Below are 115343 nucleotides of genomic sequence, written 5' to 3'. Positions count from 1 at the left end.
TTTACCAGCAAGAGTTATACCATCAACCTTAGCAATTCTTCCCGCCCCATCAGGGTCATTAATGACTTTTATTAATGCACTCTTTAATATCTCTTGATTCTTTTTAGAAACCACATTTTCTTTCCAATTCCCTTCTACTTTTGCTTCTTTTAAAAGATGAGGCGACGGAATATTCCCTTCATTTACAATCGGTGCATATGTTAATGCTAAATGAAGTGGTGTCATTAATACTTGCCCTTGTCCGTATCCCGTGTCTGCTAGTTGAATATCATTTTTTATCCCATCTCTAGCAATGATTGAAATAGGAAATTCGTATTCAATTGGTAATTTTTCATGAAATCCGTATTTCTTAAATTCATTTACATACTTATCTTTTCCCATCTTCAAGGCTTGTTGAGCAAAATAAATATTATCAGAGTACTTCATTGCCTTGTCAAAATCAATTGGACTTGCATCCTTCACACGTGTTACATAATAATTTCCCCACGAGGAATCTTTTGTCCACTTTAATCCTTGAATATTAAATTCTTCCTTAGGTTTTATTGTGTTTGTTTCCAAACCAATTGCACCTGTAATCGTTTTAAATACGGAACCTGGTACAAATGCTTTTGTGAAACGATTCGTCATTGGTAGTTTCAAGTCGTTATTCCATGCTTCTCGTTGGGCCTTTGATGCTCCTTTAACTAATGTATTTGGATTATAAGCAGGGCTACTTACAAGCGCGATTGTTTCACCTGTTTTAGGATTGACCGCTGCACTAGATCCTGCTTCATTTTTCATCTCATTATAGATTTTCCCTTGAATTGCAGCATCAATTGTTAACGTAACATTTTCCCCTGCTTTCGCTTCTTTTTTTGCTACGTTTTTAATCTCTTTCCCATTCTCATCTTCTATAAATACGCGTCCACCCTTTTCACCACGTAATGTATTCTCCAGTACTTTCTCTAAACCTGTCTTACCTATTAAATCATCAGCTTGATAACCTCTATTTTGAAGCGATTTTAACTCCTCTGCATTCACCTTTCCTATATAGCCAGTTAAATGTGCCGCTGCTTCTCCTAATGAATATGTACGAACATTTACTGGGCGAGATGATACTCCTTCTAATTCAATATAATCGTTCTGTCTAGTTCCCTCTTTTAAAATACCAATTGGTACAAAGGAATCTGGTTTTATCCATTTTGCTGTAAGCTTCTGATCGACCTCTTCTATAGACATATCCAGTAACTGTGCTACTATTTCTTTTGTTTGAGCCGCCATTTCGCCTAGTTTCTCTGGAATAATTCCAACCTCAGTCGCTTTACCATTCGTTGCAAGACCTTTCCCATTTCGATCGTATATTTCTCCACGTTTTCCTTGTTCTATTTGCATACGTACTTTGTAATCTTTTTTCATACCTGGAAAAATGAAATCTGGTGTCCAATCTATTTTCCAAGATTCTTTTTCTTTCACAAGTTTTGCTTCATGGATAAATGAAGCTTTTCCTCCATCCGTATCCATCTTAACTTCAAAAAGAAAAAGTTCTTTATCTTTAGCATTCTCTCCTTTCGTTTTAACTTTTAAATTCTTAACGCCAATACCTTCATAAATTTTTTGATATTTCTCTGTGAATTCCTTTTTAGAAATCGTTTTTTGGACATGATCTGATAAACGATCATACATATTTGCAAATTCTCTATCATTCCATAAATTTATATATTCTTCAAATGCTTGTTTTGGCGATTCGTTTTTATTACATCCCACCAATATAACTGCAAAACAAAAGAAAAGCAGCATCCATAATTTTTTCAATTCAATCTTCTCCCTTAGTTAAAAATGTTTATTCCTTTCTTAATAAATTAAATAAAAAATGTTGTAACTCTTAATAGACAGTGTAAGTAATGAAATTGTTCCACATTTACCAAAAAATTAATTTATGATCAAGTTACATTCGAAGGAGAAGATTTTAAGGTTCTTACAAACAATAGAAGCGGATCTATTTAACACTATTATTTAAAATATCTTTTTGTTTAGGTTCCTTGCTCTCATCCTTTTTGTAAATATTTAACACGAAAAAGGACCCTTATTCTAAGGGTCCTTCAACAAAAAATAACAAAGTGTATACAATAAAAAAGAATTACTTAAAGTTTAATTTATAGACGCTGTATATCTTCTATTCCGCATCGAAACCCATATGCTGTATGCGACTGGGGATTCGTTCACTTTAAAGCTTATTTAGAAGAGTCATGTACAGGTAAACTACTATGAATTAATTCAGCAACTTTCACATATCCTTTTGAGTTTGGATGAATTAAATCCTTAGACCAAACCGTATTATCATTAACTAAATAATGATTCCAAAAGTCAACATGATGAAGCTTATACTCCCTACTCAGTGAAAGGATAACTTCGTTTGCCTCTAATAATTGTTCTTTTAATGCTTGCTTTTTTTCAGATGAAAAAGGAAGCCGAACTGTAAAATCCGGAAGATTTGCTATAATAATATCCGCATCTGTTTTACTTAATGTATCTATCATAAATTCCATATCGTTCTTATATTCTTGATGATTCCAACGGCCTTTTAAAACATCGTTTGCACCTGCGATTAGACTTACCAAATCTGGATTAAACGTTAATGCCTTCTCCAATTGCTGTGAGCGTATTTCTTTAGTTACTAACCCACGCTTTGCAAAATTAGCATATTCTATATCCTTTACACAAAGTTGAACAAAATGATCTACCCAGCTTTTTAATGCAATTCCCTCAACTTCATCCCCTATGCCCTCGGTAAAACTATCACCAATCGCTACAAATCGCTTCCACATATGTACTCCCCCTTTTTGTTATTCATATCTACACTATATAATAGTTCACAACGTATATCTATTTTCATTGTAATTTAATTGAATAATGAATCACCTTTCATCCTGTGTAACTTTATTAAACTATCCTTGTACCAGAGTACTTTAAATTAAAAATCAAAATAAACGCTATTTTTTTATATTTCTACAAAAATTCCGACGGACAAAACTTGAAAAAATAATGCCCTCTTCAATTCCAAGCCATCAACATAAAAATCTATAATACTTTGAAACTTTTTGTTTCAGACTATAAAATTAGCTTTTTACTATATCAACCGCACGATCCCACATACCGCTAAAAAAAGATCCGATGTTACGCATAAAACGTGTAAACCAATTTGCTTGTTCTATATCCGATTTTGTTACAAGATCTACTTGTAATGATTTACCTAATAAGAACCCTGGATCTGTACTATCTTTAGGCGAGATAATCATTTTACTAATTGTTACACCTTTTTTAATAGGTGCTTCTTGTTCTTCATTCCATACTTTAAATTCTTTTTTATATACGTCTTTGTTGCTCTTTGGTATTGGAAGTGAAACAGTTTGCTTCGTTTGAACAACTACATCTTTGTCTTTCGCATTTGCTACTCGCACTGTTTCATGGCCTTTTACTACTGAGTCTTTTCCATAAACCTTCTTCATTTCGAAATTTGCAAATCCATAATCATTTAATTTCTTCGTTTCATCAAAACGTGCTGCATGAGAGCTTGCTTTTATCACTACAGATATTAGACGCATACCGTTTCTTTCTACTGTACCAGTGAAACAATCACCAGCTTCTGGGGTAGTTCCTGTTTTTAACCCATCTACACCTTCGTATTGCTTAATTAAACCTTTTAACATCCAGTTAAAGTTCGTCATATCAATAGGATACTTACCACCCTGTTGGAATGTTTTTTTGGGGATTTTTGCAGTATCTAATATTTTCGGAAAATCTTGAATAAGACGTTGTGCTAAAATCGCACAATCTCTTGCGGACATTTTATTTTTCTCGTTTGGAGTTGTCCCTTCTGGGTGATGTCCTTTTAAATCATAATTTGTTAAACCTGTTGAGTTTACAAATTTATAATTTTTCATTCCAAACTCTTTTGACTTATTGTTCATCATTTTTACGAAATTAACTTCTTTTCCAGCAATCTCTTCAGCTAAAGCAATTGTTGCACCGTTTGCAGAATAAATTACCATTGCCTCATATAACTCTTTGACCGTATACGAGGCACCATTTTCTAATGGAACGTTTGATAATGAACGATCTTGCGAAATCTTATATGCATATTCAGAGATTTTAACTTTTTGATTCCATTTAAGTTTTCCTTTCTCCACCGCTTCATGAACTAAATATTCACTCATCATTTTTGTCATACTAGCAATTGCTAATGATTCATCTGCATTTTTTTCATATAAAATTTTCCCGGAATTTGCTTCTACTAAAATTGCTGATCCTGCTTCTACTTCTATAGCAGAAACTGTTTCCGCTGATGCTCTCCCAGATGTAACAACCATGCTACAAAATAGTGTAAGCACTGTTATTATTGCAATAAATCTCTTGCAAAACATACCTTTCACTTCTGTTACCTCCAATATCTTTGTACTCAAAAAAACCATTATTTTAACATAATCCTTCAAAAAATAGACAACGTTATCAAATTCTAAATATAAGACATTAGGACCACTTTCATATTTTTCAGGATTATACTTAATAGACAATCTAAGTAATACATTTGTTCCATATTTTTAAAAAATAAAACCCGTGTGTTCTAATTAAATATCAAAGCAATCTGGCAGCTAAACATTCGTTTATTACCTATCAAGAATTTAAATTATTTAATTCAGCTATTTGCTATACTCATACCAAAGTTGAATTTTCCTTAGTCTAGACTATTAATTTTTTATAATAAAAAACTACATCCTATATAGAATGTAGTTTTTTTCACAGACTTATCTATTTTTTACTTCCTTTTTATAAAAATCATATAAGAGTTTAATAGATGAGCTAGATAATATAGGCATTGCCTTCTCAACTAATTCTCTATCCCAATCAAACCAACGCATTTCCATTAGCATATTCATTTCTGTATCAGTGAATCGTTTCTTTATTTCCTTAGCAGGATTTCCACCAACTATTGTATACGGCGGAACATCTTTACTTACGACAGATCCTGCTGCAACGATTGCACCTTCACCAATTGTAACACCAGGCATAATAATAGCATTCATTCCAATCCAAGCATCACTTTTAATGACTGTATCACCCTTCGGTTCATATGAATGTTCAATTTGCTCAGCGAATGGATAGACTGTAATCCATTCTGAGTGATGATTATGATTACCACCCATTAAAATGACTACTCCACTGGCAATACAAACATAATTCCCAATAATGAGTTTATCAAGATGCCATCCCATCTGTTCAATTGGATTGAAAAGTGCTCGGGACTTAGCATCTCCCCACAAATACCTTACACAACCATCTTCAAAATTTTGATGACCATAATAGCCTGAATAATAGGAGTACTCTCCTACCTCAATGAGCGGATTTGTTACTATATCTTTTATATACTTTGTTTCTGACCAATGATTATATAATAGATGCTTCATACCTTTATTCCTCGCTTCTAAGTATTGTAGATTCTTGTAATTCACTTAGAAGCTTACTACGACTGCTACATTTTTTAGCTTTCTCAAACGACGAATCATTATATTCAAGCCTTTCTTTTATAATAAAAAAATCATAACGTGATAAATTACATAAGTCAAATTGTAAAATTATGTACTGAAGCTTAAAGTGTGAATTGAAATTTAAACATTAAAACAATCGAATTTTCAAATAACAAATCCCAATTACATCTAATAAAGATTTCTTAACTATACATCTAACTTCTTTCTTATATTTGCCTTAACCCCCTCGATTTAGTTTTATTATTTATTGATTTGTCAGATAAATCAATAAATGTTAATATGATTATAGAAGATATTATCATCCATTAAATTTCACAGCTAGTTTTTCACAAAAAAGATTTCTGAATCCTTTATTAACTAGGAGGTTTAGAAGATGAAACTTTTAAAAAAATCAACAATTATTGGTGCATTGACTGTTGGAGGAGTTTTATTATCGAGTACAATTTATACAATCACACCTGTGTCTGCACAATCGCAACTTACACAAAAAATATCGCCATATTTAGATAATTGGCAGTGGCAAAACTATTTTTTATTACATCATAATGCAGATTTTATAGAAGAGTTAGCAGTTGGTGATTTAAAACATGGAGATACATTCGATGTTACTATATATACTGGTGGTAAAGATACTGGTATAGTAAAAATATATCAATTGAGTGGAAATGAAAATGCCGAAATAAACTTACATAGATATAAAACCATATATGACTCCGGTTTAAAACATGGTTATGGTAGATTTGTAACTCCTATTACTAAGGCTTATACTCCTGGAACATATGTAGCTGTTATGAAGCTTGGAGAAAATTATTATTATGGAGGAAGCTTTAAAATCTCAAAATAATATACCTTTATCTCACCAGTTAATAAATATTGGATACTATTATTAAACAAAAATTATTTTAAAAGCTCCTCTACCTTATATAAGATAGAAGAGCTTTTTGATTGTTTGCCCTTTTTAAGGTTTAAAAAACCTTACTTTCTTTATAAATTATATTTTTTATTCAACAACTGTTTTCACCTTATTAAGTTCTACAATCTAATATGAAATATTGCATATTCTATATGTTCAATCTTTAAAAATGCGATAATTTATCTATAAAAATATTTAAAATTAATATTGACAGGAGAATATTACATGTCTTTCTATTCTTGGTCTCCACTTATTTTCTTAATAGTTGTTGCAATTATCATTTCTATTCAAAAGGCTCAGAAACAATAATTTATTATTTGGAGGTGTAAAGATGTCATTTACAGCATGGAGTGCCATTATTATGACTTTAATCGGAGCAATTTCTGGAGCAGCCTTTGGTACAATCTCCTCTAGAAATAAATCCAAAAATTAAATAATAACGTAAAAATGAATTTCTAATAAAACGCTATACAAAAAAAGTAGCCTAGAAAGTTTTATAGGCTACTTTTCATTTCATTACTATTATTTAGCTAACTCTTTCGTACCCTTCATTACATCAACGAAGAATCCCCAGTTATTCACAACAGAAGAAATACTAATATGCTCATCTGGAGTGTGAACATTGAATATATCTGGACCGAATGAAATTGCATCTAATTCAGGCATCTTTTGAACGAATGCACTACATTCAATACCTGCATGCACTGCAAAGATTTCAATATCTTTATTGTATTTTTCTTGATGCACTTTTTCAAACAAATTGCGAATTTGTGAATTTGGATTGTATGGCCATTCTGGATACTCTGACTCTATTTCAAATGTTGCACCGACTAATTCGGCAATACATTTAATTTCATCTGCAACGTGTTGTTTTAAACTACTTACAGAACTTCTCACTTCGTTACGTAATTTAATTTCATCTTGCAACGTTTCAATAACACCTAAATTTGTTGAACTTTCTACTAGACCTTTAATATCCAAGCTCATACTTTGGATGCCGTTTGGAATTAAGAATAATGATGAAATAAGTTGCTTTTGTGTCTCTTTAGCAAATACTTTTTCTACTTTCTCATCCAATTTTGTAAGTGTAACGTGAACATCTGGATCAACAGCACGCATTTCTTCTTGTAATACTCTTGTCCAATATTCTAGTCTTTCTTCTACTTTCGCTACATCTTCTGTACGTAATACAATTGTAGCTACACTTTCACGCGGAATTGCATTTGTTTTTAATCCGCCATGAACTTCACTTATATCAAATTGAATATTTGCTGATACATCACGTAATACTCGTCCTAATACTTTGTTTGCATTACCGCGTTGTTTATCAATTTCCATACCAGAATGTCCGCCTTTTAAACCACCAACATATAGACGGTATGCATCTGTATTCGCTGGCGCTTCATCCCATATTACTGGAATTGTTTCAACAGCTTTCGCACCACCTGCGCTACTTACAAGTAATTTATGATCTTCTTCAGAATCAATATTTATAAAAATCTTACCATCAAAGTGATTTGCATCAACAGCGAAAGCCCCACCCATTGTTGTTTCTTCTTCAGTGGTAATAACTACTTCAAGTGCTGGATGCGGAATGTCTTTTGAATCTAATAAAGCCATCGCATACGCAACTGCAATACCATTGTCAGCGCCTAAAGTCGTTTGATTTGCATATAACATGTCCCCAATGATGCGTAATTCAATTGGATCTTTTTCAAAATCATGTACGGTTGCTTGATTTTTTTCACATACCATATCCATATGACCTTGAATGATTATAGCTGGTACATTTTCATAACCAGTAGTTGCTTCTTTTTTAATAATGACATTTAATGCTTCATCTTGAATCACTTCTAAGTTACGCTCTTTTGCAAAGCCAACTAAATAATCACTAATTTCCTTTTCATTACCTGATCCTCTAGGAATCTTTGAAATTTCTGCAAAATGATAAAATACAGGGTGCTTTGTTAATTGTTCTAAAGTAGAATACATTTTTAAGCTCCTCTCAAAATAACAAAATAATATGTAAGTCTTTTATCATTATAACATGATTCATTATTTTCACTTTCTATTTCATACTTTAATATCCGCTCGTTAAACATTTAAATTGCATATAAAAAGAGAAAGAAAATGCACTATGCATTTTCTTTCTCTTTTTTTGCTCTCATATATTTTGAAGTACCATTATTCATTAATTTCTCTAACCGATTTATATTTTCCGTTAATGCACCTTTCACAAGAGAGAAATCTGTATTTGGTTCTTCTTTTTTTTCTTTAAAAAATGAAGACTTTTTTACACTAATTTCAGCCATCTCTTCTCCCCCTTTTCAAAAAAGATACAAGCTTTTATTTATATTATATAGCAAAAGCAGAAAGAGTGTACACGTATCATTTTCTTTTTAATTCTTCTTCTAACTCTTCTACTTGCTGTATCGTATCCCCTTTTATTAACGAGAAATCTGATGTACCTTTAATTCCTACCTGGAATTCTCTCTTTTTTATTTTTGTTAATTATCATAAAATTAACAATATTAATCTACTATTTAATAATAATATTTGATATTATAAAAAGTAGATTTTAATGGGATTATAATCTAATATATTTTTGGTTAAAATAATTTTTTACACAAGGAGGTTAACCATATTGAATATTATTGTGACTCCAGAATTATTAGAAGCTTCTACTAACAAGTTTAAAAGTACTCAAGAGCAAGAACAATTTACTAACCTTCGACAAGATATCTCATATCTTGAATCAATTACAGCTAGTATTTCAGCAAGAGGAAAAAGGAAGTAACATTGTAGGAACTCTTCCAAACCATATCGACAAAATATTGAAAAGTTTTTCCCTTTGTCTATTCAAGAAGGAAAACAATGTTAATAGAGAATGAATTTAATTCCTTATATGCTGAAAATTTTATAATAGATTTAAAATCAACACATTCTATTTACACTATTATGCGTCTAGATACAACCGAAAAGAATGAGGTTATTTCTGACAATAGATTCTTTGTTATTGAATCACCAAACACCCAATGGCTATTAACTGGAAATATAATAAATAATTCCTTTGATATAACCTATTTAACCAAAAATCTTTTCGAAAATGAAATAGCAAAACTAATAAAAGATTAATCCTTTAAGACGGGAGTATATTTATATTGAATAAACAACAGCATTCTAGCAAAAAAAAGAAGGCTTTTTCGAAAATAGGATATTACATATTACCTATCATCACCATTCTTTCAGGTGTCATTCTACTAGTGTACAAAGGGTTAGAATTTATTTCAAAGTATGTATTAATTTTAATCTTATTTACACTAATTATTGCTTCGTTATACTTATTGTTTATGAAACAAATAGTTGGTGCTGCTATTGGATTCATTTTTGCAGCCCTTGGGTATTATATGTATAAAATCATTTTTAAACAAAAAAGAAATAACGCATAAACAAATCATAAAGAGATACTGTAAAAGAGAATGTTTTTACGCATTCTCTTTTACAGTACCCTCTTTTATATACTTATATGGAATTGCCTCTACAAATTTTTCTAATCGATCCACATTTTGAGTCAATGCACCTTTCACAAGAGAGAAATCTGTATTTGGTTCTTCTTTTTTTTCTTTAAAAAACGAAGACTTTTGTACATTTACTTCAGCCATCTCTTCTCCCCCTTTTCAAAAAGATACAACCTTCTATTTATATTAGATCGCAAATGTACGCAACATGTACAAGTATCATTTTCTTTTTAATTCTTCTTCTAACTCTTCTACTTGCTGCAATGTATCTCCTTTTATTAACGAGAAATCTGTTGTATCTTCATTATCTTCTTTAAAAAAATCATTGTCATAATCTTTTATCACTACAATCACCTCTACGTGCTAGTGTAGGAATGATTGTCCGATTTTATACAAGATTGTCTAAATTTACTTTGTCTTTATGTATAAGTGAAAAGGACAGAAAAAATCCTGTCCTCATTTACTAAAATAACTATGATGTATTGTTAAATTATATACATTTTCAAAATCCCGATCTTGCAGATTATTTTTCTTCCCATCAATAACAATAAAAACATCACTCACTATTTTTGCTGGTATAATTCCGACATTTTCTACTTGCACCGCTTTCTGCTCATTCAATTGCTCAATAGGTTCAAATGGAACGATAATACTAAATTGTGAGCGGATACCGCGAAAGTTTGTATTTAATTCCTTTGCCGCTTCAAATACAACAATTTTTGCCCCAATCTTTTCTCCATACGAATCTAAAAATGCGTTTAAGCTTTTTGTATATTCTTCTTCCGTATGCCATTCCATCGTACCGAATACTGCTGGATTCACATTCTGAATAATTGTTGTGTATATTTCTCCTCTTGCTTTAGAAGCAATTAATGACCGTTTTATCGATTGAACAGTCTTGCCGATATCGCTAAATTTCGCTCCCCATATCTCTGAAATATTAGGTGTTAAAATAAATGCAATATCAACGAAAATAACCATTGCAGTGAACATTAAAAGATTTTTCCAGAGGGTTAAATCAATTCCTTTTATCATGAAATACACGGTGACTGATACTATAAACAACCCATACCAAGTCTTTCTAATCCGTTGCTTCTTCTCTTCATACAACTCTTCATTTCTCCAGTAAAAGATAACAAGAACTAGAAAAACGATTGCTAAAATAAATAAGCCGATTCGAATGTTAGAGATCACCAATGACATCACCCTCCATTCAAAAACTACTCACGATATCATTACATGCACAAGCAGCTCTCTTTATGACAAAAGACGTGGACAAGCTTCTAAACTTAGCAATATCGCATATACATTAGAAGGTACCACGTCTTTTATCCTGAATCTACATTGTATATGTAGACAAGCATGCGTTTCAAATTTTCATGTTAAAAATAAAGTGAAACTTTAATCAGTGGTGGGGGTCTTACTGCCCATTAAAGCGGGAGAAATATGTTTCGGAATTTCCCCTTCTGGTACTTCTCCGTCCATACTTAAGTAATAATGACGAATTGGACGTAAATTATCGTCTAATTCATACACGAGTGGTATACTCGTTGGAATATTTAATGAAACAACACCATCACTTGAAAGGTTATCTAAGTATTTCACTAGCGAACGTATTGTATTACCGTGCGATGAAATTATCACCTTTTCACCACTTTTTAATGAAGGCGCAATTTCTGAATGCCAATATTCAAGTACTCTTTTCTCCGTATCCACTAAACATTCAGTCAATGGAAACTCAGCTTTTTTAAGTGTTTTATATCTTGGATTATTCATTTCATATCTAGGATCATCCTCAGTAAGAGCAGGTGGTCTTACATCAATACTTCTTCTCCAAATATGAACTTGCTCCTCACCATATTTTTTCGCAGTTTCATCTTTATTCAACCCTTGCAATGCACCATAATGTCTTTCATTTAGCTTCCAATATTTATGTACTGGCACCCAAGCAAGATCCATCTCATGAAGTACAATCCATAACGTCCGTATTGCTCGTTTTAATACAGACGTATAAGCAACATCAAAAGTATATCCATTTTTCTTTAATATCGCTCCTGCTTCTCTCGCTTCACTTAATCCACTCTCTGATAAATCTACATCTGTCCATCCTGTAAAGCGATTTTCAAGATTCCATAAACTTTGTCCGTGACGAATAAGTACAAGTTTTATCATAATAATTCCCCTCTCGGAAATGTGAATTGTATTGTTCCATTGCGTACACGTATAAAGTATCTAGTAATGTATCTTTTTATCCATTCACTCTATGACCAATCCATAGTTGCCAAATGTACGGATAAAATTTGTTGTTTTTCAAACTATAAAACAGATGTATTTCTTATCATTTTTGATCGATTGCAACTTCCAGTTTCGAAATCCAAGCATCAAAACCTGATCGGCTATTTGCCATTTCATGCATAACTTGATGCCAATTTTCTTCACACGATTCACCAAATTTTGAAAAAATAGCACTCATTTGTTGTCTTTGTACATCGCTTAATTTTTTCTCTAAATCGGTACCTTCCTCTGTTAATGATAACTGTTTCACACGGCGGTCATGTGTCGCTTCATTACTCTCAATTAATCCCTTTTCCACAAGTTGTCGTAGTGGTCCGTGAAGAGCTTGTTTGCTTATTTCTAGCAGTGATAATAACTCATTTACACTTATCCCTGGAAAGCGTGCGATAAAAAATAAAATTCGGTGATGTACGCGTTGTATGCCATACTCTTTTATAATTTCATCTGGCTTTTCAGTAAATGTTTTATATGCAAAGTAAAATAACGCTAACGCTTCATTCATCTGTTCTTCTTTATGTTGTGTCATCTACTTTCCCCCTGTATGTAAATTATACCACAATCCAGTAATCAATATTTTAATGAACGCATTTGAACTTCTTTCGTCTATTGAAATATTCATTGAACAATTAGGAGATGATTCATTTGAAAACGCAATATACTGTAAGTACATATTTATTAGACCGACTAAGCGAATTAGGAATCGAGCATATTTTTGGTGTCCCTGGTGATTATAATTTGGCTTTTTTAGACGATGTAGTAGCACATGAAAAGTTAGAGTGGGTTGGCAATTGTAATGAATTGAATGCGGCATATGCTGCTGATGGATACGCTCGTATAAAAGGAATCGCTGCTCTTATTACCACTTTCGGTGTCGGAGAATTAAGCGCCATTAACGGTGTTGCTGGCTCATACGCAGAAAACGTACCTGTTATAAAAATCACAGGGACACCACCAACGACAGTAATGGAAAATGGGGCACTCGTTCATCATACATTAGGTGATGGAAAGTTCGATCATTTTTCCAATATGTATAGAGAAATCACAGTGGCACAATCAAAATTAACACCTGAGCATGCCGCTGAAGAAATTGACCGTGTGTTACGTGCATGTTGGAGTGAGAAACGCCCTGTTCATATTCAATTACCGATTGATGTGTATAATAAACCAATAAATAAACCTACGGAACCAATTTTACATAAACCAATTGTAAGTAATAAAGATGCGATGGATAAAATGCTTCTACATGCCACTTCAAAAATAAACAGTGCTAAAAAACCAGTTATTTTAGCGGATTTTGAAGTGGCTCGTTTTCATGCTGAAGAATACTTGTATCAATTCGTAGAAAAAACTGGGTTTCCTATCGCAACGCTAAGTATGGGGAAAGGAATATTTCCTGAAAAACACCCTCAATTTATAGGAATTTTTACTGGTGACGTTAGTCCCCCATACTTACGAAAAAAAATTGATGAATCTGACTGTATTATTAGTATTGGCATAAAATTAACTGATACCATTACAGGCGGCTTTACACAAGGTTTTACGAAAGAGCAAGTAATAGAAATCCATCCCTATACTGTGAAAATTATAGATAAAAAATATGGACCCGTTGTAATGAAAGATGTTTTAGAACAGTTAAGTGATTTAATTGAACATCGCAGTGAGGAAACACTTGAAATTAAGTCATTTATTTCAGAATCACTATCGATTACTGAAGAGTTTAATCCAAAAGCACAAATGGTTACACAAAAACGTTTTTGGCAACAAATATACCATTTCTTACAAGAAAACGATGTTTTAATTGCAGAGCAGGGAACACCTTTCTTCGGTAGTACTACTACCCCTTTACCAAGCAACACTACATATGTAACGCAACCTTTATGGGGATCAATTGGTTATACATTACCTGCTCTACTCGGTACACAGCTCGCTAATTTATCGCGGCGTAACATTTTAATTATTGGTGATGGTTCTTTCCAATTAACTGTTCAAGAGTTATCGACTATACTTCGTCAAAATTTAAAACCAATTATATTTTTAATTAATAACAATGGATACACTGTTGAACGTGCAATTCACGGACAAAACGAACCGTATAATGACATACAAATGTGGGATTACACGAAACTTGCAAACATATTCGGATCAGAAGAAAAAAGTCTAACATGGAAAGTGGAAAATGAAATAGAGTTAGCAGAAGTCTTAACGAATATAACTTTAAATAAGAATCGACTTATTTTTATTGAAATTGTAATGAGCCAAGGGGATCAGCCTGAATTGTTAGCTAAACTTGGTGAAAGATTCGGCAAGCAAAATTCTTAATAAGAAAAGCGTAGCTATAAATAGGCTACGCTTCTCTTATTAAATTTTTATTCGGCAAGCGTTAACTGCCAAGACACACCATACTTATCATTTAACCAACCAAATTTTTTACTAAATGGATAAGAACCTAAAGGCATTAGTACAGATCCATCCTGCGCTAGCTTATGAAAGACCGTTTCAATTTCTTCTTCTGTCTCACAAGTTACATAAAGAGACATAGATGGTGTAAATGTAAAACCATGCTTTACATAACTATCAATGCACATGAATTCTTGACCATTTAACGTAAACGTTGCATGAATAACAGAACCCTCTTTACCAGGTCCATTTTCATCGTAACGAGAGATACTTACAATTTCTGATTGATCGAATAGCGATGTGTAAAAATTCATCGCCTCTTCAGCTTTACCTTCGAACATTAAAAACGTAGTGATTTTTTGATTTGTTTTATTCATATAGAGACCGCCCCTTGTTATGTATTTATGTAAAATATACATCGGCCAGCCAGAACCGAACGTACATTCTTATAAATGTATTGTCTATAAAAAAGATGAGTTTGTCAATTAAATCCCTGTTTATTTCTTCTTAAATAATGCTGTCCAAAGAAATGATTCTCCAAACATAGTATTTGGTTGGTCAATTTGCTTCATCTTTCTAATTTCAATCACTTCAAATTCTTTAAATATCTCTCTTAATTTTTCTTCAGAATATGCAAGTCCACCTTGTAAACTCCACCCTCTATATACGTCCCAATCCGTTATTTCTGATCCATTTCGCTCATCTAAATCACCTGCTGCAAAACATGTTAATCCGAAATAACCACCAGATTTCAATGAGTTTTTAATTAAATCCACATAATTTATTCTTCTATGTGGTGGAATGTGATGCAAACATCCAGAGTCGTATACAAAATCAAATTCCTTTTGAGCCTCTAAATTAAAAATCGAATCACAAATAAATTGAATTCCAATTCCTTTTTCATTTGCTCTATCTTTCGCCCAATTAATGCCCTCTATAGATAAATCCACTGCTGTTACTCCAAATCCTTCAGTCGCTAAATATATAGCATTTCTTCCTGGACCACATCCAAGTTCCAGCACTTTCCCTCTGGAAATCCATCCTGTTTCTATATATGAAACTAGATTTTCATCTGGAATATTTGCAAAAAATGGAACATCTTTTTCTCTATTCGCATAAAATTCATTCCAAAATGGTTCTGCCGGTCTTAATAATGAATCAAGCATTTTAATAATATCTTCTTGCTTGTGCAACGTTTCATTTTTCATTTGTATTCCTCCAAATTTTAATAGTCAGAAAATTATTATATATCTTCTAGAACTTTCAGACAAAGAAAAAGCTCCTACTTTTCTTTGTCTGAAACATGCGAGATATCATCAAGTAAACTATAGAACATCATAAGATTAGAAGTTGATACATATGTGGGAAAGATTTAAAAACTATAAATATTCATCAAAAGAATTAAAGTTCATGCTTTGATTCTTTGGTAGTACTTGTTTTGTACTCTCGGTCGCTTTCTTTGGCGGACTATTTTCTTCTGAATTACTTTGGTTTAAAGGTCTTTGCGCTATTGCAGCACTATTAGATTTTATGGATGTTAAGCGGAAAACCAATAAGTATAAGGTAGTATTGTGAAAAGTAGCCAATACAGCTGCTTTTTTCTGTTCAAAATAAAAAAGCAGCTGTTAGGCTACTTAAAGTTTGTCTTATCACCAAATAAAATGATATATATATTCTCCCGTCACACTTTCATCAACTCCAGCAACCCTAGCAAATCTCATCACGTCAGCACCCTGAAGGAAATACATCGTTAGCATAACTGGAACCCGTGACCACATAAACCGATAAAGCTCATTCACTCTTTGCTTAGTCGTAACAATTAAATCATTCGCAGGTCCATTAATCCACGCAGAGGTTCTAACTGAAGTAAACGGAAGATTTTTCCCATTAACCACTATTCTCGCTATAATATGTGTTATATCCACATCGATACCCTCATTCCAAAAATCAAATCTGTTTCCCATATTTACATAAGTATTCGATGCTATAAGAAATGTTTAAAATGCTTTTTTATTTTTTCCAATCTTCAAGATCTTTATATTGCCTTGTATATTCGTTTTCAAACACATTTTCATGCCATGCATCATCTGCGTCTGGCCTTGACTGCTTGTTATTGTATTCATATCCCCTTTTCAAATCAACTTAGATTTATTTTACAAAATAAAAATATCTATTTTTGAAAAGTTTCACATTTTATTTAAAATTATATGCAATAAAATACAAATCTCATACATCGCTGTTTTTTCGTTCATTGTGTTCGTTTGTTTTGTTTAAATAGGTTAATCTATTAATTCTATTAAATCCATCAGTTCAACTATTACATATTAACGTTTTCTTCATATACTATAGTAGATTGTTAGAAAGGAGGCGTAACCATGGATAGTTGCGTTGTGTTTGTAAACGGACAACCTTTTTTAGTTCTTTCAGTAGCTGGTATCGAAATTGCTAGATTAGAGATTTCTCTTCAAGTAGCATTAGCTTTAAGAGTGCTTGGAATACCAATCTGCGATTAATTACCGTACCAATAAAAAAGAGGGCATTAGCTCTCTTTTTTATTTTCTCGCTATCTTTCCTTAATAACAAAAAACGCTAACCAAGTTAATGGCAGCGCCTACGATAATTACTATTTATTTAATCCCTTCTCCATATTATCTACTACTTTTTTATTTAAATAACTATTTTGTTAAAACTTTTCACCTTTTAACTGGACAAGCATATGTTATTGTATGAAGACAATCCACTTATAGAAATCTACCTTTCTTGTTAAAGAGCATGCCTATATGCGTGCTCTTTTTTATTATGTTTTCTTTCATTTCTGATTAACATTTTTAAACCTCTTCATACTATTTTTTCAACTTTAGGTTACAAACTATTTCTGTAAGCGCAGTGTTTCCTTTGTACAACAGGCAGTTAGTTTTATCGACTAACTGCCTGTTGTATATAATATTTAAGATTATTTATAGTTTTAACCATAACAGGACCACCTCTGCACTATTCACTATAAATTTTCATATATTGTCTTATGCTTGTCCAAAACGTAAGGTTATTACTCACGCAATCTAAATGAAAGAAAGGAGTGAAAATATGCGCTCATCTAGTCATAAGTTCACAAACTTTAATTGTGGAGCACAAGCCCCTAGTACACTACCGGCTCTCGGTTTTGCTTTCAATGCTACTTCACCTCAATTTGCAACACTATTCACGCCATTACTATTACCTAGTACGGGTCCAAACCCTAATATTACTGTCCCTGTAATAAATGATACAATTAGTACTGGAACTGGAATTAGCATTCAAGTAGCTGGTATTTATCAAATCAGTTATACATTAACAATCAGCCTCGATAATGTTCCAGTAGCCCCGGAAGCAGCGCGCTTTTTCTTGACACTCAACACATCAACAAATATTATTGCAGGATCTGGAACCGCAGTCCGTTCTAATATTATCGGAACCGGTGAAGTCGATGTATCCAGTGGTGTCATTCTAATTAACTTAAACCCTGGTGATTTAATTCAAATTGTACCCGTTGAAGTAATTGGTACAGTAGATATTCGTTCTGCAGCGTTAACAGTTGCACAAATTCGTTAATAAAAACAATATGTTTGGCTAATTAACATTTAATGTTTTTTCTACACACCAAAATATATGTTATAGATTTGACTCACATTTATATCAAACAAGCATATTTTATTGTATGGTGACTATCTAGTCATACAAATCTAAAGCGTTCATAAGAGCACACTTATATGTGTGCTTTATTTTTTATGAAAATCAAGCTTTAATATAATTACTTTATACTCATCGCTCTACTCCCGCATTTACTATTAGTAATACGAACTTTTCAGAGGTGAATTATAATGGACGATTTTTTATCCTCCGCTGCATTAAATCCAGGTTCAATCGGACCGACACTCCCACCTATGCAACCTTTTCAATTACCTACAGGTTCGACTGGTTCAACCGGACCGACTGGAAACACTGGATCTCAAGGGATTACTGGACCCTAAGGAGAGCAAGGGATAGTTGATGTTTTTTTACAGGCAGTAATGAAAGAGTAAGTATTGAAAGCGTAAATCCCGGGGCTTCTCTAACTTTAACACTTCCGCCTATCACAGTATTGCCTGGTCAAATCGTTGACTTAGATGCTTTCGCAACGATAGCTTTTTTACCAGAAGAAGATGCAGATATTTTTGCTGGAAGCCTTACTATTAGATTATCTAGAGATTTAAATTTAGTTACAGAGTCAACAGAAACTGTTTTTGGATTAACTAGAACTCTAGTTTTTAACAATCGTCTTGAGTTTAGTCCTTCCGTTACATGGGTAGATTCTCCACCACCACGCACTTACCAGTATACACTTGTAATATTTACGCAACGTACCAATATAAATGATAACATTAGTACTTTTGGACCTCGCGCTCTTAAAGCAAAAGTCCTTAATACAGCATAATGTTTACGTTTACTGTACTTGTAACAAATTCTGATGAGCTATCTTTCTTCATTATCGTGTTGTTAAGTATATTTTGGAATTTAGTAAGACTGTAACATCAGCTCAAGTCGGAAGTCCTGAATTTTCTGCTATAAAAATTCCTGGTTATCCGATCTAATTAAAAACATTAATTACCTATCTCACTTTGAAAGTATAAATGTAAAAATCTCTACGTTTAATCTACCGAGTAGCTAGCTGTTACTAGCTGCTCTTTTTCTTTGAAATATCTATTTTATATTAAATTTGCACACCCCTTAGAAGCATACATACGATATCATGTGGTATTCTTTTTCAATATTTGTTTTTATCCATGAGCGCCTTGGATGGCGCTCTTTAATTTTCAAATAACATCTTTTAGTAATTACGAGAGCGGATTTTATAATGTTGTACAAGCACTACTTCGCTATATTAAATAAACTATATAGACATCTCAAAGAAAGGAGCTTTACATTCATATGGCTGATTACTTTTATAAAGATGGTAAAAAGTATTATAAAAAACAGTCAAATTCAGGCAATCAAAAAAACAACTGCTTTATTGAGACGCATACAATTGCAGGTTCTGAAGAAAATGCAAATGGAAATATACCTGTATCTATTTTCCTTGAAACTACCACTCCACAAACTGTATTTGAGGATTTTACAAACAATCACAATAAAACATTAATCCAGTTATTTGTTGTTGGTATGAGTGCACCCGTTCAAGTAACTATTCTAACAAGAAAATCTAGTATACCAATTACTACTACATTGCAACCCGTTCAAACAAAAATATTTCAAGTTGAAGATTTTCAAAGTCTTACTCTTACAAGACAGGAAGGTCCTACTAGTATAGTTAGTTTATTTGTTCAAAAAACATTTTGTATCTGCTGTAACGATAATAACGATGCATGTGATGAATATTACCATGAGTGCAATTAATAGATTAAATCACCTGAAGAACTCTTTATATAGAGGGTTCTTTTCTTTTTTTTAATATCGTTTGAAATATACCAAGGTTTGAACCCCTAATCCTAGGGCTTCTTTATTTAAATAAGAATTTTAGTGAAAATAAATTCACTATTTATTTTTAAGTTCATATACTTATATGAACTTAAAAAATACAAAATATAGTCCTTGGTCCAAGAGCACCACACTCTTTGTTGGTGCTCTTTTCAGTTAAATAATACTTCTGCGAAAATTACGTTGTCTAATTTTTCACTTGTCCATTTCACTTTTCTCTATTTCCGCATTTATTATTAGAAATACTGATTTTTTAGAGGTGAAATTATTATGGACGATTTATTATCTTCCGCTTTAATAAATCCTGATTTACTCGGACCTACTTTACCAGCTATTCCACCATTCACACTTCCTACTGGACCTACTGGACATACTGGACATACTGGACCTACTGGACCTACCGGGCCTACTGGACCACCCGATGGGCCTACTGGTCCCACTGGTCCCACTGGACCCACTGGACCACCCGATGGGCCTACTGGACCTACTGGAAGCACTGGACCTACCGGAGGCATTGGACCCACTGGAAACACTGGGACTACCGGAGGCATCGGACCTACTGGGGACACTGGGCCTACTGGATCTACTGGGCCTACTGGACCTGGATGTATAGAACCCCTACCACCTTTCACTCAAATTGTTTATGTAAACAAAGCTGGTAATGACGCTACTGCTGATGGTTCTGAATGCGCACCATTTTTAACAGTGACTGCAGCAATGGCATCAATAACAGATGCTATAGCACCATTTCCGGATCCTTTAAATATAACTAAACGTTATGCTATCTCTATTGGACCTGGCAACTATATCGAACCATTAATTCATTTAAAAGCTAACGTTCAACTAGTAGGAACTAGTACTTTATTGACTAGATTACAAATTCCTTTCGATATAAATGATCCGTCTTGGTTTGATTTGAATTTTTCCCAGGATCCTAGATCTGGGTTTGTTAATCTGACATTACTAAGTGCGCCTCTTGATTTTAACTTTCAAACGGCACAAAGTGTTTCAGGTAAATTATTCTTTGTTAGCGTTAATATAACCCCTACTCCTATATTTACAGCTTTATCGACTTCTGTGAATCAAGTGAATATCCGTGATTCAATGTTATCCGCTGGTTATACTCAAAATGGAATTAACATGGCAATGTTTGCTTCGTTTGTTTCTAGTGGCAATATTACTATTAATTCGCAAGCAACCACAGATACCCAAGTTAACTTAGTTGGTGGAGGAATAAATGGTAATGTCATTATTAATGTGCTACCTGGTCATATTCCAATTGACCCCTTAAATTTAACCAGCTTTGCTATTACAGAAAACATCTTCAATCCCAGCCCTAATTCAGGAAATTTATTTGTCAACGGCGCTAATAATGTTATTACAAGAGTCAGAGCGACAGTTGATTCATTACCTATTCGTTCCCGAATAAATCTTATAGGAACAAATACATCTTTAATTAGAGTTGATGATGCTTTCGATTTAGCTTACACACCTAATAATCCAGCAAACTGGGCTCCTCTTCCTCCTACTACAGTACAGGAAGCTTTAGATAGAATTGCCGCATTGCTGGCGGTAACTATCGGTACTCCATAAACATCTTAGAATGAACTTAAATCCTAATTTTACAAGAGCTAAATTGCTATGATTTGTAAAAGAAAAGTCTCTTCAAATCTGATTGGAGAGACTTTTTTGTTACTAAGCAAATTCGATATCTGAAACTTAATATAAATTATAAACAAATTTTATTAAACTTTATTACCATCATAATTTTTTGGCATCACCGCTATTTTAGTTTCCTCTGCTCTAAAATCAAAATAGAGTAAATCAGTAAATCAAAAGTAACAAACGAACCTAATACGGATCCTATAACGTTTCCTAACCAGAACATAACGTAACTCCTCCTATACATTAATTTAGGAATCCATAATAAAATCAATATATATAAATACAACGTTAAAATTTGTTAAGATTGCTGTCATTCACACTTTTTGTTCTGATAACGTTATACAATCAAGATGCGACAAGCGGCAAATGTGGGAAATAATATTCGAACATTTTCTTTTCAATACTAAAGGTGTCAGTTACTACACCTTTTACATGACCGTTTGGCAAATAGATCATGAATTCCGCTTTATATGTAATTGCACCAAACCGTTTGCCATTCTTTTTGTAACCAGGTTGTAGAACAAACAATGGTTGCAATTCGATTGCCTATATTTCACCTGCACCTTGCTTTTCTTTTAACAACTCATAATATCTAGACTCGGCTTCTGAATCGAAGATAAAGCCATCTAGCTCAACCTTTTTATTGCTATATTTACTCATTGTTTTTCTCTTTTGTTTTACTTATTAGCTGATTAATTTCATAGTTACCACTTATCAAACATTCCATGTTTCTCTCCCCTTGAATATTTTTCCAAAATCAATCCATACTATTTTCAAGCCGCTTAATCCACGGCTGGTACTTCTTTTTTTGTTACTGTAGTAGAGGCAGTAGGTTCTTCACTTATCTGCATTCTCTGTATATTTTTTAATATATCGAAGATAATACCAACAAGCTGTTTGAACTAGCAGCTTCACTCTTCTCGTAATGGGGATGCAATTTATCACAATTAGCTAACTCATTCGACTCACTGGCAGACAACCAAAATTGTTGTCTGCTTTTTGCATGGAATTTTTCATTTTACATATACTAGTTTTGAGCCTGTTACCAATGCAAGCCATTTTGGTGTTTTGAATTCCGACTAAGCTTTTTGTTGCATAGATTATTACATCTTTGGCAACATTGATTTAAAGCGCGTTTTCTGGTTATTCGTAGTTCTAATCCAGAATAATTTTTCTCCTATTAAAGGACGGCAGCTACGACTGCTAGTCCTTTTTTCTTATACCGCATATTCCCCCTTCTCATAGCTTCGAACCATATTTCTCTTATCATCGTAATAAGCAATTTCCCAAAAATGATGACAGTTGTGCTTTTCAATTTCTCCCTATAAGTTTTAAAATTTATTTTAAATACGGTGAATGAAATTTTTGTTTTTTCTCGACATCACCCTTGTGCATACAAGCAAAAAAAGAGCCGCAACGATCTGCGACTCTTCTCAATAATAACTATTTAACGGCCACGTCTTTGCTGACCTTGTTTTGCACTGCTTTTCTTATTACTTGGCTTATTAAACGATCGATTGTTCTCATTTCTCGAACTATTTCTTGAGTTGTTTCTTGGGCCACCTTTTGAACCACTTCTTGAACCTTCACGGCTATCTCTTTGACGATATTGATCTGATTTCTTTGGAGCCGGCCTTGGTACCGGTTTTCCATTTTCATCTACACGTTTTATCTTCGGTTGTTCGATTATTTCTCTTTGCAATGGTGCACCAAGCGTTTTTTCAATTTCTTCTAAATGTTTTTCATCTTTCGCTGCAACGAACGTAATTGCAAGACCTGATCCACCTGCACGTCCTGTTCGGCCAATGCGGTGAATATAACTTTCTACATCTTCAGGAATATCAAAGTTAAATACGTGCGTTACACCATCTACATCAAGTCCACGAGCTGCTACATCTGTTGCAATTAAGTACTGAATTTTAGCTTCGCGGAAACTCTTCATAACTCTCTCACGTTTCGCTTGAGGTATATCACCATGAAGTTCAGCACAATTATAACCTAGTCCTTTTAAATTATCATACAGCTTACTTGCTCTAACCTTTGTACGACAGAAAATAACAGCTAAAAATGGCTGATCACGGTCCATAACAAAACGAAGTGCATCTGGCTTTGCACGATCTGTCGTCTCAATGACACGCTGCTCAATTGTATTTACCGTTACTTCTTCACTTTGTACTTGAACCATTTGCGGTTCATCCATATAACGCTTCGCCAATTTTTTAATATCTTTTGGCATCGTTGCTGAAAATAACATCGTTTGTTTACTACCAGGTGTCTCATCTAAAATATCTTCAATATCATATAAGAAACCGAAATAGAGCATTTGATCCGCTTCATCTAGTACAATAGTTGAAAGATTACTTAAATCAATTGTTTCACGACGTATATGATCTAATAATCGTCCTGGTGTCGCAACAACAATATGTGTATTGCCTTTTAATTTTCTCAATTGTTGTGCTACATCTTGCCCGCCATAAATCGCTAGTACATTAATATCTTCTCTTTGAACAAGCATTTTTTTAATTTCAGTTGTAATTTGCAGTGCTAGTTCCCTTGTTGGTGCAACAATTAAAGCCTGAACATCACTACACTCTGGGTCGATTTTTTCTAAAATCGGTAACACGAATGCTAAAGTTTTACCCGTTCCTGTTTTCGCCTGCCCAATAATATCTTTACCTGACATAATAACAGGAATTGCCTGCTCTTGAATTGGTGTTGCTTCTGTAATTCCATTTTCACGTAATGTATAATTAAAAGTTTCACTAATTCCTAATTCTAAAAAGTTTTTCAAATAGACCACTTCTTTTCCTTATTTTTCACATTAGCTTTCATTGTACCATTTGTTTCGCCAAATATGAAAAATAAAAAAATTCTTATCTTCTTTTTTTATATTCATCGTGTACTAGTTGGACAAATTCTATTTGTTTTTTCTCTGATTTTATTAATGCTTCCATGTTAGTAGGAGACAAAATACACTTTTAAATTTTTCTATTACTCCAAATTAATTTTGTATACTTTGTATCTTCGTGTAACTTTCGAAACCACTCGAATTCGCTTAATTTGGCAATATGATGTTTTAATTTCATGTCATTTCGAGGGTGAAATGTAATTATAGCCATTATTACATCAAGCAGTAAACTCATCTTCTCCCCCTCCTATACATATATATATATCAAATTTACGGAAATATAGTTACAGGGTGATAAAATTGACCACAACATTCATAAAGATATTTTGCATATTTTTCTTACTATATTTTCAATCCACCACAATTATAATGGCGAAATCTCAAACAGATGTAATAAGTGAATTCAAACATGCTTTACTTAAAAATGATAAAAAGTTAATGCAGTTATATGTAAGAGAAGGGATTGAACTACAATGTTTCTGATTTGATTAGAATTGCGGAATCTATGAATTAAAAAACCAATCTTCTCAATATAAGAAAGATCGGTTTTTAATATTTTATAAAATGAGTTTTCCTCCATGATAGCAATAATATCTTGCTGCTTTAAGGTTTTTAATTCTCTTTAAAGACTCTTCCGCTTTTTCTAAATCTAAGCAAAAATTCGGATTAGCTATTACTAATTCATGATTATCTTGAACGGCCGCATCCCCTGTAATTACACAGTTTGAATTCGGAAAATATAATGAAATATGCCCCGAAGTATGTCCTGGCGTCGCTACTATTTGACATTCATCATTCAAAATCATTTGACCATCATATACTTTTTCATCGACAGAAATATGTCTTATATTTTTTAATTGTTGTATAAACCACTCACCAAATTCTTTCTCTTTAATTGGCATACGTTGTAACATGTCTTCAGCTTGAACTAGTCTCTCCGATTTTATTTCACCATTAATGTAGTTGGATTCTATTTCACTAGCAATAATATTAATGTGAGGATATTTCACTTTGAAATCATATAAAGAACCTATATGATCGTCATCATAATGAGTAATAATTATATTTTTTAAGTTTTTCATCTCATACCCATATTTTAAAATTGCGACTTCAATTAAAGGTAAAAAATTTATATAACCTGTATCTACTAAAGTTAATTCATTGTTTATTATAATTAAGCTCGGATAAATACATTGTCTTGCCCCGTTAAATTCAAATTCAATTGGTAGTTCTATTATCTTCATTTTTCTTCCCCCATACCTGTTATTAAATATTTAATAATAACTAAATCATCCACATATATTTTTCTATACATAACACCAAATAATTTGCATCCAAATGTCCATTTTGTTCAATTTCACGTTTAATGTATAATTTCCATATAACAAAGAAAAAGCATCCGTTATGGATGCTTCCTTATCTTACCTGCTCAACTACATAAATCAACTTGGGCCTATCCGAAACCTGATATGTATAGTCTTCATTTTTATGCATATATGTTTCTATCCTATTTATCACTTTAAACATTCTGTCTGAATTCGCACTGAAACGAGATACTGAATCACATAAAACTATTGACCCTTTCTTGTAAAAATTTATAATTTCATAAATATCCCGTTCTAAAAAAACTTCGCCTACTTGCAAATCCTCTTTCGCTTCATAGTTATAGATTCCCATTCTCATTCCCCCAAAAAATTGTATTTTTTCTTACAACATCCCCTTGTTACATAAATAATACCACGATAAAATTCTAAAACTCAAACTCATCGGATTTATCTGATAAAATAAAAAGCCATCATCGAAGTGACAACTTTCAAATAGATGGGAGAAAAGTGAGAGAAAATGGTTCAAAACAAAGTAACACATGAACTGCTAGATGAAGTGGCCAATCGTGCAATTATTACCAGAATCACATTAGAAGCTTATGAATCACCAGCGAGTAAAGGGGCTATTCAAGAATTATAAAAGTTCTCATTAATAGTTGTACCCTTAGATTATTTAGAAGTAATTCAACATTTTCCGAATGCAGGGATTAATAAAAAAATGAACTTTAATACGTATTACCACCAAACGTTATCTGCGTAGTACCTTTACTTGGAACGAACACATACACTGTAAGTCGTTACATAACCAACATTCTATTAATTTGAACAGGTAATTCCTTATTTTTATGGAAATATACATTAATAAAAACTATAAAATTGATTATTCTCTCACCTCTTTGTCTATCCTTTTAAAAAATCTATTTTTTTGTAAAAGGAGTGTTTATATGGAGAAACAGACACTTTGGAAAAAATTCAAAAAAAGCTCAGCAAACCTCGGGAAATCAAGCGTATATGAAAGTATTATTTTATACTACACAATGAGAAAAAAAGGGTTACCTACTAAAACGAAATTCATAATATTAGCCGCTTTATCCTATTACGTATTAACAATCGACTTCATTCCAGATATAGCTGCTATTATTGGGATTGGCTTATTAGATGATGTTTTAGCAATCGCTATAGCGCATAAATTTGTAATGCGCCATGCCGACGCTGAAATTCGAGAGAAGAGTAGAATGAAAATGGAGTCATTATTTACTTCAGCTCAGGCGTGAATTAAAATAGTTAGTCATTTACCCTACCTTTTCTAGTTTCAACTACAACCAATCTTTAACTAAGGTAGCATTAATTGCGCTTTTGCAGGATAAATCGTGTCAGAAACAACAGAAATTCTCTTAACTCTCTCGCCTTAGAAAATTAGGGTGCCAGCACTTGTTCTTAAGTTCCGACACCCTATTATTCGTTCTTATTCAATTGATTTCAATAAAGGAATATAGACAATATTAGTGCATGTAGTTTATGCAGTTACATGTGTTCTCCTATACAAAACTGCTATTGCCACTACTATAAGAATCATCCCCATAAAAGCAGGTGCAGCATGACCCAGTGATATATAGATTTGTCCTCCAATAATTGGACCAATCATTCTTGCCAAAGCTTGAATAGATTGGCTACCACCTTGAATCCTTCCTTGTTCACTAGAATCGACAGACTTTGAAAGCATCCCATTGAATGAAGGCCCGAAAATTGAGTCACCAAAACCAAACAGTAACATCCCAACGATTAGAAGAGGATATAAGGAAAATAAAGCTGATGCTGCAATAAAACTGTAGCCAATAATTTCCGAAACCATCCCAAGTATTGCTATTTGTTTATCCCTAAGCTTAATTAAAAGCTTTGGCATTATAAAAGCTTGTGAAATGATGTCTTGAAATCCCATAATTGAAAACATAAGTCCGATTAGTGCAGGCTTCCAGCTAAAAGTATCCATCGTAAATTGTGTGAAAATTGCTTGTAAAGATCCGTTAGGTATCCAAAGTAAAAACGCTGAGATAAGTAACCATTTTAAATTTTTCACAGAAAGTATGTTCGCCAGCTGTGCAAAAGGATTTAACCTTACAAAAGTAATTTCTTTTAACCTATTATTTTTGTCAAGACTCTCCGGCATATATTTCATCCCATATAAGACATTAAAAAAAGTTATAAGCGCTCCAAAATATAAAGGTACAGAATGACCAAACTTTGCAAGTAATCCCCCAAGAGTTGGTCCGATAATGGTTCCTGCACCAACCACTGCACTCACCCACCCAAAATACTTCGTTCTCTGTTCTGAGGGAATGATATCTGCAAAATATGCAAAAATTGTACTGATACTCCCTCCTGTTATTCCTTCTATTATGCGTCCAGCAAATAGTACCCATAAAGCCCCTCCTATACCAAAAACTAAGTACCCAATTGCAGAACCGAAAAGGCATATTAAAAGTAATGGACGACGGCCATATTTATCGCTCAAAGCTCCAAGTGCAGGAGCCGCGAAAAACACGCAGACCGCATAAACAGAGGTCAGTACCGTAACAACTAAAGCCTGTTCTTCCGGACTACTAATATAAGGCTGCACTAAGAATGGAACAACAGGCATAATGATACTGAAACCTATACCACAAAGAAATACAGAAATAAGACCGAATATTAAAGCATGTTTATCTATGTTTTTTTCAGTTTCACTTTCATTTTGTGATCTAAATATAGACATTTAACTTCTCCTCTCAAAACACTTTGTTGCTTTGTCAACAAAATAATAACTCTACTTTGTTGATTAGTCAACAAAAAATAAATAATAAAAAGGTAGCCTTCCCGTGAACAGGCTACCTTTTTATTATTTAAATATATCTGGCATTAACAGGAAAATTTACGACTTAATATGTATACCCTGTTTCTTTATTTCTGCATCCAAATGCCTACTATACTTTTCCACGAAGTTAATAATACTGTCGAATTCTGCCTCGGTTACTTGCTCAAATACAGCTTTATCCCGCTGTTGAAACTCATTGTGCAACTCCTCGTGAATTATATATATTTCTTTCCCTTGTTCAGTAAGCCTAAAATAGATTTCTTTTTTATTCTCTGATTTCTGGTAACTTTCGATAAGGCCTTTGTTTATGAGCTTCTTAGTCATTCTACTTATTGCACCGCGAGTCACATAAAAAGCCTCTGCAAGTTGTGTCACGTTAGAATCGGCATTGTTTTCAATGTATTCAATACAATGTACTTCAGAAGACTTAAAACCTTTAAGACCTTCTTCCATTTTATCCTTATTAAGCCAAACCATCTTATTATATAATTCCCTGAAACCGTTCATGACCTGTTCTTCCTTGTTCATGGTCTATCCTCCTAACAGCTCATTCATACTTTAAAACCATTATATTAAATTTCTGTTTCCGTTTCGACAATATTGATATAATTATTTGAGTTATCTATGAAAGTAGACGATAAAATATAATAATTCACTATACGGAAAATAAAACATGTGTATTATAACATGCCCTACACGGTATACAAAAAATAAGAGCTAAGATTAGTTGTCTTAGCTCTTATTCCATAAAATTTATGTTTTTCAAATACTATTTCACTTCATTGGCTACAAAAAATTGCTCACAAACACTGGAAATGCGCTGCAAGTCTACGTTTCCACCAGATATAACCGCGACTACCTTTTTCCCTTTAATATATGAATCCACTTTCCCTGCAAGTAGAGCAGCAGTAGCTAATGCGCCAGCCCCTTCTACAACAGCTTTACCGCGTTGTAATAAGTCTTTCATCGCTACTTCTAATTCACCTTCTGATACTGTTACAATATCATCTACTAATTCTTTTACAACTTCAAACGTTAAATCGCCTGGTATTTTAACTGCGCAGCCATCTGCTATAGTAGGTGCCTCATAATGTTCTACAATCGTACCTTTGTCATAAGATGCCTTCATCCCATGAACATTATCCGCTTGGACACCAATAATATTAATGGATGGATTAAAAGATTTTAATGCAACAGCAATTCCAGAAATAATTCCACCTCCGCCAATTGGTACAATGACAGTATCTACATCCCACATATCATCAAGAATATCTAATCCTATTGTACCTTGACCAGCCATTACTTCTACATCGTCATATGGATGTAAGTATGTTTCACCTGTTTCCTTAATAATCTCCTCACATTTTGCCTTCGCATCATCAAAAGTTTCACCATGTAAAACCACTTCAGATCCATATCCTTTAGTTGCATCAACTTTCGCCTGAGGTGCAGAAATCGGCATAACAATTTTACTCTTAATACCGAGTAAATGAGCTGATAAAGCAATTCCTTGTGCATGATTACCAGCGGAACAAGCAATTACTCCTCTCTCTTTTTCCTGATTTGTTAACTGTGACATTTTATTAAATGCACCACGGAATTTAAAAGAACCCGTTAATTGCATATTTTCTAATTTCAAGTGAATTTCTCCACCTGTTTTACTAGTCAAATAAAATGATTTTACTAATGGCGTTTTACGAGCATTTCTGTCTAAAATGTTTTGAGCTTTTTTTATATCATCTATTTGTAACGGTAGTTTTTTAGTTATCATACTAACACCTCTTCCAATGATCTATTCCTAAGTTTTCGTATGTAGCAACTCCTTTATACGAAACCATCTATATTAAGAAAAAGTCTTTATCCCGCGTTAACGGACAGTAAAACTCCCACCTCAAAATTCAGTTGGAGCAAAGAAGTTAAATGAGAGATCAACTGTTCGTAAACGTCCGATTGGTGAGGGCTGATAATCAGCGGGGGATGAACAAAACCCCCACTGATTAAAGTTTCACTTTATATATGTACCTCACTCTGTAATACACACAGTTGTAAACAATTCAACATTCTTTTCATATCACGTTCTTTGTAATGATTTAGGCATGCAATTTGGATCCAGTTATTCTTTTGTAAATACGCTGATTCATAATGGACGATATATCCTTGTAACGCTAACGCATCACCTACCAATTTAGAAGAAAGACCTTTATTTAATTGAATCGTAAATATAATTGGCGCAGCATGTTCTTTAGGTGAAACAAGTTTTAAACCCATAGTAGTAATAGCTTGTTCAATATATGCATACGTCTCTTTTATTTTTTCAAATACCATTTCATCTTCGAATCTTTTTAATGCTTCTTGCAATGCATAAATTAAATTCCATGAATGAGAATATGGAATACTTTTATTTTCTTCGTACATGCCAACGTCCATATAGGCCGGTAAAGTCTCGTTTACTTTCACATTATGATTATGAAAAACGAAAGATAATCCAGTAAACGATTTAATTGCCTTTCCACTAACACCGCTTGCAAAATATACATCCTTTAAATCTATCTGTATCGCTCCAATTGAACTAATACAATCTACACATAATTTCACTTTATACTTATTGCATAAAATATTTAGCTCGTCTAACTCATTTAACATTCCGGTAGATGTTTCATGGTGAACAAACCAAAGCCATTCATAATTTTCAGTTTCCATTATTTGTTCTAATTCGGTATAAATAAACGGTTCTCCCATTTCTTTTTTATACGTATCAAAATGTAATTGCGCACGCGCTGCGTGTCCAACTAATCTATTACCGAATTCCCCATTTGTTAATATTAGTCCTTTCCCTTTTAAAGAACGTAACTGTAAAGCAATGGCATCATTCGCTAATGTACCTGTGCCTAACAAAAGTTGCACACGTTTTGCTTTTGTCATTTGCAGTAAACGTTTTTTCACATTTTCCATCGTCACTTGAAATGACTTAGAACGATGCGAAATAGGCTTTGCAGAAAATGCTTTGTGAACATTGTCTTCAATATCTACTGGACCAGGTAAAAACGTATATTCTTTCGTCATAATACCCCCAACACTCGATGCTTCAAACATAGCAGGAGTAACATACATTGGCTGGAAAGCCGCTTCTTCTGTACCAACTAACGAATGAAAAGATTTGAACCCCATTTGCTCATATAAAGGCAGTTCACGTGTCGTCGCAGAAATGAGTGCTAATTCATATCCATTTAGAAGCAAATAACGATGTAAAAAGCGAATTAAACCTAATAATGCTCTTCCATTTCGATATTCACGTTCAACTGAAAGCAAACGAATTTCATATACGTTTTCTCCATGTTCTTGCAAATAAAAATCTAAATTTGAAATTTTATTATCTAATGAGAATGGTCGTTTTCCTCGCAATGCGACCATTCCTACTAACTTATCATCATCTAAACAAATTAAATATGTATTCTCTTCATGAAAATGATCTATACGAACACGCTCTTTCGTTTCTTCATGTTGCGGAATTTCTTCTACAAATGTTTTGTAATTCAATTTATGTATATGTTCAAATTCCCAAGCTTGATCAGCAACTTTATATATTAACCCCATGGCTTTTCTCCTTTATGTATTTAATAAAAATTATAAGTGGAGATTTACTCCACTTATTAAAAATTCATTTCATTCTCGATTTACATATAAAATAAGTACAATGATAAGAGCACTTAAAATAGTCGTAACAATAGAATAAGAATACAAAATCATGCATACTGGCAAACAAGCGATTGTAATTAACCCTGGCTTAGTAAACCCTTTAAAGATTAAATAAAATATAATGAAAACAGCAACAAGGGTAAGCGCTATCAAATAATCAAATGCGATTAATCCTCCGATAAATGTTGATATGCCTTTTCCGCCCTTGCCCTTAAATACAATTGGATATATATGTCCAAGTAAAACAGCCAGTAAAGCTAACATTACAAATGTAGAATCTCCAAAAAGATATTTTGCAATAGAAACTACGATTGCCCCTTTAATTGCATCACCTAAAAATGTAGCGATGAAATATCCTTTTCCGTATACGCGCCCCATATTTCTTGCGCCAGGATTCCCGCTTCCTTCATCCCGAATATCAACGTTATGTCTCCATTTCGTTACTATATAAGCGGTCAATATGTTTCCAAATAAATAAGAAGCCACCAAATACAAAAACTGCATACTATTAATCATGTAATCATTCACTTTCTACATAGGAATACATATACAATATTCAAAAACTAAGTATATTGTACTTTTTTCCACATCCCTTTATACATTTTAACATCATATATTTACAAATCATACAAAAATTCTCATGCAGTTATATTTTAAAATATTTATTCTTCATTAAATAATATGTTCCTTTCACTGCTAGTTCTGAATGTGGTACAAATGTAACGTCTCCTATACTTTTCTCACAGCATTTCTTAAATTCAGCATATATTTCAGGAACGAAACGCAGTATGCTGCCACTTACTGCAATTGAAGTTGTTACATCAAACTGCATTCTATTGTAAATATTCACCGTAATTCTCGTTAATTCCTTAGCCGCTTGCACTATAATTTCATGTGCATCCTCATTCCCATTTCTCGCTTCCTCAATAATCAATGGTGCGATTGCTGCAACTTTATCTTTTGTAGAACTATAAACTAGTCTTTTTATATGGGACGACGTCAAAAGTTGAAACTCATCTTGAACCCTTAAGCTTAATGGGCAAAGTGTAACCCCTTGATCAAATTGCTTTGCCATTTTCTTTAAAACTTGTAACCCAATCCAATATCCGCTTCCTTCATCTCCTAAAATATGTCCCCATCCCCCACTATACTCGTACACTTCTCCTTTCTTTCCAATACAAATCGCACCTGTACCGCCAATCGTTAAAATTCCATCTTTCCCTTTCAAAGTAGCTGCATGTGCAATCATTGCGTCATTAAAAACTTCAATTGGTGTTCCGTACTTCTTTATTAGACGTAATGTTAATTCATTCGTATTTACTCCACTTACACCTGCTAATCCTAAACAAATACAAACGCAATGCCCATTTAATACACCTTTCTGACATTGATCAATCACCTCCATAATATGCACAAGAGCCTCTTCAAAATCTATTAATATATTTCCAAAACCACTTGTTGCTCTTACAAGTTCATTTCCGTCTTTATCAAATGCAATTGCTTCTGTCTTTGTTCCTCCGCCGTCTACTCCAATCATATACCTCATATATTCGCCTCATTCATTTCAAATTGGAGGGAATGTTATATTCCCTAGAACTACAGATTGCTTAGCCCCAGTTGCGCTCGGCACATTACTCGGATTACGATGATACGTTTCATTTGCTAAAATCGCAAAGGCGATTGCTTCTTTCGCTTCTGAAGAATAGCCTATATCTTCTTGAATAAATACTGTGCACTTTTCTTCCTTCAATCCATTTCTTATCATTTCAACAAGCGTATCATTATAACTTCCGCCACCACCTAGAATTACCTCATCGATTTCATAATACGGCAAAATAATCTCCTTATAGTGATGAACAATTGAACTTGCTGTAAACATTGTGACAGTCGTCAATATATTTTCTTTACTATACTTTTCAAACCGCTTCAATAACTCACTGACAAATTCTTCTCCAAACTGTTCTCTACCTGTTGATTTTGGTGGATTCATTTTCAAAAATGGATGGTTCATACAATATGTCAAAACCTCTTCTACAACTACTCCCTGTTTTGCAATCTTACCATTTTGATCATATGGCAACTGAAATAATCTTTGACATACTTCATCCATTATCATATTCCCTGGACCAGTATCAAAAGCTATAACGCTCTTCTTACTTAGTTTACTTGGTATAACGGTAACATTACCGATCCCGCCAATATTTTGTAGTAGTCTATTTTTAGTTTGGTGGCGATACAAAATAATCTCTGAATATGGTACTAGTGGTGCACCCTGTCCCCCTGCCGCCATGTCCATCGTTCGAAAATTAGAAATAACCGTTGTATTCGTTTCATACGCTATAACTGCGGGTTCTCCAATTTGTAATGTGGATGGGATCATACTACCATCTTGCTTTGGCTGATGATAAATCGTTTGTCCGTGAGAACCTATTAAATCTAATTGTTTCAAAGAAAAATTGGCCTCGTTACAAACTTCCTTTACAGCGTTGGCAAAACATAAACCGAGTTTGAAATTTAAACTGCAAATGAGTTGTACATTTGAATTCTCTATTGATAATGCTTGTTGTATTTCATTTTTCATATCATTACAAAATGGAACTGTAGTAAAGTGGATGCGTTCGACCTTAGACTCTACACCATTCCCTTCTATATGAACGAGCGCTACATCTATTCCATCTAATGAAGTACCGGACATTATCCCCGCAATATACATAACATGCATGACCTCCCATTACTAAAAAACAATGATGTAAGTTACAAACGTACAACCGATCGAAAATAATATAAATCTAAAAAACAACTGAGTTTTTGATGCAAACGATCCATCAATAAAAGAAACAACTACTGTAAGCAAAATACTTGCTGCAATACTTGTAACAAGCCATACACTATGCATTTGTGGTAGATGTAGCATTCTTAATAAAGGTACAAAAAGGAAATTCGCACATATTACTCCAAACAGCAATAAAAATACACCTTTATAGCTAAATTTTATATTCATACCATCTCACCCTCTCTGAATTTCATGTGAAAGAAGTGATAGGCAAAATACCTATCACTCATACATACAGTATAAAACTTATGAATTAACAGATTCTCCGTCTCCATTCTTTTCAATTTCAAGCATATTTTTGTCGTACATTTTAAAGAATGGTAGATAAATAAGGAATGATATTGCTATATTTATTAAAACTAATACAACTGCACGCCAATCTCCTCCTGTAGCTAAATAGGCTCCAATTGGAGCTGGCAAGGTCCAAGGCGGCATAATATGCGTTGGTGTTACAAATCCCATTGCAGTTGCAGAGTAAGCTATAGTAGCTGTTACTAGCGGTGTAATAACGAAAGGAATAATTAAGATTGGATTCAATACAATCGGTAAACCAAATATAACTGGTTCATTAATGTTAAAAATGCCAGGTACTATACAAGTTCTCGATAGTGCTTTTGAATATTTTGATCGTCCAAATACAATCATAGCTAACACAAGTCCTAACGTTGCTCCCGAACCACCAATCCAAATAAACCATTGATAAAACGGCTCCGGTGCAATGAATGGAAAATGACTTGCCCCACTTGCTACAGCTTCACCGTTCTTCCCTAAATACACATCCCAAAGCGGCCTTGCTACCGTACCTACAACGGATACACCGTGTATCCCGAAAGACCAGAAAAATGTAATTAAAAATACAGGTATAATAACACCAAAGTAACTATCACCAGCTTTAACTAACGGTGCTGCTAATTTATCTACAACGTAATGTACATCCACTTTAAAAACAACAGTAATAAGACTCATAATAATAATAACGAAAGCCGCAGGTATAAGTGCTTCAAACGAACGCGCTACTGATGGTGGTACTTGTTCTGGCATTTTGATTGTTACGTTTTTCTTCTTACAAAATCTTAAAATTTCCACTGATAAAATAGAAACAATCATCGTCACGAATAGTCCATGACCTCCGAGATTTGTCATCGGAAGCATAAATCCTTTTTTATCAATTAATTCAGGCGTTAATGTTAATAGTAATGAACATACTGCAAGCTGTGCCCCTGATAAAGCATCTAGCTTATAACTTTTCGCTAAATTATATCCTATTCCAAATGCTATATATAAAGACATAATAAACATTGTTAAACGATATGGTATTAATATACTCGTTTGATTTTTTAATGCCCAAACTGATATGAAACTATCTTTCGGTAATGGTGGAAATGCTACGATTAAAAAGAAGCTTCCTACAATGATAAATGGCAATGCTGAAATAACTCCATCACGGATTGCTTGTAAATGCCTCTGTTCAGATAGCCTTGCCATCGGTCCAGATAAATTTTTATCAAGAAACGTGACAAACTTATTCATAACGCTTCCTCCTAACTAATTAAATCATTTACAGTTTTTAATAAAGTCGGTCCGCCAAGTGGCGTGTATGCTTGCGGCGGTATAATACCGCACGGGATAGATACCTCTTCTGCAAATTTTTTAACTGAATCAAATCGATGTCTTACTTGAGGTGCAACCATTACAACATCCCAGCCGTTCTTCACTTCTTCTTCCACCTCATTTGTTCCAATCGCATGCACTTCCATGTTTACACCTTTTTTCTCCGCTTCTTTTTTTAAAGCGTTTACAACAATTGCACTGGACATTCCTCCAGAACAAACGAACAATACTTTCATTTATTAATCCTCCTATACTTATAATTTATTCCCCTTCAAATGAAAGGAAGTTTCACTTTACTAACAAGCATATGAAGTAATGAAACGATTTAGTTATAATGAAAGTAAATTTCAGTAAAAATATTTTTCCTATTAAATTAATGTTTCAATATGTATTTTTCTCAATTGTAAGTACAACCTCAACTCAGATATCATATTAGTTAACCATATAATAGGGAGGCGTATAAATGATTATGAAACGTTTATTAATGACGTGTTGTATCGTCATCTTTTTTATTCCTTTCTCTTTCATTTCTCCTCACTCTACTTATGCTGAAGTAAATACTACGTACAAAAAACATGAATTACGTGCTGTATGGATCGCATCTGTTCTTAATATTGATTGGCCCTCAAAAACTGGATTACCTATCGAAAATCAAAAACAAGAGTTTATTAGATTATTAGACGATGTAAAAAACACTGGTATGAATGCAGTTGTTGTACAAATAAAACCAACCGCTGATGCTTTTTACCATTCCAATTACGGTCCTTGGTCTGAATACATTACAGGTACACAAGGAAAAAATCCTGGTTATGACCCACTCGCATTTATGATTGAAGAAGCACATAAAAGAAATATAGAATTCCATGCATGGATTAATCCATACCGAATAACGATGAATCACACTGATATAAATCGATTATCGGATAATCACCCTGCAAAACAGCATCCCGATTGGGTTGTACCCTATGGAGGAAAGTTATATTACAACCCTGGCATTCCAGAAGTAAAAAAATTTATAACTGAAGGTGCTTTAGAAATTGTACAAAATTACGATGTAGATGCATTGCATATGGATGATTATTTTTATCCATATAAAGTGGCGGGTGAACAATTCCCCGATCAAAAAACGTACGAAACATATAATAACGGTAGATTTACAAATATAGAAGATTGGCGACGTGACAATGTAAATGAACTTGTAAAAGATTTAAATACTGCTATAAAACAAGAAAAGTCATACGTAAAGTTTGGCATAAGCCCATTCGGCGTATGGCGAAATATAGCTGACGATCCAACTGGATCTAACACAACTGCAGGTCAAAGAAACTATGATGATCTTTATGCTGATACACGTGAATGGATACAAAAAGGCTATATCGATTACATTACACCGCAAATATATTGGAATATTGGTTTCACACCAGCTGCATATGACATATTAGTAGATTGGTGGGTAAAAGAAACAACTAGTAAACCAATTCACCTATATATCGGTCAAGCGGCCTATAAAATTAATAATAACTCTGTCCCCGCTTGGTCTAATCCTGAGGAATATCCAAGACAAATTGCATTAAATCGGTTATATCCTGAAATAAAAGGGAGTATGCATTTTAGCTTAAAAGATATTAATAACAATCCACTAGGAGTTAAAGATCGACTCTCAAAAGATATATATAAACATTCTGCATTAATCCCGCCTATGCCTTGGCTTGATCATGATCCACCTAAACAACCAACTTTAAAAGGTGCAATTCCACGAGATGAAGGTATTGCTGTCGGTATCATTGATGATAGAGAGAATGACTCTGCTTATTACGCCATTTACCGAGTGAATGGAAAAAATGAAGTGGATATAGAAAATCCAAAACATTTACTTACTACTGTAAGAAAAACAAAACTTGGAGAAATTTATGTAGATAAAACAGCTATTTCTGGAGAAACGTATACGTATGTTGTTACTGCAGTTGATCGATTGCATAATGAAAGTGTTGCATCTAGTCATACTACCGTTAAAGCAAAATAACAGCTAATAAAAAACGCCTTAAAAGCTAAGTATTATAGCTTTAAGGCGCCTTTTTTATTTATTCTTAAACTTCTCAGTCGCTGCTCTCATCTTCACATTCAAATCATGATCAATTGAGTCACGAATATCTCGTTCAACTACTTCCATTTCATTTTTGAAATTTTGTAAGTAGATTTTTAATTCTTCTTCTTTTTCTGGTCGTTGTGAAGGTGGTAATTGTACAACTAACGACAGCATAGCTGTTAAATCTTTCATTAAGAACGTTTCAAGTTTATGTTGTTGTTCGAACATACGCTGCTCCTGATAATACGGCAAAGCATTTAATACTGAAATTGTAATATCATCAACCGTTCGTTGTAATGAAGGATTTATTGAGCGTTTATACGCTTGAATTGTATTTAATGCATCTGGATATCGATCATAAAAATACAATTTATAAAACGATAAATCTGTCGGTTTTACAGTTTGCTGCGTTTCTTGTCTTAAAAAATCTTTTACTTTCATCGTCGCTACATCAATATCTTCATTAGTAAGCTTTTTCGTTGTTTTTGCCATTACATGTACTTTTTTCTGTTTTTCTTTCGGTAACATCGAGAATACTTGCTCTCTCGTACGTTGACCCGATGCACAGAAAAGAGTGTTTAATGTATGCTGTTCTTTCTTTCCTTCCGTACGAATCCAGCGATAAAAGAGTGGGTGTTGTGTAAATTCTTGTAGAAACGGTAATGATTTATTCGATAACTTATCTAAAGAATCGTGTGCTCTTTTATATGGCTTCGTCCATGAAAAATACAGTTTACGTCCGAAATATACAACTAATACCACGACAGTAAATGCGATTAAAAGCAATGTACCTAATAGTACTAATACGGTTTGAATGAAACTCATTTTTTCACCTCCTCTAAAAGTCTGCTATTTTCTTGGGCGCTGAATGAGTTTTTGTTTCATTTCATCATTAAATGTGTCTAGTTCAATAACAAACTTCTTACTTGACTCGATAATACGTTCTGACGATTTCTCAGAAGCTTCAATTGCAGCGAATACGTTTTGGAATGACTCGCGTAATTTATCCATGCTAATGGCAGGATTTTCAAGAAGTTTTGTTGTTTCTTCTGTATTTTGTTTTAATGCTTGAGAATTGCTTAATACCATTGATTCAATTGCTTCATTTGTCGCATTCACTGCATCAATTGTTTTACGCTGATTTGTTAATGCTAGCTGGATAGCAGCAGAGACTGTTACAACATTTTGTGTCATCGTAATTGCATTACGAATTGCCTCCGTTAACTTTTCATTATTTTTCTTAATAATGTCTACAGATGCGATAGATTGTAATAAAACACTTTTCGCTTGCTGCATATTACGCGTACGCACTAAAATCTTTTCTAACGCATCATTAATTAATGGAATATCTCTTTGACGTTCTGGATTTTGTTTCTCAGCTTCCAGCATGCCTGCAAGTTTTTTCCCTAAGTATACTTGCTTATCAAGCGCGTGAATTTTATCGTGCGATTGCTCTTTAAGCATTTCAAGACCAACTGTATCTTCTTGTAAGTTGTCACGACCAATAAGTAGGGATCTTATAATCTCCTCAATTTGCTTATCTATAGATTGGTATTTGTGTACGTATGTTTCAAGTGGATTTTTCTTGAATACTTTAAACATAATTTTCTTCATACCACTTGCTTTTAGTGAGTTCGGATCAAGCTCTGATACCACTTTTCGTAATTCTAACAATGTATTTGGAATTTCTTCGTTCTTTCCATTCATCATCGCTGTGACAGGACGTTTTAATGCTGACAACGTTTGTCCTGCTGCTTGTTGCTCTTTATCCCCTAAATCTCCTAGCTGAGACAATACTTTTGATAAATCTGTATTTTGCTCGCTATTTAACTTTTGTACATAAAGATCAGCTTCTTTATTCAGTTCCTCTAATTCCGCATCTTTTATAACTGTATCAACCACTATTTCTACATTATTATCTTTCACAATTGATACAGGTTCTTTTTTCTCGAGTTCAGTCAACAAAATCGCTCCTTTATTTATATGTGCGAATTTATGTGCACTATATTTCATCTATTATATCGTATTTCATATTCATTCTGATTGCTTGAAATCGATTTATTTAGAAATGCCTGTTTATGCAGTCATTCCCTGTTTCTTACTATAAGTATACCTGTAATCAACATAATTTTCCTCAGACTTAAGACCTAGAGAACAACATGCTGAAGGCGGATTCTTCGTATGTTACGTTTATAAAGGATGTTCTTCCTATCCCACTGTACTCAACCTTTTGACATACACCCTTTTTCAATGTGATAATTATATTACGCTCAAGTCTATTTCTTCCTGCGCGCTACGAATGCTCCATTTTGAAATGCCAATAACACCGTTTCAAACATTTCATCTTCTTCCATCATTTTTCTAAACTCGGCTAATTCACTTGCATGAGAAGTTGCATTATCAACAACAAGAATACCTTTTGGTTGTAAAATGCGTTTTATGTGCTCAAGCCACCACATGTATTGCGTACGCTCTGAATCTAGGAAAATAAAATCAAATGAATGATCTAGTTGCGCATCTAAAAATGCCCCTGCTTCTTGATTATGAACATCAATCCTTTGTATAAGGTTTGCCTTTTCAAAATTAACAAGTGCCTCTCCAACTCGTTCTGAAGAAAGTTCTACAGTTGTTACATTTCCATTTGTTTCTTCTACCGCGTTAGCTAACCACAATGTAGAATAACCATTAGAAGTTCCAATTTCTAAGATTCTTTTTGCGCTACACCCTTTTGCTAAAATTGATAAAAACTGTCCCATCTCACGAGAAATATTCCGTAATTTTTCTTCCCTTGTTTTTTTATTTCGATCATGCTCTTCTCCATATTGTTCAAGTTGAAATAATAATGAATCTAACGTATCCATTCTTTTCATCGCCTTTCCAAAGCAATATGATGAAAAAGCTCTTGTTGCCCGTCTACTTTCATTATATGCGAAACGAAAATCTTTTTCTTGTTATATGACAAAGATTTTAATTTTTTTATAGCATATTGTTTCGTTTTTTGGTAAAGTTAATTTCTACGTGCAATTATTCCATTCATACTATTTTTAATTCAATTGCAGTTATTAAATCATATAAACCCCAATTAAATGAATCGGTATTTCAAATTCAATTAAGCGCCCTTTCCGGACGCATTTTCTTTTGTTTTTATATTTCTAGAAGAAAGGATGCTTACAATGAACGTGATTAGCTTAGATGCTGCTCGAAAGCGAAAACAGCATAAAAAATTAATGATTACTATACCGATTATTTCACGTATTTATGAAGAAGACGGGGAAATTAAATTTGAGGTAGCTGGCGAAAAAGATGTACCTCTTGAAATGTTAGAGAAATAATAAAAAAGACGCACTTCTAAAGAAATGCGTCTTTTTTATACTATTCATTTAAATGTATAAGTTTTTCAGGATTAACCATCATATAAATGTTTGCGATTTTTTCATTCTCAAATGTAAATGAAAGCACGTAAGTCACTTTATTTTTCACTTTAACAATAACGCCTGGGGCACCATTTACTATCTTATACTCAACATTGTACACTGGCGGGAACTTCTTCCCAATCCCAAAGAATAAACGTATAATTCTATTTGCAGAGTAAATTGGATGAACTGCAGTTGTAACTTTACCCCCACCATCTGCTTTCAATATCGCATCTGTTTTTAATACTTCTAACATGCCTTGCGCATCCCCACACTGTAATGATGATACAAACTTTTCAACATAAGCAGCCATTTTTTTCGTACTTAACTTTGACTGCTTCGGCTTATCTAAAATACTTTTTCGTGCTCGTTGAAATATTTTCCGGCAATTCACACTACTCTTATCAACAATTGAAGCGATTTCTTCGTAGTCATAATCGAAAACCTCTCTTAATATGAAAACAACCCTCTCTACCTCAGACAATTGTTGTAAAAGTAATAAATATGCTGTAGAAATTGATTCTTTCATTACAAATGACTCTGATGGGTCATCAGTCTCTTCCACAAATGGTTCTGGTAACCACATTCCGACATATACGTTCCGTTTATGTGCTGCCGAGCGTAATTTATCAATTGAGCGATTTGTTACCATTTTACATAAATATGCTTTCATATTTTCTATAGATTGAACGTCCTCTATATTATTTAACGAGATAAAAACGTCATGAACGATATCCTCAGCATCCATAACACTCCCAAGGATTCTGTATGCTAATGAAAATAATAATGGTTGATACGTTTCATATAACTGCTCCGTTTCCATGATGAACTGCCTCACTTTCGGATTGCTTTAAAATGTGTAACGCCGCACGTTTGCCGCTTGCTACTGCAGCATCAGCTAATATTTCATCGTGCCCTGCCCAATCTCCTGCAACGTAAACACCTGGCATTTCATGTATGTTAGGGCCTGGTTTTTCAACACGGTCAATATGAGGAAAATCATGTACTACCGTAATTTTCGGTAAATATTGCTTTGCAACAACTTCTCTTCTCCAGTTCGGATGTAACAATTCCATCGTACTTTCTAACTGTTCTTTATCTTGTTGAATATGATTTAGTTCTAGCACAGGATTGTGATACTTAATTAGACTCACTGCAATCGATCCATCTTCACTTAATTTAGCTGCTCTCGATTGATTTGTGAAAAATATTGGTTGATCTAATCCCAAAGAAAAATGATGCATAGGATTCGGTAATTGTTTTAAACCAATATCTAACGCTGCCACGGTCACTTGTATAGATTGTTCACACCATTTTTGCAAACTTGTTCCCTCTGCACCTTTTATAATTTTACAAGCCTCTTTCGGCGGAGTTGTTACAATGACTGCACCTGCTTCAAATACTTCATCGTCAAAACATTGTATTCTTTGTTTCCCTTCACAATGCTCTATTTTCAAAACATGCTTTTTAGCCAGAAATTGCACACCACTATCACTCGCTATCTTCCTTAAATTTGTTATTATCGTCTCCCACCCCCCATCTACATAAAGTACTCCTTCTTTCATAGAAAGCTGTATTTGCTTTAGTACTGAAGATGCTAATTGTATTGTAGGAGCATACGTATATGTTGTTGTACGGCATAATGCATAAAATATATTTCGAACCATTGGATCTTTAATTTCCTTTTCCGCCCATGTAGATAGACTCATTTTTGAAACTTTTCCTACATCTAAATTCCCTAAATGAATCATTAGACGAGAGAACTGTACTTTTGCAGACCAAGAAAGTAACGGTGTTGATAAAATAGAGCGAAAATCTGTTGGGATGGTAAAAACATCCCCTTTCCATATTCCATGTGCTTTTGTAGATGGAACTCCACCTGGTAGATTTATACCTAGCTCATTAAAAGTTTTAAACGCTTCTCCACCTCTATATAAAGCATGTGCACCAAGATTCATACAAATGCCATTTTTATTTATAGTCTTCCCGCGACCGCCGAAGTGACTGGATTTTTCTAATACAATAACCTTCCTTCCAGCTTTCGCTAAATATATAGATGCTGTTAATCCAGCAAGCCCACCACCAACAATTGCTACATCAAAATTTTTCATAACAAAATCCCTCCTTATCCGTTCTACATACAAGACGAACGATTAACGAGGGATGTGACATTCAGTAATACATAATTTATTTTCTAATCCATTACATGCTGATGCCAAATTTCTCTTTCTTCTTCATTCATTCCTCCAATTATTTTTGAAAAATCTATTTTTCTATCAAATGAGTCTTTTAACATATGAAATTGTTCAAACGAACCTGTAAATATTTCTAATGAATGAGAACAACAAATCGTTTCAAGGTTATCAATTGTTGCGCCATCTAATTCTAATTCCTTTAGTCCTTTCATATTACCTAATGCGGCTCCATCCTTTACCTTTGTATCTGTCAACTTTATATTTCGAATTGATGAATTGTGTTGTAAACAATTTAAATTAACAAAGGTGCTATTTTCAAATTCAATTGATATTAATTTTTTTAAATTTTGCAAAACAAGTAAATCCAGTTCACTAACATTTTCTAAACCTAAAATATATAAATACTTTAAAGAATCTACTTTTGAAATTGCATAGAGCTGCTCACAATTTGAAATATGTACTGTAAGTGATTCTAAATTTTGAAACTTCGATAATAATGAAAAATCTTGAATACTAGTATGTGAAATGTCTAATTTCTTTAATGCTGATATTTCTACAAGTTCCGACAGATTATTTATCTTCGTATTTTTTATATTCATTTCTTGTAAGTGCTGCAAGTGTAATACTGGCGTTAAATCTTGAACTGGGTTATTTACTAAATATAACTTCTTTAAAGCATTCATTTGTTCTAATCCTGCTAAATCTTGAATTTCATTTCCAGATAAAATTAGTTCTCTCACTTCTGTACATATCAGTAATGGACTTATATCTACTAATCCATTTCCACCTAAATATAATCTCTTCTCCCTCATAAACTTGCCTGCACATTCAGATGGACCCACTATATTTCTCCAATTCTCATCTAAACTATCGTACCAATCATTAATGTTTTTTTCAGATTGAAATATTAATTGAGGATGTAAAACAGGTAATTCAATATTAAATAAAGCATCTAAAAAATGTATATTATCGTTAGCACCATAACTCCAATATAAATAGTCTTCTTCTTGGTGAATAGTGAAATGTTTATTTTTTAACGTTTGTACAATAAATAGTAACAAGTCTGAAATTCTATTCGCAATTACATATTTCACTTCTTCATCTCGTCCAAAATTAATAACTTGTCCCACTTTTCCCTTTTCATCCGGGTCAACATCTATTCCTATGTTGTTACCACCATAATCTTTACTAATAGGTATCCAATTGTGATTCACATATCTTTCCTTAATGCATTCTGCTGGTATTGAAAATGCATCAAAATTTAAAAAATCAACCTCTTCAATTCTTTTCCATATTCTCCACTCATCCAAAACTTGATCTAATGAGAGAAATGGTAAACCAAAAAATAACCCAGGTCCTGATCTATCCTCACCGTTATGTGCAAGATAAAGATTTCGTAATTCATCTGGAAACACAATTCCCATTTCATTTTCAACATCTTGAATTTCTTCTATTGTTGCAGGCGCATTCAAAAACGGTTTAAAGTAATTTTTCAATTCAACTTCCAACTCTTTTACAATAGTATGATTCATTTTCTACACTCCCCTTGTACTCCAAATTTCAAAAAACCGCTATATTTTACATTAATTGTAATTAATAGCACCTTTTTTCGCAATGAAATTATTGTAATGTTATTGCATACAAATGAACAATTTTATTACTTTACAAACCAAGAGCAGCAATGCTTTCACATTTCAATAACTAGACTCATATCTTAAATTCAAATTGCATGAAAATATAAGAAAGGTGGGTAATACTAATGACTTCTAGTATCGACTACACTTCCCCCTCAACTAATTTCACCTATGATTTAAGTAAAAGTAATTTTTTTAAAAAAGATACCCAAAATTATATAAACGTACTTGGCGTGAAACAATTAAATACGTTAGAAAATACTTCTTTATTAGATATTTATTTAAATACAGGAAATGTTGTGGAGCCACATATTCATCAAAACGCAGCTGAACTTGTTTACTGTATTTCAGGGTCTGCTGTTGTTTCTTTACTGAATCCTTTTACTAATCAAATATTAAACTTACCGATACAACCAGGGCAAGTCGCCAACATTCCACAAGCGTGGTGGCATTATGAAGTCGCTACAGCAGATGGTACTCATTTATTAGCTATTTTCAACGCCCCAACACCAGAAGTTATTTTTGGTTCTGATATGTTACGCTTAACACCCGCTAATATAATGGCTCATACTTACTGTATTGATGAACAACAATGGAAACAAGCAGTATCCCCTATTCAATCCACTACAGTAATTGGTCCTCCAGCAAACTGCAATCAAAACCGCGGAATGATAGACACACCAACTCAGCTTCCTAGTCCACAACAAAATTTATATTATCAAGATTCATATTATTTCCCTCTTTACTGGGGATATTAATTTATATCATGAATAAAAAATCTCCTCGGAAAATACGTAGGAGATTTTTTACTGTATTTCCTCCATTCCTATTTTTTTCGTAACATTTAATAGAGTACATACATATAATATTTATATATTTAATTGGAGGTGATAGTACTATGAGTAATTATAACTACCGAAAAAATAACTCCTATAATAAAAATAGTAGTTCATCAACATCCTCTCAGTCTTCCAATTCTCAATCTTCCAATTCCCAGTCGCAAAGAGATTTAGCCAATCAAGGCTATGTAAAGAAAAAAGGATGTAACTGTAATAAAAACAAATAGTTTATTACCAATTTGAACTATAACATTTCAGCGCTCATGATAAATACCTTACTTTTCTTGTATACCGTTTATGTAATGGATGAATTCTATTAAAAATAGAATTCATCTTTTTTATTTATAGGTAATTTTTTAAACTGCATAACTTATTCTATAAACAATAAAGTGTAAATCATACATTTTAATTTTCCTTTTATACCAACTTAACAATGAGGAATTTCTTAATTGATGTATCACCTATCTTCCCATAAAATATAGCCCTTCCTAATAAAATTAGAAAAGGCTATATACAGAATACATTACCACAAGTTATTGGATATTAATACCTGCACTTACAAATCCAGCAACTGCAGCTATTGGACTTGCTGCCGTTAATGAAACATATAACAGTATTTTATCTCCAGCAGCTACTGGAATAGCTTCAGGTATGATTCCCGATGCTGTAGCACCAATCGCTATTACAGCAAATGCTGGTGCTAATAATAGAGGTGCGCCCTGTACTGTAAACGTATTACTCGCTGCAGGTGCAGTTAATATTTGTATCTGCACTTGAACAGGTGATAATGGAGCTAATGCAGCTGTTGCACTAAAGAAACCTGCTAATGACGTAATAACCCCATCACGTGGTGCTACAAATGCATAATCACCTACACCTAATGCTAATGTGATACTAGTTCCACCTGTTAAAGCTACACCAGGCTGACTAAATCCAAATCCAAGGAGTGTCCCCGTATTAGCTATTAATGCGTTAACTAACGCAGATGGTGTTGTACCTGAAGCGAATGGAATAATAGCTCCGCCACCAGTTGCTCCTGTTGCTCCTGTTAATCCTGTTGCTCCCGTTGCTCCTGTTGGACCTGTGTCTCCCGTTGGACCTGTTGGGCCTGTTGCTCCTGTTGGGCCTGTGTCTCCTGTTGGGCCTGTCGCTCCTGCTACTCCTGTGTCTCCCGTTGGACCTGTTGGGCCTGCTGCTCCTGTGTCTCCCGTTGGACCTGTTGGGCCTGTCGCTCCTGCTAGACCTGTGTCTCCCGTTGGACCTGTTGGGCCTGTTACTCCTGCTCCAGTCGCTCCTGTCGGGCCTGTTGCTCCTGTTGCTCCTGTTGCTCCGCCTCCTGGACCTGTTGGACCTGTTGGACCTGTTGGGCCACCTCCTGGAGTAGCACCAATTAGTTGAACTAATAAGTTTAATAGAAGTTGTAAGCTTGCAGGATCAATAATTAAAGAGAAGAAGAATGGTGCAAGAGCACTGAAGAATTGTTGTAATAAAGAAAGTAATTGACCTAGGTCTGGGTTTGGAGATTGTAGTAAGTTAATAATACTTTGAATTAATTGTTTTAAGAAATTCCCTTCTGGAGAAGGTGCTAATTCATTTAGTAAATTCAATAGTTGCGTAAACAAATTGAGTAAAGCTAATCTGTTTGCATCACTTGGATTTGCAAAAAACGCTGCAATAGCCGCAATTAAAGAGTTTAGTAAAGTGATTAATCTACCTAATTGTTCGCTAGTAATCGGAACCGTTTGTGGATTGTTACAACAATCTGGAGTGAAAACAATCGGATTATTGCAGTTGTTATGACCAAAACAATTATTATGTGACATTAATTTCCTCCTTACTTATTTTATAATTGAGTATTTTCCTATTAATAAGAACTATAAAATCGTGCATAGGTTTCATTCACTTAAAATAGGAAACATGAATTATAATTAAACTTTAAAACGATATTTAATTATGTTCATGACTCACATATTAATTATATGTTTTTAATAATTGACTGCTTAGATTAAACACCTAAACTTAAGAGTTTATTTTATTTTTCCACGTTTATCTCTTAAGTCCAAAAGCACATTTTAATTTAAATATTAAAACTAAGTATTAGCATATAACCAATAACTAACAAGTAATAACACCACCTTTTCAAATAAATAACAATAATACCTTTACTTAAATTGTGTTCCCTCTATTATCATAAAGCCGTTTCTATTATCAAAAACTCTCATACAATATAGTGGACAAGTTATTGTATACTTCGTTCCAAAAAACAATTTAGGGAGTGAGAATTAATTGCCTATTATTCAACCATTTATGGCATCTAGAAGATTCACCTCTACACTAAGTGCTGGAACTGGAACTGGAGCAGCTTTCGCAATTGCTGCAACTGCTTGTTTAAATGATGCCGGTACTACTGCAACTGCTTTTCCGACTTTTACGTATTACAACTTATATGTAAACGGCATTCTTCAACCTAGTGTGAACTCCAGTGTTACTACTGGACCTACTGGCGCTATCACAATTCCTGGTGGAGATGCATTAGACGGTGGAATTCCAATTACAATTGAATTTATCGTCACTTAATTTTAGCTAATTTAAAGTAGAAAAAAGACAGATTCTTTTCATTTAAGAATCTGTCTTTTTTAATTAATAGTGATAAATTGCAAAATAATTGATGAACCTTGTGATGGGGGTTGATTATCCAATAATGTTAGCTGACCAGTACTAACTTGATATAATGGTTGTGGTTGAAGTATTCCATTAATAAACAAGTTAATATATGAAACCTCATCAGGAGCTAATATGTGAGTTGTACCATATTGAGCGATCCCATCTGAATCTGTATATATAAGTTTCTCTCCATCTGAAAAAGTGTAAAATAATAAATTAGTTGTTGTTATGGGACCAATAACTCCCGTTGCCCCTGTTATTCCCGTCGGACCTGTTGCTCCCGTTGCCCCCGTTAAACCCGTTGTTCCTGTTACTCCTGTTACTCCTGTTGCTCCTGTTATTCCCGTTGTTCCTGTTATTCCTGTTATTCCCGTCGGACCTGTTACTCCTGTTGCTCCTGTTACTCCTGTTGTTCCTGTTGTTCCTGTTGCTCCTGTTATTCCCGTTGCTCCTGTTATTCCCGTCGGACCTGTTACTCCCGTTGTTCCTGTTGCTCCTGTTATTCCCGTCGGACCTGTTACTCCCGTTGCTCCTGTTATTCCCGTCGGACCTGTTACTCCTGTTGTTCCTGTTGTTCCCGTTGTTCCTGTTACTCCTGTTATTCCCGTCGGACCTGTTACTCCTGTTACTCCTGTTGTTCCCGTTGTTCCTGTTACTCCTGTTATTCCCGTCGGACCTGTTACTCCTGTTGTTCCTGTTGTTCCTGTTGTTCCCGTTGTTCCTGTTGCTCCTGTTATTCCCGTCGGACCTGTTACTCCTGTTGTTCCCGTTGTTCCCGTTGTTCCTGTTACTCCTGTTATTCCCGTCGGACCTGTTACTCCTGTTGTTCCTGTTGCTCCCGTTGGACCTGTTGCTCCCGTTGGAATATAAATTGGCGGAAGAGCTGGAAAGGTAGGTCCAATATTTTCAGATCTTATCATACCTTTATTCAACGATAATTTGTCATTGCAGTTCAATTTAATACCTCATTCCATATTTCCGTTTACTAATTAACAAAATATAACATCTATCATTTTAGAAAAATTCTATAACTTTTTCATATTAAAATGACTTTTACATATAATAAACTCTTTACCGTTGCTCTAACTAGTAGTATTAATATAATAAAATGATAGTTCCATTTCAAAATACTAAATCGGTTACGTTCTAATTTAAAAATGAGGTGATTTATATTCAAGATAAGAATGAAAAAATAAAAAAAGAACTATTATCACTGGCTCTTGAAATTATTCTTCCATACAGACTTACAGGTCCTACTGGGCCTACAGGCATTACTGGATCTACAGGTATTACTGGATCTACAGGTATTACTGGGCCTATTATCACAACAAACTCTATTTTCGCTAATAATACGTTAGGTGGTCCCATTTCAGTCATATTAGGTGGAACAAATATTCCACTTTCTAATAACCAAAGTCTCGGTAATTTTACAGTGAACGCTTCAAATGATATTTTTACAATTCCTGTTACTGGGAGATATTATTTAACCTATCAAGTTATTACGACAACTGCACTACTTGCTGGTACAAGACTTCTATTAAACTCTTCAACTCCACTTCCCGGATCTATTGTTTCACCCGCACTATCAACTTCAAATTATAATAATAATTTAATAACCAATTTAATTGCCGGTAATACAATTTCACTTCAACTATTCGGCGTATTATCCGTAATTAATTTAATTGGAGGCGGTTCAACAGGTGCCTCTTTAACAATTATACGAATCGATTAAAAAATGATTCGTTCTTTTTATAATAATCATTCTGAAATTCTAAAACAGTAACTATTTCGTCAGTCCTAAAGTTACTATTTCAATAACCTCACGACAATATTTATGCAATTAGAGACACTTTGTACTATATTAACAGTGGAAATTATCTATACTAAATTTTCCGTATATACATTATCAATTTACACTTCTTCCTGCCAATGTTACATTGAATAAGAAGACAGTTTCTCAAATGCGAACCATCTCAATACGTTTTTGAGAAACATACTCCAATCCTATACGCGAGAGCAATACTATGTTGACACTCAAACGAGTGTCTTTTTTTTATGAATTCATAAAATAAAACCATCTCTTATAGATGGTTTATCAACACACATTTCTTTATATTCTTGAAGTAATCGCAAGTTTATGAAGTTGGATAATAAATGGTCATACTTAACCGAGTTAGTGTTCTTCCGGAATTATGATAGAAGTGTGGTCTATCTGCCTTAAAGCGAATTGCATCCCCGCAATTTAATTTATATTGACAATCATTTATTTCAATTGTCAATTCCCCTTCAAACACCGTTATAAATTCTTCGGTCCTTTCTTTATGGCCTTCCGAACTTAATTTTCCTTCTGTTTCAATTTCAATCGTATAGATTTCAAAGTTCCTATCATCTTGAAAAGGAAAAGAAGGATACACTTTATATCTCCCATTGTCTTCTGATAATACTTGTACATCATTTCGTAAAACAACTTTCGTATCTGGTTGCGGATTATTGATTAAAGAAGTAAAAGACACTTTTAAACCATTAGCGATTTTCCATATCGTTGTTAATGTTGGGCTTGACTCTCCTCGTTCAATTTGTCCAATCATCGTTTTACTTACACCTGTTAATTGAGAGACCTTTTCTAAACTCATTTTCTCTTTTTCACGTATTGTTTTTAAATTTTTTGCTAAAATAAGTTGAATTTCTTCCATAAGAAACACCCCTACACTATATACAATATAACGACCGTTATGTATAATAAAAAGTACACGTTATATTGTTCTTTTCGGTCATTATAACACACACTAAATATTTTGGGGGTTTTGAAATGCCTATATTTTCTTTTTTGTTATTTGTTTTTATAAGTAGCTTCACACCCGGACCTAACAATTTTTTAGCTATGACATACGCCAATCAACATGGGTTAAAAAGAAGTATGCAATTTTGCTTCGGAGTCGCTTTCGGTTTCTTCATCCTCACTTCCTTATGTAGTTTCTTTAATATTGTACTCATCAATATCTTACCCATAATCGAATTTCCTTTAAAAATTTTAGGTGTAGCTTATATGCTATATTTAGCTTTTAAAATACTCACTAGTAAAACTAGTGCAGATCCCGATGAAAAATATAATAAAAATTTATTCAAAGTTGGGATATTCATCCAGTTTGTTAATCCTAAAGGAATACTATTCGGACTAACTGTAGTATCAACTTTTATTCTCCCTTACTATAATTCATACTCGAGTTATCTACTTTTTTCATTATTTCTAGGTTTAGTCGGCTTAATGAGTACATTTAGTTGGAGCTTATTTGGTTCCATGTTTCAAAAACTTTTATTAAAGCATACGAAATCATTTAATATCATTATGGCCCTTTTATTAATGTTTAGCGCTATTTCAATTTTAGCCAATTAAATTAAAATTCTGAATTTTCATTTAATACTACGTGTTAAAAATAAAGCTGAGATGTCCAATCAAACTCTCTCATACAATACTTATTAATTTTCAAGGCAGGAGTCTCCTTTATCTAATCTAATTCATACGAAATAAAGTGAATCTTTAATCAGCCCGTCCCCCACCTAACTTCATTGCTTCCGCTGAATTTTTTTTGGATCTTACTTCCTGTTAATGCGGGATAAAATTTTAAAAAGAGGATTACTCATTAAAAGTAATCCTCTTTTTTTGTGCCGATTGTATTTTAAATATACTGTTCCTCAAACTTAAACCTTTACTTAACTTCATACCACCAACCTTTTCGATCAAGGTAATCCGTCATTCCTTTAAGCTGCGCATCTGAAGTTGGTTCAGAGATAAAATATGTTAGACCATCCGATTGTAAGATAAATTTGGCCGTCATTTTAAGAGATGTTAATGCTCCCATCACATCAGGTGTTTCATAAGGGGAAAAAGCTCCTGTTTGAATGATATTTTGTTTAGATGGCGGAGTTGTCCCACTAGACTGCCCAGTTAAAGCATACACAATTGAATTTGCAATCTTATCTGGATTCCATTTTGCCATATCTGCTTCATTATCGATAAATCCAAGTTCAATTAAAATTGCAGGTGCTTTCGTATTCGCTAATACATAAAGGTCTTTTCGTTCCTTAGCACCACGATTTGTCCAGCCAATATCTTTTGAAAGTTGCGCTGCTATTTTTGCTGATAAAGCTTGTTGGTCATAGTACAGAACTTCAACACCATTAGCTTTCGTATCATATGAGTTTAAGTGAAATGAAACTACTAAGTCTACATCATGTGAGTTTGTTTTAGATACGATGTTATTTAAATTTTGCGCTTGTGTTGTCCCTACTTCATCAGTGTCATCATAAACTGTATGCCCTAAAGCTCTTAATTTAGCAACAACTGCATCCTTAACTTGTCGATCCATAATGTGTTCTTTCCGATTCCCATAATTTGCACCTTGTACAATACTATTGTGACCTCCATGTAAACTATATCTAGTCATTGTTCCACATCCTTTTTTATTAATATATTCAAAGCTCGTCTTATTGTCTGGTCAAATATCCTGTAGAGCTCAAGCAAACACTAATTAGGGCACTAATCTATTCTCTAAAACAAATGTTTTAAGTTACAACATTTATCTATTTAAACTATTTATTTAGAAATCTTTTTATTGTAATACAGAAAAATACGTTATAATATAAATTACTGTTCTTTAGGAGGAGTTTAATGGCAGATAAATATAAATTTTTGATACTCATTGTTACAGCATTTTTTTCTTTCTTTTCCTTAATAAAAGATTTCCGTAACACTTCAAAAAGTTTCTTTTGGGGGAGCTTTACAATCTTAACAAGCTTTCTATTATTATTAACTCATGCTTTAGAATTAACTCCAATACTTCTCTATTCAGCACAGATGGCTCTTGAAATTATTACAATTCCACGTAAATTAATTCTTCCATCTAGCACTGAAGTTGCTTGTTTTTACTAACAATCCGTGAATTTAAAAACTTCAACTCTATATTTCTAATTATCTTTACAAATATAAAAATGCGGTTTCTCCTTCCTAGAGAAACCGCACTATATTAAATTTAAAACTGACTAGTATACAAATCAAAGTTATATCCTCATATTTACGATTTGTTATTTCACCATCATGTTCCTTATAAATTTTAAACACCTTATCTCTTTCTATGCTTCTCCTGCTCACCTCATATCACCCATCACCTTTATTTTAGTAGGAAGAAACTCGTAATAATTCCTCCTTATAGTAATTCCCTTTTATAAATTCTTTCATTTAAATGTATAATTATATAAAAATCCCTAAAAATCAAAATCGAGGTGAACACCATGAAAAGTTTTGGAATGGTATGCTATTAGTACTCTCTACTGTCTGTTCAGTACTCATAGTATATTATAAATTCAATTCCTTCTATATTAAATTTATATCAGGCAATGCATATTACTGGCTAAACAGTATCTATCCTAACTGTTGGGTTCCTTATAATCCTTAATTATCAACATAAAAGATATTATCACGAAAAACTACACAACTTCTGACTCGAATTAAGGAGCCTCCTATGCTTCCTTTTTCTATGTAAAATAAAAAAGCAGCTATTAGGCTACTTAAATTTCGGCTTATCACCAAATAAAATGATATATATATTCTCCCGTTATACTTTCATCAACTCCTGCAACCCTAGCAAATCTCATCACGTCAGCACCCTGAAGGAAATACATCGTTAGCATAACTGGCACCCGTGACCACATAAATCGATAAAGCTCATTTACTCTTTTCCTAGTCGTAACAAATAAATCATTCGCAGGTCCATTAATCCATGCAGTTGTCCTAACTGAAGTAAACGGAAGATCTATCCCATTAACAACTATTCTTGCCATACTTTGTGTTATATCCACATCGATCCCCTCATTCCAAGAATCAAATCTATATCCCATATTTACATAAGTATTCTTAGCTATAAGAAATGTTTAAAGAGAATTTTTTTATTTTTATGAACTTCCACAAAACCACCTCAAAAGAAACTTATTTTATAAATTCCATAACGAAAACTAATTTATGCAGGGGAATTAATATTTCATACATCGCGGGTTTTCAGCAACTAATCACCATTATTTCCTGCATAAATTTAACCTAGTTAATTACCTGCGCTTTTTATTTAATACATGCTCAAACAACTTAAGTTCTATATTTCAGTTAGCTTTTGCTAGCTGCTCTTTTATTCTTTTTTCACCCATTCCCCACCACACAATTCCCAGCCTTGCTCCTTTAGTTGTCCAAGTTACTTCCTTCTTGATCAGCCACTAAATCTAAATACTCTTGATGTTTCCTTATGTGATATGATGCTTCCTATTCGTAGTCATCAATATTTTTTATTGATTGTTATGCATAACGTTTATAAGCTTCGATTCTATCCTCTGGTCACTTTTTCATATCCATTCCCCTTTACTACAAGATGAAATTTTTATTGTAATCTTTCTCTGTAAGATTTTTTATGGCTAGTTTCTTTCTCTAAATTACATACAAAGAACTCCCAATGAGTGAAACAGTTAGCAAAAGCTAACTGTTTTCTAATTAAAATAACTATTTTGTTTAAATCCACCTTAATTTACATCACATATTCTTAACGTTCAAATTAATAACTGTATAATATAATTAAACTATTTGCATGAGGGGTGATCACTATAAATTGGAAACAAAAATACAATCCAAAGTAGCTCTTTTACCGCATGTATAGTTATATTTATAAAGCCCTTGATGATATATCATGGTCCTTAAAATAATGTAAATTGTTATGAGTACACATTTTTTGTGTACTCTTTTCATACCCCTATAAAATAACGCTTTCATTTCAAAGTTATATTGTTATTAAATTATCTATTCTACTCCTCTTCTCTTGTTCATATGCCGAGTTGTTTATTCATAAATTAAAAATAATTAACATAACTGAATGGAGGCTAACCATGTCATTTGCAAATATTATTAAATACGGACGCGTTCCGCACTTTAACTCTAACTTCCCTTTGATTTTATTTTGGAGTCAGAAAAGTGGCTGTACTTCACTTGCACATTGGTTTTTTTATCAAATAAATTTATTTAAACAAGCCATAAAATACGATTCCTTCATCCATAATTATGAAAATGAAATTTACAAAAACTCCTCCAACTACTTTATTGAACTAGCTACAGCTTTATATACAAATCGAAAAGATTCCTATAAATTAGTGAGAAACCCCTATACAAGAGCTGTCAGTTCATTCTTTTCACTAATTGCCCCCCCTCACATAGAAAACCCAGCATGGAATCCTATTCGGAATTTTTATTATGGTAATGAATTTTGTAATAAGCCTATTTCATTTAAAATCTTTCTCTACTATTTAAAAATGCAAATGAAAGATTTAGAACACGTAGATCCACATTTAATGCAGCAATATGAACCAGCTGAGGAGGAGTTTGTTACCAAGTATATCTACCTTGAAAATTTCTCTACTGAAATTGTGCGCTTAGAACAAACATATCAATTAAAAACTTCTCCTTTACACATACTAACCAAATCATGGCATCATCAGAAGGACAGGGCGATTTTTAGAGGTGATTTTGCAGATGCTGATATTACCGATCCTTTATTCCCACGCCTCCCAACATACGATAGTTTTTATAATCATGAAACTATCCAATTAGTACAGGATATTTTTAATAAAGATTTTAGCACGTACAATTACCCATTAACTCCTTTAAAAAATAAGTGATTTTCTAATTGTAGTTTCATATATTATAGAGAAACTTAAATTCACCTATTTAAGTTTCCTCATAAAACTCTCGTAGTAGGTTGGGGCACTGGAAACAGTGTCTTTTTTAATAAAATTCAAATCGCATTATTTATCAAATCATTAAAACATATAAATGTAACGTGAAACACACATTAAGGTTATTTTCATTCGTTCTATTTGTTCCATTGCCGTTATATAATCAAAAATCAATTATTTTACTATTAAATACAGAAACTTCAATTCCCAAACGATTAGTCTCAATTGTTTAAAAAATCAATTTCATAATTTACATCATACTCATGCAACACTTTTTTGGAACAATTTTACATCCTAAAATTACAAGTGAACGATTGAGTCATAAAGGTGTTTTCATAAGCTTACGCATCTTTTACCTTGGATACAAGAATACGCAGTTAAAACATTTAGTGAACAATTATTTGGATAATAATGTTTACAAACATAAAAATGCGGTTTCTCCGTTCTAGAGAAACCGCACCATATTAAAGGTTGTATTAAATTTTAAACTGACTCGTATACAAATCAAAGTAAAAACCTCTATCTTCCATAAGAGATTCATGATTCCCTCTTTCCATAATACTTCCATCTTTTATAACAAGGATTTGATCTGCTTTTTCAATCGTTTTCAGTCGATGAGCGATTACGAAACTTGTTCGACCTCTCATTAAATTGTTTAGCCCTTCTTGAATTTGTAATTCTGTTCTCGTATCAATATTTGATGTTGCTTCATCGAGAATTAATATATCTGCATCTGCTAAAATCGCTCTTGCAATCGCAAGAAGTTGTTTTTGTCCTTGACTTAAATTCGATCCTTCTGAAGCGATTTTTGTTTCATATTGATTCGGTAAATGCTTTATAAAAGAATGTGCAGATGCTGCCTTAGCGGCATTGATTACCTCTTCATCACTAGCATCTAATCGACCATAACGGATATTATCCATAATTGTCCCGGCAAATAAATACGTATCTTGTAAAACTACCCCTATTTTACTTCGTAAAGAATTTATATCATAATCTTTTATATTTTTTCCATCGATATGAATTTGCCCTTGCTGTATATCGTAAAAGCGAGTTAGTAAATTAATGATTGTTGTTTTACCCGATCCTGTGGGACCAACTAATGCAATTGTCTCCCCTGGTTGTGCCTTAAGACTCACTTCTTTTAAAATCGTTTTATTTTCCTCATAACCGAATGTAACATTCTCAAGTGCAACATGTCCTTGTAAATTTTGTACCATGAACGCATCTTTTTTATTTTGGATTTCTGGTACTTCATCCATAATTTCAAAGACACGTTCTCCACCAGCAACTGCCGCTTGAATCGTATTCATTAAAGTTGCGAATTGACTAAGCGGTCTTGAGAATTGACGAGAATAATTAATAAAAGCTGCAATGACACCTACTGTTGTCATTCCATTTAAAACCATTACTGATCCAGTCCCAATAACAAGCCCCATACCTAAGTTATTTATAAAATTCATACTTGGAAAAATAAAAGCTGAAAATGTATCCGCCTTTGTAGCAGACATTCTAAGTTGTTCATTAATTTTATTGAAATTTTGTACAGTTTCTTTTTCTTTCCCGTATAACGTTGTAACATCCGCTCCAGTTATAGCTTCTTCAATAAAACCATTTAATTCTCCTAAATCTTTTTGACGCTTTGCAAAGTTTTTACCACTATAAGCAACTAATTTTTTTGTAACGAAAAACATAATAGGTACTGTAATTAGTGTAACAATTGCTAAAATCCAATCTAATGCGAACATCGCAATTGTTACACCTATAAAGGTTAATGCTGATGAAATAATTTGTATAACACTTTGTGTTAACGCTTGATTCAAATTATCTATATCATTTGTCACACGACTCATTAAATCCCCTTGAGAACGTACATCAAAGAACCGTAAAGAAAGAGTTTGGATTTTCTCAAAAATATCTTGTCGTATTTTTTGTATCGTTTTTAATGCAACGTTAACCATGACAAATGTTTGTAACCATGTTAACAATACTGTTACACCGTAAATTGCGATAAGTAACAAACACATTCTCGCCGTACCGCTTAAATCTTTCGGTACAATATATTGATCGATAATTACTCCCATTAAATACGGACCTAATAACCCAAGTAATGTCGTAATAAATACTAAAAATATAACGAACGTAAGAGCAGCCTTTTGATAGCCCATATAGTTCCATATTCTCATTACAGTTCCGTTTGTATTTTTAGCTTTACCCATCTTAGGCGCGTTACGCCCACCTTTATTTGCAAATTGCCCTTGGAAATTACGCATGTTCTTCCCCACCTTTTTTATGTAAATTACCGCCTTGGGAAAGATAAATTTCTTGATATACCTCACATTGTTCTAACAGCTCTTCATGTGTACCATCACCTACTAATTCACCGTTATCTAAAACGAGAATTTTATCAGCATCTATAATAGAAGAAATTTTAGAGGCAATTAATAATGTTGTTGTTCCTTTATATTCTGTTCTTAATGCCGATTGAATGTTAGATTCTGATTTAGCATCTACTGCAGATGTAGAATCATCTAATATAAGAATAGATGGCTTTCTCACAAGTGCCCTTGCAATTGATACACGTTGTTTTTGTCCGCCTGATAAATTCGTTGCACCTTGTGTTAAATGATATTGATATGAATCTTCTAGCTTATTAATAAACTCAGTCGCACAAGCTGCTGAAGCTGCTACTTCAAGTTCCTCCTTCGTTGCATCTTCTTTACCATAACGTAAGTTCTCTTCTATACTACCTGAAAACAATAATGCCTTTTGAGGTACAAACCCGATTGAAGCACGAAGTTTTTGTAAATCATACGTCTTAACATTTATTCCATCAATGCATATTTCTCCTTGATCAACATCGTATAAACGCGGTAAAAGTTTTGCTAAAGTAGATTTACCACTTCCTGTAGAACCGATAATCCCTACTTTTTCACCTTTACATATGTTAAATGAAATATCTTTTAAAACATATTCATTATTTTTCGTGTAACTATAACTAACACTTTTAAAGGCAATTTGTCCCTCGATTTGCTGAGGTGCAACCGCATTTGTTTCGGTCGTAATATCAACCTCAGTATTTAAAACTTGCTGTACACGATCCGCAGATGGAAATGCTCGCGCAATTTGCATAAATACCATACTGATAGACATAAGTGACATTAAAATAATATTCAAATAGTTAATAAACGCTAATATAGCTCCTACTTGAAGCGTTCCATTAAATACTTTTTCTCCACCGATCCATAATGTTGCGACAATCCCGCCGCTTACAACTAACATAATGATTGGCATCATTAAAGAAATAAGCTGCACTGCTCGAATATTTATCTTCGTTAAATTTGTATTCACTTTTCCAAACTGAGTGATTTCATATTTTTGTCTTACATACGCTTTAATAACACGTACACCAGATAAATTTTCTTGCAACTTTGTATTCACTTTATCTAATGCTTCTTGCACTTTTTTGAACGTTCCGCTCGCTTTACTTGCAATAAATATAATCGCAAGCAATAAAATTGGAACGACTACGAGTAATATAGGAAATAACTCACGTGCTGTTACAAAAACAATTATGATACTTCCGATAAATAACAAAGGACCACGAACAAGAACACGTAATGTCATCGTCATCGCCGATTGAATTGAAGTAATATCATTTGTCACAATCGTTAATAATTTCCCAGTTCCAAATGAATCACGATTTTCACTAGAAAATGTTTCTATTTTCGCAAATACATCTTTTCGTATGTCTGTAGCGAAATTAACTGCTGCTTTTGTAGAATACATCATGCACCCAAGTCCTCCAACTAAACCGAGTGCTGCAGCTCCTATCATAAGAAGCCCCATTTTTATTACATAATTCAAATCACGGTTTGCTATCCCAACATCAATAATATGTTGCATAATAGTCGGTTGAATTAAGTCCATCGCAACCTCAAGTACCATAAATAGCGGTCCAATAATAGCGAAGAACATGTATGGTTTTAAATACTGTAATAACTTGCGAAATGATTTCATACATAATCTCCTTTTTCCTATGAAATTACCATTTAATAATTCATACCCTCCTTATTTAAGCGATGTATTTTGTAATTTCTTTCTTATTCCTATTATATTATGTAAATTAATATTTAACATTATTAAATGATACGCATTAATGACTTTTCGGTCAATAAATGTGCTTTGTATTATATAAATATAAAAACCGCATTCTTAATGAAAAGAATACGGTTTTTCATCTATATTTTTTCAGTTGTAAACTCTAAAAACTCAGTCTCAAATCCATTATTTTTAGAAGGACTACACGTGTAAAAACCTATTTTAACAGGCTCATTTCCTGTATCCTCCATCAAATGAGCGATTCTTATTTGTTCCCATTGGTGGATCTTCTTCACATATATTGTATAATCACCACGTTTACGAACAATTCGAAAACGAAGTTGCTCGTTAGCTAATTCTGTTGGAAAGTCTTGTGTGGACCAATCGGAATATCCATTATTTGTTACGACTGCTCCTAAATGTGATGGACCATCTGGAATATATTCTAATGAAGCTTTCAGCCAACACTTTTCCGAAATCATAACAAAAAGACCTGCTTGATCGTATTTTGAATTTGGATTCATACACAATTGTACTTCAGCTTGAAAGTCTGTCACCATTTCATTATAAAATACATGACCATTCATGACTTCAAAACCATAATGTGTTTTAAGCCAAAAATCTGTTTCTGCTTTCGAACGGACAATAAACGCCTGCTTGTCATTAATTTTATAATATTCAGGGACATTCATTATAGTGAGCTGCTCAACATGTTTAGGTATATATGATATATTCATAGTTCCTCCATAATAAAACCTTTATACAAACATTTAAAACTCCGCTAATACTGGGAATTTATAACCTTTAAAATCTAACTCTTTATTACTTCGAACCATTAAACACTTACTTGACTGTACTTCTGTAAATTGTACATCCTCAATCCCTAATTGATCTGGAGAGAAGTAAAATTCGATTTCTGTAAACCTTTCGGCGATTTCCCCGCATATTTCATCTAAAACTGGAATTACTGGTGCAAATACTCCATATAGTTTCAACTTTTCATTATCTACTTCATACACAATTAGAGCATCTAGTTTCTCTGAATAATACAATTTCTCATTCCATTCTGAATCATATATATTCAAATAAAACGAAGGATGGAAGTTTAATGTTGAAAAATTATTTGAAAGTCTTTGGCTACTATCAATAATTTCATGTATTAACTTTCTATCCTCTTCCATATAATAATCTAACTTTCTAAGTAAGAAATCATTATTATTCTTTTTATTATATAGAATAGTCATTAAATACTCCTGCACAACTTTAAAGCCAAATGATGCATATAGTTCAGGTTTTTCTGTAAACAATAATGTACATTCACATTTCTTATCGATTTCTTCTATCATTTTACTTATTAATTGTGTCATGAGTCCTTGTCTTCGAAAATTAGGGTGTGTCATTACCGATTGAATGCCCGCTGCATTTATTCTTTCACCATTTACTAGCAATGGTAGCGAAAATACCGCAACATTTGCAATCGCTTTATCGTCATGTAAAAATGATAAAGCTTTGTATGTATCATCCCAACAACCTCTCTCTGAAAAATCATTCAACGTTTGAATTGTAATTCCAAACACTTCTTCAAATAAAGGAAATAACTGCTCTCTTTTCGGTTCTGCTAAAAGAAGTTTTTCAAAAATTTCAACATTCCCCATGTTGTCCCTCCATACGTTAATTCCATCAAATTAGATTTAGTTATATGACCTGCTCTTAATGTAATAGGTCTTACCAATCAATATACTATCATAAAATATAAAAAAAGAGTCTAATTAATTTTATGTTTTGACTATTCGAAAATAAGTCGAATAAAACAATATTAAGATTTTTGAATATTAATAAGTTTATTATATAAAAATAGTGCTATCTACTTCGTTTTTACTCATAGAAATACACCATTTATAAAAATATTTTTTATTATTTTTTTCCTTCTATTCTCTCCTTTGTGTTAATTTCTTCTCCCCTCATTCGCTTTTCAAATGTATTTCTCCAACTTGTAGAAAGTGCATGTACTTCTAAAATCCTTTTTAGCCCTTCTACATTTTGTTTTTCTTTATGCATGATACGATTAGCGAATGCTACTGTAACACCTTTTGGATCAGACTCTATTAACTTTAACGTATCAACAGGTGATACCCAACCTTCTTCTAATACACGAAAATAAAACCCTGTATATCCTGTTTCTTGAAAATATAATGGTAACTTTGGAATATTGTATTTCTTTGCTAATTTAAAACAAGGTTGTCTTGGCTGCGTTACTTGCACAATTGCTTCTCCAATTTGAAATGTATCACCAATACAAACATCCTCTTCACGCATATCGCAAATTGTTATATTTTCTCCGAATGCCCCATATACAAGATCTTGATTCAACTCTTTTTCCCAATATCCATAATGTTCTCCCGAATATACGCACACCGCTTTATCTACTCCTCCATGATGCACTAAATCCGCCTGGCCATCCCCATTAAATTTTACAAATGATAAAAACACCGCTTCCTTTACTGGTTTCTTATTTATGCCTGTATGAATTACCTTTCCGCCGTATGTAACCTCTTTTGGTAACCCTATATTTAAAGATAATATTTGATATTCATTAGCCATTCTTTTTCCTCCTTTACAGGTGTCACATGAATTTCACTCTCGATTTATTTTCACAACTATCTCTGTTATATAAAGATGATTATAAAACCTGAAAAACCATTGTTCAATCCAATTATTTATATAATAATGATAGGTATAACCTATCATTAAACTTGAGGTGATCCCAATCGAATTACGACAACTTGAATATTTTTTAGCTGTTTCAAAAGAATTACATTTCACAAAAGCAGCTGAGAAATTAAATATTTCACAACCTTCTCTCAGTCAGCAAATACGTGCATTAGAACATGAAATAGGAATGCCGCTTTTCGATCGCATCGGTAAAAAAATATCTTTAACTGACGCAGGACGGATTTTATTATTACATAGTAAAAAGATTTTTCATGAAGTTGAACAAGCCCGTTCCGCTATTCAAGACTTAAACGGATTACAGCAAGGTACCTTAACAATTGGATCTTTGTTAACCGTCGTAAATTACTTACTACCACCAGCTATTTTAAATTTCAATCATTTATATCCCAATATAGAACTTTCTGTATTAGGGCTTCGCACCGGAGAAATTCGTGAAAAATTATTGCAAAATGAACTAGACATTGGTATTACATTTCTCCCAGTGCAAGATAAGGAGATTATTTCTATCCCCCTATACAAAAGTGAACTTACATTAGTCGTACCAACCGGTCATCGATTAGCTGAACGTAATCATGTATCTATTGCTGAATTACAGAACTACCCTTTCATTCTTTTACCTAAAAATTTCTTTTTAACCGAACTATTTACATCTCATTGTCAAAAATTCAACTTTAAACCAAAACCAATTTTAGAAATTAGTACGATGGAATCTTTAATCCAAATGGTTTCAAAAGGAATGGGAATTACAGTGTTACCAAAACCATATATAGATTTTTTACAAAATAAAAACATTCAAGCTATTAAAATAGAAAATCCTACTCCCACAATTGAAATAGGACTTATTTACAGAAAAGATAAATATATGTGTGCTGCAACTCGAGAATTTATTGAGCAACTAAAAAGAACAGTACGTTCTTTACAAAGCTAAACGAACAAAAGAGATTATCCTATAAAACCGTTTCACAACGACCTAGTAGAATAATCTCTTTTTACAATATTATAAAACATAACATGTAAATTCATATAAATTTCAATGTACCTTTTTAGATATTGGGATATATTTCGTAAAATACGCCCCCACTAACAATAAAACAATTGAAATGAACCAAATAAAAATCCCGCCAAAATTAAACCAATATGCAAACAAATTCAAAATTGCTAATGTAAAGAAACAAATTGAAGTTAACGCACTCTTCAAGCCCTTTACCCCTGCTTTTTTTCTTTTTTCATAAGTAATATACATTGAAACGGCAACAAATAAGATAAGAACAATCGGTAATATAACTTTTAGCAATGGCATTCCCTCCCGTATATACACTTTTCTATTACCATTTTATCTCATTTATTCTTTTGGAATCAATTTATTATGCTCTTCTCTCCAAAAATCAGCATATGTTTTATTTTCAAATTTCACATTCACCTTAGAAAAAGATAGACTTTCTCCAACTTTCAATGAGTACCAGTCGTTTAAAATTGGAGAACCGAAGCAAATATTCATTGTACGATTATGCAAATCAAATAAGACAGAATGCAAAGTTCCAAACCATTCTTCATAATTATGTACTGTCAGCCCAGTAGGATACTCTTTTTCTACTAATCCTTTTAAAGATTCCATACTCACTTGTTCATTTCGATTTAAATGATCGTACAACGTGTGATATCTGTTTATAGATTGTTCTAATCTTCTAGTATTCAATTTTTGAATAGGTAAACTGATCGCATGGTTTGTTGATACGATAAAATCTCGGCTTTCCTCATCAATTGTGATAATTGATTTATATCCGTCAAATATTTCAATGCGCGCTGCGTCAAGAGGATCCGCTATAATAAGATTAATATTACTTGCAATTGGTATTTCATCTATTAGTAATTTCGCCTCCTGCACATTTTTACATTTCTCTAGTAACACTCGAATTACCGCAAAACATTGTAAACCACTTAACACTGGCTTTCGTAAGCCTTCAATATTTCCTACTGGTTGACCACATGCTGAAAATGTAACAGCTAACCCATGCTCGTTAACTCCTTCTGTTCGTCCGAAATATTGAGTAGAAAAGCCACTATGCACATATGCACCTTCAACATGTGTTGAGCAAAAACGCATATCATCTATTTTTGGCGACAAATCATAATTTCTTAATACATATGTGTGCTTTGAATCTGTCTTTTGAGGTAATAGAACACAATGACTACATCCTGCCTTTAATAAGGTTTGATAATAATACATCATATGTTTAGAAGAAATTTTCAATACTTCACAAAAACCTTCAATTTCTTCATTAATCCCAGGACAATATTGATGTAATATATTTCTAGATTCAGCCCAATAGTTATCTGATACCACATGTTCTTGTTGTATAAATTGCGGAATGAGGTACGGATAATTTTTCACAAACTCTCCTTGTTGCTTTCCAATATCATAATAACTTCCTTTTAATGATGAAAAATACCCCTTTACTTCATACATCACATTTCCCCCTCACATTGAATATATCCATATCATACCAAATGAATTTTATTCATTCTTGATGTTTTTTACTGTCATTCAAATCAAATGTGGCTGGGATAAAATAAAAACTAGGAAACTGTAATCATTAACAGTTTCCTAGTTTTCTTAATACTAAATGATCCCCTCTTCCACCATCGTTTCTGCGATTTGAACCGAATTCCAAGCAGCCCCTTTTAATAAATTATCGGAAACAATCCAAAGATGGAACCCTTTTGGCGTATCAGGGTCTTTTCTAATTCTCCCGACAAATGTATCGATTTTCCCCTCTGCATATAATGGCATAGGATACAGCTGTTCACTAGGGTTATCTTGCAATATAACACCTGGTGCATCCAGCAATACTTCTCTTATTTCTGCAACGGTCGCTTCTTTTTCAAGTTCAATATAAACCGATTCTGAATGCCCTGAAACAACTGGAACACGCACACAAGTTGCTGCCATTTTCAAGTTTTGATCCTCCAAAATTTTCTTCGTTTCTTGAATCATTTTTACTTCTTCAAATGTAAAATCATTCTCTGTAAATAGATCTACTTGAGGCAATACATTAAATGCAATTGGATAGTGTTTTTTATCTTTCTTCACAGGTAATATAGTACTCTTAACCTCTTCACCTGCAAGCATTGACTTAGCCTGTTCTTTTAATTCTTGAATCGCATGAATTCCTGAGCCTGATACAGCTTGGTATGTGGAAACGATAATTCGTTCTATACCAAATGATTTTCGTATTGGCTGAAGAGCTGTCACCATCTGTAATGCTGAACAATTTGGAACTGCTATAATACCGTTATGCTCCTTTAAGGTGTACGCATTCACTTCAGGAACAACGAGTGGTACATCATGTGCCATTCTGTATTCACTCGTGTTGTCAATAACGATAGCGCCACTAGAGACTGCGTGATTGACAAATTGCCTGGATACTTCTCCTCCAGCGCTAAAAAAGGCAATATCTACACCTTCAAAGCTTGTTGTTTTTGCCTCTTGTATTATTATCTTTCGTCCTTTGAATTGTACTACCTTACCAGCGGATCGCTTTGACGAAAGTAATGTAACTTCAACTATATTAAATTTAGTTTCTTTCTCTAACAGTTCAATAATTTTTTGCCCTACTGCACCTGTAGCCCCAATAACAGCTACATGATAGCCCTTTTTGATCATCTTTTCTCCTCCAATATCACTTAAATGAATATTTCTACATTTTCATTTTATAAAGAATTTAATCATTTGGAAAATTGAAATACGTGATATAATCATTCACAAATCATGATAATAAAAGAGGGATCGCTTATGGAAATGAGACATGTTAAAACATTTTGTGCCATTGTTAAGTATGGTAGTTTTTCTAAAGCTGCTCATGCGTTAGGTTATGCGCAATCTACTGTAACAGCGCATATGAAAGCATTAGAGAACGATTTACATCTCCCTCTTTTTGATCGATTAGGGAAAAAAGTACTTCTTACGAAAGCAGGTCATCAATTTCATCCTTATGCCCTAGAGTTACTTGCTATTTATGAAAAAGCACAAGAAATTCCTCAAAATAGTGATAATTTAGAGGGAACATTAACGATTACATCTAACGAATCATTAGCAGTGTACCGATTACCACAATTATTACGTACTTACAAACAGGAAAATCCGAAAGTAAATATCGTATTGGAAACAAATACAAACGAACAAGCAATGAATAAGCTACGTGAAGGAGAAACAGATGTTATTTTCATAATTGGGGAAAGTATGGAACTTAATGATTTTATTACACGTACTTTTTGTAATGAAGCATTTGGATGGATTTTACCTCCCCATCACTCTACACACTCTAATCCATTTTGTTTACTACACGATACCCAATTTATCTTTACAGAGCAAAGCTGCGGCTACAGACCGATGGTAGATCGTTTTTTACGTCAAAGCGGAAATGTTCCAGCTAAAACATTTGAAACTTCCAACGTTGAAGTCATTAAACAATCTGTAATGTGTGAGTTAGGAATTTCAATTCTTCCTTACATCGTTGTACAAGAAAGTTGTCAAAAAGAGAAACTCTGTTTTCAACCTATAGAAACTCCAGCAGTTATTCAAAGCCATGTAATCTATCATAAATCTAGATGGATTTCACCCGTTTTACAATCGTTTCTTTCCTTGCTAGAGAAAGAATAAAAGTGCACACAAAAAAGAGTAACTGCCTAAAAAGCAATTACTCTCCTCCAATATTATCTTATTTATTAGTCTGTTCCCCACCTGCAATTAATTTACTGCCTGAATATGTACCTTTTTGCATAAACAATTGATTGATCAATTCTTTTTGTTCCGCTTCTGACAGTACTCCTTTCCCTTCACCTAAATTCCCGCTTTGTAATTTCCAAATCTTATTGTGATCCGCGTCCATCTTTTCATATTTCCCTTGTTTCCATCTCTCTAAAATGTCTGCATATGTATTTCCTTGTACTAAATCATTACTCTTTACAATATCAAGTAAACTTTCAATACGTTCTTGTGTGATAAAAATATAGCCCCACTTTTGATCCGCTTTCGTTTTTTGATGAGCCATTTCATGTAATGCTGTCTGTATGTTCTCATCTGTCCACTTGAAATTTTTATTAAAACCGCTATTCGGTAATGAATGATTGCCATTTTCTAAAAGCTTTGCATCTTCAGCTTTTACATTACTATCGGCTAGTACTTCTGCTGCTGGAGCGGCTGGAGATGCCTTTTTCGCAGCTGGTTTACTGTTATTCAAATAATACAGCATACCATATGTTACACCTACGCCGATTATCGCCATACCAGCTATAATACCTATTATTTTAAATAATGTTTTCATCTTGCTTGTTTCCTCCCACGTATCCCATTCATAATATCTATTTATCAAAAACAGATGCAGCATCTCTTTTTTCGCTGCTTACTACAATTTTTTTCATACTAGTTAACATAAACATAACTTTTACTTTCTAAAAATATAGCAACTCCATCCTCATCGTTACTTTTAGCAATAAATTTAGCGACTGCCTTTAATTCCTCAACAGCGTTGCTCATCGCTACACCAATCCCACACTTCTCTATCATTTCCATATCATTGTAGTCATCTCCAAAGGCAATAACTTCAGATACGTCTCTATTTAAGTGCTGTAGTACATATTGAATACTATTCCATTTTGAAACTTCTGCATGCATAATTTGACACAATGTCCCGTCATCTGTAATGACCGCCTTGCATTCATCAGGCAATTCTTTAATAAATTTCTGGTTTATTGTGCCTGTCGTACAAATAATTGCTTTAGAAGCTTTTTCAAAGTCTAAATCTCTTACATCCATAATTTCACATGGTATATTACCAAAATAATCAGTAACATCAAAATTTGAATACAACTTATCACCTATTTCAAGACAAATCTCATGAAGATTATACTTGTTTGCTATTTCTATGATTTCTAAAATGATATTTTTAGAAATCTTCATTTCATATAAAATATCATTCCCTTTAAGAACTAGAGCCCCGTTATAACAAATTATAATCTCACTCTTTAACACGTTGGGGATATACTGTTTTATAGCTCTTGGCGGCCTTGCTGTAGCAAAAATCAATTCGTCCCCATTATTTTTACATTCCCTTAAAATATTTATAGATTTCTCTGAAATTGTTTTATCGCTTCTTAATAAAGTCCCATCAAGATCTGAAATAATAATCTTTTTCATACTTACATTTATTCTCCTTTCACAAATAATAACTTGAAATATTAATTATTCATTGAATTAACTGAGCTTTTGCTGCTAGTTATTCTTTACCTACTTTTTTTCTCAATTCCATTTCAAGTCTCATTTTCATTTATTACATAATTTCTATTTCCTGAAACACATACATATTTCCTCATATTATATTTCTTTTCTTTATAAATTGAAAGATTATTCTGTCAAAATAACCCATCTATTTCAAATCCACCTCTAAGCATTTCGTTTTTTATTTATAAAAATATATGATAGCCTACCTATAAAGGAGATGAATAAATATGAGTTTATTGTATAGCGGATTAACTTTTTTAAACTTTGACGATACGTATTTATTACAAAATAAACTTCATTCTTATTCACATGAAGATATTGATTTTAGTCATTTAGAGCACGCAAACCTATATTGCGAGACCCCTTCTTTAATGCATATAAAAAGGGAGTTATATCGTAGAAAGCAAAAAGGAATCACTTTTATCGGTTCTGGAAATTATCATTATGTATCTTATTTACTACTAAAAGAAATAGATGAGCCATTTAGCCTTATTTTATTTGATCATCACACTGATATGAACTTAAAAGCAGAAAGTGACCATACTCTTATTTCTTGCGGGTCTTGGGTATCATTCGCTCTTCAAAATAACCCAAAATTAAAGAAAGTAATTATGATTGGACCTTCTTCTTTAACAATTCATTCCAATGATTATTCATGCGTAGAAGTGTTCCCAATAGATTCGCCAAACGAAGTATCTACACATACAATACTTTCGCATATTCATACAAACACTATATATGTAAGCGTCGATAAAGATGTTTTAGACTCAAAAGTAACTATTACGAATTGGGATCAAGGAAAAATGGAACTCTCTACACTTTTAAAATGTATTCATTCTCTTATAAAGAATAAAAATGTCTATGGTATCGATATCTGTGGTGAACTACCAGTTTATCCTTCTCAGCTCTTTCTAGCTAAATATACAAATGCCATTAAAAAAAATGAAAAAGCAAACTTACAAATTTTAAATTCCATATATAATACATAAAAAAACGACGAGCGTCTTATAAGGCACTCGTCGTTTTTATGCACGTTGTTCTTTTAACCACTTCGTAATCGCATCTAACCGCGAAACATCAAAACGGCTCTTTTCACACACATGTAAACTGTTCAAACTGTTTACAATTTCTAATTCATTCGATTTTACACTTTTCGCGTCAATCAGTTTACAGTACCCGTCTGTAACGGTATTTAAATTTTCATAATAACGTTGAAACGATTTTGATATATGTAAATGTTTTTCAAAGTTTCTTCTTCTTTTTGTCTCGTCACATTCTTTCCGTTTTCTCAGTTCTTCATCATTTGTATATAAATAAAAATATTGATCAGGAAAACCAATTTCCTTATTGATCAGCTTTTCTTTATAAAAGTTTTCTATTAAAGATAATGGCTGATCAAATATATCAAAATGGAAACACCAATTATAACTAAGCGGCTGATAAATATCGCCATCAAGTATTACTAATTCATATTGCTCTGACTTCTGCACTGCTATTTTCCAACGCTCTACTTGTTTTTCAAAATACCATGTTCTATGTTCGTTTTTTGGTCTTTCAAATAATACATTCACTTCAGGTATAATGTACGCACCATAATTTTTTTCTAACTCACGACACGTGCTGCTCTTACCAACCGCGCTTGCTCCCTCAAACGCTATAATCCCCATAATTTCTCCCACTTTCATTAATTTAGATCTCGTTGTTTCACTTTTCTCCCCCATAACTGTCTCCATAGAACAATGGAAGCGATAGAAAGCATGATTGTTGTTATAATACTACCCTCAATCCCGAACGAACCTCCATGAAGGAATTCCGATCCGTTTGTTACAGGTTTAAAAAGTGGTGTAGAATACATTGTCATTCCACTAACTGCAAAACCGAATACGTTATATTGCGCCCAATTCCAAATGGAATGCCATGCACATATCCCCCAAAGACTACTGTCTTTCAAAACGTAAAAAACTGCAAATACACCAACTAATATTATATTCGATATTGAAAGAATTGTAATACCTGGATTTAGTAAATGAAGAAAGCCAAATAAAAAAGAAGTAACAACAATCCCGATCCATATACGGCTTTTAACAGAAAGGACTGGAAATAACCAGCCTCGAACAACGATTTCTTCTGTTGCACCTTGTATTAAAAAAGCAACTAAAGATCCTGTAATTCCAAGTATAGCTGTTGGTGTAATTTGTTGCATTTGTAGTTGTACATTTCCTGTTAATAGAAGGAGCAAGACTGGTATTGAAATGAAAACAAAACCTAATAATGCACCTCTCAAATATTTTCTAATCCACTCGTTTCTCCAAAAGCCAATAGATGAAATAGATCTTTTCTCTACAAATCTAATCCATAAAAAAACAAAAAATATAGCTCCGCCAAACGTCAATATCATCTCAATATCACTATAAATTGCCTTCATTAAAAGTGTTTCTGTATTCGGTAAAAACAACATAAATAACATGAACAATTCACCTAAAGTTAAAAATACAATTGCAAGTATAACAGCGAATACTGGATGAACTTTTTTTCTTCCTTCTTTAGCTGCTTCAATTATTTTAAATTGAGTAAATTGCAATATTCCCGCCTCCTTAACAAATATCTCAATAATATATATCGTTTTTCTAATACAAATTCTCAATAAAAATGTTCTTAGTTTAGCATAAACCCAAATTAGGAATAATATATAAATAAAAGAGATGACTTTGTGCGTTTTACTATTATCACCAAGATTATTCACTGGTATTACCAGCACTTGCTATTTCCCACCATTTGTTGTAAGATAGTAATTAAGGTCAATTTAACACTATATTTTCTTTGCATATTATCAAGTATCAATCAGGAACATTTTGTACTACTTATTGGTTTTTGATAATATGTGAACTTTTATTTTTCATTCAAATAAGGCCGATCATATTGTAATCTTTTTAAATTTTAGGAGGCATTACCATGACATTAACAGGTAAAGTAAAATGGTTTAACAGCGAAAAAGGTTTCGGTTTCATCGAAGTTGAAGGCGGTAACGACGTATTCGTTCACTTCTCAGCTATCACTGGCGACGGCTTCAAATCTCTTGACGAAGGTCAAGAAGTTAGCTTCGAAGTTGAAGACGGTAACCGTGGACCTCAAGCTAAAAACGTTGTAAAGCTATAATTCAAACAATAAAAAGGTTGTTACCAGCACGGTTAACAACCTTTTTAATATATAACTAAAATTTTTACATAAAAGGAGTGGTTACATGTATCGCAATCGAAAGAACGATGTAGCAGAAGTACCACCAGAACAAACACCTGTTTGGGAATGTGAAGCAGAGGATTGTTTAGGATGGATGAGAAAGAACTTTTCATTTGAAGAAGAGCCTAAATGCCCTTTATGTAAAAGTAGCATGAAAAGCGGAGAACGTTTATTACCTAAGTTAGGTTAACTTTTATTTAACCCCTCTTTTATAAGAGGGGTTTTTTGTTATAAATTTATTTCTTCTACATCCGTTCGAACTATAGAATACAGCAGTGCATCATGTTGCTTATTCCCTTGATGAATATATCCACGTAATAGCCCTTCCTTATGAAACCCTATTTTAGATAACATTTTACAAGAAGTAACATTTTCAGGGTATGTAATAGCTCCAATTCTAAATAAGCCTAAATCTTGAAATCCATAATGAATAATTTCCTCGGCCGCTTCTGACGCATAACCATTCCCCCAATAACGAGGATGTAAGTCATATCCAATTTCAGATCGTTTACTCCATAGTTGTAAATTATTTAATCCAATTGTACCTACTAAAGTATTAGTTTCTTTTAATACAATCCCCCATCGTATCGCCTTTTTCTCAAAATAATTTTTTGAAAAAGATTCAATCATACGTGAAGCTTGTCCAAACTCCGTAAAAGAATTCATACCGTAATAACATGTTACCTCATCTAATGAAAAGATTTCATATATTTTTTGACAATAAGATTGTTCTATTTCAACTAAACGCAAACGTTCAGTTTCTAATATAGGAAATGCCATAGAATCATTCCTTTCTTTCTACTTATTCATTATAGCAGAAAAAATATTAATAATTAGGAAAGTCCTTAATGTCCCATTAATCAATTATTTCAAGAGTAGCTTATTCTCTTAATTCAATATGAACTAAGAGCAACCCTTCTTACTTTTATATAATTTAAAAATAAAGAGATGATCAAAATAGTATGAGTATCTCTTTATTCTATAATTTTAAAATTAATTGTATTATTTTCATCTCCATCACTCCGCTCATAATAATATGTCTTATTAATTCGATTCCTTGCTCACTTTTCCCTTCTAAAATAACATCCTACCCAATACATTTATGGTAAAATATAGTTAAAATATAATTTGTTATGGAGGTGTATATTTTCTATGTATATATTCATCGGTTTATCCCTCTTACTCATCTTACTCATATTTTTATTTGCAAAAAAGTTTGCTCCAAACTCATTCATGATGACTAGTTTTAAAGGCAATAGCTTTAAAACATTTTCAATCAGCATTTTAATCGTTGCAACTCTTTCACTTACCTATGGAATCTACCACGCAGTAACATATCAACCTAAATATTTAGATATCACACTACAAAATCAAAACTTTACTATTTTCGGTAACATTGGAGAACTTGGATATTTCTCAGAAGAGTTACTAAAAAAAGATACAGAAGTTGAACTACGTTTGGCTTCTTGGGAACAAATGCAATTAAATAATCCAGAAATAATAGTAAACTATCCTTCAGGAAAACAAGAATCATGGAAACCGAACATAACGTTACTTCCTGCTAATACATTAAAAGAGAAACACGGTATAAAAGAACTTTATCAACTCTCTCCCCATTCATTCAAAGAGTCCGGGGACATAACATTAACGATTACTGAAAATAATACAACTAATAAAAAAATCTCCATTCAAGTGAAATAAAGTGAAACTTTAATCAGTGGGGAGTTTCTTCATCACTCACTGATTATCAGCCTTCACCAATCGGATTTTTATGGGTAGCCCAACCCCCACCTAACTTCTTTGCTTTCGCTGAATTTTGAGGTGGGGGTCTTACTGCAAGCGGGATAAATAAAGCGTCCCTCTAATATTGGAAGGACGCTTTATTTATATATGTATTCTATTTTGACTGTTCATTTAATGTTGCAATTATTTCATTTGCAGTGTTCTTTCCATTTCCAATACACGCACCAATTCCGACACCGTAATATGAAGCACCAGCTAAGTATACATTCTGATAAAGATCCGTCATTTTTTCTTGTAATGTTTGGACCGCTTGATTATGTTCTAAATGATATTTCGGCATTAAATCTTTCCAATTTGTAACTTCAACTACTTCTGGTTCACCTTTAATTCCGAGACTCTTTTCAATATCATATAAAGCGACTCGTACTAATTCTTCTTCACTATAATTTTTAATCGTTTCATATACTGGATTGGTACTTTTATAAAACATTCGTACTAATAGCTTTTGTTTTCCAGATGTATGTTTCCACTTCCGGCTTGTCCATGTACAAGCATCACAATGTAAATCACTATTTTCCGTTACGATAAATCCTGTGCCATCTGCCGGTAATTGTTCATCTAGTATGTCAAACCCTAAGTAAATACTTATAAGAGATGAGTTTTTAAATGTATGAAACTGCTGATTTAACTCATTACACTGTAATAAAGATTCTGCGATATCATGCGGAGCTGCCAAGACAACATAATCAGCTTGGATTGATTCATGATTTGCAAAGGAAATTTCATAGTGATCACCTTGTTTTCTTACAGCTGTCGTTACAGTACCTTTCTTAACAACTGTCTCAGTCAGCACTTCTTCTAAACGATCAATAATCGTAGATAGTCCACCTTTAAATGATACGAACTTTTTGTTTCCTGCTGATTGAAACTGTTTTTTATTCTCTTCAAAACCTTTAATAATACTTCCATATTTATTTTTATAATCCAGTAAATACGGTAATGTCGATGCCATAGTAAGTTCATTCAATTTACCGGAATATACACCTGAAAGCACTGGGGCGATTTGTCTTTCCACTAACTCTTTCCCTAAAAAGCTTTCTAGAAATACAGCAAGTGAAGTATCTTTGGTAAACTCTTTATTTTTCGTTATGAAATCTTTTAAAGCAACAATTTTGCCTTTCGTTGATACTAGCGTACTGCTAAATAATGACTGGACGCTCATCGGTATCCCAAATATAGTATCAGAAGGAATTGGATGTAAAGTATTATCAGAATATATGTAAGAATTACCCGTTTCGTTATATACCATTTCTTCTTCTAAATTTAAATCTTTTACAAGCGGCATAACATGTTCATTGCGAGCAACGATAGAATCCGCTCCTGATTCCATAATAAAATCCTTTTCTTCTACACTATGGATTTTACCACCTAAGTACTCTTCTTTTTCTACCAGGATTAAATTTAATTCTATATTATTATCCTTTTTGAATTTTTCTAAATAAAATATAGTAGAAAGTCCCGTTATACCTCCACCGATAACAACAACTGTTTTCATATGTGCTGCGCTCCTAACCGATACAATTAATAATTCCTTTCTTATTATACCCAAAAGTCCTTATATTCGACTAGCCGCTTGCGCATTCTGTAAGAAATTAGACAATATATTCGAATAGACTCCTGGTTGATCATTATGTACTAAATGACCGGCAAACGGAATAACAGCAATATGAATGTTGTTATTTAATTGTTTGAACGTTGTAGCAGCTACAACTTCATCTTCTGAATCTCCCCCAGCAATACAAAGTGTAGGTACTTGAAGATTGGCTACATCACCAGTTTCTTCGAATGGGTACCAATCTTTAACTTGCCATGATTCAAGTAATGCTTTCCAATCACTTTTTTCATGAATTTGATTCATATACGTTACAACTTCTTCATTTTCCATCAGTTGCTGATGACAATTCGCTTCATACTCCTGAGACTCCTCCCAATTTTCTCTCTTAACTGGAAAGATACCTGAAAAAGTTAATGTTCTTACTCTATATGGATAGTTTTTTGCAAATAATAAAGCGATTAATCCTCCTAGGGAAACACCAGCTATATGACATCTATCAATTTGTAAATGTACTAACGTATCATATAAATCCTTTACGGAACTTAGGAAATAATTCTCCAATGTCCCCCCTGACTTTCCATGGCCTCTTAAATCAGGACGAATGATTTGATAATTTTTTTCTCGAAAAAATGCTACCTGCTCTTCAAATTCTACTAAACCTGTCATACCACCAGAGTGTAAAAGTACCATCGGTTCCCCTTCCCCTGAAATATGAGTATGTAAAATCATATTTACCCCTCCTTAGAAACGGAATATTCCATTTATTATAAGTATATAAAATATACATTTGAATTTCCAAATAAAAAAGAACTATAACATTTTCACATCATGTCATAGTTCTTTCTATTTTAAAAACATAAAGTAATTTATCAGTTTGTCTAATTCTTGGCTTAATGCCAATACTTTTTCATGTTGAATTCCATAATCCGATACTAAATATAAAAGTTCTTCTTTCTTTATTTCAATTACTTTTTCCAATTTCACTAATTCCATGTCGTTTTACTTCTCTCTCCAATACTAAAATGTATGTATTATAGTATAGCCTATTTACATAATTAGTAAAAGTAAAATACATATGTAAAATCTTACAAATATAAAAATAATATACTATCAACAAGAAAATTTAAATTGAGCCCTTTATATAAATCATTAAACTTCACTACGTATTAATAATAAATCGGAATTTCTCTAATGTTATATCTTTATATTTTGGAGCTCTCTTAATATGATCAAAGTAACTATATGAAAATTTAAAGACATGTCCGAAATCCCAATCAAATGCACCATAGTCTTTTAGCCAAAATTGATTTTCTGTCGGTAATATATGAGCACGTTTAGATTCGATTAAAGGTAAACAATCTATAGGTGAGTGCAAGTTTATTTCAGTATTCGGCATAAGATTTTGACTAGCACGTAATACGTATACTAGCTTTAACAGTGGACGCAACGCTCGGTAGAATATATCTCTATGCCCTAAGTCATACATTATATTTATTGCATGAGAAAAAGTAAGTAAATGACCAATTAAATCATGATGTGATTCTGCTCTATAAATAATATGAAATTGCGAGAGCTCGTTTAAAATAAATGTAGACAATTGTTTCGGATTTCTTAATTCATTTACTATCTCATCATTTATATGTAATTGTTTTACTTCCTTTGTTGTAAAACCAATCCATGATCTGCCTGGAATTGTTTTTTGAAATGATAATATAAGATTAAAAATCCCTTCAATCTCTTGATTATCTCCCCATTTTTGTAACTCTTTTATAGCTAATAAACTTAATGCAGCATAAATGACATTATGCCCCACCCAATGAAGTTCATCAATTGTTTGTTCCAATGATTTAATAATGATTTTTTCAGCACTTTGAAAATCAATTTCTTCTTTAACATTAATGACTTCACCTAATTTTTGCTTGTTCAGCATCCTTTTTGTTTGGTAATACATATTACGAGTTATCTCTTCATCCATATTGTTATCTTTCAAAAAGAAATAACTAGCAATTGCAGCTGCTCCGAAATGTGCATGCCAAATATCATTTGTTCGTCTTTTGCATTGAGAAATAATTGAAAGGCCATCTCTTAAGACAGTTTTATTTTCCATCTTTTTATCCTCCATCACTTTATACTCATCCTAAAGATGGTGTCAATACAAATAAAATATGATTAGATTCATCACTTTTATTTAAAAAACGATGTTTCACATTTGGCGGAATTCGTACAACATCACCTTCTTCTAAAAAATATTCTTTTCCTTCTAATTCCACATACACTTCCCCTTTCATAACAACAGCAATCTCTTCCTTATCTTCATGTGAATAGTGACTTTCCGTTGTATTTGCTTTTTTATTTAAATCCATCATTAACATTTCAATACGCGCTTTCATAAAATCCGGTGTTAATACATCATATACAATGTGATTATTATTCTCCCGATATACTTTTTTTCGATCTTTTTTCTTAGATATGAGTGAATCTGTATCGATTTCATTAATAAAAAGTGTAAAAAGTGGTACATTTAATGCTTTTGCAATTAATTCCAATACACTTAAAGAAGGATTCGCATTTCCTCGTTCAATTTGACTAATTAATGATGTACTAATCCCGGCATAATCAGCAAATTCACGAATCGTCATATTATTTTTCTTGCGATAACTTAATACAGTTTGTCCGAGTCTATCATGTATCATTGTAAAAACTTCCTTTCGTCCATCATATTGCATGTTTCATTACTTTTGTGCTGACATAATAAACAAAGGCAAATAATCCTTCCCTAACGTCTCAGGGACTTATATACTAACCTTTGTACATTATATCGTATTTAGTTCATTATAATAAAAGTTCTATTGGAGGGACAAACTGTGAAATCACCTATTCTTTCATATTGCATCTTATTTTTCGGCGTATTTGCCCTATCAACTTCAGCAATTTTTGTAAAATTAGCAGATGCTCCTGCGGCTATCATTGCTTTTTATCGATTATTATTTGCTGCACTCATTCTGTTACCTTTATTACTGATTAATAAAAATAAGCGAAACGAGCTAAAAACAGTAACAAAAAGACAATGGGGATTCGGATTCATATCTGGATTATTTTTAGCTGCACATTATGTACTTTGGTTTGAATCATTACAATATACTTCTGTAGCAAGTTCTACAGTAATCGTAACGCTACAACCTTTATTTTCAATGGTTGGTGGTTACTTTCTTTTTAAAGAGAGATTTACAAAAGGAGCAGTTATCGGTTGCCTTATCGCTATTTCAGGAAGTATCGTCATTGGATGGCAAGACTTCCAAATTAGCGGAGAAGCTTTATACGGGGACATTTTAGCATTTATTGCGGCCGGAATTATTACAGCTTACTTTTTCATTAGTCAACATGTTCGTAAAAATGTATCACTTATACCGTATTCAGTAATTAGTTATGGAAGTAGCGCCTGTTTTCTTGGTATATTTGCATACATGCAGCAAGAATCTTTCATCCATTACTCTACGCAAACTTGGTTGTGCTTTATTGGCTTAGCGTTTGTTGCTACAATTTTAGGTCAAACAATTTTTAATTGGTTATTAAAATGGATGAGCGCTACTGTAATCTCTATGAGTATTTTAGGAGAAACAATTGGAACTTGTATACTAGCGTACTTTATATTAAATGAGACCATTTCTTTACAACAAGGACTAGGAATTGCAATTATTTTTATTGGTTTAGCATTATTTTTAATGCAACCAAAACTGCCGAATCGCAACTAACAAAAAAAGCATGACATTATACTGTCATGCTTTTCACTATCCATTATGTACGATCAAACCATCCGGTCTAAAACGACTCATCATAATTTCATTAATAAACTTTCCGTGTGCTTTCAAATTCCCTATCTTTACTCCCTCTTCTACAAACCCAAATTTCTCATATAGAGATTTCGCTTTCGGATTCGTTTCTAAAACACCTAATTCTACTCTCTCTAACATTAACCAATTATCAGCCAAATCAAGCATTTTTGTAAGAAGCGCTTTTCCAATTCCTTTATTATGATATTCACTATCTACCCCTATAAACAAATCACCAGAATGAGATCTACGTCCTGGACTTTGGGTTAACCCAACAAATCCAACAACTTCTCCATCATACTCTGCAACAAATTCAAATTGATTTGGCGCTAAATTTCGAATTCTATTTTCCATCGCATCTACTCGCATGCTAGGTAAGAAAACCATATAAGGTAAAACATCATCTTGTATGCATATACGATGAATGGCTCTAGCATCTTGAATTTCTACCGCTCTTACTTTGATCCCCATAATTTCTTCCCTCCATATTCATTACAGTACATTTTTCTTTCCATTCTAGACCTCTAGTGAAATCCCTTCTCTTCTATGTTTCTTTATGTTATTTTTACACAATTATTTCAGTGTATCATCTGATTTACGAATACCTTATCTACACCAAATACAGGTTAACTTTTTACTTTATTATATAACTCAAATAGATTTTCAATTGGAATACCATTTATTTTCATACCGGATATATCACAATTTTCTATTTCAATATTTTTCAGATTACAATTACTAATCGTACTACCTTCTAAATCACAACTATTAAATGAAATAGGATCTTTATCTTCTCCGAGACTTGTATCTTTAAATTGAACTCCACCTAAAGTCACAAAATCAAATTTACTACCAGAAAGATTTAAATCTGCATATGAAGAATTTCTAAAATTTATATTTCTAAAATTTGATTGACTCACATTACAATTACCCATCTTCATATTCATCATATTGCTACCAACAAAGGAACTGTTTTTTAAATTCACTTGATAATACTCTGTATTTACTAGATTACAGTTTTCGTATTGGCTATTTTGCATATCTTTATTTTTTATCAGCTCCTCTTCAGCTGAATCTACAGTAATTCTTTTTACATAACAATACTCATCTTCAGATTTAAAAATGATTTCATAGCCCATTTTTTTATAAAAATGATGATTATTTATTTGTCTACTGGATGTTTCGAGATCCCAAATCCTTATGTTCGGATATTCCTCTTCTATTAATTTAATAACAAATGACCCAATTCCTTTTCCTTGATAAACAGGATCTACAAAAATACGATCAATTCGACCGTATGACTTACCGGAGATTGTGACTATAATTCCCCCGATTATTTTTTCATCCACTATCACTTTGAAAGAATCCAGCTCTTCAATCGAATATTTCATCATTTCTACTGAAGAATAGCCAGGTGGTTGGATGTTATAGTCATTAGCATTACCTTGACCGGATAGCCATCGTTTTGCTTCTTCATCAAATGTTTTTGTCATTATTTCTGTTAACTTTTCAGCATCTAAAATTGTAGCTTTTTCTATAGATATTATTGTCATTTTTGTTTTCCCCTTCATTGTTACAAAATAATAAGTTTTGTGAACGATATAGATGTAAAATACAGAAAATTAAAACCAATCAACTTATTTACTATTAAACTACAAATAACCCTATATCTTCCACTATTTATTAGTATTAATAAATAAAAAGAGATCATGCTATATAAACATGTTCTCTTCTTTTTTTCATATTCAATTGTGTATAATTAAAAATTAGATATTACTTAAGCCACTCGTTACAACTATTACTTAACTTCTGTAAATCTTCAATAAATCGACTCGCGTGATATCCATCACAAACTGAATGATGTACTTGCAATGAAACTGGTAACATAACCTTATTTTCTTCATTAAAATATTTCCCGCAAGTTATAATCGGTAATAGAAAATCACCATCATTATTAATATTTAGATTAAATCCAGTAAAACTAGCCCAAGGTATGCTAGAAATCGGAAAAACATTTGGCGGAATATTTTCTTTCGTGAAGAGACCATGAATATTAGCATAGCATCTCATATCCTCTTCATAATTTTTATAGAAAATGTAGAAATCACTAGAATAATCCGTCCATATACTTGAAAAAGATTTATCATCTTTATGGAAGATTGTATAACTTGGGATCATTTCTTCCCAATATCCTAAAGCTCCTTCATCGTTAAAACATGTTCGAAATTCTTTATGATTATTTACTACTCTAGAAATTAAATATATAAAAACGGGATAAAATTTTATTCCCTTTTGACGTAATCCCTTTAATAACCTCGTGATATCAACATTCACAGTCATACTAAACGTACATTTCAACTTTAAATAATGTTCAAAATACTGCTCTCTATTCCAATTTTCTCTGTCAATTATATGAAACCTCATTTTAATAGCCTCCTAAAATTTCATTTTATTTTAGAAGGCTAACTTTCTTGTTTTCACCACACCTATTCACTCCTTACAATTTATATTTATCCTCAAGTTTTTATTTAAGTATATAACACCTGCAAAAATCTATTCACATATTTCTTGAAATCCAACCACATACTATACATAAATCAAAAGAAATTCGGAGGATTCATACATGAATAACAAAAATGTAAATAAAAAAGAAAATGTTATCGAAAACACGACACCTATTCAAAATAATACTACTGCAAACCTTAATATCGAAGAACAAGCAATGAACGGCTTATATGGAATGCCAGAAACTGCTATTGAAGATGCTGATCACGCTGAAACTGAAGATTTGACTTCAAAAAATTAATGTACTACATAGAAAAAAGCCAAGGAAAATATCCTTGGCTTTTTTAACTATGCATCCACCTTTTGTACTTCTTCACTCTTTCTTGAAAGCTTTCCTGGCCAAAAAGCAAAGCGTCCTAGAACAACTGTAATTGCTGGTACAAGTAACGGTCTAACGATAAACGTATCTAGTAGTACACCAATTGCAGTTACTATACCAAATTGAACGAGAACTTGAATTGGAAGTGTACCTAATACTGCAAAAGTTCCTGCTAAAATTAAACCTGCTGATGTAATGACACTACCTGTTTGTATAACACCATTTTTTACTGCATCCAAATGATTTTGTGTCTTTCTATTTTTCCATATTTCTGAAACCATAAAGATATTATAATCTTCACCTAAAGCAACTAAAAATACGAATGCGTATAACGGTATTGCACCTTGAATGGCCGGTGCCCCCATACCGAAGTGAAGTAATATCCACCCTGCTCCTAATGCCGAGAAGAACGATAATACAACAGTTACAATTAAATAAATCATCGCAACAATTGATCGTAAGTAAACAAGTAATAATAAAGCTATAATACTAATCATTACTGGAATGATAACTGCTTCATCACGTTCCGTAATTTGCTTTGTATCATATAATGACGCTGTTTCTCCGCCAATCCATAGTTGATCTTCTGCATTATTAACCCCAGCATCTTTTAATACTTTTTCTACACTGTTTTTCAATTTAGGGATTTGATCTAATGCTTCAATTGAGTATGGATTTTCAGCTAAAGAAACCTCATACATTTTAATTTGCTTATTTTCTTTGCCCTCTTTTGGATCTTTCACAGTTTTTACGAAATAAAATTTCTCTAGTTCTTCTTTAATAGGAAGCCCTTTTCCTTTCGTATCAACAACAACTTTTACTGGCGCTAATTCACCAGCTGAGAAATGATCACTAATTAACGTAAACCCTTCACGGGAAGGCATATCTTTAGGAAACGATTCTAATAAGTCATATGTGTATTGAATACGTGGTACAAATGATGCCAATCCACCTAATACAAATACAGTGAGCATAATTATTGTCCACGGTCTTCGTACTACAACATCACCAAGTTTTTTACTAAAGGCACCTTTTGATTTTTTCACTTTTACTACTTTCTTTTTCTTTCTTGCTAATTCCTCATTCATCGAAGTTGTTCTCGGTATAAACGGGAAGAATGCCGCTCTACCGAAAATTAATAAAAATGCAGGAAGAATTGTTAAAGCAGCAATTCCCATTATGAATACAGCAACACTAAATGGTACTGCAAATCGATGAAAGGCACCATAATGAGCAAGTAATAATGTTCCTAATCCAAGTACAACAGTTAATGCACTCATTATAATTGCTCCGCCAGAAGCTTTAATTGCAAGTTGCAATGCCTTATATTTATTTTCTTCTTCTAACAAGTACTCCCGATATCTCGAAATTAAAAATAGACAATAATCCGTTCCAGCACCAAACAATAATACTGTCATAATTGATATCGCCTGGGCATCTACTTTAATCCATCCGTGATCAGCTAAAAAACCAAGTGTAGGACTAATAATACCGTATGCAAAGCCAACAACAAGTAAAGGTAAAATTGCTAAAATTGGTGAACGATACAGTAAAATTAATAGGACTAATACGAGTAGTACAGTTGCAATTAATAATTTCACATCTGCTTGACTAAACAAACTAACTGCATCTGTTTGAATGCCTACTGGTCCAGATAATCGAACATGTAATCCAGAATCACTTATTTTTTGTTTAAATGGATCTTCATCGACCTTACTATTCACTATCTTTCTTAAATCATCAAGATTTCCTTTTAATATATCTGTTCCAGCAGCCTTGTTAAAGAATACTGGTGTAACAAATGATGTACCATCTTTTGATGCACTTTTTGATAATACTTGTTCCGGGATTGTATCAAATGGTGGTAATGTTGATTGTTCCTTTAAAGGACTAGCTTTTAACTCTTTATAAACGTCTTGTATGAGTTTATAATCCTGCGACTGTAATCCACCATCTCTATACCATACTACTAATAAAGGATTCCCTGCATTATTCGGAAACTCTTTTTTCATAATTGCTTCCGCTTGCTGCGACATAGCTGTTTCAGGTAAATTTTTCGGATTCGGTTCTTTCGTACTGTTTACTTGTGGTAACGTAAATGAAAGTACTAATGTAATAAGAATCCATACCGATAAAGTTATCCATTGTGTATGTTTCCCTGCTACAAGCCTCCCTAACATATGTAACGGGTGCTTTTTCATAAAAACCCACCTTTCTTTTCTCTTCCACTTTTAATTATATATACTGGTCGGTTAATTAATCAAGAATGAATAAAAATTTGTGTTATAATTATCTCAACAATACATGTCAGGAGCGAATAGATTTGGAACAAAAACAACGTCCTCTTGGAAGGCCTCGTCAAAATAAAAATACAAAATCTACAAAAGAAACCATTTTGGAAGTGGCAACTCGGCTATTTCTTACTCAAAATTATCAAGTCGTTTCCATGGATGAAGTCGCAAAAGTTTGTGGTGTTACGAAAGCAACCGTATACTATTACTATTCAACAAAAGCAGATTTATTTACCGCTACTATGATTCAAATGATGGTACGTATACGCGAGAATATGTCTCAAATCCTTTCTACAAATAAGACTTTAAAAGAAAGATTATTGGACTTCGCTAAAGTCTACTTACACGCAACAATGGATATTGATATGAAAAATTTTATGAAAGATGCAAAACTATCGTTATCTGAAGAACAATTGAAACAATTAAAAAATGCTGAAGATAGCATGTATGAAGTGCTAGAAAAAGCACTCGATAACGCGATGCAAATTGGAGAAATCCCAAAAGGAAATGCTAAGTTTGCGGCTCATGCTTTCGTATCTTTATTATCAATTGGGAACTTTAAAGATGAAAATCACAATCCTATTCTTACAAATATAGATGAATTAGCGCAAGAAATCGTTTCTTTTTATTGGAACGGATTAGGATGTTAATATTACTAAATTTCATTTAATAAAAAAGCATGTGTGAAAAAATTCAAACATGCTTTTTTATTATTTATATACTCGTAATTAAATTATATTTTAGCACTATTTAACAAAAAAATTTCCCTTCACACCTTTACAACTTTTGAATTTGAACATTTATATTCTCCTTACTTAATCCACCATGATAACAAACTACAGATTCAATATCTAAATTTAAATACTTTTTCAAAGACTGCTGTGCTTCTTTAATATTTAAAGTTGTTGGGGTGTGAATTCCTCCTAACTTTCCATTCACACTATACATCGAGTCTCCTGCAATAAGAGTTTTACTTTGTTTCAAATATAAACTAATATGCCCCGGCGTATGCCCTGGAGTATGTAGAATTAGTATCCCACCGCAATACGAAAGTTCTTGCCCGTCAATCACAGTATTACTCACTTTTCCTTGTGGTGGATTCTCAATTTTTTCATCCTTCAATAAAGGTAAATCTCCCTCAATATATGGCTTATCTAACTCGTGCGCATAAACTTTAATATTACTTCCACAGCGTTGCAATAACTCCGGAAGACTACCTATATGATCTATATCCTGATGCGTCAAAATCACCACTTTTAACTTATCAAATGATACCCCAACCTTTTCCATCCCTACTTGTATATCTTCAAATTGTCCAGGAAAACCAGTATCTATTAAAACTGCCATTTCATCATCCCATAAAAGAATTGGGTGAATAATAAATTCTTGAAACTCAAGTTGTAACATTTCTACCCCTTTAGCAATCTCCATATAGCAACTCTCCTTTATACTGAAGTTTGAAGATATGTACGATTAAACTGGAAATATAAAGCTCTACTATCTTATAATATGTTTTGTCATGCCAACAGAAAACGCCTGAAACCCTATAGATTCATAATAAGATTGTAATTTTTCCACACACATAAGTTGGGGAATAACCTTGTTTTGTTCACAGTGCTGGATTAATCGTTCTACTATTTCTTTTCCAATACCAATGTACTGATACTCTGGCAATACACAAACACCACAAATAACGCCCGTAATTACACCATCTGATATAATACGCCCCATCCCTACTAGCTTCTTATCATCAAAAGCATACATTGCATACCAACTTTGTTTACACATTTGTTCTAATTCGTTAACCGTTAATTGAAGAGAATTCCAACCTAAAGATTCATATACAGTTAATAATCCATTGAAATTTGTTGGGTGTTCTATTGTGTAATTTATACTATTATTCATGTAAATACTCCTAACTCTATCGATTGTTTATATTTTATAAAAAGGGTAATTTTATAAAATATAAACAAACTTCCATAACAACAATATAATTCCTTCTCAACATAAAATAAAAAGAAGCTAACTTCTCCTCAGTTAACTTCTTTTATATAAATCCATCATTATATTATTAACCAAAAATCATACAACTACAGACGATCAGGACAAACAACACTAATAAACTGTTTGAGAAATAACCCATATAATACTACCCCTTTATTTCATTATGTTTTAGATTTTACCATAAATTTTTTTACAGCATAATAACTGAAAAAGACATTGTATTCATTAGTTAAATATACTAGGTAATATTTAATTTTAATCATAGACTACTTTATAGATACTTATCCTATTACGATAGTTCACATAACTTCAAAAGAATAAGTGCATATATAAGATCACAATTTATCTAAGGCTTCTTTACTTATTTTTCAACTGTGCTAATTGATAACTTACGATTTCCTCAAATAAATGTAATACCTTCACAAAAAGAGTATTCACTACTATTACTCTAATCATTCAAAACTCTCCCTGTAATGTATTTAAGCTCTATCCTCATTTATATTAATATCTTTCTTATTCGAAAATAGATTTTTAAAAATCCCTACCCCTACAATTAATAGAACAATTCCAATTAATTTATTTATTTGTAAGGGAACCCTCTCTATTCCAAATAATCCAAATGTATCAATGCATAGAGCAACAACTAATTGAGTAATAAGACTAATGAGCACCGTATACGCTGGTCCTAAACTCTTGATTGCACCCATGATACAAATAATTAAACCGATGCCAAACAATCCACTTACATAAAACAAGTAATTTGTAGTATACACTTTAATGCTAATACTGTTTTCTGCAATAATATAAAATAGAATAGAACTTATGAGACCTATTCCAAGAACACATGTTGTTGTTAACCACTGTCCTACACTTTCATTTACCTTTGCGTTAAAAACAGATTGTACGCTAATTAATATTCCTGCTACTATAGCTAAACTAAATCCAATCATACTCCCTCTCCCCTTTTCATTGCTCATATATATTATTTTTAGCAACTTCCTTCATTCTCAAAAAATCTTTAATTACAATAACTCCATTGTTCTTTTCAATTAATTTCTCTTTATAAAATTTTTGTAAAACCCGAATTACATGCCTATAACTTACACCTATAAAATCCGCAATACTTGATACAGAAGTCGCATCCAAATCTTCTTTATACATATTCCCGTTACTGTCAGTGGAAATAGAAAGTAAATAACTTGCTACACGTACTTCTACTGGATAAAGTAAATTAAGAGCTGTAAAACGAGTCGATATTTTTAATGTGTTCGCAATGTTTTCAAGTAAGAAATTCATTAATTTAGGATGTTGTAATAACTTATTTCTAATAACCATATGAGAAATAGAGATTGCTACAACTTCTGAACAAGCTTCAACAGCATTATGCGCTTTACTATTTTGTATGAATTCAATATCACCAACAACCGCCAATGGATTAATAAAACGAAGGATCAGTTTCTTTCCCTCTGGTGTAATCGTGTAAACTTTTACTTTACCTTTAACAACAAAATATAAACGATCCATTTCATCATCTATATTGCAAATAAGCTCACCTTTTTCATAATGATTTAATTGAAAATAAGCTGTATCTATTTCTGAAAAAGCCTCAAGCTTTTTATTTGTTTTTAAATAATGAATAATTAAATCTGATCTATTCTCCACTTTCGTTTCCCCCTTTTATTTACATATTAAATACAACAATACCTATAATCATTACTATTGTTCCGACAATATGATCTCTCTCCATCTGTATCTTTTTCATTTGAAATAATCCTTTCATCTCAATAAAAGTTGCTGTTAACAATTGTGCAACCATAAGTGTACCTGCTGTCAATGTAACTCCTAGTGAATATATCGCCAGCGTTTCCGCACAAATAATTAATACACCAAATGCACCCGCTGCTAAATATATTTTTTTCACACGCTTTAAATCCGTTACTTTCTCTTCTTTCTTTAACAAAAATATTGTTGTTACAATAAGGAATCCAATAAAATGCGTAATAATACTCGTCGACCATATACCAATATGTGAACTAAGTTTCGCATTAAATGTGCCTTGAAGTGTAATAAATACGCCAGCAAATACAGCAAATACAATGCCTTTCAAAAAATCATCTCCTAATCTTTTATTTCTGACTTAATTAAAAGCTATAATCCTATATAAGCAAAAGGACAAATGTCACAACAACTAAGAAAATAACTGCGAATGCCCACAAAAAAACACACCTCAAAATATTTGAGATGCGCTTTTATTTTTTATTTATATATATAATTTTAGTAATTACGACTACGCTACATTAACAGATTTCTTCTTCAAAACAAACTTTCCAAATAAGAAACGCACAAGCGGCCCCATAATAATTAATTGTAATGGATACGCCATAATGAAATTTTTAATAAAAATCTTGAAATACATTGAAACGAATGATTCACCATGTAACCCATTATGAAAATACGTTATAGCCATTCCATAAAATGACATGAAGAAAACCATTCCAATAACCATAGCTGTCGCCATCGCAATAATAATATTTACTTTTTTCGATTTATCAAATGGTAACGTAAAGACAAGTTTTTTCGCACAAGGTCCAACGATACATATTTCAATTAATAGCGCAATAATAAATCCAATTAGTAGTTCTAATGCAATCTCCTTAATATAAATTGGCCCTCCTGATCCATTCATTAGTAAATTGTAAAACGTCATTACGATAACCATCCCAAGGCACATCATCATACCAAATTGGAGATTTTCCTTTCTTGTTGATGGCAAAATTCATCATCCTTTCTCTTTGAGTCTTTGTCATTATATCGATATTGGAAACCTCTTCGTAAGTGAACATTTTGTGAACAAATTTAAAACGTTTTCATATATTTTCTTTACTTTCAACTCAAATTCTTACTTTTACTTATAAAGGTTTTATATATTTCAATGTTGAATTACTAAATTTAAACATTACTACTTGGAGGAGAACCATGAATGAACAAGGATTTTTCGTATATCATATCGTAACAAGGAAAAAAGTGAAGATCGGACAAAGCATTCAATTTAATAAAAATCAAACTAATACGCTATTCCACTTCTTTTTTGAAAGAGAACATTTGAATTCTAGTGGTGAGGATTCTATACAAATTTTAAAAGAACATTATACAAATGAAGAATTACATATAAAGAATGAAAATGCTACAGTAGTTATGAATTACATGGATCAAACAATTAGAGCCATTAGAGAAACGATTGTGGAAATGGTTAGGCTGCAAGAATATCCTGATTATCCATCAAGGTTGTCTTGTTTATATGCCGCTAAAAGCTATGAAGATGCTTTAAAATGGAAAGCATTATTTGATTCTTACAATCGAGAAGTTTTGCAGATTGTTAAACTACGAGTAATCGGAAGTTCTTTTGAAGGTGACGGGAATCTTTTACCGAAAGAAGATGCTATTCCTTTTTCTCAAAAAATGGAACAAGCTAGAGAATATTGGAAAGGAAATGTGAATAACGAACTCCCTGAACTACTCATTAATGGCGAAATTGAAGTAGTTGAAATTATTGATGACTTTTCCTCAATTCATGTTTAATTTCTAACTAAATCAAATAGGATGGAGATTACAATGATGAAAAAAGTGTACTTCAATCATGATGGTGGTGTAGATGATTTAATTTCACTATTTTTATTACTTCAGATGGATAATGTCAAACTTGCAGGTGTTTCAGTTATCCCTGCTGATTGCTATTTGGAACCAGCAATGTCTGCAAGTCGCAAAATTATTGATCGCTTCAGCAAAGAATATATTGAAGTAGCCGCATCAAATTCCCGTGCGAAAAATCCATTTCCAAAAGACTGGCGGATGCATGCATTTTATGTAGATGCTTTACCAATTTTAAATGAGGCTGGAAAAGTTATAACACCTGTAGCAGCAAAGCCTGCACATCATCACTTAATAGAAACGCTTCTACAAACAGAAGGAAAAACAACTTTATTATTTACGGGACCCCTAACTGACCTTGCTCGTGCATTATATGAAGCTCCCATAGTCGAAGATAAAATTGAACGTCTCGTTTGGATGGGGGGTACATTTCTTACCGCAGGCAATGTACATGAACCAGAGCATGATGGAACAGCTGAGTGGAATTCATTTTGGGACCCTAAAGCAGTAGCTCGTGTATGGGAATCAAAAATTGAAATCGACTTAGTGACACTAGAAAGTACAAACCAAGTTCCATTAACTATAGACATACGTGAACGTTGGGCAAAAGAACGAAAGTATATTGGTTTAGATTTCCTTGGCCAATGCTATGCGATGGTTCCTCCCCTCGTTCACTTTTCAACGAACTCTACTTACTACTTGTGGGATGTACTAACAACTGCTCTTGTCGGAAACACTAACCTCGCAAAAACTCAAACGATTAATAGTATCGTTCATACATACGGACCAAGCCAGGGGCGTACAGTGGAATTTTATGGTGGGCGACCTGTAAATGTAGTATATGATGTAAACCACAATGGATTTTTCAACTATATAACTGAATTAGCAAAGAAAGCTTCTACTTGAACCACTATCTATACGAAAAATAAATAGAATGACACCCCTCCAGATAATGATTCCCCATTTAGAATTTGGTTGAAACTACATATTTAACTATTGAAAAGAGTATTGAATTAAATTTCAATACTCTTTTTGTGCAAATTAATTATATTGGATTCATGTCGTGTCTTATTGATTATTCATTTCATAACCATTTACAAAAAACGTTATTGTTTCTAGTTCATCTTCATTTAATTCTCTATCTATGTCTCGTTTATACGCTTCCTTTATCTTTCCTTCATCGCCTTTATGTATTTCAGTATAAGTTCCTACTGTTTTTAACATACGAATCTCTTGTAAAAACTCCTCTCGATTTATCGCTTCCCCATGAGAGAGAATATATGTCTCAGCATCAAATTTTTCTAATTCATCTATTAATGCAAACGTTCTTTTCGTCGTATAGTTCCACTTCGAAGAAAAAATATCTGCATATATACAGTCTCCTAAAAACAATATCTTTTCTTCTTTTATGTACATAACAACTGAATCATGTGCATGATCTCCGCCCACATGTTTTAACACGCAGGTCACCTCGCCAAGGTCTAATTCAATTTGATCCTGGAACGTTAAGGTTGGAAGAATAATTTTAATATTTCTCGCTTTTTCTTCAAACTCTTTTTTGATGCAATCCGCACAAAATGCAATTTCCGTACCCTCTTTTATGCGTGCGTCCAACGCTTCATCTGTCCATTCATAAGATACTATTGCCTGCATTTCTTTTTTCGTTTCAGCGTGTGAAATAGTTAATGCATTCTGTAATACAGATAATCCAAAAATATGATCCCAATGCCAATGCGTTAGTGCTACAAAATCAGGATTCGATACGTTTTTTTCTTTTAACATTTCTAAAAATAATTGTGCATGTTCCTCTGAATTCCCTGCATCGATCATTAACGTTTTTTCTTGTCCAACAACCATTCCTAATATAGGTCTATCTGTTTCAGAAACTGGTGTCATATACCAAAATGAGTTTCCTATTTTTTTAATTTGTTGCATCATTTGTTCCTCCATTTACTATTAATCTCTTGAATTATTATCTGTAGAATCTTTATCAAGCACATAGAGTGAAATTATATTGCTTTCTTTAAAACGTAATAACTTTTTCTATCCATTTAAATAAGTATCCCAATCATAGTCTTCAATCTTATAAAAACTACCTTTATCATTCCTTTCATATGCACATAAAGGTGGTTCCTCAAGAAATTTCAAAATAGTATCATCTATATTCAATATGACTCCAATTGAAATAATTTGAAAGTTTTTAGGATCATTCACATAGTCATCACTTTCATAGCCACTTAAAATTGACCAACCAGAGTCACCTTTTTCTCTTGAATCTTCTTTAAGCATAAAGTTAAATTCTCTTTTTTCAAGTACATCATTACTAACAATTACCTTCGTATCAAAATAAAAATCCCAATCTTTTGAAGATGAATCGTTATATTCCGTATCACATATATTTTCAATCCCAAATGAAATTTTATCACCTATTTTTAAATCTAAGCGATATGGTTCATTGCTCAGTTCCCCTACAAACTTCTTCTCATTTCTTTCAATGATTTCAACCCACATTCTTTCACCATTAAATCCATCTTCTTCCTCATTTTTAGATACAAAAATTAGCTTTACCAAATCTCCAACCTTTAATTTCTCTAAAACTTCTGAGCTAGGAAGGTAGAATGTATAGGGCGCTTCTTTATTTAATTCATAAACATTATCTAAGTACCAAGTCATTTTTTCCTCTCCTTAAAGGCTTTTCACATTCATATTTTTAAAATAATACTATTTTTTCTTCCGGCAGACTACTACCATAGAATAGCAATCTTCCCCTAACTCATTGCCTTCCCAATCATTATATATATGTAATAATTCAAAGCCATTCGCTACTAATAATCTTTCTAACTCCTGCGGGTACGTATAACGCAGATCTATCGTTGTTTTTATTTCCTCTACTAGAGCATCGCCCTCATAAAACCTTCTTGTTGTTATGTAATGCTGTATTTGCTGAATTGAATCGTATATCATTTCAGTATATAAATCACATTTTCTTCCCTTTTCATCACTAATAGTTGTCCAATATTCTTCTGTAGATGGCTGTATTAATTCTTCTTTTGAAGGAAAACGTGTATCGAATATGAATATACCATTTTCAGCTAATACGTGATGAATAGATGTTAATAACTGATCTTGATCTGTATTCGTAAGGAAATGCTGGAATCCGTGCCCCACCATAAATGCTAACGGAATTGTTTCATTCATGCTTAATTGTAAACAGTCTTGTTGTAACCATTTTACCTTCTTACAATCCGTGGTTTTTGTCTTTGCTTCAGCAAGCATGCCTTCATGTATATCTACACCAATCATTTGATATCCATTTTCTATAAATGGAATTGTAACCCTTCCTGTACCACAGGCAAGATCTAGAATCCATTCATTTTGTATATTTAGTTTTTGTGCCCATGATAGTAAAAACGGAAAATCTGACAGACTTTTATTTTCTATATCATATCGTTTTGGATTTTCGTATTCAGATAGACTCCATTTTGTTTGCAAACGTATTCCCCATTTCATTTTCCACTTATATTTAATATATAAATTATAACGAATTATTAGTTTTTTCTCTATAATCAAACACAATTACTTGGACTAATCTAACTTTCCTTTTCGTAAGCTAAAAATAAGTGGACGAATCGGAGTGTGATACGATGGAACGATTATGGATTCCTATGATAGTTACATTTTTTTCATTCGGTGGATTACTATTAGGTGGTGCGGTCGGCATTGCTACCCGTCAGCTAATTGAAGAAAAAATGCATCGTTTATACGCATTATGCGGCGGAATTTTACTTGGACTTTTATCACTTGAAATTATTCCTGAAACATTTGCAAGCTATGAAATAATCGGCCCTATACTCGGTATAGCTATCGGTATTTTAGTTATGAGCCTATTAGATAACTATTGTCATCATCCAATGATACGTAAAAAAGATCAACAAGCGTGGCAAACTTTCCTTTTTCTTTCTTTTGCTATATTTATTCATAATTTGCCGAGTGGCTTTGCTTTAGGTGCAGCTTTTATTAATCATGCTGACTCTGCCATTCCTTTTTTAATAGCAATTGTCGTTCACCATATTCCTGAAGGATTAGCTTTAATTATCCCCTTTCTCTTTACAAAGCATAAATATATTTCATTTTTACTAACGACTTTATTACTTTCACTTATTCTCGGTACCGGTACTGTTTTTGGCATTTTGATGGAAGGCAAAGCCATACATTTACAAGGGCTTATTATGGGAAGTGCTATCGGTTCACTTGGCTATGTTACAATTCATGAAATGCTTTGGAAAGCAAAGAAGCAGCTCTCTTTCCTTACATTTTTCATGTGGGCAACTAGTGGATTTTTACTAATAATAATGTTTACTCTATTTGCTGGACACCACTAAATGAAACGAAAAAAGATAGCTGAAAACGATGTGTCTTCAGCTATCTTTTTTATTTTTGTATATCTCTATAGAAAGAAAAATCAGGCACAGTAGTAGATTTTACTTGTTTCTCTTCCTTTACTTCTTTATCCTTGCTCTTAGGTATTTTTACATTTCCTAATTTAATCGCATCTTGCATACTATTACTAATTAGATTGCCTGACAAGATCGTCATACTATAGAAAGCAATTGGTATAAGTACTATCCATGTATGTGTAGTTAAATGGCGGAAGTTTTGACCAATTAGGCCAGTCCATTCTTTTGTTACACTATCTGCATCTAATCCAAATAATATCGTTCCTCCAAAAAATAACTTAAGTAATCCAAGATGCAAAAGAAGCAATAGTACACTCACAAATTGTTGGGCTACTAATAAAAGAAATGATGGTAACATATGCGGCCATATATGTCGCTTCAACCTATGCCACTTACTTCCGCCGAGCACAGTAGTTGCCAACATAAATTCTTCTTTTTTAATACGTTTTACTTCTTGTGCTACATACAACATAACCGTTGGTACAGCAAGACATACAAGAACTATAATTTGAAATGTCACACGCAAATACAACGGCACAACTTCTGCTCCACTATCAAACGTTAAAACTTCATTTAACATAAAATAAGAAATCATAACCATCGGTACAATGCTAAAAGGATCAAAAAAGGATGAAATAACTGGAAAAGAACGTTTACTATACATACCAAGAAGTAAACCAATTCCCCCTCCAACTATAACTCGTAAAATCGCTATAATTATACTCGCTCCAACTGTCCATTTTGCACCTTCTATTATTAATTGAACAAGATCGCGGCCTTTCACATCACTTCCAAACCAAAATTTACTTGATGGTGAAAATGGAGCTGCCTTTAGTTCCCCTTTTTCGTTATACATCATCGTAAGTTCACGAATATTCCCATCAAAAAACACCGTATATCCAATACTAATAATCATTAGTACACTTAAAAAAGTAATACCTATCCAAAATCTCACATCTCTTTTCACAACTTGCCACATGTTACACACGCTCCTTTATCACATTTTGTAAGAGCGTATGTAATATGCGAAATAGTATAAAAAGCGGTACGTATAATATAACTAGACTCACTGTAAATATTTCTAATTTCGAATTTTCTTTTACAAAAACAAACATACCATATGTATTGAAAATCCATTCGATAATATATAAGTTTGAAAGCATAAATAAAATATTTGTTTTCGCATAATAGATTGTTGTTAACAAAACATTTCTTGAAATATGATGTGTCAAAATATGCCGTAAGCTTAACCCTTTACTCTTAGCAAACAAACTATATTCTTTCTCTAATTCTTCTTTAAATCGTAATAACAATAGTTTAATAAACAATAATGTTGTTGGTATTGTAAGACATATAATCGGTAACAAACGTATTTTTTCTTCCCCTAATCCAGCTAGTTTGACCGGCATAAATCCTGTTTTTTGAAAAAGAATTACGACAAGAAGTTGTGATAATAAAATAAGTAATATATCTGGTATACTCTCAAGCGTAAGAAAAACCCCGTTCCATATTCTTTGTTTCATTTGAGAACGCTGCAATACCCAAACGACAATTATATACGCTATAAGCAAAGATAGTAAAAACGCTGATAGAAATACAATCATCGTTTCAATGTAATGAATCCATATTTGCGGAAATAATTTTCTTGAGTCCCGAAATCCATATGTAATTTCACCTGGTTGAAGTAACTTCCCTCCAAGAAATACAATCGTGTTCCAAAAACCGATTAAATCAATTTGCAATCCCTTAAATAAACGTGGCAGTGCACCTAGGCAGATTATGCATAAAACTGCAGCTACTAGTTGTAAACAAGTAACCCCACACCATTTAGCAACTCGCATCAACATAAAGATTTCCCCTTACCCTTCGATAGAATATTCAGAAACAAAAAACAGATATATTACATCTCTTCAGCTATACCTTGAACCTGCTTCTTCCCACTAGGTAAAATAGCTTGATATAAACAAGTAACAAAAAATAATAAACCAAATAAAATAATATATAACGTATCTGCACGAATCCATTTCGGGAACAACATCGCTATCGCACCGAGGGATAACAGCTGGAATCCTGTCGTTAATGGACTAAGTAAACTTTGAACACGTCCCATGAATGATTCTTCTACAATTTCATACATCCACCCCATGATTGCAACATTAATAAACGGTAAAAAGAAAGTTGCAAAAGCTATACATACATAAAAAGACCATACGTGGTTTACAAAGTAACACATACCGAAAAAGACTCCTGAGCCCGCCATACCAAAGACAATAATAGGCTTGGGTGCATATTTCTTCCCTACACTTGTCGCTACTATACTTCCAATTAGTAATGAAATCCCTCCAACTACACCGCCCACCATCGCTAAACTTTCATACGTTGCTGGTGCTAATTTATATTTTAAAATGTAAGTTGTGGATACGCTTAAAATACCATTTAATAGTCCAAACACGATAAATCCTAAAAGTAATTTTTTTAAAGTATCATTTTGATATATATACTTGATCCCTTCTTGAAACTCTGTTACTAACATCTTCAAATTAACTTCTTTCCATTTTGTTATACCGTTTGGCAAACGTACTTTTTCTGGAATAGATATCGTTTGAATTAAAATACCACTCATAATAAAAGTGAGCGTATTTACTAAAATACTCCCGTATATTCCAAAAGTCCAGTACACCATCGTTGCAATTCCTACACCAAACAAAGCATACAAACTATTCACCATTTGATTCACACCTGCTGCTGCACCGTATTGGTCGGATTCAACTACTCCCTGTATCATCGACTGTTCTGATGGAGAGAAAAATTGTATACATGCATTTTCTAAAAATAAAAATATAAAGACGAGTATAATCATCCCGTAATAAAGCGAAATTAGAATTCCGATATTACAGAGCGAACAACATATGTTACTTACCGTGCATATACGCTGTCTATCAAAACGATCCACTACTGTCCCTACTAATAGAAAAAAGATTAATGCAGGTAATGCCATCATAATTTGTGTCATCGTTGCGTAAACTGGTTGTTCTCCGTATTGATCTAGCAAATAAAACATTAAAGAAACTCCAGCAATCATAGAACCGAGTCGCTCTAAAATATTTGCTAGAAAAAAACGTGCATACACTTTATTGCGAAATAACTGTAGCATTTCTTTCATACTTCGTATCCTTTCTCTCGACAAAATAGTCTTGTTTTAGTCATTTCTTGGAAGTTACATTATATTTTTCGATCATTATCCAATCTTTTCCTTCTGCATAGAGAACATTATAAAAAAGACACTTGTTTTTTATACAAGTGTCTTTTTTATTTAACTTCGCTTTTTGTAATGATATATCTCGCAACTTTTTTAATTCTCTATAGTTTGGATACACTTTATTTATTTTACAAATGTATCGGACATCCACTCATAAAACTTTTCCTTCTCTTCAAATTGCGGATAATGCGCGGATTTTTCAAAAGTAATAAATTCTTTTTTCCCTGCTTCAATCGTATTAAAATATGTTTTTGCCGCCTGTAATGAAGTGTTATAATCATATTTCCCCATAAGAAAATAAAACGGTATCTTCATTTTAGTCACCTTATTAGGCAATGGATTCTTTAAATCCTTTTCTAATAAGACCGTTTGAGAATGTGTTAATCCAACGTTATAACGAATTACGTCTAACAAGTTATATTCATTACTGAGTAACATTCCGATGTTATCACCATCTGGATTTTCAATGCCTCTTGATGTTCCACCATATTTCGCAACATAATTTCTTGGAGTGTATGTATCACCATTTTTAATTTTTTCAGTCAACCCATTTAAATAGGAAAGCTCATCTGTATTCCGGGCATTTTGTGCCCGTTCAATCACATAATTTAAACTATCCATTTCACTTTCTGCTGTATCACTCATTTGCCCAATGCCAACATAAGCTTCATATTTTTCAGGAGCTTTATTGGCAGCTTGCATTCCAATATATGTACCGTAAGAATGACCAACCAATATTACTTTTTCTTTACCTAGACGTTTTGAAATATAATCTGTCATGGCTAATACATCTTCTACTAGAAGATCTGATGTAAGATTCGAATAGTCTTCAAAGAAATGGTACGACTTCCCGCTCGCTCTTTGATCGTAATTAACAACTATGAATTTCTCTTCCAATAAGTTTTGGTATTTTTGCGCATATGGTATTTCTGAAGTACCTGGTCCACCATGTACAAAAAGAATTACCGGATTGTTCTTATCTTTGCCGCGTATCATAATTTCATGACCACTTCCATTTATCTCTACTTGCTCTAATGTACTTATACTGTTTTTTCCTTTTATTTGCGAGGTCCATGTAGGAAATATTAGTGCTACGATTAATAATAGTATAGTGATGACACCAATGAGTTTAATTAATTTTTTTATCTTCTTCATAAGTAGTTTCCTTTCTTTTAAATTTATAAAAACATCAATTTAGTTCAGTAAAACTATCTCAAAAAAATATAAATGTACAACAATTTCACCTTGATCTTTTGCACATTCTAAATATCCCATATACTTCTTAACTTTCTGCTATATAACCCCTTAATATTTTCTTAATTTTCAATATAAAATTCATAGAAAGACTCAATTACAATGTATTAAAAATAAAGAAAAAAGCCCTTGTTTTCTCAACAAAGACTCTGTTCTTAAACTATTTAGCTACCTCTTCTTTCGGCATTACCATACCTTTATAAAGTTGAACTGTTATCCAGTAATAGATGAAATAAATGACTAAGAAAATCCCAATTGGCATCCACACCTTTACAAACGGATCAACTAATATGAAGCTAAATAAGTTTAGCCCTACTAATACGTGGGAAATCCCAATGATTGCCGGGAAGATAAATAAATATGAAATTTCTTTATATATACTTTTCGTTAACATACTACGTCTCACACCGATTTTTCGTAACATTTCATAACGTCGTACGTCACGAGAAGCACCTGTTAATATTTTGAACATAAGCGAACTTGCCATCATTGCTAAAAAGGCAATTCCGAGGAAAAATCCCATAAACATTGTTCCACTCATGAAACTGTTCATAAATTGATAAATTGTCATTTTCGTAAATAAGTCTACTTTTGTACCTGTCGTTTTTTCAATTTGTTCTTTTTGTCTCTTGTCTATTTCAATTAACAACGGTTTATATTTTTTCATATCATCTACTTTTGCTAATGTTACACTATGTTCTGTTCCTTGAATCCCTTTATAATGCTCTTCATCTGCAATTCTTACTGGTTTTCCATTAAATTGATTATGTGTAATTTGTATTTCTCGTACAATCGCATCTTCCCAATCCCTTGGCATATGAGGAAACTTATTCGCTACTTCAGGAGCTTCCAAAGCAGTATAAACCGGTTCCGTTAAAGGTTCAGCAACACGTTTACGAGCAGGCTCTTTTAAAGTTTTTGTATCAAAGTGATCGGAAACAAGTGGTGGTTTCGCAGTTAAGTCGTTACGTAAATAATAAACTGCTTCTCCATCTACTTTATACTTATACTTGCTTTCTTCCACAATTTTCATTTCTTTTAACGCTGCTTCATCTTGATCATTTGGATCATGAATTACGACATCATATACACGTGAGAAGTCTGTCATAATACCTACATTTTTTTGAAACGCCATACCTGCTGTCATTGCACCTGCGCCTAATGCAATTAACATCGCTACCGTACCTAGTACTCTCGATAAGCTATTTACTCGAAAGCGTAGCTGTGCATATGTAAAACTATTTAAACCCGTTTCATTTCGTTTTTTATTCCCTTTAATTTTCATCACAAAAAATGGGAGCAATGAACTAAAGATAAAATATGTTCCAAGCGTTGTAACAATTGTCGCTATTATAAAGCCTAATTCAGCATATATTTTTACATTGATCATAAAGTAGTATCCTATACTTACTAGCAGTACACCAAGTACAGTCATTATAATAATACGAGTTTTACTTTTCTTCACTTCATCTAGTGTTTCATCTTCACGAATTAACTCTAGTTCTGTTTTACGTAATAATCGGATGCTATTCATTAAACCAGTAATAAAAAATAGTATTAAGAAGAAAATAGCTGTAACTAAGATTGCTGGTGTATATATAGATGAATAACTACCTTTTGCAGAAATCTCCATACCATTCATTAAAAAGTTTCCTGCTACACTAGCAAGTAACATCCCTACTAAAATACCGATAATAATGCTGACAATACCCATACCGAACGTTTCAATAAATAATAACTGCGCTACTTTTTTCTTTTTCGCGCCGAGCATCATATACATACCGAGTTCTTTCCTTCTTAATGTGAGTAAGAACGAATTAGCATATATAATATAAAATATAGTAATGAAAGATAATAGTATTGCACCTACCCAAAATACGAGTCTAATACTACTAATAAGACTATTATCTTTCGTAAATTCACTATTCATCGCCATCGTTTGGAACATGTAAAAAATACTAATACTAATAACGAGACCAATAAGTAAAACCATATAATCTTTTAACATCTTTTTCATACTATGACGTGATAATTTAAATAACATAGTCTCGCCCCCTTACTTAGACTCAGCAGCTGAGCCCATATGAGCGAGCACACCTAAAATATCTTGATAGAAATTTTCTCGCGTTCCTTGACGCTTTAGCTCTTTATATAAAAGACCATCTTGAATAAATAATATACGCTCACAATAACTCGCACTAAATGCATCATGCGTTACCATTAAAATACTTACATTGTGATTTTCATGTAAATCTTGCATCGCTTCTAATAAGCTTTTTGCATTTTTACTATCAAGCGCTCCTGTCGGTTCATCTGCTAATACGATTGCTGGATTATGTACTAAAGCTCGTGCTGCCGCTGTTCTTTGCTTTTGTCCCCCAGAAACAGCAGTTGGATATTTCGTTAAAATTTCAGTAATCCCTAACTTCTTTGCAACCTCATTCACCTTTCCAGTAATCTCACTTGAAGGTACGCCTTGCAAAGAAAGTGGTAAAGCGATATTTTCATAAATTGATAAGTTTTCAAGTAAGTTAAAATCTTGAAAAATGAAACCTAATTTTTGAGAGCGAAAATCTGACAATGCATTCCCCTTCATAGAAGTAATATTTGTACCAGCTATTGTCACACTCCCACCTGTCGCTTGATCCAGTGTACTAATTACATTAAGTAGTGTCGTTTTTCCAGATCCAGAAGGACCCATAATCCCTACAAATTCCCCTTCTTTAATACTTAATGATACACCCTTTAATGCTTTGGACTGATTCTCATTTCTTTTCCCATACGTTTTTTCTACACTTTCTACAGTAACTACATTTGTTGACATCTCTTTCACTCCATCCCTTTTGTATAAATTAAATTTCCCACATATTTCTCATCTTTTTCTCATGTAAATCCTTAAGAATTTTTTAATTATTCATTCATTAAGAGTTACACCCGTAACATGAACCTATTTCCTACTTCATATTCTCATTTTTCTATAACTCGTTCCCTCGATTTCTCTTACATTTACCTTACATTTTTGTAAGATAAAAAAGAAAACACACCATAATGAATTGATGTGTTTTCTCTTTAAACTCTATTTTCGATTATTTATTTCCTCTTTCATACTCCCCACAAATCCATTTAGTTCAACAACTTCTGATTTTTCTTCCCCATATTTACGTACATTTACAGCTCCGTTCTCCATTTCCTTATCCCCAATAACAAGAACATACGGAACTTTTTGCATTTGTGCTTCTCTTATTTTATATCCTAACTTTTCATCTCGTATATCTCTTTCGACACGAACGCCAGCTTGTGCTAATTTATCCACAACCTCATCTGCATATTGTACATGGACTGCATTCGAAACTGGAATGACTTTCACTTGAACTGGTGCCACCCATGCCGGGAACGCACCTCCAAAGTGCTCAATTAATATCGCTAAAAAGCGGTCTAAAGATCCTAAAACTGCCCTATGAATGACAACAGGTCTTCTCTTTTCATTCTTCTCATCTATATAATTTAAATCAAACTTTTCTGGCATTTGAAAATCTAGCTGAATTGTTCCGCACTGATGACTTCTATTTAAAGCGTCTTTAATATGAAAATCGATTTTCGGTCCGTAAAATGCACCGTCACCTTCATTTAGTCTATATTTATAATTCAATGAATGTAATACATTTTCTAATGACGCTTCTGCTTGTTTCCATAACTTATCATCCCCCATTGAATCTTCTGGACGAGTAGAAAGCTCTACTTCATATTCGAATCCAAAAGTTTTATAAACGTAATCAATTTGCGCCATTACGGATTTAATTTCATCTTCAATTTGTTCCGGTGTTACAAATAAATGAGCATCATCTTGGCAGAAAGTACGTACTCTTAATAATCCATTTAATGCCCCGCTAAATTCATGTCGGTGTACTTGACCGAACTCACACATCCGAATTGGCAATTCACGATAAGAGTGTAATTTATTTTTGAACATTAACATATGACCTGGGCAGTTCATCGGTTTTAATGCAAAGCTTTTATTGTCTACTTCTGAGAAATACATGTTATCCTTGTAATGTCCCCAGTGTCCTGATTTCTCCCATAATTCTTGGTTCATCATAAACGGAGTACGTACTTCTTGATACTTATACTCTTTTTGAATTTCTCTTAAAAATGCTTCTAATTCATTTCGGATAATCTGTCCTTTCGGTAAATAAAATGGCATTCCTGGAGCCTCTTCTGAAAACATAAATAACTCTAGCTCATTACCTAACTTACGATGATTTCTTTTTGCTGCTTCTTCTACGAAATGTAAATACTCTTCTAATTCTTTTTGAGAAGAGAACGCAACACCATAAATACGCTGAAGCACTTGATTGTTACTATCACCTCGCCAATATGCACCAGAAACGTGAGTTAATTGGAATGCTTTCAAATAGCCTGTTGACGGTAAATGTGGTCCTCTACATAAATCTACAAATTCACCTTGTTTATATAGTGTTACACTTTCCCCACTAGGAATCGCTTCTAACAATTCTAATTTCAGGTGATCATTCATTTCTTGAAACAGTTTTGCTGCCTCTTCTCGTGAAACTTCAATTCGTTCTATTTTTACATTTTCATTTATAATCTTTTTCATTTCTTTTTCGATTTTCGTTAAATCTTCTACGTTTACACTATTCGGGAGATCCATATCATAATAAAATCCATTTTCAATAACCGGTCCTACACCAAGGTTTACATTACCATACATTCTCTTTACAGCTTGCGCTAAAATATGTGCAGCGGAATGTCTTGCAATTTCTACTCCTTCATTTGAATCTATAGTAATGATTTCTACTTCCGCATTTTTTTCAATATTGTGGCGTAAATCATATAATCCATCATTTACTTTTCCTGCGACAGCTTTCTTTTTTAAACTACTGCTAATGGATCCAGCAATTTCTTCTAAAGTAATTCCTTTTACAAATTCTTTCACGCTACCATCTGGAAATTTAATTTCAATCATTTGTTCTTTCATTTTTCATCTCTCCATTCCATAATAAAAAGCACACTCATCCCTAAAATAGGGACGAGCGTGCTTTTACCCGTGGTTCCACCCAGATTCCCATTGTAAATTTGCAATGGCTTCTTTTACGGTAACGTCGTTTACACGGCACTAGATACTGTATTTCCCCAGTGCAGCTCTAAGGTGGTAAGTTATTTTTCTGCGTTAGGAAGTTCTCAGCTTTCCTTCCTTCTCTGTATAACCGGGTAAAATAACTCGTGTCCTTTTCTTCGCTTATTATAAAATTGAATGCAAAAAAGCATATTCATCCCTAAAAATTAGGGACGAATATGCTTATATTCGTGGTTCCACCCAGATTCCCATCACAAAAAACATAATGGCTTCTTTTGCGATAACGTCGCTTACACGGCACTAGATACTGTATTTCCCTAGTGCAGCTCTAAGGTGGTAAGTTATTTTTCTGCGTTAGGAAGTTCTCAGCTTTCCTTCCCTCTCTGTATAACCGGGCAAAATAACTCGTGTCCTTTTCTTTGCTTTTATAAGTACATCCATTAATTGTTATTTACTATATCCTATTCATTTTATTATTGCAAGTGTTTAAAAAAGAAACCAAAAATAAATTTTTGGTTTCCCCTTCTCAATTTTACCAATCTTGTGGTTCGTAATTTAAGTCTGAAAATAGACGTCGTTTCTCTTTCTTCGATAAATCTCTCCACTGTCCAACAGGTAAATTATTCAATTCAATATTCATAATTCTCGTACGTTTTAACGTGTATACTTGATAACCTAAAGCTTCACACATACGACGAATTTGGCGATTTAGCCCTTGTGTTAAAATGATTTTGAACTCATATTTTGATAACTGTGTGATCTCACAAGGAAGTGTTTTCGTTCCTAAAATCTTCACACCAGCTGCCATTTTTTCTAAGAAATCAGGTGTAATTGGCTTATCTACTGAAACGATATATTCTTTCTCATGTTTGTTTTCAGCACGTAAAATTTCATTAACGATATCACCATCATTCGTTAACAAAATTAAACCGTCTGAGTCTTTATCAAGACGTCCAATGTGACTAATTCGTAATGGATGATTCACTAAATCGATAATATTACCTTTTACAGATTTCTCACTCGTACATGTAATACCTACTGGTTTATTTAAAGCAATATATACGTGGTCTCGAGCGATACGAAGTTGCTCTCCATTTACGCGTACATCATCACCTGGATTTACTTGGTCACCAATTTTTGCAACCTTACCGTTAATAATTACTCTTCTCTCATTAATTAATTTATCTGCTCCACGTCGAGACGCTTTTCCAGCTTCACTAATAAATTTATTGATACGCAAATTAGGCACATCCTTTTCTAAACAAAATTTCAAGCTCACACTGCTTCTACCGTACAATACAAAAGGTAAGCCTTCTATTATAACTTAAATATATTAACATGAAAGAGTATATAACGTCTTCTATTAATTACTCGTTTATAAGAAAATATCTTTATTATACATTCATTTATGCACGTTTTGTACACTTAATATACAAGCCACTCTTCCTTACATATAGCTTGTTTACCTCTTATATCTTCTAAATCCTCATGAATATTAGCTAGTTTATACAACTCAGGGAAAATCTCTTCTACATAATTTTGATGCGCCATTTCATCTTTCCAATAAGTTAACACTATGTAATGATTTCCAGTTTTTAAAGACTTCCCAATAACTCCACCTAACATCCCTTTTGCATTTTCTATCCCTTTATTCCAAATTGTTTCTTGTTTATGTAAAAACTCCTTTTCCTTTTCTACCTTTACATCACATATAGCAACTCTGACGAATGATCCTTCTATAACAACATCTTTTAAAGGCATATCAGTTATATCAAACAACGTTTGATATAGTTCAATTTCACATGAAAGAAACGTATCCTCTTGATTACTATTTACATAAATAGTATCGTGAGCACCATTTATAAATGATTGATATGCACTTTTATCTTCCCATAAAGTAAATACACATGCCTCATCGTTATTCCATCCACCAAATTGTCCATGAAATCCATCTAGATGCCGTATATCTTGCCATTTTTCTTGTGCTTTTGAAAATAACTCTTTTTTCTCTTCTTCCACTCTACAGTAGATTGTTTTTAGTAACATTTTTAATTCCCCCTTAGGCTATAATTTATCTTCCACTTACAACTTTCAGTTTACATAATAATTTTATGATCTCTTTAGTACTCCTTATCCACATATAAAACGAATCATATTTATCACTACATCTATCAAACCATCTATCTGATTTTATTTCAAATAATTCAGAATAAAAAAAAGATGTAATTCTTAATGAATTACATCTTTAGCTAGTCTCCCTTATTCATCTTTTTCTCAAATAAATAATACGTTAGTTCTCCCGGATAATGTAATACAGTTACATTTCTCTCCCCTTTTTTAAAACTAACAGTATGCCCGTTTTCCCCTAAGTTCTCCCATCCACTGGCCTTTGTAATAGGCATTACACTTATATATTTATAATCCTCTTCCTTTTCATCGTTAATATGGATTGCTGAAATTGGTACTGGAAAATCTTCAATTTTAGATTCTTTGTCTAAATATATTAGTGTAAATAAACCAACTAATAACACAGCCGTTGAAATATTTGAAACTAGTTTTCTTCTATTCATTTTCACTAAAAAACCTCTTTTCTCACATATTACTTTCATCATTTTACTAATCTTAATTATTTATGTATAGAAAAAATATAATTAAAATCAATTCCAAACTATTTTCTCTATTATTAACAATATCATTGTTGTATATTACAATTAAAAGATTTTTATTTTTGGAGGTATTACCCGTTGAAGAAATTATTTTTTAATAAATGGACAATAGTTATTTCTATTTTTATTATTACCTGTACGATTTTCTACGCAACTAAAGATAAAAATAATAACGCAAAAACTACCGTAGAAACAGTTGATACAAAAAGTTTTAAAACTAAATTACAACCAAAAATTGATGAATTAACTACAAATTATAATGACATCATCGAAAAAGATTGGTTGCCTGCCTGGGAAGAAATTAACACGAACGGAGATTCAGTAGACAGAGATAAACTATTAGTCACAATGACTGCTATTTCCAAACAATACGAAAAAATTATGAACGAAATAGACACTGTGAAAATTAAAGAAAACATATCGGAAGTACAAATACAAGAACAACTAATTTATTTCACAACCGAATTTAAGACTGCTTCTAAATTTATGAAAAACGCAGCCGATTTAATTATCGACGGAGCAAATAACTCTACTCCATCCAATGAAACAATTGAAAATACTAAACATGCTTTAGGACTTGCAGACCAACATATTGTTCTCTCTTTATCTACGTTAAATGAAGTTGAAGTTAAGTTAAGACTTGCAAAAAAATAAAACTGGTTACTATTTTAAAATAAAAAAAGATTGCATTTCACATTTTGTCTGTCTATAATGTTTTTATTGATTTACAATCAATGTTCTTATAAATTTTATAATTCGGATGAACCATTCAGGAGAAGATCTATTGATCTACCGACGGGGCAAAAAGTTGTAAAACCAACTTTGAAACTCTCAGGTCTTGGTTACAAGTAGAACTGCATGGGGACGAATCTCTGGAGAGACTCCCTTTCGCTTTATATAGCGCGGAGGAAAACGAGCACCGAAGGAGCAAATCCGCTACTTTAGCGGATAATCTCTCAGGTAAAAGGACAGAGACAAGCGAAAGAAAAAGCCGATTTGTATCGGTTTATTTTTCTATCCCTTGTTTCTCCAGAGACCATTTCATTTACTTGAAGTGGTTTTTATTTTTTCTAAAAAAGGAGAATACAGATGGAGACAGTAAGTAAAGTATTAGAACAAATCAATCACTATGTGTGGGGATTACCAACGTTATTGTTACTCGTTGGTACTGGTATCATTCTCACAGTGCGTTTAAAAGGTTTACAATTTAGTAAACTATTATACGCTCACAAACTAGCATTTAAAAAATCAGAAGATACATCTTCCTCAGGGGATATTAGCCACTTCCAAGCACTTATGACAGCTATGGCGGCAACGATTGGTATGGGAAATATAGCCGGTGTTGCAACTGCTGTGACAATCGGTGGACCCGGTGCAATCTTTTGGATGTGGATTACTGCTTTGTTCGGTATGGCAACAAAATATGCCGAAGCAATTCTTGCAGTGAAATACCGTGTTAGTAATGAAAATGGCGAATATTCAGGTGGGCCTATGTACTATTTAGAACGTGGTTTAGGTAAGAAATGGCTTGCAGTTTTATTCGCTATATTCGGTACAACTGCTTCTTTCGGTATCGGGAATATGGTGCAATCTAATTCAGTTGCAGAGGCAATGCGAATTAATTTCTCTTTCCCTCCTGCTTTAACTGGTATAGTAATGTCATTTTTAATCGCTATCGTTATTTTAGGCGGTGTAAAAAAAATCGGGAAAGTAACAGGATATGTAGTTCCTATTAAAGCTTTCTTTTATATCATTGCTGGTCTTATCATTATTTTCTATCACTACGATCAAATTCCTGAAGCATTTTCACTTATTTTTTCTGGTGCGTTTAATGGTACTGCAGCTGCTGGTGGTTTTATCGGTGCAACAGTTGCATCAGCTATTCAAATTGGAATGGCGCGCGGCGTATTTGCGAACGAAGCTGGTTTAGGGAGTGCCCCTATTGCCGCGGCGGCGGCAAAAACAGATTCACCTGCAAAACAAGCTTTAGTTTCAATGACAGGTACTTTTCTAGATACGTTTATTGTATGTACTATTACAGGACTTGTATTAATTACTACAGGTGCATGGAAATCTGGTAAAACTGGCGTTGAAGCTACAACACTTGCGTTCCAATCTGTATTTGGCAATGCTGGTAGTATGATTCTCGGTATCGCGATTATATTATTTGCCTACTCTACTATTTTAGGATGGTCGTATTACGGAGAGAAATGCGTGGCTTATTTATTTGGAGAAAGTGCCGTTAAATATTATAAAGCAATCTTTATTGTCATGATTGCTATTGGTGCGAATTTAAAATTAGGCATCGTATGGACATTTGCGGATATTGCAAATGGACTTATGGCGATTCCAAACTTAATTGGTCTTATTGGGTTAAGTGGTATTGTTGTTGCTGAAACAAATCGCTTTTTACAAGCAGAGAAATTGAAAGAAAATAATAAAAAACAGGCAAGTTAATCTATGAAAGTAGGAATGACTCATACATGATGAGCATTCCTTTTTTCATCCCCTCTTTTACTTAATTACTATCATTAAAAATATATTTATATCAATGTTTACTCCTTTTTATTCCTCCAAAAGTTTTTCACATAAATGTCATAAATCGTATGGTCTAACTATATAGTTGAAAAGGAATGCGGCATTAAAGTGTCGCTGAAAAACTCATCCAAGAAAAGGGAGGAAAAATCTTTTGAAAAACAAAATCATTGTTTTCCTATCTGTTTTGTCATTTATTATTGGCGGTTTCTTCTTTAACACAAATACTTCAAGCGCTGAAACATCATCTACTGATTACGTTCCTAACCAATTAATCGTTAAGTTCAAGCAAAATGCATCTTTAAGTAATGTGCAATCTTTTCATAAATCTGTCGGAGCTAATGTCATATCTAAAGATGATAAGTTAGGTTTTGAAGTCGTTCAATTTTCAAAAGGTACTGTAAAAGAAAAAATAAAGAGTTATAAAAATAATCCAGATGTGGAATATGCAGAACCGAATTATTACGTTCACGCCTTTTGGGCTCCAAACGACCCATATTTTAAAAATCAATATGGATTACAAAAGATTCAAGCTCCACAAGCTTGGGATAGCCAACGAAGTGATCCTGGTGTAAAAGTAGCCGTTATTGATACAGGAGTTCAAGGCTCACACCCGGATTTGGCTTCGAAAGTAATTTACGGGCATGATTATGTTGATAACGACAATACATCTGATGATGGTAATGGTCATGGTACACATTGCGCTGGAATTACTGGAGCACTTACGAATAACAGCGTCGGAATTGCTGGTGTTGCCCCACAAACTTCCATTTATGCTGTTCGCGTATTAGATAATCAAGGAAGTGGTACTCTCGATGCTGTAGCGCAAGGTATTCGAGAAGCTGCTGATTCGGGTGCAAAAGTAATTAGTTTAAGTTTAGGAGCTCCAAATGGTGGTACTGCATTACAACAAGCCGTTCAATATGCATGGAATAAAGGCTCTGTTATAGTTGCAGCTGCTGGAAATGCTGGAAATACAAAAGCTAATTACCCTGCTTATTACAGCGAAGTGATTGCAGTTGCTTCTACAGATCAATCAGATAAGAAATCTTCATTTTCTACTTATGGTAGCTGGGTAGATGTTGCAGCACCAGGTTCAAATATATATTCCACATATAAAGGAAGCACGTATCAATCATTAAGTGGTACATCTATGGCAACACCTCATGTCGCAGGAGTTGCTGCTCTTTTAGCAAATCAAGGATATAGCAATACACAAATTCGTCAAATTATTGAGTCTACTACAGATAAAATTAGTGGTACAGGTACGTACTGGAAAAACGGTAGAGTCAATGCATATAAGGCTGTACAATATGCGAAGCAATTACAAGAAAATAAAGCTTCTTAAGAAATAAAGTAAAACTTTAATCAGTCGATCTACCATTAATGCGGAATAAAATAGAAGGAGAGACTTCTACAACTAAAGCCTCTCCTTCTTATAAACTATATTACTCTCCCTGCTTTTTAACCATATGTAAATACAGCACAAAATCCGTCATTGTCGATGAATGACCAAGTTGACGAATCATCGCTGTTATATTTCCCCTATGATATGTCCCATGGTTTACGACATGTTGTACTAACTCTAAAATTGATGTTTCTAATTTCCCTACATATGGATTCTCGATAACAAATACAGCATTCACGTCCTCTATTGTAATTAAAAAGTCTATATATTGTTTTGCCATGTTGTCAAACATTTCTTCTAATTCAAGAAACGATTTATTTTCGATTTCTGTTCGTAAACTTTCTCGGTCTTGTATTGCCTCATTCATACTTTTACCATGCAATATGTGCAACCACACTTGATCTGTTACATAAATATGTGCAAAAGTATCCTTAATTGATGGAAAAACACTCTGTATCTGTTCAGTAAAAATCGTCTCATAGTTTGGTAATTCTTTTATTCGATTAAACAATTGTGTATTAGCCCAAGCATGGTAATCCACCTGTTTTAACATGTACTCTTTCAATCTAAATCGCCTCCTTATTGTATGAAACGAATGGTTTGTTTCTTCATTTCTGATTCTCTATCAGCTTTTGCAATCCCTTTTTCTTCAACTACATATTTATTTATAGTTTTATATTTTACATACGTATGAAATTCAGTTTGAAATGGAAACGGTGTAATCCGAATTGTTTCCTCGTCCACCCATTCAGCTTGAATAGGTTTATCTTCTTTACTATTAAACACTTCTGTTCCTTCAAAACCATTTTTAAACAAATCAATTTCATCTTTCTTTTCTACACCAGGTTTATTCATACACACGTATAAAGAAAGTTCATCACAAAACTTTAATAATCTATAATGTTTATCGAACATCGCAAACTGTTCTTTTGTTAACGTTTTCAAAATTCTTTTTTGTCGTTCCAATTCCCCTGTATAAAATGACATCATCTCTTCATCTTCCTCATTTAATGGAAATGATAAAAAATGTTTACTACAAAGTAATGCTCCGTATGGATTTGAATCTTCAATTTCATTCAAGCCAATCGTATAAAAAACAAAGCGTAATGAACTTGGACAGTCCATAAATGTATATGGGATATGTTTAGCATCATTCAAAATTGGAACTTTATCAAGTTCTATCCATCCTCTATCATGCTCATATATTGCAACAATAGCCGCTTTTAAGTATGCGTCATCTTCAAAAAGATCTTCTTTTATATGTTTCGCAATTTCCCCAGCTAAAAAACCGTGATCATGTTGACGAATTAATATACTTTCTTTCTCATCTTTTTCACGAAAAATCATCCGTATACTCCCCCTCATCCTCATATTACAATGCTTTCTATGCATCAATTCTTAATTAATCCCTAATTATTAGCAGGGATTCAGTTTCTTGCAACGAAATTAACATAACTATATAGCATTCTTTCTAACAATATAAATAGCTTTATCTTTACTATCTATTATACTAAATCTTTCATTCCAAAAAATTTTTTATGAGGTGAAAACATGAACAAAACAGAATTAATTAAAAATGTAGCACAATCAGCTGATATTTCTCAAAAGGATGCTTCTGCAGCTGTACAATCTGTTTTTGACACAATTGCTACTGCATTACAATCTGGCGATAAAGTTCAATTGATTGGCTTTGGAACTTTTGAAGTGCGCGAAAGATCTGCTCGTACAGGACGTAACCCACAAACTGGTGAAGAAATTCAAATCGCTGCTGGTAAAGTCCCAGCATTTAAAGCAGGTAAAGAGTTAAAAGAAGCTGTGAAATAAACAAGAAACCAGCCATTTTATAGGCTGGTTTCTTGTTTTAAATAAGTAATTCCTTTATATTTTCTGCATGATACACTTCACAAATATAAAACATACATTTGCAGTTACTTACAATTTGATATTTTCTAGTTGGATACACATTCGCTGTAACAGAACATCCATCAAACAATTCAATAATATTTCCAGATGGCTGATATCCTTCATATAATACGTTCCTTCTTACTTCCATCTTTTCTATAAGTTTTTCAACTGGAATGTTTCCACTCTCTAACTCGCTCTTTATTATATTTGGTAAAAACGAAGTATCCGCAAAAATGAGATTTTCAGATAATACTTTTCCTTTATAACTAACATTGGATACACGGTAAAGAAATGTTCCGTTTTTATCGAAGAAATTCTTTGCTTCTTTCGGGATATACTGTCTATCAATTACCTCTTGTTCGAGAACATCAAATTGGACTGTATCATTCAAAAGCTTTTCTAAAGCATGAATAGATGATGTATCTCTAGAAAATAAAATACTTTTAATTGCTTGTACATTATAAGTGAATTCATTTGTTCTATTTTCCGCTACTAACATGAGGAACACCTCTTCTATAAGATATTTTATTAAACCTATTTATAATTTAAAAGCGCTACTGCGTCTAACTGTGTGATTTTAGTTACTTCTTTACTAAATATTGCAATGGAAGCCAAACAATCTATACTTGGTCTTATGTCTTCCATCATTGTATGTTCTACTAACTCTTCTCTATCCTTAAAAACCAACAAATTTGGAGGATCATTTGGAGCCGACACGGTAATATCCATTGGTGGAATCATTAGTCCTTCACCTGTGGCTTTTAACACTGCTTCTTTTC

The 115343-nt window shown here is 33.0% G+C and carries 117 protein-coding genes, 7 pseudogenes, 1 riboswitch and 2 other annotated features (2 of these 127 only partly in view); of the genes and pseudogenes, 39 read left to right on the top strand and 85 right to left on the bottom strand.

The window, feature by feature from the left end; translation table 11 throughout:
• From AC3WTI_RS03215 to AC3WTI_RS03200, 4 genes are all read right to left on the bottom strand, one after another.
• Positions 1-1791, bottom strand: partial view of a penicillin-binding transpeptidase domain-containing protein gene (locus AC3WTI_RS03215; RefSeq protein WP_097841014.1) — the 5' portion only. The gene continues 177 nt to the left of window position 1, outside the view; 1791 of the gene's 1968 nt are visible here — the first part of the coding sequence; its start codon is at positions 1789-1791; the stop codon falls past the left edge of the window.
• A gap of 419 nt (positions 1792-2210) precedes the next feature.
• A complete protein-coding gene (locus AC3WTI_RS03210) occupies positions 2211-2804 on the bottom strand; it encodes an SGNH/GDSL hydrolase family protein (RefSeq protein ID WP_097841013.1) in 594 nt (197 codons plus the stop codon).
• 291 nt (positions 2805-3095) lie between these two features.
• The gene (locus tag AC3WTI_RS03205; RefSeq protein ID WP_097841012.1) at positions 3096-4409 is read right to left on the bottom strand and encodes a D-alanyl-D-alanine carboxypeptidase family protein; all 1314 of its coding nucleotides are present in this window, start codon (positions 4407-4409) and stop codon (positions 3096-3098) included.
• A 372-nt stretch (positions 4410-4781) separates the two neighbouring features.
• Complete coding sequence (locus tag AC3WTI_RS03200) at positions 4782-5441, bottom strand: CatB-related O-acetyltransferase (RefSeq protein ID WP_097841011.1); 660 nt, start codon at positions 5439-5441, stop codon at positions 4782-4784.
• A 454-nt stretch (positions 5442-5895) separates the two neighbouring features.
• Between AC3WTI_RS03200 and AC3WTI_RS03195 the strand changes: the two genes are divergently transcribed.
• On the top strand, positions 5896-6366 hold the full coding sequence (locus tag AC3WTI_RS03195; protein WP_087956514.1) for a DUF5065 family protein: 471 nt from the start codon (positions 5896-5898) through the stop codon (positions 6364-6366).
• A gap of 591 nt (positions 6367-6957) precedes the next feature.
• Here the strand turns inward: AC3WTI_RS03195 and pepD are convergent.
• Together pepD and spoIISB (AC3WTI_RS03185) are read right to left on the bottom strand one after the other, a co-directional pair.
• On the bottom strand, positions 6958-8427 hold the full coding sequence (gene pepD / locus AC3WTI_RS03190; protein WP_087956512.1) for a beta-Ala-His dipeptidase: 1470 nt from the start codon (positions 8425-8427) through the stop codon (positions 6958-6960).
• Between the two features lie 143 nt (positions 8428-8570).
• Complete coding sequence (gene spoIISB, locus AC3WTI_RS03185; RefSeq protein ID WP_000808045.1) at positions 8571-8747, bottom strand: stage II sporulation protein SB; 177 nt, start codon at positions 8745-8747, stop codon at positions 8571-8573.
• Between the two features lie 332 nt (positions 8748-9079).
• Between spoIISB (AC3WTI_RS03185) and AC3WTI_RS03180 the strand changes: the two are divergent.
• The 3 genes and pseudogenes from AC3WTI_RS03180 (at position 9080) to AC3WTI_RS03170 (ending at position 9884) form a co-directional block, all read left to right on the top strand.
• A pseudogene (locus AC3WTI_RS03180) lies at positions 9080-9316 on the top strand (hypothetical protein).
• Entirely contained in the window at positions 9310-9570 is a 261-nt protein-coding gene (locus AC3WTI_RS03175) for a hypothetical protein (protein ID WP_097841009.1), read from the top strand. Before AC3WTI_RS03180 ends, AC3WTI_RS03175 begins: the two are co-directional and overlap by 7 nt.
• A gap of 128 nt (positions 9571-9698) precedes the next feature.
• Positions 9699-9884 carry a hypothetical protein gene (locus tag AC3WTI_RS03170; protein WP_002052863.1) on the top strand — a complete coding sequence of 62 codons (186 nt, stop codon included), beginning with the start codon at positions 9699-9701 and terminating at the stop codon, positions 9882-9884.
• A 36-nt stretch (positions 9885-9920) separates the two neighbouring features.
• Here the strand turns inward: AC3WTI_RS03170 and spoIISB (AC3WTI_RS03165) are convergent, their stop codons facing one another.
• The 5 genes from spoIISB (AC3WTI_RS03165) to AC3WTI_RS03145 all read right to left on the bottom strand — a co-directional run bounded on the left by spoIISB (AC3WTI_RS03165) (position 9921) and on the right by AC3WTI_RS03145 (position 12774).
• Positions 9921-10097: a stage II sporulation protein SB gene (gene spoIISB, locus AC3WTI_RS03165; protein ID WP_087956508.1), complete on the bottom strand. Its 177-nt coding sequence runs from the start codon at positions 10095-10097 to the stop codon at positions 9921-9923.
• Positions 10098-10172: 75 nt separating this feature from the next.
• Entirely contained in the window at positions 10173-10298 is a 126-nt protein-coding gene (locus AC3WTI_RS03160; RefSeq protein ID WP_000588712.1) for a hypothetical protein, read from the bottom strand.
• Between the two features lie 111 nt (positions 10299-10409).
• Positions 10410-11147 (bottom strand): type II toxin-antitoxin system SpoIISA family toxin, encoded by a 738-nt coding sequence (locus tag AC3WTI_RS03155; protein WP_142305860.1) that lies wholly within the window; start codon positions 11145-11147, stop codon positions 10410-10412.
• Positions 11148-11354: 207 nt separating this feature from the next.
• Positions 11355-12125 carry a 2,3-diphosphoglycerate-dependent phosphoglycerate mutase gene (gene gpmA, locus AC3WTI_RS03150; RefSeq protein WP_087956506.1) on the bottom strand — a complete coding sequence of 257 codons (771 nt, stop codon included), beginning with the start codon at positions 12123-12125 and terminating at the stop codon, positions 11355-11357.
• A gap of 166 nt (positions 12126-12291) precedes the next feature.
• A complete protein-coding gene (locus AC3WTI_RS03145; protein ID WP_087956505.1) occupies positions 12292-12774 on the bottom strand; it encodes a MarR family winged helix-turn-helix transcriptional regulator in 483 nt (160 codons plus the stop codon).
• A gap of 107 nt (positions 12775-12881) precedes the next feature.
• Between AC3WTI_RS03145 and AC3WTI_RS03140 the strand changes: the two genes are divergently transcribed.
• A complete protein-coding gene (locus AC3WTI_RS03140) occupies positions 12882-14567 on the top strand; it encodes an alpha-keto acid decarboxylase family protein (RefSeq protein ID WP_492304300.1) in 1686 nt (561 codons plus the stop codon).
• A 47-nt stretch (positions 14568-14614) separates the two neighbouring features.
• Here the strand turns inward: AC3WTI_RS03140 and AC3WTI_RS03135 are convergent, their stop codons facing one another.
• On the bottom strand, positions 14615-15022 hold the full coding sequence (locus AC3WTI_RS03135) for a VOC family protein (RefSeq protein ID WP_097841005.1): 408 nt from the start codon (positions 15020-15022) through the stop codon (positions 14615-14617).
• Positions 15023-15142: 120 nt separating this feature from the next.
• Positions 15143-15853, bottom strand: a complete 711-nt coding sequence (locus AC3WTI_RS03130) for a class I SAM-dependent methyltransferase (protein WP_087956502.1) — start codon at positions 15851-15853, stop codon at positions 15143-15145.
• A gap of 151 nt (positions 15854-16004) precedes the next feature.
• Here AC3WTI_RS03130 and AC3WTI_RS03125 point away from each other — a divergent pair.
• Positions 16005-16220 (top strand): annotated as a pseudogene (locus tag AC3WTI_RS03125) (hypothetical protein).
• Between the two features lie 74 nt (positions 16221-16294).
• Here AC3WTI_RS03125 and AC3WTI_RS03120 read toward each other — a convergent pair.
• A complete protein-coding gene (locus AC3WTI_RS03120; RefSeq protein ID WP_097841004.1) occupies positions 16295-16609 on the bottom strand; it encodes a hypothetical protein in 315 nt (104 codons plus the stop codon).
• Positions 16610-17020: 411 nt separating this feature from the next.
• Between AC3WTI_RS03120 and AC3WTI_RS03115 the strand changes: the two genes are divergently transcribed.
• From AC3WTI_RS03115 to AC3WTI_RS03095, 5 genes and pseudogenes are all read left to right on the top strand, one after another.
• Entirely contained in the window at positions 17021-17158 is a 138-nt protein-coding gene (locus AC3WTI_RS03115; protein ID WP_000376554.1) for a DUF3956 domain-containing protein, read from the top strand.
• Positions 17159-17729: 571 nt separating this feature from the next.
• On the top strand, positions 17730-18233 hold the full coding sequence (gene exsF, locus AC3WTI_RS03110; RefSeq protein ID WP_097841003.1) for an exosporium protein ExsF: 504 nt from the start codon (positions 17730-17732) through the stop codon (positions 18231-18233).
• A gap of 269 nt (positions 18234-18502) precedes the next feature.
• Positions 18503-18649, top strand: a pseudogene (locus tag AC3WTI_RS03105) (exosporium leader peptide-containing protein); the annotation flags it as partial.
• A 940-nt stretch (positions 18650-19589) separates the two neighbouring features.
• Positions 19590-20054, top strand: a complete 465-nt coding sequence (locus AC3WTI_RS03100; protein WP_087956497.1) for an exosporium protein D — start codon at positions 19590-19592, stop codon at positions 20052-20054.
• A 351-nt stretch (positions 20055-20405) separates the two neighbouring features.
• Positions 20406-21728: an exosporium leader peptide-containing protein gene (locus tag AC3WTI_RS03095; RefSeq protein WP_492304299.1), complete on the top strand. Its 1323-nt coding sequence runs from the start codon at positions 20406-20408 to the stop codon at positions 21726-21728.
• A gap of 417 nt (positions 21729-22145) precedes the next feature.
• On the opposite strand, the pseudogene AC3WTI_RS03090 reads toward AC3WTI_RS03095, so the two are convergent.
• The 3 genes and pseudogenes from AC3WTI_RS03090 to AC3WTI_RS03080 all read right to left on the bottom strand — a co-directional run bounded on the left by AC3WTI_RS03090 (position 22146) and on the right by AC3WTI_RS03080 (position 24943).
• Positions 22146-22460 (bottom strand): annotated as a pseudogene (locus AC3WTI_RS03090) (DUF1064 domain-containing protein).
• A gap of 787 nt (positions 22461-23247) precedes the next feature.
• Positions 23248-24600, bottom strand: coding sequence for a DEAD/DEAH box helicase (locus AC3WTI_RS03085; protein ID WP_097840998.1), 1353 nt, complete (start codon positions 24598-24600; stop codon positions 23248-23250).
• A 73-nt stretch (positions 24601-24673) separates the two neighbouring features.
• Positions 24674-24943, bottom strand: a pseudogene (locus AC3WTI_RS03080) (hypothetical protein).
• Positions 24944-25008: 65 nt separating this feature from the next.
• Here AC3WTI_RS03080 and AC3WTI_RS03075 point away from each other — a divergent pair.
• Positions 25009-25188 (top strand): annotated as a pseudogene (locus AC3WTI_RS03075) (hypothetical protein); the annotation flags it as partial.
• A gap of 77 nt (positions 25189-25265) precedes the next feature.
• Here the strand turns inward: AC3WTI_RS03075 and AC3WTI_RS03070 are convergent.
• Complete coding sequence (locus AC3WTI_RS03070; RefSeq protein ID WP_087956491.1) at positions 25266-25952, bottom strand: MBL fold metallo-hydrolase; 687 nt, start codon at positions 25950-25952, stop codon at positions 25266-25268.
• Between the two features lie 172 nt (positions 25953-26124).
• Positions 26125-26385, bottom strand: a complete 261-nt coding sequence (locus AC3WTI_RS03065) for a hypothetical protein (RefSeq protein WP_142286503.1) — start codon at positions 26383-26385, stop codon at positions 26125-26127.
• A gap of 165 nt (positions 26386-26550) precedes the next feature.
• Here AC3WTI_RS03065 and AC3WTI_RS03060 point away from each other — a divergent pair, with 165 nt between their 5' ends.
• Positions 26551-26673: a hypothetical protein gene (locus AC3WTI_RS03060; RefSeq protein WP_087956489.1), complete on the top strand. Its 123-nt coding sequence runs from the start codon at positions 26551-26553 to the stop codon at positions 26671-26673.
• Positions 26674-26977: 304 nt separating this feature from the next.
• Positions 26978-27307 (top strand): YkvA family protein, encoded by a 330-nt coding sequence (locus AC3WTI_RS03055; protein ID WP_087956488.1) that lies wholly within the window; start codon positions 26978-26980, stop codon positions 27305-27307.
• A 242-nt stretch (positions 27308-27549) separates the two neighbouring features.
• Here AC3WTI_RS03055 and AC3WTI_RS03050 read toward each other — a convergent pair whose 3' ends face one another.
• The 10 genes from AC3WTI_RS03050 to AC3WTI_RS03005 all read right to left on the bottom strand — a co-directional run bounded on the left by AC3WTI_RS03050 (position 27550) and on the right by AC3WTI_RS03005 (position 37260).
• Positions 27550-28785 carry an MFS transporter gene (locus AC3WTI_RS03050; protein WP_087956487.1) on the bottom strand — a complete coding sequence of 412 codons (1236 nt, stop codon included), beginning with the start codon at positions 28783-28785 and terminating at the stop codon, positions 27550-27552.
• Positions 28786-28941: 156 nt separating this feature from the next.
• Positions 28942-29412, bottom strand: coding sequence for a MarR family transcriptional regulator (locus AC3WTI_RS03045; protein ID WP_061676301.1), 471 nt, complete (start codon positions 29410-29412; stop codon positions 28942-28944).
• Positions 29413-29653: 241 nt separating this feature from the next.
• On the bottom strand, positions 29654-30655 hold the full coding sequence (tdcB, locus tag AC3WTI_RS03040; RefSeq protein WP_087956486.1) for a bifunctional threonine ammonia-lyase/L-serine ammonia-lyase TdcB: 1002 nt from the start codon (positions 30653-30655) through the stop codon (positions 29654-29656).
• Between the two features lie 239 nt (positions 30656-30894).
• Positions 30895-32478 (bottom strand): aminotransferase class V-fold PLP-dependent enzyme, encoded by a 1584-nt coding sequence (locus AC3WTI_RS03035; protein ID WP_087956485.1) that lies wholly within the window; start codon positions 32476-32478, stop codon positions 30895-30897.
• 69 nt (positions 32479-32547) lie between these two features.
• Positions 32548-33096, bottom strand: a complete 549-nt coding sequence (gene plsY / locus AC3WTI_RS03030) for a glycerol-3-phosphate 1-O-acyltransferase PlsY (protein WP_087956484.1) — start codon at positions 33094-33096, stop codon at positions 32548-32550.
• A 130-nt stretch (positions 33097-33226) separates the two neighbouring features.
• On the bottom strand, positions 33227-34126 hold the full coding sequence (locus AC3WTI_RS03025; RefSeq protein ID WP_097840997.1) for a BadF/BadG/BcrA/BcrD ATPase family protein: 900 nt from the start codon (positions 34124-34126) through the stop codon (positions 33227-33229).
• 18 nt (positions 34127-34144) lie between these two features.
• Entirely contained in the window at positions 34145-35293 is a 1149-nt protein-coding gene (gene anmK / locus AC3WTI_RS03020) for an anhydro-N-acetylmuramic acid kinase AnmK (protein ID WP_087956482.1), read from the bottom strand.
• A gap of 21 nt (positions 35294-35314) precedes the next feature.
• Entirely contained in the window at positions 35315-35581 is a 267-nt protein-coding gene (locus AC3WTI_RS03015; protein ID WP_097840996.1) for a hypothetical protein, read from the bottom strand.
• Positions 35582-35659: 78 nt separating this feature from the next.
• Entirely contained in the window at positions 35660-36943 is a 1284-nt protein-coding gene (locus AC3WTI_RS03010; RefSeq protein ID WP_048524829.1) for a PTS sugar transporter subunit IIC, read from the bottom strand.
• A gap of 11 nt (positions 36944-36954) precedes the next feature.
• Positions 36955-37260: a PTS sugar transporter subunit IIB gene (locus AC3WTI_RS03005; RefSeq protein ID WP_097840994.1), complete on the bottom strand. Its 306-nt coding sequence runs from the start codon at positions 37258-37260 to the stop codon at positions 36955-36957.
• Between the two features lie 227 nt (positions 37261-37487).
• On the opposite strand from AC3WTI_RS03005, the gene AC3WTI_RS03000 reads away from it, so the two are divergent.
• Positions 37488-39047 carry a glycoside hydrolase family 10-like protein gene (locus AC3WTI_RS03000; protein WP_097840993.1) on the top strand — a complete coding sequence of 520 codons (1560 nt, stop codon included), beginning with the start codon at positions 37488-37490 and terminating at the stop codon, positions 39045-39047.
• A 54-nt stretch (positions 39048-39101) separates the two neighbouring features.
• On the opposite strand, the gene AC3WTI_RS02995 is transcribed toward AC3WTI_RS03000, so the two are convergent.
• From AC3WTI_RS02995 to AC3WTI_RS02985, 3 genes are all read right to left on the bottom strand, one after another.
• Complete coding sequence (locus tag AC3WTI_RS02995) at positions 39102-39935, bottom strand: DUF3974 domain-containing protein (protein WP_097840992.1); 834 nt, start codon at positions 39933-39935, stop codon at positions 39102-39104.
• 24 nt (positions 39936-39959) lie between these two features.
• Positions 39960-41072 carry a toxic anion resistance protein gene (locus tag AC3WTI_RS02990; RefSeq protein WP_141539182.1) on the bottom strand — a complete coding sequence of 371 codons (1113 nt, stop codon included), beginning with the start codon at positions 41070-41072 and terminating at the stop codon, positions 39960-39962.
• Between the two features lie 314 nt (positions 41073-41386).
• A complete protein-coding gene (locus tag AC3WTI_RS02985) occupies positions 41387-41980 on the bottom strand; it encodes an O-methyltransferase (protein WP_087956477.1) in 594 nt (197 codons plus the stop codon).
• 303 nt (positions 41981-42283) lie between these two features.
• Here AC3WTI_RS02985 and AC3WTI_RS02980 point away from each other — a divergent pair, with 303 nt between their 5' ends.
• Complete coding sequence (locus AC3WTI_RS02980) at positions 42284-42442, top strand: hypothetical protein (protein ID WP_001100983.1); 159 nt, start codon at positions 42284-42286, stop codon at positions 42440-42442.
• Positions 42443-42482: 40 nt separating this feature from the next.
• Here the strand turns inward: AC3WTI_RS02980 and AC3WTI_RS02975 are convergent, their stop codons facing one another.
• From AC3WTI_RS02975 to AC3WTI_RS02965, 3 genes are all read right to left on the bottom strand, one after another.
• A complete protein-coding gene (locus AC3WTI_RS02975; RefSeq protein WP_097840991.1) occupies positions 42483-43346 on the bottom strand; it encodes a sigma-70 family RNA polymerase sigma factor in 864 nt (287 codons plus the stop codon).
• Positions 43324-44634 carry a phytoene desaturase family protein gene (locus tag AC3WTI_RS02970; RefSeq protein WP_087956475.1) on the bottom strand — a complete coding sequence of 437 codons (1311 nt, stop codon included), beginning with the start codon at positions 44632-44634 and terminating at the stop codon, positions 43324-43326. The genes AC3WTI_RS02975 and AC3WTI_RS02970 overlap by 23 nt, the downstream gene beginning before the upstream one ends.
• An 83-nt stretch (positions 44635-44717) precedes the next feature.
• Positions 44718-46250, bottom strand: a complete 1533-nt coding sequence (locus AC3WTI_RS02965) for an SMI1/KNR4 family protein (protein ID WP_087956474.1) — start codon at positions 46248-46250, stop codon at positions 44718-44720.
• Positions 46251-46477: 227 nt separating this feature from the next.
• Here AC3WTI_RS02965 and AC3WTI_RS02960 point away from each other — a divergent pair, with 227 nt between their 5' ends.
• Positions 46478-47110 carry a cupin domain-containing protein gene (locus tag AC3WTI_RS02960; RefSeq protein WP_097840990.1) on the top strand — a complete coding sequence of 211 codons (633 nt, stop codon included), beginning with the start codon at positions 46478-46480 and terminating at the stop codon, positions 47108-47110.
• Between the two features lie 614 nt (positions 47111-47724).
• Here AC3WTI_RS02960 and AC3WTI_RS02955 read toward each other — a convergent pair.
• Positions 47725-49014 (bottom strand): exosporium glycoprotein BclB-related protein, encoded by a 1290-nt coding sequence (locus tag AC3WTI_RS02955; RefSeq protein ID WP_097840989.1) that lies wholly within the window; start codon positions 49012-49014, stop codon positions 47725-47727.
• A 463-nt stretch (positions 49015-49477) separates the two neighbouring features.
• Here AC3WTI_RS02955 and AC3WTI_RS02950 point away from each other — a divergent pair, with 463 nt between their 5' ends.
• Positions 49478-49768 (top strand): DUF4183 domain-containing protein, encoded by a 291-nt coding sequence (locus tag AC3WTI_RS02950; RefSeq protein ID WP_075306826.1) that lies wholly within the window; start codon positions 49478-49480, stop codon positions 49766-49768.
• A 59-nt stretch (positions 49769-49827) separates the two neighbouring features.
• Here AC3WTI_RS02950 and AC3WTI_RS02945 read toward each other — a convergent pair whose 3' ends face one another.
• Positions 49828-50811 carry a DUF4183 domain-containing protein gene (locus AC3WTI_RS02945; RefSeq protein ID WP_144488240.1) on the bottom strand — a complete coding sequence of 328 codons (984 nt, stop codon included), beginning with the start codon at positions 50809-50811 and terminating at the stop codon, positions 49828-49830.
• Between the two features lie 206 nt (positions 50812-51017).
• Between AC3WTI_RS02945 and AC3WTI_RS02940 the strand changes: the two genes are divergently transcribed.
• Positions 51018-51587: a BclA C-terminal domain-containing protein gene (locus AC3WTI_RS02940; protein ID WP_097840988.1), complete on the top strand. Its 570-nt coding sequence runs from the start codon at positions 51018-51020 to the stop codon at positions 51585-51587.
• 403 nt (positions 51588-51990) lie between these two features.
• Here the strand turns inward: AC3WTI_RS02940 and AC3WTI_RS02935 are convergent, their stop codons facing one another.
• Entirely contained in the window at positions 51991-52548 is a 558-nt protein-coding gene (locus AC3WTI_RS02935; RefSeq protein WP_087956469.1) for a helix-turn-helix domain-containing protein, read from the bottom strand.
• Between the two features lie 116 nt (positions 52549-52664).
• Between AC3WTI_RS02935 and AC3WTI_RS02930 the strand changes: the two genes are divergently transcribed.
• Positions 52665-53249, top strand: a complete 585-nt coding sequence (locus AC3WTI_RS02930) for a LysE family transporter (RefSeq protein ID WP_087956468.1) — start codon at positions 52665-52667, stop codon at positions 53247-53249.
• A gap of 313 nt (positions 53250-53562) precedes the next feature.
• Here AC3WTI_RS02930 and AC3WTI_RS02925 read toward each other — a convergent pair whose 3' ends face one another.
• Positions 53563-54300 carry an N-acetylmuramoyl-L-alanine amidase gene (locus tag AC3WTI_RS02925; RefSeq protein ID WP_087956467.1) on the bottom strand — a complete coding sequence of 246 codons (738 nt, stop codon included), beginning with the start codon at positions 54298-54300 and terminating at the stop codon, positions 53563-53565.
• A 224-nt stretch (positions 54301-54524) separates the two neighbouring features.
• On the opposite strand from AC3WTI_RS02925, the gene AC3WTI_RS02920 reads away from it, so the two are divergent.
• Together AC3WTI_RS02920 and AC3WTI_RS02915 are read left to right on the top strand one after the other, a co-directional pair.
• Positions 54525-54785, top strand: a complete 261-nt coding sequence (locus AC3WTI_RS02920; RefSeq protein WP_087956466.1) for a hypothetical protein — start codon at positions 54525-54527, stop codon at positions 54783-54785.
• A gap of 379 nt (positions 54786-55164) precedes the next feature.
• Positions 55165-55364: pseudogene (locus tag AC3WTI_RS02915) on the top strand (hypothetical protein).
• A gap of 71 nt (positions 55365-55435) precedes the next feature.
• Here the strand turns inward: AC3WTI_RS02915 and AC3WTI_RS02910 are convergent.
• Positions 55436-55750: a hypothetical protein gene (locus AC3WTI_RS02910; RefSeq protein WP_097840987.1), complete on the bottom strand. Its 315-nt coding sequence runs from the start codon at positions 55748-55750 to the stop codon at positions 55436-55438.
• A gap of 1026 nt (positions 55751-56776) precedes the next feature.
• Here AC3WTI_RS02910 and AC3WTI_RS02905 point away from each other — a divergent pair.
• Positions 56777-57562, top strand: a complete 786-nt coding sequence (locus AC3WTI_RS02905; protein ID WP_087956464.1) for a sulfotransferase family 2 domain-containing protein — start codon at positions 56777-56779, stop codon at positions 57560-57562.
• Positions 57563-58095: 533 nt separating this feature from the next.
• On the opposite strand, the gene AC3WTI_RS02900 is transcribed toward AC3WTI_RS02905, so the two are convergent.
• The 5 genes from AC3WTI_RS02900 to AC3WTI_RS02880 form a co-directional block, all read right to left on the bottom strand.
• Positions 58096-59892, bottom strand: a complete 1797-nt coding sequence (locus AC3WTI_RS02900; protein ID WP_097840986.1) for an ABC transporter ATP-binding protein — start codon at positions 59890-59892, stop codon at positions 58096-58098.
• The gene (locus AC3WTI_RS02895) at positions 59885-61639 is read right to left on the bottom strand and encodes an ABC transporter ATP-binding protein (RefSeq protein WP_097840985.1); all 1755 of its coding nucleotides are present in this window, start codon (positions 61637-61639) and stop codon (positions 59885-59887) included. The genes AC3WTI_RS02900 and AC3WTI_RS02895 overlap by 8 nt, the downstream gene beginning before the upstream one ends.
• 221 nt (positions 61640-61860) lie before the next feature.
• Positions 61861-62457, bottom strand: a complete 597-nt coding sequence (locus AC3WTI_RS02890) for a DUF1349 domain-containing protein (protein WP_087956461.1) — start codon at positions 62455-62457, stop codon at positions 61861-61863.
• 33 nt (positions 62458-62490) lie between these two features.
• Positions 62491-63375 (bottom strand): GNAT family N-acetyltransferase, encoded by an 885-nt coding sequence (locus AC3WTI_RS02885; RefSeq protein ID WP_087956460.1) that lies wholly within the window; start codon positions 63373-63375, stop codon positions 62491-62493.
• Between the two features lie 259 nt (positions 63376-63634).
• Entirely contained in the window at positions 63635-64321 is a 687-nt protein-coding gene (locus AC3WTI_RS02880; RefSeq protein WP_087956459.1) for an MOSC domain-containing protein, read from the bottom strand.
• A 157-nt stretch (positions 64322-64478) separates the two neighbouring features.
• Here AC3WTI_RS02880 and AC3WTI_RS02875 point away from each other — a divergent pair, with 157 nt between their 5' ends.
• Positions 64479-65381: a LysR family transcriptional regulator gene (locus AC3WTI_RS02875; protein ID WP_087956458.1), complete on the top strand. Its 903-nt coding sequence runs from the start codon at positions 64479-64481 to the stop codon at positions 65379-65381.
• 102 nt (positions 65382-65483) lie between these two features.
• Here AC3WTI_RS02875 and AC3WTI_RS02870 read toward each other — a convergent pair whose 3' ends face one another.
• The 3 genes from AC3WTI_RS02870 to AC3WTI_RS02860 form a co-directional block, all read right to left on the bottom strand.
• Entirely contained in the window at positions 65484-65747 is a 264-nt protein-coding gene (locus AC3WTI_RS02870) for a hypothetical protein (RefSeq protein ID WP_142286505.1), read from the bottom strand.
• Positions 65748-65795: 48 nt separating this feature from the next.
• Complete coding sequence (locus AC3WTI_RS02865; protein ID WP_087956456.1) at positions 65796-66920, bottom strand: C45 family autoproteolytic acyltransferase/hydrolase; 1125 nt, start codon at positions 66918-66920, stop codon at positions 65796-65798.
• 153 nt (positions 66921-67073) lie between these two features.
• Positions 67074-68117 (bottom strand): aspartate-semialdehyde dehydrogenase, encoded by a 1044-nt coding sequence (locus AC3WTI_RS02860; RefSeq protein WP_087956455.1) that lies wholly within the window; start codon positions 68115-68117, stop codon positions 67074-67076.
• 105 nt (positions 68118-68222) lie between these two features.
• Between AC3WTI_RS02860 and AC3WTI_RS02855 the strand changes: the two genes are divergently transcribed.
• Positions 68223-69113, top strand: a complete 891-nt coding sequence (locus tag AC3WTI_RS02855) for a LysR family transcriptional regulator (RefSeq protein ID WP_142286506.1) — start codon at positions 68223-68225, stop codon at positions 69111-69113.
• Positions 69114-69171: 58 nt separating this feature from the next.
• Here the strand turns inward: AC3WTI_RS02855 and AC3WTI_RS02850 are convergent, their stop codons facing one another.
• Positions 69172-69777 (bottom strand): PRK06770 family protein, encoded by a 606-nt coding sequence (locus tag AC3WTI_RS02850; RefSeq protein ID WP_087956453.1) that lies wholly within the window; start codon positions 69775-69777, stop codon positions 69172-69174.
• Between the two features lie 98 nt (positions 69778-69875).
• On the bottom strand, positions 69876-70649 hold the full coding sequence (locus AC3WTI_RS02845) for a Cof-type HAD-IIB family hydrolase (protein ID WP_087956452.1): 774 nt from the start codon (positions 70647-70649) through the stop codon (positions 69876-69878).
• 311 nt (positions 70650-70960) lie between these two features.
• Between AC3WTI_RS02845 and AC3WTI_RS02840 the strand changes: the two genes are divergently transcribed.
• Positions 70961-71722: an arginase family protein gene (locus AC3WTI_RS02840; RefSeq protein WP_087956451.1), complete on the top strand. Its 762-nt coding sequence runs from the start codon at positions 70961-70963 to the stop codon at positions 71720-71722.
• Between the two features lie 36 nt (positions 71723-71758).
• Here the strand turns inward: AC3WTI_RS02840 and AC3WTI_RS02835 are convergent, their stop codons facing one another.
• Entirely contained in the window at positions 71759-72454 is a 696-nt protein-coding gene (locus AC3WTI_RS02835; protein WP_253621558.1) for a nucleoside/nucleotide kinase family protein, read from the bottom strand.
• Positions 72418-73314: a CPBP family intramembrane glutamic endopeptidase gene (locus AC3WTI_RS02830; RefSeq protein WP_087956450.1), complete on the bottom strand. Its 897-nt coding sequence runs from the start codon at positions 73312-73314 to the stop codon at positions 72418-72420. Before AC3WTI_RS02830 ends, AC3WTI_RS02835 begins: the two co-directional genes overlap by 37 nt.
• Positions 73315-73685: 371 nt before the next feature.
• On the opposite strand from AC3WTI_RS02830, the gene cspD reads away from it, so the two are divergent.
• Both cspD and AC3WTI_RS02820 read left to right on the top strand, forming a co-directional pair.
• Positions 73686-73889 carry a cold-shock protein CspD gene (cspD, locus tag AC3WTI_RS02825; protein WP_000176368.1) on the top strand — a complete coding sequence of 68 codons (204 nt, stop codon included), beginning with the start codon at positions 73686-73688 and terminating at the stop codon, positions 73887-73889.
• An 85-nt stretch (positions 73890-73974) separates the two neighbouring features.
• Positions 73975-74160, top strand: coding sequence for a cold-shock protein (locus tag AC3WTI_RS02820; protein ID WP_000286198.1), 186 nt, complete (start codon positions 73975-73977; stop codon positions 74158-74160).
• A gap of 38 nt (positions 74161-74198) precedes the next feature.
• Here AC3WTI_RS02820 and AC3WTI_RS02815 read toward each other — a convergent pair whose 3' ends face one another.
• A complete protein-coding gene (locus AC3WTI_RS02815) occupies positions 74199-74750 on the bottom strand; it encodes a GNAT family N-acetyltransferase (protein WP_048529068.1) in 552 nt (183 codons plus the stop codon).
• Positions 74751-75122: 372 nt separating this feature from the next.
• Between AC3WTI_RS02815 and AC3WTI_RS02810 the strand changes: the two genes are divergently transcribed.
• Positions 75123-75671, top strand: a complete 549-nt coding sequence (locus AC3WTI_RS02810) for a hypothetical protein (RefSeq protein WP_492304298.1) — start codon at positions 75123-75125, stop codon at positions 75669-75671.
• Positions 75672-75867: 196 nt separating this feature from the next.
• Here AC3WTI_RS02810 and AC3WTI_RS02805 read toward each other — a convergent pair whose 3' ends face one another.
• The 5 genes from AC3WTI_RS02805 to AC3WTI_RS02785 all read right to left on the bottom strand — a co-directional run bounded on the left by AC3WTI_RS02805 (position 75868) and on the right by AC3WTI_RS02785 (position 80021).
• Positions 75868-77268 carry a protoporphyrinogen oxidase gene (locus AC3WTI_RS02805; RefSeq protein ID WP_087956448.1) on the bottom strand — a complete coding sequence of 467 codons (1401 nt, stop codon included), beginning with the start codon at positions 77266-77268 and terminating at the stop codon, positions 75868-75870.
• A 60-nt stretch (positions 77269-77328) separates the two neighbouring features.
• Positions 77329-78057 carry an alpha/beta fold hydrolase gene (locus tag AC3WTI_RS02800; protein WP_087956447.1) on the bottom strand — a complete coding sequence of 243 codons (729 nt, stop codon included), beginning with the start codon at positions 78055-78057 and terminating at the stop codon, positions 77329-77331.
• A gap of 114 nt (positions 78058-78171) precedes the next feature.
• Entirely contained in the window at positions 78172-78321 is a 150-nt protein-coding gene (locus tag AC3WTI_RS02795) for an aspartyl-phosphate phosphatase Spo0E family protein (protein ID WP_072191050.1), read from the bottom strand.
• 166 nt (positions 78322-78487) lie between these two features.
• Positions 78488-79435: a hypothetical protein gene (locus tag AC3WTI_RS02790; RefSeq protein ID WP_087956446.1), complete on the bottom strand. Its 948-nt coding sequence runs from the start codon at positions 79433-79435 to the stop codon at positions 78488-78490.
• A 25-nt stretch (positions 79436-79460) separates the two neighbouring features.
• Positions 79461-80021, bottom strand: a complete 561-nt coding sequence (locus AC3WTI_RS02785) for a helix-turn-helix domain-containing protein (protein WP_253621557.1) — start codon at positions 80019-80021, stop codon at positions 79461-79463.
• A gap of 171 nt (positions 80022-80192) precedes the next feature.
• Here AC3WTI_RS02785 and AC3WTI_RS02780 point away from each other — a divergent pair, with 171 nt between their 5' ends.
• Positions 80193-81080, top strand: a complete 888-nt coding sequence (locus AC3WTI_RS02780) for a DMT family transporter (RefSeq protein WP_087956444.1) — start codon at positions 80193-80195, stop codon at positions 81078-81080.
• A 36-nt stretch (positions 81081-81116) separates the two neighbouring features.
• Here the strand turns inward: AC3WTI_RS02780 and AC3WTI_RS02775 are convergent, their stop codons facing one another.
• The 3 genes from AC3WTI_RS02775 to catA all read right to left on the bottom strand — a co-directional run bounded on the left by AC3WTI_RS02775 (position 81117) and on the right by catA (position 83582).
• The gene (locus AC3WTI_RS02775; protein WP_087956443.1) at positions 81117-81629 is read right to left on the bottom strand and encodes a GNAT family N-acetyltransferase; all 513 of its coding nucleotides are present in this window, start codon (positions 81627-81629) and stop codon (positions 81117-81119) included.
• 155 nt (positions 81630-81784) lie between these two features.
• The gene (locus tag AC3WTI_RS02770) at positions 81785-82729 is read right to left on the bottom strand and encodes a GNAT family N-acetyltransferase (protein ID WP_142286507.1); all 945 of its coding nucleotides are present in this window, start codon (positions 82727-82729) and stop codon (positions 81785-81787) included.
• A 202-nt stretch (positions 82730-82931) separates the two neighbouring features.
• Positions 82932-83582, bottom strand: coding sequence for a type A chloramphenicol O-acetyltransferase (gene catA, locus AC3WTI_RS02765; RefSeq protein ID WP_087956441.1), 651 nt, complete (start codon positions 83580-83582; stop codon positions 82932-82934).
• A gap of 199 nt (positions 83583-83781) precedes the next feature.
• On the opposite strand from catA, the gene AC3WTI_RS02760 reads away from it, so the two are divergent.
• Positions 83782-83964 carry a DUF4021 domain-containing protein gene (locus tag AC3WTI_RS02760; protein WP_087956440.1) on the top strand — a complete coding sequence of 61 codons (183 nt, stop codon included), beginning with the start codon at positions 83782-83784 and terminating at the stop codon, positions 83962-83964.
• A gap of 47 nt (positions 83965-84011) precedes the next feature.
• Here the strand turns inward: AC3WTI_RS02760 and AC3WTI_RS02755 are convergent, their stop codons facing one another.
• Positions 84012-86243, bottom strand: a complete 2232-nt coding sequence (locus AC3WTI_RS02755; protein ID WP_087956439.1) for an MMPL family transporter — start codon at positions 86241-86243, stop codon at positions 84012-84014.
• Between the two features lie 116 nt (positions 86244-86359).
• Here AC3WTI_RS02755 and AC3WTI_RS02750 point away from each other — a divergent pair, with 116 nt between their 5' ends.
• Complete coding sequence (locus AC3WTI_RS02750) at positions 86360-86983, top strand: TetR/AcrR family transcriptional regulator (protein ID WP_087956643.1); 624 nt, start codon at positions 86360-86362, stop codon at positions 86981-86983.
• Positions 86984-87110: 127 nt separating this feature from the next.
• Here the strand turns inward: AC3WTI_RS02750 and AC3WTI_RS02745 are convergent, their stop codons facing one another.
• The 6 genes from AC3WTI_RS02745 to AC3WTI_RS02720 all read right to left on the bottom strand — a co-directional run bounded on the left by AC3WTI_RS02745 (position 87111) and on the right by AC3WTI_RS02720 (position 91110).
• Positions 87111-87764 (bottom strand): MBL fold metallo-hydrolase, encoded by a 654-nt coding sequence (locus AC3WTI_RS02745; RefSeq protein ID WP_087956438.1) that lies wholly within the window; start codon positions 87762-87764, stop codon positions 87111-87113.
• A 66-nt stretch (positions 87765-87830) separates the two neighbouring features.
• A complete protein-coding gene (locus tag AC3WTI_RS02740; protein WP_087956437.1) occupies positions 87831-88238 on the bottom strand; it encodes a GNAT family N-acetyltransferase in 408 nt (135 codons plus the stop codon).
• A gap of 578 nt (positions 88239-88816) precedes the next feature.
• Positions 88817-89287 (bottom strand): DMT family transporter, encoded by a 471-nt coding sequence (locus tag AC3WTI_RS02735; protein ID WP_087956436.1) that lies wholly within the window; start codon positions 89285-89287, stop codon positions 88817-88819.
• 16 nt (positions 89288-89303) lie between these two features.
• Positions 89304-89999 carry a Crp/Fnr family transcriptional regulator gene (locus AC3WTI_RS02730; RefSeq protein WP_087956435.1) on the bottom strand — a complete coding sequence of 232 codons (696 nt, stop codon included), beginning with the start codon at positions 89997-89999 and terminating at the stop codon, positions 89304-89306.
• 19 nt (positions 90000-90018) lie between these two features.
• Entirely contained in the window at positions 90019-90444 is a 426-nt protein-coding gene (locus AC3WTI_RS02725; protein ID WP_087956434.1) for a DMT family transporter, read from the bottom strand.
• 180 nt (positions 90445-90624) lie between these two features.
• A complete protein-coding gene (locus tag AC3WTI_RS02720; RefSeq protein ID WP_087956433.1) occupies positions 90625-91110 on the bottom strand; it encodes a DUF2798 domain-containing protein in 486 nt (161 codons plus the stop codon).
• Positions 91111-91313: 203 nt separating this feature from the next.
• On the opposite strand from AC3WTI_RS02720, the gene AC3WTI_RS02715 reads away from it, so the two are divergent.
• Both AC3WTI_RS02715 and AC3WTI_RS02710 read left to right on the top strand, forming a co-directional pair.
• Positions 91314-91916, top strand: coding sequence for a DUF2441 domain-containing protein (locus AC3WTI_RS02715; RefSeq protein WP_087956432.1), 603 nt, complete (start codon positions 91314-91316; stop codon positions 91914-91916).
• Positions 91917-91949: 33 nt separating this feature from the next.
• Positions 91950-92891, top strand: coding sequence for a nucleoside hydrolase (locus AC3WTI_RS02710; protein WP_142286508.1), 942 nt, complete (start codon positions 91950-91952; stop codon positions 92889-92891).
• Positions 92892-93053: 162 nt separating this feature from the next.
• Here AC3WTI_RS02710 and AC3WTI_RS02705 read toward each other — a convergent pair whose 3' ends face one another.
• From AC3WTI_RS02705 to AC3WTI_RS02695, 3 genes are all read right to left on the bottom strand, one after another.
• Positions 93054-93920 (bottom strand): MBL fold metallo-hydrolase, encoded by an 867-nt coding sequence (locus AC3WTI_RS02705; RefSeq protein ID WP_087956430.1) that lies wholly within the window; start codon positions 93918-93920, stop codon positions 93054-93056.
• A 108-nt stretch (positions 93921-94028) separates the two neighbouring features.
• A complete protein-coding gene (locus tag AC3WTI_RS02700) occupies positions 94029-94658 on the bottom strand; it encodes an immunity protein Imm33 domain-containing protein (RefSeq protein ID WP_087956429.1) in 630 nt (209 codons plus the stop codon).
• A 48-nt stretch (positions 94659-94706) separates the two neighbouring features.
• Positions 94707-95495, bottom strand: a complete 789-nt coding sequence (locus AC3WTI_RS02695; protein ID WP_087956428.1) for a class I SAM-dependent methyltransferase — start codon at positions 95493-95495, stop codon at positions 94707-94709.
• Between the two features lie 134 nt (positions 95496-95629).
• Between AC3WTI_RS02695 and AC3WTI_RS02690 the strand changes: the two genes are divergently transcribed.
• Positions 95630-96367, top strand: coding sequence for a ZIP family metal transporter (locus tag AC3WTI_RS02690; protein WP_087956427.1), 738 nt, complete (start codon positions 95630-95632; stop codon positions 96365-96367).
• A 49-nt stretch (positions 96368-96416) separates the two neighbouring features.
• On the opposite strand, the gene AC3WTI_RS02685 is transcribed toward AC3WTI_RS02690, so the two are convergent.
• The 10 genes from AC3WTI_RS02685 to AC3WTI_RS02640 form a co-directional block, all read right to left on the bottom strand.
• The gene (locus AC3WTI_RS02685; protein WP_087956426.1) at positions 96417-97421 is read right to left on the bottom strand and encodes an ABC transporter permease subunit; all 1005 of its coding nucleotides are present in this window, start codon (positions 97419-97421) and stop codon (positions 96417-96419) included.
• A gap of 1 nt (position 97422) precedes the next feature.
• Positions 97423-98289 carry an ABC transporter permease subunit gene (locus tag AC3WTI_RS02680; RefSeq protein WP_142286509.1) on the bottom strand — a complete coding sequence of 289 codons (867 nt, stop codon included), beginning with the start codon at positions 98287-98289 and terminating at the stop codon, positions 97423-97425.
• Positions 98290-98342: 53 nt separating this feature from the next.
• The gene (locus tag AC3WTI_RS02675; protein ID WP_253621554.1) at positions 98343-99605 is read right to left on the bottom strand and encodes an MFS transporter; all 1263 of its coding nucleotides are present in this window, start codon (positions 99603-99605) and stop codon (positions 98343-98345) included.
• Between the two features lie 219 nt (positions 99606-99824).
• Positions 99825-100856: an alpha/beta fold hydrolase gene (locus AC3WTI_RS02670; protein WP_087956424.1), complete on the bottom strand. Its 1032-nt coding sequence runs from the start codon at positions 100854-100856 to the stop codon at positions 99825-99827.
• A 259-nt stretch (positions 100857-101115) separates the two neighbouring features.
• The gene (locus AC3WTI_RS02665; protein WP_087956423.1) at positions 101116-102999 is read right to left on the bottom strand and encodes an FtsX-like permease family protein; all 1884 of its coding nucleotides are present in this window, start codon (positions 102997-102999) and stop codon (positions 101116-101118) included.
• Between the two features lie 12 nt (positions 103000-103011).
• Positions 103012-103779, bottom strand: coding sequence for an ABC transporter ATP-binding protein (locus tag AC3WTI_RS02660; RefSeq protein ID WP_087956422.1), 768 nt, complete (start codon positions 103777-103779; stop codon positions 103012-103014).
• A 252-nt stretch (positions 103780-104031) separates the two neighbouring features.
• Positions 104032-105951 carry a threonine--tRNA ligase gene (gene thrS, locus AC3WTI_RS02655; protein WP_087956421.1) on the bottom strand — a complete coding sequence of 640 codons (1920 nt, stop codon included), beginning with the start codon at positions 105949-105951 and terminating at the stop codon, positions 104032-104034.
• Positions 105952-105995: 44 nt separating this feature from the next.
• Positions 105996-106218: a binding site (T-box leader), on the bottom strand.
• Between the two features lie 37 nt (positions 106219-106255).
• Positions 106256-106479: a binding site (T-box leader), on the bottom strand.
• A 103-nt stretch (positions 106480-106582) separates the two neighbouring features.
• Positions 106583-107290, bottom strand: coding sequence for a pseudouridine synthase (locus AC3WTI_RS02650; RefSeq protein ID WP_071758191.1), 708 nt, complete (start codon positions 107288-107290; stop codon positions 106583-106585).
• 185 nt (positions 107291-107475) lie between these two features.
• A complete protein-coding gene (locus AC3WTI_RS02645) occupies positions 107476-108096 on the bottom strand; it encodes a YdbC family protein (RefSeq protein ID WP_087956420.1) in 621 nt (206 codons plus the stop codon).
• Between the two features lie 203 nt (positions 108097-108299).
• The gene (locus tag AC3WTI_RS02640; protein ID WP_142286510.1) at positions 108300-108662 is read right to left on the bottom strand and encodes a hypothetical protein; all 363 of its coding nucleotides are present in this window, start codon (positions 108660-108662) and stop codon (positions 108300-108302) included.
• A 132-nt stretch (positions 108663-108794) separates the two neighbouring features.
• Between AC3WTI_RS02640 and AC3WTI_RS02635 the strand changes: the two genes are divergently transcribed.
• The 3 genes from AC3WTI_RS02635 (at position 108795) to AC3WTI_RS02625 (ending at position 112599) form a co-directional block, all read left to right on the top strand.
• Positions 108795-109370 (top strand): hypothetical protein, encoded by a 576-nt coding sequence (locus AC3WTI_RS02635; RefSeq protein WP_087956418.1) that lies wholly within the window; start codon positions 108795-108797, stop codon positions 109368-109370.
• 208 nt (positions 109371-109578) lie between these two features.
• Positions 109579-109698: riboswitch (glycine riboswitch) on the top strand.
• Positions 109699-109805: 107 nt separating this feature from the next.
• Positions 109806-111173, top strand: a complete 1368-nt coding sequence (locus AC3WTI_RS02630) for an alanine/glycine:cation symporter family protein (RefSeq protein WP_097841486.1) — start codon at positions 109806-109808, stop codon at positions 111171-111173.
• Between the two features lie 232 nt (positions 111174-111405).
• Complete coding sequence (locus AC3WTI_RS02625) at positions 111406-112599, top strand: S8 family peptidase (RefSeq protein WP_087956417.1); 1194 nt, start codon at positions 111406-111408, stop codon at positions 112597-112599.
• 100 nt (positions 112600-112699) lie between these two features.
• On the opposite strand, the gene AC3WTI_RS02620 is transcribed toward AC3WTI_RS02625, so the two are convergent.
• Together AC3WTI_RS02620 and AC3WTI_RS02615 are read right to left on the bottom strand one after the other, a co-directional pair.
• Complete coding sequence (locus AC3WTI_RS02620) at positions 112700-113224, bottom strand: DinB family protein (RefSeq protein WP_087956416.1); 525 nt, start codon at positions 113222-113224, stop codon at positions 112700-112702.
• Positions 113225-113238: 14 nt separating this feature from the next.
• Positions 113239-114006 (bottom strand): DUF3891 family protein, encoded by a 768-nt coding sequence (locus AC3WTI_RS02615; RefSeq protein WP_097841485.1) that lies wholly within the window; start codon positions 114004-114006, stop codon positions 113239-113241.
• 204 nt (positions 114007-114210) lie between these two features.
• Here AC3WTI_RS02615 and AC3WTI_RS02610 point away from each other — a divergent pair, with 204 nt between their 5' ends.
• The gene (locus tag AC3WTI_RS02610) at positions 114211-114483 is read left to right on the top strand and encodes an HU family DNA-binding protein (RefSeq protein WP_001043907.1); all 273 of its coding nucleotides are present in this window, start codon (positions 114211-114213) and stop codon (positions 114481-114483) included.
• A gap of 37 nt (positions 114484-114520) precedes the next feature.
• Here AC3WTI_RS02610 and AC3WTI_RS02605 read toward each other — a convergent pair whose 3' ends face one another.
• A complete protein-coding gene (locus AC3WTI_RS02605; protein ID WP_087956413.1) occupies positions 114521-115063 on the bottom strand; it encodes a cold-shock protein in 543 nt (180 codons plus the stop codon).
• A 35-nt stretch (positions 115064-115098) separates the two neighbouring features.
• Positions 115099-115343, bottom strand: partial view of a 4'-phosphopantetheinyl transferase Sfp gene (sfp, locus tag AC3WTI_RS02600; RefSeq protein ID WP_087956412.1) — the 3' end only. 505 nt of this gene lie beyond the right edge of the window; 245 of the gene's 750 nt are visible here — the last part of the coding sequence; its start codon lies off the right edge, out of view; it ends in the stop codon at positions 115099-115101.

The sequence above is a fragment of the Bacillus sp. EB106-02-03-XG38 genome, from assembly GCF_058792175.1.
This window is presented reverse-complemented; position numbering and strand designations above follow the sequence as displayed.

Bases quoted from the DNA above. Each gene is read 5' to 3' on its own strand.
- AC3WTI_RS03210 (WP_097841013.1), bottom strand. From the start codon at position 2,804: ATGTGGAAGCGATTTGTAGCGATTGGTGATAGTTTTACCGAGGGCATA.
- AC3WTI_RS03200 (WP_097841011.1), bottom strand. From the start codon at position 5,441: ATGAAGCATCTATTATATAATCATTGGTCAGAAACAAAGTATATAAAA.
- AC3WTI_RS03195 (WP_087956514.1), top strand. From the start codon at position 5,896: ATGAAACTTTTAAAAAAATCAACAATTATTGGTGCATTGACTGTTGGA.
- pepD (WP_087956512.1), bottom strand. From the start codon at position 8,427: ATGTATTCTACTTTAGAACAATTAACAAAGCACCCTGTATTTTATCAT.
- spoIISB (WP_000808045.1), bottom strand. From the start codon at position 8,747: ATGGCTGAAATTAGTGTAAAAAAGTCTTCATTTTTTAAAGAAAAAAAA.
- AC3WTI_RS03175 (WP_097841009.1), top strand. From the start codon at position 9,310: ATGTTAATAGAGAATGAATTTAATTCCTTATATGCTGAAAATTTTATA.
- spoIISB (WP_087956508.1), bottom strand. From the start codon at position 10,097: ATGGCTGAAGTAAATGTACAAAAGTCTTCGTTTTTTAAAGAAAAAAAA.
- gpmA (WP_087956506.1), bottom strand. From the start codon at position 12,125: ATGATAAAACTTGTACTTATTCGTCACGGACAAAGTTTATGGAATCTT.
- AC3WTI_RS03145 (WP_087956505.1), bottom strand. From the start codon at position 12,774: ATGACACAACATAAAGAAGAACAGATGAATGAAGCGTTAGCGTTATTT.
- AC3WTI_RS03140 (WP_492304300.1), top strand. From the start codon at position 12,882: ATGATTCATTTGAAAACGCAATATACTGTAAGTACATATTTATTAGAC.
- AC3WTI_RS03135 (WP_097841005.1), bottom strand. From the start codon at position 15,022: ATGAATAAAACAAATCAAAAAATCACTACGTTTTTAATGTTCGAAGGT.
- AC3WTI_RS03130 (WP_087956502.1), bottom strand. From the start codon at position 15,853: ATGAAAAATGAAACGTTGCACAAGCAAGAAGATATTATTAAAATGCTT.
- AC3WTI_RS03120 (WP_097841004.1), bottom strand. From the start codon at position 16,609: ATGGGAAACAGATTTGATTTTTGGAATGAGGGTATCGATGTGGATATA.
- AC3WTI_RS03115 (WP_000376554.1), top strand. From the start codon at position 17,021: ATGGATAGTTGCGTTGTGTTTGTAAACGGACAACCTTTTTTAGTTCTT.
- exsF (WP_097841003.1), top strand. From the start codon at position 17,730: ATGCGCTCATCTAGTCATAAGTTCACAAACTTTAATTGTGGAGCACAA.
- AC3WTI_RS03100 (WP_087956497.1), top strand. From the start codon at position 19,590: ATGGCTGATTACTTTTATAAAGATGGTAAAAAGTATTATAAAAAACAG.
- AC3WTI_RS03095 (WP_492304299.1), top strand. From the start codon at position 20,406: ATGGACGATTTATTATCTTCCGCTTTAATAAATCCTGATTTACTCGGA.
- AC3WTI_RS03070 (WP_087956491.1), bottom strand. From the start codon at position 25,952: ATGAAGATAATAGAACTACCAATTGAATTTGAATTTAACGGGGCAAGA.
- AC3WTI_RS03065 (WP_142286503.1), bottom strand. From the start codon at position 26,385: ATGGGAATCTATAACTATGAAGCGAAAGAGGATTTGCAAGTAGGCGAA.
- AC3WTI_RS03060 (WP_087956489.1), top strand. From the start codon at position 26,551: ATGGTTCAAAACAAAGTAACACATGAACTGCTAGATGAAGTGGCCAAT.
- AC3WTI_RS03055 (WP_087956488.1), top strand. From the start codon at position 26,978: ATGGAGAAACAGACACTTTGGAAAAAATTCAAAAAAAGCTCAGCAAAC.
- AC3WTI_RS03050 (WP_087956487.1), bottom strand. From the start codon at position 28,785: ATGTCTATATTTAGATCACAAAATGAAAGTGAAACTGAAAAAAACATA.
- AC3WTI_RS03045 (WP_061676301.1), bottom strand. From the start codon at position 29,412: ATGAACAAGGAAGAACAGGTCATGAACGGTTTCAGGGAATTATATAAT.
- tdcB (WP_087956486.1), bottom strand. From the start codon at position 30,655: ATGATAACTAAAAAACTACCGTTACAAATAGATGATATAAAAAAAGCT.
- AC3WTI_RS03035 (WP_087956485.1), bottom strand. From the start codon at position 32,478: ATGGGGTTAATATATAAAGTTGCTGATCAAGCTTGGGAATTTGAACAT.
- plsY (WP_087956484.1), bottom strand. From the start codon at position 33,096: ATGATTAATAGTATGCAGTTTTTGTATTTGGTGGCTTCTTATTTATTT.
- AC3WTI_RS03025 (WP_097840997.1), bottom strand. From the start codon at position 34,126: ATGAGGTATATGATTGGAGTAGACGGCGGAGGAACAAAGACAGAAGCA.
- anmK (WP_087956482.1), bottom strand. From the start codon at position 35,293: ATGTATATTGCGGGGATAATGTCCGGTACTTCATTAGATGGAATAGAT.
- AC3WTI_RS03015 (WP_097840996.1), bottom strand. From the start codon at position 35,581: ATGAATATAAAATTTAGCTATAAAGGTGTATTTTTATTGCTGTTTGGA.
- AC3WTI_RS03010 (WP_048524829.1), bottom strand. From the start codon at position 36,943: ATGAATAAGTTTGTCACGTTTCTTGATAAAAATTTATCTGGACCGATG.
- AC3WTI_RS03005 (WP_097840994.1), bottom strand. From the start codon at position 37,260: ATGAAAGTATTGTTCGTTTGTTCTGGAGGAATGTCCAGTGCAATTGTT.
- AC3WTI_RS03000 (WP_097840993.1), top strand. From the start codon at position 37,488: ATGATTATGAAACGTTTATTAATGACGTGTTGTATCGTCATCTTTTTT.
- AC3WTI_RS02995 (WP_097840992.1), bottom strand. From the start codon at position 39,935: ATGAGTTTCATTCAAACCGTATTAGTACTATTAGGTACATTGCTTTTA.
- AC3WTI_RS02985 (WP_087956477.1), bottom strand. From the start codon at position 41,980: ATGAAAAGAATGGATACGTTAGATTCATTATTATTTCAACTTGAACAA.
- AC3WTI_RS02980 (WP_001100983.1), top strand. From the start codon at position 42,284: ATGAACGTGATTAGCTTAGATGCTGCTCGAAAGCGAAAACAGCATAAA.
- AC3WTI_RS02975 (WP_097840991.1), bottom strand. From the start codon at position 43,346: ATGGAAACGGAGCAGTTATATGAAACGTATCAACCATTATTATTTTCA.
- AC3WTI_RS02970 (WP_087956475.1), bottom strand. From the start codon at position 44,634: ATGAAAAATTTTGATGTAGCAATTGTTGGTGGTGGGCTTGCTGGATTA.
- AC3WTI_RS02965 (WP_087956474.1), bottom strand. From the start codon at position 46,250: ATGAATCATACTATTGTAAAAGAGTTGGAAGTTGAATTGAAAAATTAC.
- AC3WTI_RS02960 (WP_097840990.1), top strand. From the start codon at position 46,478: ATGACTTCTAGTATCGACTACACTTCCCCCTCAACTAATTTCACCTAT.
- AC3WTI_RS02955 (WP_097840989.1), bottom strand. From the start codon at position 49,014: ATGTCACATAATAATTGTTTTGGTCATAACAACTGCAATAATCCGATT.
- AC3WTI_RS02935 (WP_087956469.1), bottom strand. From the start codon at position 52,548: ATGGAAGAAATTCAACTTATTTTAGCAAAAAATTTAAAAACAATACGT.
- AC3WTI_RS02930 (WP_087956468.1), top strand. From the start codon at position 52,665: ATGCCTATATTTTCTTTTTTGTTATTTGTTTTTATAAGTAGCTTCACA.
- AC3WTI_RS02925 (WP_087956467.1), bottom strand. From the start codon at position 54,300: ATGACTAGATATAGTTTACATGGAGGTCACAATAGTATTGTACAAGGT.
- AC3WTI_RS02920 (WP_087956466.1), top strand. From the start codon at position 54,525: ATGGCAGATAAATATAAATTTTTGATACTCATTGTTACAGCATTTTTT.
- AC3WTI_RS02910 (WP_097840987.1), bottom strand. From the start codon at position 55,750: ATGGGATATAGATTTGATTCTTGGAATGAGGGGATCGATGTGGATATA.
- AC3WTI_RS02905 (WP_087956464.1), top strand. From the start codon at position 56,777: ATGTCATTTGCAAATATTATTAAATACGGACGCGTTCCGCACTTTAAC.
- AC3WTI_RS02900 (WP_097840986.1), bottom strand. From the start codon at position 59,892: ATGCGTAATTTCCAAGGGCAATTTGCAAATAAAGGTGGGCGTAACGCG.
- AC3WTI_RS02895 (WP_097840985.1), bottom strand. From the start codon at position 61,639: ATGAAATCATTTCGCAAGTTATTACAGTATTTAAAACCATACATGTTC.
- AC3WTI_RS02890 (WP_087956461.1), bottom strand. From the start codon at position 62,457: ATGAATATATCATATATACCTAAACATGTTGAGCAGCTCACTATAATG.
- AC3WTI_RS02885 (WP_087956460.1), bottom strand. From the start codon at position 63,375: ATGGGGAATGTTGAAATTTTTGAAAAACTTCTTTTAGCAGAACCGAAA.
- AC3WTI_RS02880 (WP_087956459.1), bottom strand. From the start codon at position 64,321: ATGGCTAATGAATATCAAATATTATCTTTAAATATAGGGTTACCAAAA.
- AC3WTI_RS02865 (WP_087956456.1), bottom strand. From the start codon at position 66,920: ATGTATGAAGTAAAGGGGTATTTTTCATCATTAAAAGGAAGTTATTAT.
- AC3WTI_RS02860 (WP_087956455.1), bottom strand. From the start codon at position 68,117: ATGATCAAAAAGGGCTATCATGTAGCTGTTATTGGGGCTACAGGTGCA.
- AC3WTI_RS02855 (WP_142286506.1), top strand. From the start codon at position 68,223: ATGATAATAAAAGAGGGATCGCTTATGGAAATGAGACATGTTAAAACA.
- AC3WTI_RS02850 (WP_087956453.1), bottom strand. From the start codon at position 69,777: ATGAAAACATTATTTAAAATAATAGGTATTATAGCTGGTATGGCGATA.
- AC3WTI_RS02845 (WP_087956452.1), bottom strand. From the start codon at position 70,649: ATGAAAAAGATTATTATTTCAGATCTTGATGGGACTTTATTAAGAAGC.
- AC3WTI_RS02840 (WP_087956451.1), top strand. From the start codon at position 70,961: ATGAGTTTATTGTATAGCGGATTAACTTTTTTAAACTTTGACGATACG.
- AC3WTI_RS02835 (WP_253621558.1), bottom strand. From the start codon at position 72,454: ATGGGGGAGAAAAGTGAAACAACGAGATCTAAATTAATGAAAGTGGGA.
- cspD (WP_000176368.1), top strand. From the start codon at position 73,686: ATGACATTAACAGGTAAAGTAAAATGGTTTAACAGCGAAAAAGGTTTC.
- AC3WTI_RS02820 (WP_000286198.1), top strand. From the start codon at position 73,975: ATGTATCGCAATCGAAAGAACGATGTAGCAGAAGTACCACCAGAACAA.
- AC3WTI_RS02815 (WP_048529068.1), bottom strand. From the start codon at position 74,750: ATGGCATTTCCTATATTAGAAACTGAACGTTTGCGTTTAGTTGAAATA.
- AC3WTI_RS02810 (WP_492304298.1), top strand. From the start codon at position 75,123: ATGTATATATTCATCGGTTTATCCCTCTTACTCATCTTACTCATATTT.
- AC3WTI_RS02805 (WP_087956448.1), bottom strand. From the start codon at position 77,268: ATGAAAACAGTTGTTGTTATCGGTGGAGGTATAACGGGACTTTCTACT.
- AC3WTI_RS02800 (WP_087956447.1), bottom strand. From the start codon at position 78,057: ATGATTTTACATACTCATATTTCAGGGGAAGGGGAACCGATGGTACTT.
- AC3WTI_RS02795 (WP_072191050.1), bottom strand. From the start codon at position 78,321: ATGGAATTAGTGAAATTGGAAAAAGTAATTGAAATAAAGAAAGAAGAA.
- AC3WTI_RS02790 (WP_087956446.1), bottom strand. From the start codon at position 79,435: ATGGAAAATAAAACTGTCTTAAGAGATGGCCTTTCAATTATTTCTCAA.
- AC3WTI_RS02785 (WP_253621557.1), bottom strand. From the start codon at position 80,021: ATGATACATGATAGACTCGGACAAACTGTATTAAGTTATCGCAAGAAA.
- AC3WTI_RS02775 (WP_087956443.1), bottom strand. From the start codon at position 81,629: ATGGGGATCAAAGTAAGAGCGGTAGAAATTCAAGATGCTAGAGCCATT.
- AC3WTI_RS02770 (WP_142286507.1), bottom strand. From the start codon at position 82,729: ATGAAGGGGAAAACAAAAATGACAATAATATCTATAGAAAAAGCTACA.
- catA (WP_087956441.1), bottom strand. From the start codon at position 83,582: ATGAGGTTTCATATAATTGACAGAGAAAATTGGAATAGAGAGCAGTAT.
- AC3WTI_RS02760 (WP_087956440.1), top strand. From the start codon at position 83,782: ATGAATAACAAAAATGTAAATAAAAAAGAAAATGTTATCGAAAACACG.
- AC3WTI_RS02755 (WP_087956439.1), bottom strand. From the start codon at position 86,243: ATGAAAAAGCACCCGTTACATATGTTAGGGAGGCTTGTAGCAGGGAAA.
- AC3WTI_RS02745 (WP_087956438.1), bottom strand. From the start codon at position 87,764: ATGGAGATTGCTAAAGGGGTAGAAATGTTACAACTTGAGTTTCAAGAA.
- AC3WTI_RS02740 (WP_087956437.1), bottom strand. From the start codon at position 88,238: ATGAATAATAGTATAAATTACACAATAGAACACCCAACAAATTTCAAT.
- AC3WTI_RS02735 (WP_087956436.1), bottom strand. From the start codon at position 89,287: ATGATTGGATTTAGTTTAGCTATAGTAGCAGGAATATTAATTAGCGTA.
- AC3WTI_RS02715 (WP_087956432.1), top strand. From the start codon at position 91,314: ATGAATGAACAAGGATTTTTCGTATATCATATCGTAACAAGGAAAAAA.
- AC3WTI_RS02710 (WP_142286508.1), top strand. From the start codon at position 91,950: ATGATGAAAAAAGTGTACTTCAATCATGATGGTGGTGTAGATGATTTA.
- AC3WTI_RS02705 (WP_087956430.1), bottom strand. From the start codon at position 93,920: ATGCAACAAATTAAAAAAATAGGAAACTCATTTTGGTATATGACACCA.
- AC3WTI_RS02700 (WP_087956429.1), bottom strand. From the start codon at position 94,658: ATGACTTGGTACTTAGATAATGTTTATGAATTAAATAAAGAAGCGCCC.
- AC3WTI_RS02695 (WP_087956428.1), bottom strand. From the start codon at position 95,495: ATGAAATGGGGAATACGTTTGCAAACAAAATGGAGTCTATCTGAATAC.
- AC3WTI_RS02690 (WP_087956427.1), top strand. From the start codon at position 95,630: ATGGAACGATTATGGATTCCTATGATAGTTACATTTTTTTCATTCGGT.
- AC3WTI_RS02685 (WP_087956426.1), bottom strand. From the start codon at position 97,421: ATGTGGCAAGTTGTGAAAAGAGATGTGAGATTTTGGATAGGTATTACT.
- AC3WTI_RS02680 (WP_142286509.1), bottom strand. From the start codon at position 98,289: ATGTTGATGCGAGTTGCTAAATGGTGTGGGGTTACTTGTTTACAACTA.
- AC3WTI_RS02675 (WP_253621554.1), bottom strand. From the start codon at position 99,605: ATGAAAGAAATGCTACAGTTATTTCGCAATAAAGTGTATGCACGTTTT.
- AC3WTI_RS02670 (WP_087956424.1), bottom strand. From the start codon at position 100,856: ATGAAGAAGATAAAAAAATTAATTAAACTCATTGGTGTCATCACTATA.
- AC3WTI_RS02665 (WP_087956423.1), bottom strand. From the start codon at position 102,999: ATGTTATTTAAATTATCACGTCATAGTATGAAAAAGATGTTAAAAGAT.
- AC3WTI_RS02660 (WP_087956422.1), bottom strand. From the start codon at position 103,779: ATGTCAACAAATGTAGTTACTGTAGAAAGTGTAGAAAAAACGTATGGG.
- thrS (WP_087956421.1), bottom strand. From the start codon at position 105,951: ATGAAAGAACAAATGATTGAAATTAAATTTCCAGATGGTAGCGTGAAA.
- AC3WTI_RS02645 (WP_087956420.1), bottom strand. From the start codon at position 108,096: ATGTTACTAAAAACAATCTACTGTAGAGTGGAAGAAGAGAAAAAAGAG.
- AC3WTI_RS02640 (WP_142286510.1), bottom strand. From the start codon at position 108,662: ATGATGAAAGTAATATGTGAGAAAAGAGGTTTTTTAGTGAAAATGAAT.
- AC3WTI_RS02630 (WP_097841486.1), top strand. From the start codon at position 109,806: ATGGAGACAGTAAGTAAAGTATTAGAACAAATCAATCACTATGTGTGG.
- AC3WTI_RS02615 (WP_097841485.1), bottom strand. From the start codon at position 114,006: ATGATTTTTCGTGAAAAAGATGAGAAAGAAAGTATATTAATTCGTCAA.
- AC3WTI_RS02610 (WP_001043907.1), top strand. From the start codon at position 114,211: ATGAACAAAACAGAATTAATTAAAAATGTAGCACAATCAGCTGATATT.
- AC3WTI_RS02605 (WP_087956413.1), bottom strand. From the start codon at position 115,063: ATGTTAGTAGCGGAAAATAGAACAAATGAATTCACTTATAATGTACAA.